At 60.7% G+C, this 112819-nt stretch carries 107 protein-coding genes, 2 pseudogenes and 1 riboswitch (2 of these 110 cut by a window edge); of the genes and pseudogenes, 65 read left to right on the forward strand and 44 right to left on the reverse strand.

From position 1 onward, the window contains the following. Together AC1DLT_RS00550 and AC1DLT_RS00555 are read right to left on the reverse strand one after the other, a co-directional pair. Positions 1-725 carry the 5' portion of a sugar ABC transporter ATP-binding protein gene (locus AC1DLT_RS00550; protein WP_477485510.1) on the reverse strand. It extends 739 nt beyond the left edge of the window, so 725 of the gene's 1464 nt are visible here — the first part of the coding sequence; it begins with the start codon at positions 723-725; its stop codon lies beyond the left edge, outside the window. Between the two features lie 87 nt (positions 726-812). Next, on the reverse strand, positions 813-1829 hold the full coding sequence (locus AC1DLT_RS00555; RefSeq protein ID WP_477485511.1) for a substrate-binding domain-containing protein: 1017 nt from the start codon (positions 1827-1829) through the stop codon (positions 813-815). 240 nt (positions 1830-2069) lie between these two features. Here AC1DLT_RS00555 and AC1DLT_RS00560 point away from each other — a divergent pair, with 240 nt between their 5' ends. Together AC1DLT_RS00560 and AC1DLT_RS00565 are read left to right on the forward strand one after the other, a co-directional pair. Then, positions 2070-3308: a GAF domain-containing sensor histidine kinase gene (locus tag AC1DLT_RS00560; RefSeq protein ID WP_247135665.1), complete on the forward strand. Its 1239-nt coding sequence runs from the start codon at positions 2070-2072 to the stop codon at positions 3306-3308. Further along, positions 3305-4021 (forward strand): response regulator transcription factor, encoded by a 717-nt coding sequence (locus AC1DLT_RS00565; RefSeq protein WP_247135666.1) that lies wholly within the window; start codon positions 3305-3307, stop codon positions 4019-4021. Before AC1DLT_RS00560 ends, AC1DLT_RS00565 begins: the two co-directional genes overlap by 4 nt. A 23-nt stretch (positions 4022-4044) precedes the next feature. Here the strand turns inward: AC1DLT_RS00565 and AC1DLT_RS00570 are convergent, their stop codons facing one another. The 5 genes from AC1DLT_RS00570 to AC1DLT_RS00590 form a co-directional block, all read right to left on the reverse strand. Further along, a complete protein-coding gene (locus tag AC1DLT_RS00570; protein WP_477485512.1) occupies positions 4045-6135 on the reverse strand; it encodes a carboxy terminal-processing peptidase in 2091 nt (696 codons plus the stop codon). Positions 6136-6313: 178 nt separating this feature from the next. Beyond that, a complete protein-coding gene (locus AC1DLT_RS00575) occupies positions 6314-7075 on the reverse strand; it encodes an SDR family NAD(P)-dependent oxidoreductase (protein ID WP_247135668.1) in 762 nt (253 codons plus the stop codon). Continuing rightward, positions 7075-7437: an NIPSNAP family protein gene (locus tag AC1DLT_RS00580; RefSeq protein WP_477485513.1), complete on the reverse strand. Its 363-nt coding sequence runs from the start codon at positions 7435-7437 to the stop codon at positions 7075-7077. The genes AC1DLT_RS00575 and AC1DLT_RS00580 overlap by 1 nt, the downstream gene beginning before the upstream one ends. A 90-nt stretch (positions 7438-7527) precedes the next feature. After that, complete coding sequence (locus tag AC1DLT_RS00585; RefSeq protein ID WP_477485514.1) at positions 7528-8397, reverse strand: SDR family oxidoreductase; 870 nt, start codon at positions 8395-8397, stop codon at positions 7528-7530. Between the two features lie 42 nt (positions 8398-8439). Continuing rightward, positions 8440-9099 (reverse strand): O-methyltransferase, encoded by a 660-nt coding sequence (locus AC1DLT_RS00590; RefSeq protein WP_477485515.1) that lies wholly within the window; start codon positions 9097-9099, stop codon positions 8440-8442. A gap of 92 nt (positions 9100-9191) precedes the next feature. Here AC1DLT_RS00590 and AC1DLT_RS00595 point away from each other — a divergent pair, with 92 nt between their 5' ends. From AC1DLT_RS00595 to AC1DLT_RS00605, 3 genes are all read left to right on the forward strand, one after another. Next, positions 9192-9836 (forward strand): TetR/AcrR family transcriptional regulator, encoded by a 645-nt coding sequence (locus tag AC1DLT_RS00595; RefSeq protein ID WP_477485516.1) that lies wholly within the window; start codon positions 9192-9194, stop codon positions 9834-9836. A 110-nt stretch (positions 9837-9946) separates the two neighbouring features. Continuing rightward, complete coding sequence (locus AC1DLT_RS00600; RefSeq protein WP_477485517.1) at positions 9947-10705, forward strand: SDR family NAD(P)-dependent oxidoreductase; 759 nt, start codon at positions 9947-9949, stop codon at positions 10703-10705. A gap of 50 nt (positions 10706-10755) precedes the next feature. Then, on the forward strand, positions 10756-11598 hold the full coding sequence (locus tag AC1DLT_RS00605; protein ID WP_477485518.1) for a sigma-70 family RNA polymerase sigma factor: 843 nt from the start codon (positions 10756-10758) through the stop codon (positions 11596-11598). A 213-nt stretch (positions 11599-11811) separates the two neighbouring features. Here AC1DLT_RS00605 and AC1DLT_RS00610 read toward each other — a convergent pair whose 3' ends face one another. From AC1DLT_RS00610 to AC1DLT_RS00625, 4 genes are all read right to left on the reverse strand, one after another. Then, a complete protein-coding gene (locus AC1DLT_RS00610) occupies positions 11812-12771 on the reverse strand; it encodes an aliphatic sulfonate ABC transporter substrate-binding protein (protein WP_477485979.1) in 960 nt (319 codons plus the stop codon). A 58-nt stretch (positions 12772-12829) separates the two neighbouring features. Further along, complete coding sequence (locus tag AC1DLT_RS00615; RefSeq protein ID WP_477485519.1) at positions 12830-13600, reverse strand: ABC transporter ATP-binding protein; 771 nt, start codon at positions 13598-13600, stop codon at positions 12830-12832. After that, complete coding sequence (locus AC1DLT_RS00620) at positions 13597-14349, reverse strand: ABC transporter permease (RefSeq protein ID WP_040125812.1); 753 nt, start codon at positions 14347-14349, stop codon at positions 13597-13599. The genes AC1DLT_RS00615 and AC1DLT_RS00620 overlap by 4 nt, the downstream gene beginning before the upstream one ends. Before the next feature lie 103 nt (positions 14350-14452). Beyond that, a complete protein-coding gene (locus tag AC1DLT_RS00625; RefSeq protein WP_477485520.1) occupies positions 14453-15889 on the reverse strand; it encodes a sulfatase family protein in 1437 nt (478 codons plus the stop codon). Positions 15890-16042: 153 nt separating this feature from the next. Between AC1DLT_RS00625 and AC1DLT_RS00630 the strand changes: the two genes are divergently transcribed. From AC1DLT_RS00630 to AC1DLT_RS00655, 6 genes are all read left to right on the forward strand, one after another. After that, positions 16043-17071, forward strand: a complete 1029-nt coding sequence (locus AC1DLT_RS00630) for a LacI family DNA-binding transcriptional regulator (RefSeq protein WP_040124955.1) — start codon at positions 16043-16045, stop codon at positions 17069-17071. Positions 17072-17280: 209 nt separating this feature from the next. Further along, the gene (aztD, locus tag AC1DLT_RS00635) at positions 17281-18675 is read left to right on the forward strand and encodes a zinc metallochaperone AztD (protein ID WP_477485521.1); all 1395 of its coding nucleotides are present in this window, start codon (positions 17281-17283) and stop codon (positions 18673-18675) included. 48 nt (positions 18676-18723) lie between these two features. Next, positions 18724-18918, forward strand: a riboswitch (cobalamin riboswitch). A gap of 99 nt (positions 18919-19017) precedes the next feature. Then, entirely contained in the window at positions 19018-19806 is a 789-nt protein-coding gene (locus tag AC1DLT_RS00640; protein ID WP_477485522.1) for a (2Fe-2S) ferredoxin domain-containing protein, read from the forward strand. A gap of 17 nt (positions 19807-19823) precedes the next feature. Continuing rightward, positions 19824-21320 (forward strand): ABC transporter substrate-binding protein, encoded by a 1497-nt coding sequence (locus AC1DLT_RS00645; RefSeq protein WP_477485523.1) that lies wholly within the window; start codon positions 19824-19826, stop codon positions 21318-21320. Between the two features lie 9 nt (positions 21321-21329). After that, positions 21330-22256: an ABC transporter permease gene (locus AC1DLT_RS00650; protein WP_477485524.1), complete on the forward strand. Its 927-nt coding sequence runs from the start codon at positions 21330-21332 to the stop codon at positions 22254-22256. Next, positions 22244-23008: an ABC transporter permease gene (locus AC1DLT_RS00655; RefSeq protein WP_477485525.1), complete on the forward strand. Its 765-nt coding sequence runs from the start codon at positions 22244-22246 to the stop codon at positions 23006-23008. Before AC1DLT_RS00650 ends, AC1DLT_RS00655 begins: the two co-directional genes overlap by 13 nt. Positions 23009-23073: 65 nt before the next feature. Here the strand turns inward: AC1DLT_RS00655 and AC1DLT_RS00660 are convergent, their stop codons facing one another. The 4 genes from AC1DLT_RS00660 to AC1DLT_RS00675 form a co-directional block, all read right to left on the reverse strand. Next, positions 23074-23628 carry a DUF3299 domain-containing protein gene (locus tag AC1DLT_RS00660; RefSeq protein WP_477485526.1) on the reverse strand — a complete coding sequence of 185 codons (555 nt, stop codon included), beginning with the start codon at positions 23626-23628 and terminating at the stop codon, positions 23074-23076. A gap of 138 nt (positions 23629-23766) precedes the next feature. After that, on the reverse strand, positions 23767-24768 hold the full coding sequence (locus AC1DLT_RS00665; protein ID WP_477485527.1) for a hypothetical protein: 1002 nt from the start codon (positions 24766-24768) through the stop codon (positions 23767-23769). Positions 24769-24823: 55 nt separating this feature from the next. Continuing rightward, positions 24824-25489, reverse strand: coding sequence for a DUF1007 family protein (locus tag AC1DLT_RS00670; RefSeq protein ID WP_477485528.1), 666 nt, complete (start codon positions 25487-25489; stop codon positions 24824-24826). 119 nt (positions 25490-25608) lie between these two features. After that, positions 25609-26088 (reverse strand): hypothetical protein, encoded by a 480-nt coding sequence (locus tag AC1DLT_RS00675; RefSeq protein WP_247135681.1) that lies wholly within the window; start codon positions 26086-26088, stop codon positions 25609-25611. A 251-nt stretch (positions 26089-26339) separates the two neighbouring features. Between AC1DLT_RS00675 and AC1DLT_RS00680 the strand changes: the two genes are divergently transcribed. From AC1DLT_RS00680 to AC1DLT_RS00700, 5 genes are all read left to right on the forward strand, one after another. Beyond that, positions 26340-27206, forward strand: coding sequence for a MipA/OmpV family protein (locus AC1DLT_RS00680; protein WP_477485529.1), 867 nt, complete (start codon positions 26340-26342; stop codon positions 27204-27206). Positions 27207-27241: 35 nt separating this feature from the next. Then, positions 27242-28342 carry an efflux RND transporter periplasmic adaptor subunit gene (locus AC1DLT_RS00685; protein ID WP_477485530.1) on the forward strand — a complete coding sequence of 367 codons (1101 nt, stop codon included), beginning with the start codon at positions 27242-27244 and terminating at the stop codon, positions 28340-28342. Continuing rightward, the gene (locus AC1DLT_RS00690) at positions 28339-31428 is read left to right on the forward strand and encodes an efflux RND transporter permease subunit (protein WP_477485531.1); all 3090 of its coding nucleotides are present in this window, start codon (positions 28339-28341) and stop codon (positions 31426-31428) included. Before AC1DLT_RS00685 ends, AC1DLT_RS00690 begins: the two co-directional genes overlap by 4 nt. 113 nt (positions 31429-31541) lie before the next feature. Beyond that, complete coding sequence (locus AC1DLT_RS00695; protein WP_477485532.1) at positions 31542-32297, forward strand: response regulator; 756 nt, start codon at positions 31542-31544, stop codon at positions 32295-32297. Then, the gene (locus tag AC1DLT_RS00700) at positions 32294-33703 is read left to right on the forward strand and encodes a sensor histidine kinase (protein WP_477485533.1); all 1410 of its coding nucleotides are present in this window, start codon (positions 32294-32296) and stop codon (positions 33701-33703) included. The genes AC1DLT_RS00695 and AC1DLT_RS00700 overlap by 4 nt, the downstream gene beginning before the upstream one ends. 110 nt (positions 33704-33813) lie before the next feature. On the opposite strand, the gene AC1DLT_RS00705 is transcribed toward AC1DLT_RS00700, so the two are convergent. Continuing rightward, positions 33814-34056: a hypothetical protein gene (locus AC1DLT_RS00705; RefSeq protein ID WP_247033413.1), complete on the reverse strand. Its 243-nt coding sequence runs from the start codon at positions 34054-34056 to the stop codon at positions 33814-33816. Between the two features lie 425 nt (positions 34057-34481). On the opposite strand from AC1DLT_RS00705, the gene AC1DLT_RS00710 reads away from it, so the two are divergent. Continuing rightward, positions 34482-35627: a patatin-like phospholipase family protein gene (locus AC1DLT_RS00710; protein WP_247033414.1), complete on the forward strand. Its 1146-nt coding sequence runs from the start codon at positions 34482-34484 to the stop codon at positions 35625-35627. 40 nt (positions 35628-35667) lie between these two features. Continuing rightward, on the forward strand, positions 35668-36528 hold the full coding sequence (locus AC1DLT_RS00715) for a DUF3313 domain-containing protein (RefSeq protein WP_477485534.1): 861 nt from the start codon (positions 35668-35670) through the stop codon (positions 36526-36528). 131 nt (positions 36529-36659) lie between these two features. Here the strand turns inward: AC1DLT_RS00715 and AC1DLT_RS00720 are convergent, their stop codons facing one another. After that, positions 36660-37559 carry a GNAT family N-acetyltransferase gene (locus tag AC1DLT_RS00720; protein ID WP_477485980.1) on the reverse strand — a complete coding sequence of 300 codons (900 nt, stop codon included), beginning with the start codon at positions 37557-37559 and terminating at the stop codon, positions 36660-36662. Between the two features lie 260 nt (positions 37560-37819). On the opposite strand from AC1DLT_RS00720, the gene argE reads away from it, so the two are divergent. The 6 genes from argE to AC1DLT_RS00750 all read left to right on the forward strand — a co-directional run bounded on the left by argE (position 37820) and on the right by AC1DLT_RS00750 (position 44434). Next, entirely contained in the window at positions 37820-38953 is a 1134-nt protein-coding gene (argE, locus tag AC1DLT_RS00725) for an acetylornithine deacetylase (RefSeq protein WP_477485535.1), read from the forward strand. A 19-nt stretch (positions 38954-38972) separates the two neighbouring features. Next, complete coding sequence (locus AC1DLT_RS00730) at positions 38973-39896, forward strand: 2-hydroxyacid dehydrogenase (RefSeq protein ID WP_477485536.1); 924 nt, start codon at positions 38973-38975, stop codon at positions 39894-39896. A gap of 24 nt (positions 39897-39920) precedes the next feature. Then, positions 39921-40277, forward strand: a complete 357-nt coding sequence (locus AC1DLT_RS00735) for a cupin domain-containing protein (RefSeq protein WP_477485537.1) — start codon at positions 39921-39923, stop codon at positions 40275-40277. A 160-nt stretch (positions 40278-40437) separates the two neighbouring features. After that, the gene (locus tag AC1DLT_RS00740) at positions 40438-41901 is read left to right on the forward strand and encodes an aldehyde dehydrogenase family protein (RefSeq protein WP_477485538.1); all 1464 of its coding nucleotides are present in this window, start codon (positions 40438-40440) and stop codon (positions 41899-41901) included. An 11-nt stretch (positions 41902-41912) separates the two neighbouring features. Then, positions 41913-42953 carry a tartrate dehydrogenase gene (locus tag AC1DLT_RS00745; protein ID WP_477485539.1) on the forward strand — a complete coding sequence of 347 codons (1041 nt, stop codon included), beginning with the start codon at positions 41913-41915 and terminating at the stop codon, positions 42951-42953. Between the two features lie 23 nt (positions 42954-42976). Continuing rightward, a complete protein-coding gene (locus tag AC1DLT_RS00750; RefSeq protein WP_477485540.1) occupies positions 42977-44434 on the forward strand; it encodes an NAD-dependent succinate-semialdehyde dehydrogenase in 1458 nt (485 codons plus the stop codon). Between the two features lie 91 nt (positions 44435-44525). Here AC1DLT_RS00750 and AC1DLT_RS00755 read toward each other — a convergent pair whose 3' ends face one another. Both AC1DLT_RS00755 and AC1DLT_RS00760 read right to left on the reverse strand, forming a co-directional pair. Beyond that, positions 44526-45800 carry an NAD(P)/FAD-dependent oxidoreductase gene (locus AC1DLT_RS00755; RefSeq protein WP_477485541.1) on the reverse strand — a complete coding sequence of 425 codons (1275 nt, stop codon included), beginning with the start codon at positions 45798-45800 and terminating at the stop codon, positions 44526-44528. Positions 45801-45815: 15 nt separating this feature from the next. After that, the gene (locus AC1DLT_RS00760) at positions 45816-46484 is read right to left on the reverse strand and encodes a haloacid dehalogenase type II (protein ID WP_105421692.1); all 669 of its coding nucleotides are present in this window, start codon (positions 46482-46484) and stop codon (positions 45816-45818) included. 326 nt (positions 46485-46810) lie between these two features. Here AC1DLT_RS00760 and AC1DLT_RS00765 point away from each other — a divergent pair, with 326 nt between their 5' ends. From AC1DLT_RS00765 to AC1DLT_RS00795, 7 genes are all read left to right on the forward strand, one after another. Further along, positions 46811-47647: a GNAT family N-acetyltransferase gene (locus tag AC1DLT_RS00765; protein ID WP_477485542.1), complete on the forward strand. Its 837-nt coding sequence runs from the start codon at positions 46811-46813 to the stop codon at positions 47645-47647. A gap of 13 nt (positions 47648-47660) precedes the next feature. Beyond that, positions 47661-49037 (forward strand): aminotransferase class III-fold pyridoxal phosphate-dependent enzyme, encoded by a 1377-nt coding sequence (locus AC1DLT_RS00770; RefSeq protein ID WP_477485543.1) that lies wholly within the window; start codon positions 47661-47663, stop codon positions 49035-49037. Positions 49038-49272: 235 nt separating this feature from the next. Continuing rightward, a complete protein-coding gene (locus tag AC1DLT_RS00775) occupies positions 49273-49989 on the forward strand; it encodes an HAD-IA family hydrolase (RefSeq protein ID WP_477485544.1) in 717 nt (238 codons plus the stop codon). A gap of 78 nt (positions 49990-50067) precedes the next feature. Then, positions 50068-51678, forward strand: a complete 1611-nt coding sequence (locus AC1DLT_RS00780; protein ID WP_477485545.1) for an ABC transporter substrate-binding protein — start codon at positions 50068-50070, stop codon at positions 51676-51678. A gap of 81 nt (positions 51679-51759) precedes the next feature. Then, entirely contained in the window at positions 51760-52752 is a 993-nt protein-coding gene (locus tag AC1DLT_RS00785) for an ABC transporter permease (RefSeq protein ID WP_477485546.1), read from the forward strand. Beyond that, entirely contained in the window at positions 52749-53597 is an 849-nt protein-coding gene (locus AC1DLT_RS00790; RefSeq protein WP_477485981.1) for an ABC transporter permease, read from the forward strand. Before AC1DLT_RS00785 ends, AC1DLT_RS00790 begins: the two co-directional genes overlap by 4 nt. Continuing rightward, entirely contained in the window at positions 53598-55256 is a 1659-nt protein-coding gene (locus AC1DLT_RS00795; RefSeq protein WP_477485547.1) for an ABC transporter ATP-binding protein, read from the forward strand. It begins immediately after the preceding gene. A gap of 58 nt (positions 55257-55314) precedes the next feature. Here AC1DLT_RS00795 and AC1DLT_RS00800 read toward each other — a convergent pair whose 3' ends face one another. Then, positions 55315-55791, reverse strand: a complete 477-nt coding sequence (locus AC1DLT_RS00800) for an Lrp/AsnC family transcriptional regulator (protein WP_477485548.1) — start codon at positions 55789-55791, stop codon at positions 55315-55317. A 236-nt stretch (positions 55792-56027) separates the two neighbouring features. Between AC1DLT_RS00800 and AC1DLT_RS00805 the strand changes: the two genes are divergently transcribed. After that, a complete protein-coding gene (locus tag AC1DLT_RS00805; protein WP_477485549.1) occupies positions 56028-57353 on the forward strand; it encodes an NAD(P)/FAD-dependent oxidoreductase in 1326 nt (441 codons plus the stop codon). A 56-nt stretch (positions 57354-57409) separates the two neighbouring features. Beyond that, the gene (locus AC1DLT_RS00810) at positions 57410-58315 is read left to right on the forward strand and encodes a LysR family transcriptional regulator (protein WP_477485550.1); all 906 of its coding nucleotides are present in this window, start codon (positions 57410-57412) and stop codon (positions 58313-58315) included. A gap of 18 nt (positions 58316-58333) precedes the next feature. On the opposite strand, the gene AC1DLT_RS00815 is transcribed toward AC1DLT_RS00810, so the two are convergent. The 4 genes from AC1DLT_RS00815 to AC1DLT_RS00830 are packed head-to-tail and all read right to left on the reverse strand — an operon-like array spanning position 58334 to position 64097. Then, entirely contained in the window at positions 58334-59701 is a 1368-nt protein-coding gene (locus tag AC1DLT_RS00815; RefSeq protein ID WP_477485551.1) for an FAD/NAD(P)-dependent oxidoreductase, read from the reverse strand. Continuing rightward, positions 59698-60021, reverse strand: a complete 324-nt coding sequence (locus AC1DLT_RS00820; protein WP_477485552.1) for a (2Fe-2S)-binding protein — start codon at positions 60019-60021, stop codon at positions 59698-59700. Before AC1DLT_RS00820 ends, AC1DLT_RS00815 begins: the two co-directional genes overlap by 4 nt. After that, a complete protein-coding gene (locus tag AC1DLT_RS00825) occupies positions 60018-62006 on the reverse strand; it encodes a hydantoinase B/oxoprolinase family protein (protein ID WP_477485553.1) in 1989 nt (662 codons plus the stop codon). The genes AC1DLT_RS00820 and AC1DLT_RS00825 overlap by 4 nt, the downstream gene beginning before the upstream one ends. A gap of 6 nt (positions 62007-62012) precedes the next feature. After that, a complete protein-coding gene (locus tag AC1DLT_RS00830; RefSeq protein ID WP_477485554.1) occupies positions 62013-64097 on the reverse strand; it encodes a hydantoinase/oxoprolinase family protein in 2085 nt (694 codons plus the stop codon). Positions 64098-64311: 214 nt separating this feature from the next. Here AC1DLT_RS00830 and AC1DLT_RS00835 point away from each other — a divergent pair, with 214 nt between their 5' ends. Next, positions 64312-65445: an NAD(P)/FAD-dependent oxidoreductase gene (locus AC1DLT_RS00835; RefSeq protein ID WP_477485555.1), complete on the forward strand. Its 1134-nt coding sequence runs from the start codon at positions 64312-64314 to the stop codon at positions 65443-65445. Between the two features lie 52 nt (positions 65446-65497). Here AC1DLT_RS00835 and panB read toward each other — a convergent pair whose 3' ends face one another. The 7 genes from panB to AC1DLT_RS00870 form a co-directional block, all read right to left on the reverse strand. Beyond that, positions 65498-66319: a 3-methyl-2-oxobutanoate hydroxymethyltransferase gene (panB, locus tag AC1DLT_RS00840; protein ID WP_247036234.1), complete on the reverse strand. Its 822-nt coding sequence runs from the start codon at positions 66317-66319 to the stop codon at positions 65498-65500. Further along, positions 66316-67191 (reverse strand): pantoate--beta-alanine ligase, encoded by an 876-nt coding sequence (panC, locus tag AC1DLT_RS00845; protein WP_477485556.1) that lies wholly within the window; start codon positions 67189-67191, stop codon positions 66316-66318. Before panC ends, panB begins: the two co-directional genes overlap by 4 nt. 87 nt (positions 67192-67278) lie before the next feature. Continuing rightward, positions 67279-68388 (reverse strand): ABC transporter ATP-binding protein, encoded by a 1110-nt coding sequence (locus tag AC1DLT_RS00850; RefSeq protein ID WP_477485557.1) that lies wholly within the window; start codon positions 68386-68388, stop codon positions 67279-67281. A 10-nt stretch (positions 68389-68398) separates the two neighbouring features. Next, a complete protein-coding gene (locus tag AC1DLT_RS00855; protein WP_405029357.1) occupies positions 68399-69250 on the reverse strand; it encodes a carbohydrate ABC transporter permease in 852 nt (283 codons plus the stop codon). Further along, positions 69247-70152, reverse strand: a complete 906-nt coding sequence (locus AC1DLT_RS00860; protein WP_477485558.1) for a carbohydrate ABC transporter permease — start codon at positions 70150-70152, stop codon at positions 69247-69249. The genes AC1DLT_RS00855 and AC1DLT_RS00860 overlap by 4 nt, the downstream gene beginning before the upstream one ends. A gap of 74 nt (positions 70153-70226) precedes the next feature. Beyond that, the gene (locus AC1DLT_RS00865; RefSeq protein WP_477485559.1) at positions 70227-71465 is read right to left on the reverse strand and encodes an ABC transporter substrate-binding protein; all 1239 of its coding nucleotides are present in this window, start codon (positions 71463-71465) and stop codon (positions 70227-70229) included. 106 nt (positions 71466-71571) lie between these two features. Then, entirely contained in the window at positions 71572-72267 is a 696-nt protein-coding gene (locus tag AC1DLT_RS00870) for a GntR family transcriptional regulator (RefSeq protein WP_247136277.1), read from the reverse strand. A 60-nt stretch (positions 72268-72327) separates the two neighbouring features. Here AC1DLT_RS00870 and AC1DLT_RS00875 point away from each other — a divergent pair, with 60 nt between their 5' ends. Then, positions 72328-73470 carry a mandelate racemase/muconate lactonizing enzyme family protein gene (locus AC1DLT_RS00875; protein WP_247136284.1) on the forward strand — a complete coding sequence of 381 codons (1143 nt, stop codon included), beginning with the start codon at positions 72328-72330 and terminating at the stop codon, positions 73468-73470. Between the two features lie 49 nt (positions 73471-73519). Here the strand turns inward: AC1DLT_RS00875 and AC1DLT_RS00880 are convergent, their stop codons facing one another. The 4 genes from AC1DLT_RS00880 to speB form a co-directional block, all read right to left on the reverse strand. Further along, positions 73520-75112: a gamma-glutamyltransferase family protein gene (locus tag AC1DLT_RS00880; RefSeq protein ID WP_477485560.1), complete on the reverse strand. Its 1593-nt coding sequence runs from the start codon at positions 75110-75112 to the stop codon at positions 73520-73522. Between the two features lie 11 nt (positions 75113-75123). After that, positions 75124-76506: an aspartate aminotransferase family protein gene (locus tag AC1DLT_RS00885; protein WP_247136275.1), complete on the reverse strand. Its 1383-nt coding sequence runs from the start codon at positions 76504-76506 to the stop codon at positions 75124-75126. Positions 76507-76608: 102 nt separating this feature from the next. Then, positions 76609-77442, reverse strand: a complete 834-nt coding sequence (locus AC1DLT_RS00890) for a lysine/arginine/ornithine ABC transporter substrate-binding protein (RefSeq protein WP_477485561.1) — start codon at positions 77440-77442, stop codon at positions 76609-76611. A gap of 61 nt (positions 77443-77503) precedes the next feature. Continuing rightward, on the reverse strand, positions 77504-78565 hold the full coding sequence (gene speB / locus AC1DLT_RS00895; RefSeq protein WP_477482173.1) for an agmatinase: 1062 nt from the start codon (positions 78563-78565) through the stop codon (positions 77504-77506). Positions 78566-78751: 186 nt separating this feature from the next. Between speB and AC1DLT_RS00900 the strand changes: the two genes are divergently transcribed. The 4 genes from AC1DLT_RS00900 to AC1DLT_RS00915 are packed head-to-tail and all read left to right on the forward strand — an operon-like array spanning position 78752 to position 81721. Next, positions 78752-79456 carry a GntR family transcriptional regulator gene (locus AC1DLT_RS00900; protein WP_247136272.1) on the forward strand — a complete coding sequence of 235 codons (705 nt, stop codon included), beginning with the start codon at positions 78752-78754 and terminating at the stop codon, positions 79454-79456. A gap of 20 nt (positions 79457-79476) precedes the next feature. After that, on the forward strand, positions 79477-80202 hold the full coding sequence (locus AC1DLT_RS00905; protein ID WP_477485562.1) for an ABC transporter permease: 726 nt from the start codon (positions 79477-79479) through the stop codon (positions 80200-80202). Further along, a complete protein-coding gene (locus tag AC1DLT_RS00910; RefSeq protein WP_247136270.1) occupies positions 80202-80924 on the forward strand; it encodes an ABC transporter permease in 723 nt (240 codons plus the stop codon). Before AC1DLT_RS00905 ends, AC1DLT_RS00910 begins: the two co-directional genes overlap by 1 nt. Further along, positions 80918-81721, forward strand: a complete 804-nt coding sequence (locus AC1DLT_RS00915) for an ABC transporter ATP-binding protein (protein WP_477485563.1) — start codon at positions 80918-80920, stop codon at positions 81719-81721. The genes AC1DLT_RS00910 and AC1DLT_RS00915 overlap by 7 nt, the downstream gene beginning before the upstream one ends. A 154-nt stretch (positions 81722-81875) precedes the next feature. On the opposite strand, the gene AC1DLT_RS00920 is transcribed toward AC1DLT_RS00915, so the two are convergent. Next, a complete protein-coding gene (locus AC1DLT_RS00920) occupies positions 81876-82505 on the reverse strand; it encodes a GntR family transcriptional regulator (RefSeq protein ID WP_477482170.1) in 630 nt (209 codons plus the stop codon). Positions 82506-82624: 119 nt separating this feature from the next. On the opposite strand from AC1DLT_RS00920, the gene AC1DLT_RS00925 reads away from it, so the two are divergent. The 7 genes from AC1DLT_RS00925 (at position 82625) to AC1DLT_RS00955 (ending at position 89825) form a co-directional block, all read left to right on the forward strand. Then, on the forward strand, positions 82625-84049 hold the full coding sequence (locus AC1DLT_RS00925) for a M20 family metallopeptidase (RefSeq protein WP_477485564.1): 1425 nt from the start codon (positions 82625-82627) through the stop codon (positions 84047-84049). After that, positions 84042-85724 carry a M28 family peptidase gene (locus tag AC1DLT_RS00930; protein ID WP_477485565.1) on the forward strand — a complete coding sequence of 561 codons (1683 nt, stop codon included), beginning with the start codon at positions 84042-84044 and terminating at the stop codon, positions 85722-85724. The genes AC1DLT_RS00925 and AC1DLT_RS00930 overlap by 8 nt, the downstream gene beginning before the upstream one ends. 48 nt (positions 85725-85772) lie before the next feature. After that, positions 85773-86618 (forward strand): transporter substrate-binding domain-containing protein, encoded by an 846-nt coding sequence (locus AC1DLT_RS00935; protein WP_477485566.1) that lies wholly within the window; start codon positions 85773-85775, stop codon positions 86616-86618. Positions 86619-86712: 94 nt separating this feature from the next. Further along, a complete protein-coding gene (locus tag AC1DLT_RS00940; RefSeq protein ID WP_477485567.1) occupies positions 86713-87432 on the forward strand; it encodes an ABC transporter permease in 720 nt (239 codons plus the stop codon). After that, complete coding sequence (locus AC1DLT_RS00945) at positions 87432-88154, forward strand: ABC transporter permease (RefSeq protein WP_477485568.1); 723 nt, start codon at positions 87432-87434, stop codon at positions 88152-88154. Before AC1DLT_RS00940 ends, AC1DLT_RS00945 begins: the two co-directional genes overlap by 1 nt. Then, a complete protein-coding gene (locus AC1DLT_RS00950; protein WP_477485569.1) occupies positions 88151-88933 on the forward strand; it encodes an ABC transporter ATP-binding protein in 783 nt (260 codons plus the stop codon). The genes AC1DLT_RS00945 and AC1DLT_RS00950 overlap by 4 nt, the downstream gene beginning before the upstream one ends. Positions 88934-88976: 43 nt before the next feature. Then, entirely contained in the window at positions 88977-89825 is an 849-nt protein-coding gene (locus AC1DLT_RS00955; RefSeq protein ID WP_477485570.1) for a transporter substrate-binding domain-containing protein, read from the forward strand. Between the two features lie 54 nt (positions 89826-89879). Here the strand turns inward: AC1DLT_RS00955 and AC1DLT_RS00960 are convergent, their stop codons facing one another. Then, a complete protein-coding gene (locus AC1DLT_RS00960) occupies positions 89880-90317 on the reverse strand; it encodes an Lrp/AsnC family transcriptional regulator (RefSeq protein ID WP_040125033.1) in 438 nt (145 codons plus the stop codon). Positions 90318-90433: 116 nt separating this feature from the next. Between AC1DLT_RS00960 and rocF the strand changes: the two genes are divergently transcribed. The 5 genes from rocF to AC1DLT_RS00985 all read left to right on the forward strand — a co-directional run bounded on the left by rocF (position 90434) and on the right by AC1DLT_RS00985 (position 94343). Beyond that, on the forward strand, positions 90434-91354 hold the full coding sequence (gene rocF / locus AC1DLT_RS00965) for an arginase (RefSeq protein ID WP_477485571.1): 921 nt from the start codon (positions 90434-90436) through the stop codon (positions 91352-91354). Continuing rightward, complete coding sequence (locus AC1DLT_RS00970; protein ID WP_477485572.1) at positions 91354-92418, forward strand: ornithine cyclodeaminase; 1065 nt, start codon at positions 91354-91356, stop codon at positions 92416-92418. Before rocF ends, AC1DLT_RS00970 begins: the two co-directional genes overlap by 1 nt. Before the next feature lie 116 nt (positions 92419-92534). After that, positions 92535-92738 (forward strand): cold-shock protein, encoded by a 204-nt coding sequence (locus AC1DLT_RS00975; RefSeq protein WP_040125038.1) that lies wholly within the window; start codon positions 92535-92537, stop codon positions 92736-92738. Positions 92739-93003: 265 nt separating this feature from the next. Continuing rightward, complete coding sequence (locus AC1DLT_RS00980) at positions 93004-93495, forward strand: DUF4142 domain-containing protein (RefSeq protein WP_477485573.1); 492 nt, start codon at positions 93004-93006, stop codon at positions 93493-93495. A gap of 629 nt (positions 93496-94124) precedes the next feature. Then, positions 94125-94343, forward strand: a complete 219-nt coding sequence (locus tag AC1DLT_RS00985) for a hypothetical protein (RefSeq protein WP_247036224.1) — start codon at positions 94125-94127, stop codon at positions 94341-94343. 187 nt (positions 94344-94530) lie between these two features. Here AC1DLT_RS00985 and AC1DLT_RS00990 read toward each other — a convergent pair whose 3' ends face one another. After that, complete coding sequence (locus AC1DLT_RS00990) at positions 94531-95928, reverse strand: Do family serine endopeptidase (protein ID WP_477485574.1); 1398 nt, start codon at positions 95926-95928, stop codon at positions 94531-94533. 441 nt (positions 95929-96369) lie between these two features. Here AC1DLT_RS00990 and AC1DLT_RS00995 point away from each other — a divergent pair, with 441 nt between their 5' ends. Next, positions 96370-96495: a hypothetical protein gene (locus tag AC1DLT_RS00995; RefSeq protein WP_477485575.1), complete on the forward strand. Its 126-nt coding sequence runs from the start codon at positions 96370-96372 to the stop codon at positions 96493-96495. A gap of 266 nt (positions 96496-96761) precedes the next feature. Then, a complete protein-coding gene (locus AC1DLT_RS01000; protein ID WP_080719359.1) occupies positions 96762-97070 on the forward strand; it encodes a DUF982 domain-containing protein in 309 nt (102 codons plus the stop codon). A gap of 369 nt (positions 97071-97439) precedes the next feature. Here AC1DLT_RS01000 and AC1DLT_RS01005 read toward each other — a convergent pair whose 3' ends face one another. Both AC1DLT_RS01005 and AC1DLT_RS01010 read right to left on the reverse strand, forming a co-directional pair. Then, the gene (locus tag AC1DLT_RS01005) at positions 97440-98552 is read right to left on the reverse strand and encodes a site-2 protease family protein (RefSeq protein ID WP_477485576.1); all 1113 of its coding nucleotides are present in this window, start codon (positions 98550-98552) and stop codon (positions 97440-97442) included. 148 nt (positions 98553-98700) lie between these two features. After that, positions 98701-98889: pseudogene (locus tag AC1DLT_RS01010) on the reverse strand (chromate transporter); the annotation flags it as partial. A gap of 140 nt (positions 98890-99029) precedes the next feature. Between AC1DLT_RS01010 and AC1DLT_RS01015 the strand changes: the two are divergent. From AC1DLT_RS01015 to AC1DLT_RS01025, 3 genes are all read left to right on the forward strand, one after another. Then, the gene (locus AC1DLT_RS01015) at positions 99030-99239 is read left to right on the forward strand and encodes a hypothetical protein (RefSeq protein ID WP_477485577.1); all 210 of its coding nucleotides are present in this window, start codon (positions 99030-99032) and stop codon (positions 99237-99239) included. Between the two features lie 112 nt (positions 99240-99351). Further along, positions 99352-100506, forward strand: coding sequence for an HlyD family secretion protein (locus AC1DLT_RS01020; protein ID WP_477485578.1), 1155 nt, complete (start codon positions 99352-99354; stop codon positions 100504-100506). A 1-nt stretch (position 100507) separates the two neighbouring features. Further along, positions 100508-102118, forward strand: a complete 1611-nt coding sequence (locus AC1DLT_RS01025) for a DHA2 family efflux MFS transporter permease subunit (protein ID WP_477485579.1) — start codon at positions 100508-100510, stop codon at positions 102116-102118. A 66-nt stretch (positions 102119-102184) separates the two neighbouring features. Here AC1DLT_RS01025 and AC1DLT_RS01030 read toward each other — a convergent pair whose 3' ends face one another. Together AC1DLT_RS01030 and AC1DLT_RS01035 are read right to left on the reverse strand one after the other, a co-directional pair. Further along, positions 102185-104179: a protein-L-isoaspartate(D-aspartate) O-methyltransferase gene (locus AC1DLT_RS01030; RefSeq protein ID WP_477485580.1), complete on the reverse strand. Its 1995-nt coding sequence runs from the start codon at positions 104177-104179 to the stop codon at positions 102185-102187. Between the two features lie 100 nt (positions 104180-104279). Next, the gene (locus AC1DLT_RS01035; RefSeq protein WP_046601825.1) at positions 104280-104531 is read right to left on the reverse strand and encodes a YMGG-like glycine zipper-containing protein; all 252 of its coding nucleotides are present in this window, start codon (positions 104529-104531) and stop codon (positions 104280-104282) included. Positions 104532-104839: 308 nt separating this feature from the next. Here AC1DLT_RS01035 and AC1DLT_RS01040 point away from each other — a divergent pair, with 308 nt between their 5' ends. The 6 genes from AC1DLT_RS01040 (at position 104840) to AC1DLT_RS01065 (ending at position 110223) form a co-directional block, all read left to right on the forward strand. Further along, positions 104840-105340: a sigma-70 family RNA polymerase sigma factor gene (locus AC1DLT_RS01040; protein ID WP_477485581.1), complete on the forward strand. Its 501-nt coding sequence runs from the start codon at positions 104840-104842 to the stop codon at positions 105338-105340. Between the two features lie 131 nt (positions 105341-105471). Continuing rightward, positions 105472-105996, forward strand: coding sequence for a (2Fe-2S)-binding protein (locus AC1DLT_RS01045; RefSeq protein ID WP_477485582.1), 525 nt, complete (start codon positions 105472-105474; stop codon positions 105994-105996). Continuing rightward, entirely contained in the window at positions 105993-107009 is a 1017-nt protein-coding gene (locus AC1DLT_RS01050; RefSeq protein ID WP_477485583.1) for an FAD binding domain-containing protein, read from the forward strand. The genes AC1DLT_RS01045 and AC1DLT_RS01050 overlap by 4 nt, the downstream gene beginning before the upstream one ends. Positions 107010-107022: 13 nt before the next feature. Beyond that, a complete protein-coding gene (locus AC1DLT_RS01055) occupies positions 107023-109284 on the forward strand; it encodes a xanthine dehydrogenase family protein molybdopterin-binding subunit (RefSeq protein ID WP_477485584.1) in 2262 nt (753 codons plus the stop codon). Positions 109285-109350: 66 nt separating this feature from the next. Further along, on the forward strand, positions 109351-109656 hold the full coding sequence (locus AC1DLT_RS01060) for a DUF982 domain-containing protein (RefSeq protein WP_247036193.1): 306 nt from the start codon (positions 109351-109353) through the stop codon (positions 109654-109656). Between the two features lie 246 nt (positions 109657-109902). Beyond that, positions 109903-110223 (forward strand): hypothetical protein, encoded by a 321-nt coding sequence (locus tag AC1DLT_RS01065; RefSeq protein WP_477485585.1) that lies wholly within the window; start codon positions 109903-109905, stop codon positions 110221-110223. A 552-nt stretch (positions 110224-110775) separates the two neighbouring features. Here the strand turns inward: AC1DLT_RS01065 and AC1DLT_RS01070 are convergent. Next, on the reverse strand, positions 110776-111375 hold the full coding sequence (locus AC1DLT_RS01070; RefSeq protein ID WP_477485586.1) for a TetR/AcrR family transcriptional regulator: 600 nt from the start codon (positions 111373-111375) through the stop codon (positions 110776-110778). Positions 111376-111492: 117 nt separating this feature from the next. Between AC1DLT_RS01070 and AC1DLT_RS01075 the strand changes: the two genes are divergently transcribed. Together AC1DLT_RS01075 and AC1DLT_RS01080 are read left to right on the forward strand one after the other, a co-directional pair. After that, the gene (locus AC1DLT_RS01075; protein WP_247036188.1) at positions 111493-111915 is read left to right on the forward strand and encodes a tautomerase family protein; all 423 of its coding nucleotides are present in this window, start codon (positions 111493-111495) and stop codon (positions 111913-111915) included. 59 nt (positions 111916-111974) lie between these two features. Then, positions 111975-112370 carry a VOC family protein gene (locus tag AC1DLT_RS01080; RefSeq protein ID WP_477485587.1) on the forward strand — a complete coding sequence of 132 codons (396 nt, stop codon included), beginning with the start codon at positions 111975-111977 and terminating at the stop codon, positions 112368-112370. On the opposite strand, the gene AC1DLT_RS01085 is transcribed toward AC1DLT_RS01080, so the two are convergent. After that, positions 112324-112776: a recombinase family protein gene (locus tag AC1DLT_RS01085; protein ID WP_247036184.1), complete on the reverse strand. Its 453-nt coding sequence runs from the start codon at positions 112774-112776 to the stop codon at positions 112324-112326. The two genes, AC1DLT_RS01080 and AC1DLT_RS01085, sit on opposite strands and share 47 nt — an antisense overlap. On the opposite strand from AC1DLT_RS01085, the pseudogene AC1DLT_RS01090 reads away from it, so the two are divergent. Next, a pseudogene (locus tag AC1DLT_RS01090) lies at positions 112772-112819 on the forward strand (Tn3 family transposase); its annotated part runs 396 nt beyond the window's last position; the annotation flags it as partial. The gene AC1DLT_RS01085 and the pseudogene AC1DLT_RS01090 overlap by 5 nt on opposite strands.

Here is a 112819-nt window from a genome sequence, read left to right on the forward strand (position 1 = left end):
ACGAGGCTGCGGGTACTGAACTCCGAAGCGGAGCGGTCGGCGACGACGCGGCCGTCTTTCATCACCACAATGCGATCCGAGGTGGAGAGGATTTCGCCCAAGATATGAGAGATCAGCAGCACAGATCCCCCCTCCCCGACGAACTTCCGGATATAGGCCATGAGCTGCGCCGCCAGCCCTGCGTCGAGCGAAGAGGTCGGCTCGTCGAGAATGACGAGTTTCGGCTTTTCGTTCAGGCCGGCGAAGCTGATGGCGATCTCGACCATCTGTCGCTCGGCGATCGAAAGGTCGTCGATCGTGCTGTCGCAGTCGATGCCGTGGCCGGGGAAAATTTCCCCCAATTGCTGTTTGACGAGGGCGACTGCCCTGGTGCGCCAGTTCCAGCCGGCGAGTTCCGCGTGCATCACGCGGGCGTTCTCGCTGACGGTAAGGTTGGGGCAGAGCGACAATTCCTGGAAGACGCAGCGAACGCCATTGGCTCGTGCAGTCGAAATGCCATGTTGAGCCCTGGCACCGCCATAGCTGACTTCGCCCGCATGCGGGGCCAGGCTGCCGTTGATAACATTGACGATGGTGGACTTGCCGGCGCCGTTGTGGCCCACAAGGCCGACGCATTCGCCGCCGTGGATGACCAGATCCGCTCCGTCCAGCGCCTTGACGGCGCCGAAGGTCACCTTGACGCCGCGGGCCGCGACCACCTCTCGTCTTGCTGTTATTTCATTCATGCGGAACACGTCATCGATGATCTGGGCAGGGCAATGCGGAGGCACGGCACCTGCCGGCGCCGTGCCCTGTTGTGTGGGAGGATCAGCTCACTTGCCGCTGCTGATGACTTTCTGGGCGTCTTCCAGCGAATATTCGACATTGGCGACGCCGCCCTTTTGGGTACTGGCGAGGTTCGTTTCGAGATTGGCCTGGTCGATGCGCAGGAAAGGAACAACCAGGTCCTTCTTTACCTGCTTGCCGTCAAGGATCTGCTGCGCCACCCAGAAGGCGAGCGTCGAGACGCCGGGCGCGATCGAGACGGACATGGTCTCGTAGCCGTTCTTGTCTTTCTGCTGCTTCCACCAGACGAGTTCGTCCTCGCGGTTGCCCATAACGATGGTGGGGGTCGGTCGGTTCGCTGCGGCGAAGGCCTGTGCCGCACCATAACCGTCGCCACCCTGGGTCACGACTGCCGTGATTTCCGGCAGGCTCGGAAGGATGCCCGCGACTGCGCGTTGCGCGACATCCTGAGCCCAGTCGCCGTTGACGGCACCGACGATCTTGAACTGCGGGTTTTTCTGAGCGCCCGCCTGGATGCCAGCGTGGATTTCATCGTCGACCGAAACGCCGGCGAGGCCTCGGATCTCCAGAAGGTTCCCACCCTTCGGCATCTTCTTGGCGAGGTATTCGACCTGGCTTTCGCCCATCCCCTTGAAGTCGACCGCGATGCGCCAGGCGCAAGGTTCGGTTACGATGCCGTCGAACGAGACGACCGTGATACCGGCGTTGCAGGCCTCCTTGATGGCGCCGTTGAGGGCGGTCGGCGAGGCGGCATTGATGACGATCGCATCATAGCCCTGCAGGATCATGTTCTGGATCTGCGCGGCCTGCTCGGTCGCCTGATTTTCTGCGGTCGTGAACGGATCGGCAGCGGCGACGATCTTCTTTGCGACGGCGTCCTTGGTGATCTTGTCCCAGCTGGTCAGCATCGCCTGCCGCCAGGAATTGCCAGCATAGTTGTTGGAAAGGGCAATCTTCTTGCCCGAAGTTTCGGCCAGGGCAGAGAACGGCCCGGCAACGCAAGCGATAGCGACAGATGCGAAAAGCATCTTTCTGATGATCATGATTTCCTCCCTAGAGTTCCCAACGGGGTTCTCCTCGGGCCGCTCCTCAACGGTGGCCGAAGATAGTGTTTGCGCTGAGCCCCGTTTGCTCAGTAGGAGGAGAATGGAGGAGAAATCAGATGTTGTATAGGCGCATACAAGCAACCTTTCTGCGGGTGCTCGCGCAAAATATGCGGGTTCCCGCAAGACAAGAACCACAACGAAGCGTCTAATGGTTTCAAGGACTGGAGGAGGTCCGTCATGCTCAATCGGGCGCGAAACGCGTTGTTCGACCGCTATCTCGGCATCTCCCGGCTTCTTGCCGGCCAGCTCGATTTCAATGCTATCATCCAGGCGGTGGCCGCCGAGATCAGCCACATCATTCCGCACGACCATCTCGACGTCTGCATCAAGATGGTGGATGGCAAATATCACATCGCTTACGAAAGCGGACTTGCGACTGCCTGGAGCCAGCAGCCGCCGGCGCTCTTGACCGGCAGCCCGATCCGCACGCTTTTGGCCGGAGAGGTGGATTTCCTTTTGTCGCCCGATGCCTGTGCCGACCCGCGCTTCCATTTCGAAGGCGCCTTTTCGAGCCCGATTATCGCGCTTTCCTTGAGGAGCAGGCTGCATGTGCCGCTCAAGGTCCAAGGAGATATCATAGGTGCCTTGAGCTGTTCCAGCCATGAACGTGACAGCTATTCGATGGAGGATGTCGAGAACGCCCGTTCGATCGCCGACCTCTTGGCACCCTATTTCTTTGCATTGAGGGCGGCCGAACAGGCCAAGCGCTCGGCGATCGTCGAGACGGAGGCACGCGCCCGCGAGGAGGGGCTGCGGCTGGGGGCGCTGAAACTGACGGAGGCGCTGGAGGCTGAACGCCAAAGGATCGGCATGGACCTGCACGACCAGACGCTTGCCGACCTGACGCGGCTCTCACGGCGCATGGAGCGGCTGTCGAGGCTGGCGGACATGCATGGCGATGCGCTCGAACCGCTCTGCCGCACCCTGCAGCAATGCATGCACGATCTTCGTGAGATCATCGAGGAGGCCAAACCGACCGTGCTGCAGCTGTTCGGCGTGGCGGAGGCGATCGAGAACCATCTCGAACGCTCGGTGCGCGAAAGCGGGCAGCCAATCGAATGGCGGATGATTGACGAAAGCGACGGAGCACTTGTTGACCTCGACCAAACCGTGGCGACGGCCCTGTTCCGCATCGTCCAGGAAGCCGTCAACAACGCCATCAGGCACGGCCAGCCGAAAACCATCCTGGTGCGTCTTGCGAGCCGCAAGCGGATGCTTTCGATCGAGGTGGACGACGACGGCAATGGCATTTGCAGCCCGCAGGACAAGGCGGGCCATGGGATCGACAACATGAAGACACGGTCGCGGCTCATCTCCGCGCGGTTCGAGATGGCCGGTCATGCCGACCGTCGCGGCACATCCGTGAAGGTCACCCTCCCCGTCGGGCCGAAGCGCCTGGTGGAGGCGTCGACATGAGGGTCCTGATCATTGAGGACGATCCGCTGCACCGGTCCTATCTGCACGAGGCGGTGCGGGCAGCACTGCCGGAATGCGACACGGTTCTGGAAGCGGAAAACGGCCACACCGGCGAGGTGCAGGCGCGCCAATCGCGGGCCGAGCATGTGGTCATGGACCTGCAGATGAGCGAGCGAAACGGCATCGAGGCGGCCCGCACCATCTGGCGCGAGCGGCCGGACACCAAGATCCTGTTCTGGTCGAACTATTCCGATGAAGCCTATGTCCGCGGGGTGGCACGCATCGTTCCGGAAGGTGCGACTTATGGGTATGTGCTGAAATCAACCTCCGACGAGCGGCTGAAGCTGGCGCTGCGCGGCGTCTTCATGGAGTCGCAATGCGTTATCGACCGCGAGGTGCGTGGCATCCAGCAGAAGAGCCTCGGCAATGCGCATGGTTTAAGCGATGCGGAATACGAAATCCTGGTGGATGTGGCGCTCGGCCTGACCGATAAAGCGATCTCCCAGCGCAAAAGGCTCTCGCTGCGGAGCGTCCAGAACCGTCTCCAGCAGCTTTATGAAAAGCTGGATGTGTACGAAGTGCCGGGCGACGGACCGGAGGGCTGGTACAATCTCCGGATGCGGGCCGTTGCCGTGGCGCTGCTTCGCAAGGTGCTGAACGCCAGCGCGCTCGAAAGGGCCGAACGCGAATTGCGCAATTCCGGCGGGAATTAAGTGGCGAGGCGGCGGCCCGCCTTTCACCGAGTGCCGGGCTTTGACGTGCCCTGCAGCAAATCCGCTTCATCGGCAACAATCGAGGCAGCTTCGTTCTGCAGGACGTCTTTGGCGTTCTTGCGGGCGTTTTCAATAGCAAGATCAGCACTCAGGCTACGCTCGTTTGCTTCCAGGCCATCGTCTCCACTGCGAGCCAAACCGTCGTTTGTTTGCTCGCGCGCCTTGAGACGGGCTGCCAAGGCAGTCAATTCGTTTTGACGTTCGGATTCATTGAGAGAAATGACGCGCTTTTCGCGCTGCGCCTTCAATTCGGCGGCGTCCTCGACAAAATGCTGGAAATTCCGGTCGTTTTGCACCCGAGCATCATGGCGGCTTTTTAGCTGCGGCAGCAGCGCCGCCATATTGCCCGCGGCCGTATACTTCGCAGGCTTGATCTGGGCCCATGGCAGCGCGTTGTCATAACTCGCCTCGCCAAGGGTCTTCGGGTCCGAAAGGCCGGGCAAGCTGATATCGGGTGTCACGCCCCGCAATTGTGTCGTCCCGCCGTCGACACGGAAAAACTGCGCAATCGTCAATTTCAGCTCGCCGAATTTCGGTTTGCTGTTGTGGGCGACATTGTCGAGATTGATGACGGTTTGTACGGTGCCCTTGCCGAAACTAGGCTCACCGACAATCACACCGCGACCGTAATCCTGTATCGCTGCGGCAAAAATCTCGGAGGCCGACGCTGAACCGCGATTGATCAGGACACCGACCGGGCCTGTCCAGGCGGGCGCGGATAAATAATCGCTTTCTACCTCGACCTTGCCTTCGGCATCGCGTTGCTGAACTACCGGGCCTTTGCCGACGAACAGGCCCGTCAAATCGATCGCTTCGGCCAATGACCCTCCCCCGTTATCGCGCAAATCGATCAAAACGCCGTCGACGTTTTCCCGCTTGAGTTCGCCGAGAAGCTTGGCGACGTCGCGGCTTGCGCTTCTATAGTCCTTGTCTCCTTTGCGCCGCGCGTCGAAGTCCTCATAGAACACCGGCAGGGTAATCACCCCAATTCTGCGCGCCGCACCGCGGTCCTCCACGGATAGGATGGCCTTTTTCGCGGCCTGTTTTTCGAGGCTTATTTTGTCCCGCACCAGGCTGATGACGCGGTGGCTCTCGCCGGCGTCTGCCGGCAGGACGTCCAGGCGGACAACGGAATCTTTGGTCCCGCGTATCATTTGCACGACTTCATCGAGGCGGGTGCCCACGACTTCTTTTACGGTGCCATCCTCGCCCTGACCGACCCCGATAATACGATCCCCGACCGCCAGCTTTCCGGACAGTTGCGCGGGCCCTCCCGGTACGAGTTCACGGACCGTCGTATAGCCATCGCGTTCCTGCAATACCGCGCCGATACCAACCAGCGAAAGCTTCATCGAAATGTCGAAGTTGGCCGAAGCGGCAGCACCGAAATAATCCGTGTGCGGATCAACCGACGTGGTGTAGGCGCCCATGAATGACTGGAAAACGTCGTCGCTCTTGTACGTATAGGCGCGCTCGAGGATGTTCTGATAGCGCTTGTCGAGCGTCTCGCGAATCGCCGCATCGGCTTTGCCGGCCAGCTTCAAACGCAGCCAATCGCCTTTGACGCGTTTACGCCACAGCTCGTTCCTTTCCTGCTCCGACTGCGGCCAGGGTTCTTCGTCGCGGAGAAAAGAGTAGCTTTCCCGCACGCTGAAATCGAAGTTCTGCTTGAGCAAGCTGCGCGCATAGGTCATGCGATCGACAACGCGCTGCGCATAGACATTAAAAATCGAAAACGGAATATCCAGGTCTTCCTGGACGATGGCATCATCGATCTTGGCGCTGCCAGCCGTGAACTTGTCGATGTCGGCTTGCAGGAAGAGCATACGGTCCGGATCCAGGGACTTGATGAACCGATTTGTAATCTTGACGGATAGCGCATCGTTGAGCGGAACCGGCTTATAGGCATATCGCGTCAGCAATTGTGCGCTCAAATGAGCGGCTTGCGCTTGGCCCTGCAGCGGCGACAAAGCCGGCGGCGGCCCAACTTCCAGCGCATATGCCGATGGCGCAATTGCAAGGAATATGCCGAGAAAACCGTAGTGAATGCGCATTCGACTTTGATCCCATTTGCAACGTCGAGACTATAGTGTTGGGATCTTGGTGCAACAATTATGGCGTTTTGGCAACGATATCCGCGAAAGGTGCATCCGCCACGAAAACACTGGCTCCCGGCGATCGCTTGATCGCCGACACGGGCTCCGGCGCCAGGTCCGCCTTTGAGGGAAAGAATTACGCGCCGCTTCTTGTCCGGCCGCCATCCACATGAATGATCTGCCCGGTAATAAAGCCCGCTTCATCGGAGACCAAAAAAGCCAGAGCGTCTGCCACGTCCCTGGGCACGCAGGCGCGCTTGATGGTCTGTTGGGATATGATCCGCTCCATCATTTCGTCGGCGGACGGCCCATCCAGGGGCAGGCGCCCGGCGAATCCCTCCGTGAGAACGACGGTCGGAGCGAGCGAATTCACCGTGATGCCCCTGTCTGCAAGTTCGTTGGCGAGTGCCTTCGTGACAGCGTGAACGGCGCCCTTGCTGGCAATGTAGGCGAGGTCGCGCGTCTGAGGGTGAAGCGTCACGGCAGATCCCGTCGTTACGATTCTTCCCCAACCGGCAGCAGCCATCGCCGGGACAAATTCTCGGGCGAAGTGAACAATGGATTCGACATTGATGGCGTGAACGCGTCGCCAGACCTCGGAAGTGACGGTCTCGAGCGTCGTGATAGGCATATAGGCGGCGTTATTCACAAAGATGTCGCAGCAACCGAACAGGTCGAGAACGGTCGATGCAGCGCCTTCAATGTTCCAAGGTTCGCTGACATCGCAGACGAGTGCATATTTCTGTCCGTTGCCGGAAAGCGACCGCAGGAGTGGAGTTGCGTCGTCCCTGTCGATGACCACGACGTTGGCTCCGTCTGCCGCAAGGCGTTCGCAATAAGCCCGGCCTATACCGCGGGCGCCGCCGGTCACGACAGCAGTCTTTCCTTCGAGTGACATCACAGATATCCTCCCGCTGAAGGCAGGCCGTCGAGCCCGCGCAGAAGAACGGTCTCGACCTTCTTCACGATGACGCGATCCTGTCGAATCCTTGCCAGCCCTTCCTGCCACCGTGGATCCGCATGAAAGCTATCCCAATTGCTCTGGACATCTTCGAGCCTCGAATGGCTCGATATCTGGAAAAGCTTGTCAGCGGTTTCTTCCGTCCAGAAGCCTACCGGCTCGATGCCGTATTCCGGCATCATGGGAAGGGCGAGTTCGGCAAGGACCTGCAACAGGGTCTCCATCTCGCCCTCGCGGACGTCATAGATCCGCAGGTCATACGCGCCGACCGTAGCCAATTGTGTGATCGTGTCGTTCATCGTCTTTCCTTCTTTGACTTGGACCGCGTTGGCTGACGTGAACGCTTACGGTGCAGAACCCGCCTTCGAGGCGCGGGTTCTGCATTTCAGTCAGCCTGCGTAATATTCCGGGCGACCGAGGTCGCTGAGAAGGCTCACCTCCCGCGGCTGCCAGCCGAGGAGTGCGCGCGTCCTCGCGCTGGAAGCCGCCATGTCGCTTCCCGCGAAATGGGCGAACCAGCCGAAATGCTCGCGCGGCCGGGACTCGACCGGAAGACCAAGCGCGGCTCCGATCGCTTCGGCGATCTGCCTGAAGGGCACACTCTCTTCTGCGACCGCGTGATAGACCGCTTCCGTGACGCCTGTTTCCAGTGCAAGGCGATAGACGCGGGCGGCGTCACGACGATGAGTGCCCGACCAGCAATTGGTGCCGTCGTCGACATAGGCGGAGACGCCTGTCTGACGGGCGAAACGGATCAGGGTCGGGACGAAACCATGATCGCCAATTCCATGCACCGAAGGCGCAAGGCGCACCGTGGTCGCCCGTACGCCGCGCTCGGCGACAGATCGCGCTGCGACCTCCGATTTGCGCGGAAACGCCGGGTTTGGAAGATCGGCTTCCGTCGCCCCGCGGGGCAGGCCCATCAGACCGGAGGTGACGATCAGCGGGCTGCTGCTTCCCACCAACGCCTCGCCGAGGGTTTCGATCACACGCCGGTCCTGCTCGACATTCTCGAGGAACTTGGACAAATCGTCGTGATTGAAGGCGGTATGGATGACGGCGTCGGCCTTTGAGGCCGTTGCGCGCAGGAGCCCAAGGTCGTCCAGCGAACCTTCGACGGGGGTCGCGCCGATGGCGGACAGCGTGGCTGCCTTTCCGCTTGAACGACAAAGACCGCTCACCGTATGGCCGGCACCGATCAGGTCCTCGACAACCGCAGAGCCGACCCAGCCGGTGGCGCCTGTAACGAATACATGCATTTTCATTCTCCTATGGGTGGTTTGTTGGCGTGGGTCTCGGCATCAGCCGAGGCGGATGGAAAGCTCGATGCCCTCGGCGACCTGGGTCGAGAGGTAAGAGGCGGTCTGCGAGCGGAGGTGTTTCAGGTATTCCGGGCTGAAGTCGACGTCGTCGGCAAGGACAAGCGCGCCGGGCCTCAACCGATCCTCGACCAGGGCGAGTACGTCTTCATAGAGGGCCTTGGCGCCGTCGAGCACGAGCAGGTCGATGCCTTCCGGCAGATCGCTTGCAAGCATCTGAAGCGCGTCGCCTTCGCGCACCTCGACAAGATCCGAAAGCCCTGCTTCAGCGATGTTCCGGCGGGCGCGCGCCACCTTGGACGGCTCGAACTCCGTGGTGATGATGCGACCTCCGCCGTTGTCGCGGAGCGCGGCTCCGAGGAACAGCGTCGAGACACCGAAAGAGGTGCCGAACTCGACGATGGTTTTTGCTTTCATGCTCCTCGCAAGCATATAGAGAAGCTCGCCCGTCTCCCTGGATACGGGGAGCCAGAGGTCTTTCAGCCGGCTATAGAGGTCGAGATATTCGGTCTTGCTTGTCAGCAGGCGGTCGCGTTCTTCCTCCGACATTGCTGCCATGGCGGGGCTGGTAGCGGCGTCGGCCTGCTTGAAGAGGCGGTCCAGCAAGGGAGCGAGCGGAGCGCTCAAAAGGGTGGAATTCATGATCAGAACCGTTCGTGTTTGCTTATGATTGCGTTGAGCCAGAAAATACGATTAATTAGTCGCGTTTGCTAATCGCTTTACGGGGCTGAGACATGAACGACCGGGCAAGCTATTCAATTTCCTCGAGAAAATTGCCGAAGCAGTCCCGCTCGGAAGAGTTGGTGAAGGCAATTCTCGAGGCTGCCGTTCGCGTTTTGGCTGAGGAGGGCGCGCATCGCTTCACCACCGCGCGGGTGGCTGAGAAGGCCGGCGTCAGCGTCGGCTCGCTTTACCAGTACTTCCCCAACAAGGCCGCTATTCTGTTTCGTCTGCAGAGCGACGAATGGCGGCAGACCACCAGCCTGCTGGGCGATATCCTGGGCGACCGCTCGATGCCGCCGCTCGCAAGGCTCCGCAGGCTTGTCCACATGTTCATTCAGTCCGAATGCGACGAGGCTGCGGTTCGCGTTGCGCTGGATGACGCTGCACCGCTCTACAGAGATGCGCCGGAGGCTTTGGAAGCACGCGAGGCGGGTAGCCGTAACATTGACGCTTTCATGCTAGAGGCGCTGCCACGGTCTCCAGAGGCAGTCCGTAACATGGCTGGTGACCTGATTTTCACGGCAATGAGCACCGTCGGGAAAGAGTTTTCCGAGGCACAGCATGACGCGGCGGAGATCGAAGGGTTCGCCAATGCAATGGCCGACATGTTCGAATCCTATATGCGCAAGCTCGGGGGTGATGAACTTTTGCCATAGGCGCTGCCGTGTGGACGTGGAAGTCTCCGTGATCCCGAATTCTATCAGCGGCTGACTCTTTTCCAGAGCCTCGATCGTCTTTGCAATATCGAAGCAAAGGAGCAGGACCGATGAGTCTCAAGGATAAGAATGTCATCGTCACCGGTGGAAGCCGCGGGCTCGGCCTGGGGCTGGTGGAGGCACTTGTTGATCAGGAGGCAAGGGTCACGGTTGTGGCGCGTCAATCCGATGCGCTCGAGGCTGTCCGAACCCGACTGGGCGTTTCGACGATTGCCGCCGATGCCAGGGATGAGGCCGCCGCACACCGTATCCTTGCGGATGTTCGGCCGGACATACTTGTGCTGAACGCCGGAGCGAAACCGCCGATGGAGCGATTGGACAAGATCAGTTGGGCCGATTTCACCGCGACCTGGGAGCACGACGTCAAAGCCGGGCTACACTGGCTGCAAGGCGCGCTGAACCTGCCGCTCGAACCCGGGACCCAGGTTGTCGTCGTGTCGAGTGGCGCGGCCGTCGATGGATCGCCGATGTCAGGCGGCTATGGCGGCGCCAAACGCATGCTCTGGTTCATGGCCAAATATGCCAATCGGGTTTCCGAGCAGAGGCAGCTTGGTATCCGTTTCCAGGCAATCCTGCCCCGGCAAGTGATTTTAGGCACCGGCATCGGTGACATCGCCGCCAGCGCCTATGCCCGGGCCATGGACATCGAACCCGAAGCATTCGTGGCGCGTTTCGGGGCGCCGATGCCACCGAGGCTCTTCGGCGAAAACGTGGTGGCCGTGCTTGACAATCCGGCTTATTCTGATGGGTTCGCATTCGGATTGTCTGGCGACAAGGGTGTGGACGTAATGGAAAGGTTTGCGGATTGAGTGCTGGATTGTCGGAACCGGACCGCGGCACACGAGCTGAGTTCGCAGTCTTGGCCGAGGCATTGCGGCCGGAGTTACATCGCTATTGCGCCCGCCTCATGGGATCGGTGATCGATGGCGAGGATGTCGTTCAAGACACCTTTGCCAAAGCTCTTGTTGCCCGTGAAGACCTGCACGAGGCGCCGCACCTGCGGGCTTGGTTGTTCAAGATCGCCCATAATCGCGCCTTGGATTTGTTGCGCGGCCGGGCGATCCGTGCCGCGGAGCCCGTCGAGGCCGCGGAAAACGTCGTCGACGAAATCAATCTCGATCCCTTGGAGAGTCTCATGCATGAAGAAGCGATGCACACTGCGATGTCGCGGTTCCATGAACTCCCTGTCCTGCAGCGCAGCGCCGTTATATTGAAAGATGTGCTCGACGAACCTTTGGCAGAGATTGCCTGTTTGCTCGGCATCACAATTGACGCGGTGAAGGGGCATCTGGCGCGGGGGCGTGCGCGGCTCCGGGAGATCAATGCGCAAAGCATCCCGCTTCCGAACCGGACGGCACCCTCCCCTGCCGTGGTGCGCTACGTTACGTTGTTCAACCAGCGGGACTGGAACGGTCTGCGCGCGCTCCTCGCCGAGGACGTGAAACTCCGGCAGTCCTCGCACCCGCTGCGCTCCGGCGCTGCAGACGTCGGTCTGTTCTTCACGATCTACGCCAAGTGCGACGGAATATGGCTTGTCCCGGCCTGGCTGGAGGGCCGGCAGGTCATCGCCGTTTTCAGCGCCCAAGGCGACCCAAAACCGACCCACCTCATGTGGTTGGAATGGAGTGGCGAACGGATCAGTTTTATCCGCGATTATCGCTACGCTCCTTACATTGTCGATGATGCGGAGCTGGTGTTCTGATCCAGCCCAACCCGATTTTCGCCCGTCCGCCGACGTCCATCCCGAAAGCGGTGTGAAACCATCACAACATGCATCTTTCGGGATGGTCCATCGATGACATCGACAGCTACGAGGGAACCACTGCGTAAAGGCGCTGATCCCTCCGATCAGGCGGCCACGCGCCGCCTTTTCACGACATTGCGGCCGGTCGACCAACAGAGGAGCAGATGAGGCTCAAGCGCTGGTGAACAGATCGCCCGTATAGAACTGTTCCGGGGGCAACGGATCCTTCACCGTGCCGAACTCCTGAAACATCTTGTTGAAATCCGCCAGCCACTTGTTGACTGTGCCGTCCCTTGTGAAGGCGTCCAGTTCTCTGCTTGTCAGCATCTTGCGGCTGCGGGCGACCTTCTCGGTCGCATCTGCCGGGGCATTGAGGAAGGCCGTCGTAATCTGAATGGACCGGTCGATATTCGCGGCGCGGTAATCCATCGCCTTTTTCATGACACGCAGGAATTTCTTCACGAGATCCGGGTTCTGCTGGACGATTTCGTTGCGGGCGACGAAGGTGTTGATGAACGACGTCTGCGGATAGAAATCCTGGTTGGACGCCAGCTCCTTCATATCCGGAACGCGCGGTTTGATCGTGTCGATCAGTGGATACCAGATACCGGCACCATCAATCTGCTTTGACGTGAACGCGGAAACGATCGTTGCAGGATCCATCGGCACGACCTGAATGTCGCCGACCGTCATGCCGGCCTTGGTGAGCGTCATGCGGAGGATCATATCGCCAGAAGTACCCTGCGGCACTCCGACCTTCTTGCCTTTCAGATCCTTGATCGTGCTGATATTGCCCTGCACGATGACGCGGTCGGAAAATCCGATATCGTTTACGCCGACCACTTTGGCCCGGCCGCTCGCTGGCAGCCAGAGCGCTCCGGGGCCGATCGTGCCGAAATTCAAGCTGCCGGCGCCCATCGCCTGGATCTGGATCGGGCCGTTGGTGAAAACTTTGACCGACGGCGTGATACCTTCCGCCTCCCAGAGCTTCTGGTCCTGAGCGATTGCCAGGACACTGGCATTGGGAAAGTCGGCGATGTAGCCGATGGTCATGTCAGCGGATTGGGCGCTTGCCTTTCCGCCGATGGAAAATGCGCTCGCCGCGGCGGCGACCGCCGTCGTCTTCATCAGATTACGTCTCGTCAGCATGTTCATTTCCTCCCTGTAACAGCCGATGTTTTTGAAAGCTTCAGGCCGCGGCCGGATGGTAGACCGACCGCCACACCTCGTTGCGTAATGTCGAGAAATCGGGCGAAAGGCGCATCTCCTCGGTGCGCGGATAGGGCAGATCAACCGGAATTATTTTGTGAAGCCGGCCTGGGCGGGCAGCCATGACGACGACGCGGCTCCCCAGGTAAACGGCCTCGTCGACGTCGTGGGTAATGAACATTACCGTGCGCCGCTCCTTGCTCCAGGTGGCTAGCAATTGATCCTGAAGCTGCACGCGGGTCAAAGCATCCAATGCGCCGAAAGGCTCGTCCATCAGCAAGATCTTCGGATTGACCGCATAGGCCCGCGCAATCGCGCAGCGCTGCTTCATGCCGCCGGAAAGCGTCTTCGGCAAGGAGTTCGAGAAGTCGCTCAAGCCCACGAGGCCGATGAAATGGTCCGCAATCTTGCCGCGCTCCGCCTTCGGGTGACCTGCAATCTGCAGGCCGAACTCGACGTTCTGACGAACTGTCAGCCACGGAAAGAGCGCGTATTGCTGGAAGATCACGCCACGTTCAGGCCCCGGTCCCTTGACCGGCACGTTATCCACCAGCACCTGTCCGGACGACGGGTTGGTAAGGCCCGCCGCGATATTCATGGCTGTCGACTTGCCGCAACCGGACGGGCCGACCACGGTGATGAACTCGCCATCCTCGATATCGAGGTTGAGCCCCTGCAACGCGTTGAAGGAGGTCTGCCCCGCAATGCTGAAAGTCTTGGTGACGCTTTGGAACGAGATTTTTGTGTTCATAGCTTTTCCTGCCAGGCGGTCAGCACGCTATCGGTCGTCTGAACGATGCGGTCCATGATGAGACCGAGCACGCCGATCGCGATGAGGCTGACGAAAATCGTCGGAAGATCGTAGTAGAGCTGCGCCTGCTGCATGCGGAAGCCAAGGCCCGATTGCGCGGCAATCAGTTCGGCGGCGACGACGGTCGCCCAGGACGACCCGAGACCGATACGGACGCCGACCATGATGTAGGGCAACGAGGCAGGCACTATAACCCGCCGGAAGATGGTGAAGTCATTGGCGCCAAGCACGCGTGCGGCGTTGATCAGCGTTCTATCGACGTTGACGACGCCCTGATACGTCGCCACGACGCTCGACAGGAAGGACGCCAGGAAAATGACGAAGATCTTCGGTGTTTCATCGATGCCCATGGTGACGATCGCCAGGGGGATGATGGCAAGCGGCGGGATGGTGCGGAAGAACTGCACGTAAGGCTCGATGATGCCGCGGGCAATGCGATACCAGCCCATCAGGAAGCCCACAGGGATTGCCACCGCGATGCCGAGCGCAAAGCCGGTAAAGACACGGCCAAGGCTCGAAATCGCATCCGACCACAAAAGCCCGTTCTGCGCCTGGATCACCGCCTGCTTCGCCACGGCAAGAGGCGTCGGCAAGCCGACCACCCCCTGTGACGTCACGACGGCCCAGAGAATGATGCCGACGGCCACGGCGGCGATGTTGACCGCCAACATTGCGATCGAACCGGACATGAGAGACGGCCGGCTGGCCGGCTCGGGCTTTTCTTCACTCGTTGTGATGGACAAGGTCATGTCTCCCTCCGGGAAGCTGATCCGTCCCGGCAATATCGATGGCTCATCGCGCACCCGCCATGACGTCACGCGTCTTGAAGTTGGATTCGATCAGCCAGTCGCGCATAACATCCAGAAGCTCGCGCTTCCGTTCCGTATGGGCCGGATCGCTCCAGAGGTTCCTCACTTCCTTCGGGTCGTTCTCGAGGTCGAACAGTTGTCCATCCTCAGAGCCCTTGAAGTGGACGAGCTTCCACCGGTTGCTCCTCACAGCGGTCATGAACTCGACGCCGCCGGCCATCGCCACGTCGCCGATCTGCTCGCAGAACACATGGTCGCGCGGCGTCCAGTCCTTGCCTTCGAGCGCCGGCTTAAGGCTTTTTGCTTCGAAGGTTTTCGGCGGCACAATGCCGGCATATTCGAGGATGGTCGGACCGAGGTCGAAGAGCTGGCAGAGACCGTCGACCGAGCGTCCACCCTCAAACCGGCCGGCCGTCGACCAGATGACGGTCGGCACGCGGGTGACGACGTCATACATCGACCATTTCTGAATCAAGCCATGCTCGCCCAGGCATTCGCCGTGATCGGAGGTGAAGATGACGATGGCATCTTCGAGATAGCCGCGCTCCTGAAGCGAACCGAGCAGTTCGCCAACCTTTTCGTCGATCAGCGTGACATTGCCAAGATAATGCGCCCAAAGCCGCTGCATCTGATCTTCAGACGGGTCGAGGCTCCAGACGACGGAGTCGTGATCGACCTCCACGTCGTGCTGGCGCTTGTCCTTCAGCTCCTGATGGAGGGACTCCAGTTCTTCTTTCGTCGGCCTTGGCAGCGGCAGATCGTTGCGCCTGAGATACGGCTCGGTATGGCGCGCCGGCGGATCGAACGGCGGATGCGGCCCGGGGAAACCGACCTGCAGGAACAGCGGCTCGGTCGTCGGATAGGTCTCGACCCACCACTTCGCCATATTGCCGACGAAGGCGTCGGAATGCAGTGCCTCGGGCAGTTTCCAGTCGAAGCAGCCCAGCCTGTCACGATAGTCGTCGAGTTTACGATAATGTTCGCGCTGCTGTTTGACGAGGCCGTTGGCGGCAAGCGCCTTGTCCCACTCGTCGAAATACCAGCGGCCTTCCATATAGCGATCCTTGTTTTCCACGACGTAGCGCTCGTGGAAACCGGAATCCGAATTGTAGGGGATTGTATGCATCTTGCCGACGTTGACGCAGCGATAGCCGGCGTCACGTAGCTGCTCGACCCAGGTCCGCTGCCATGCCTGGCCGTTGGCCAGAACGCCCGTCGTATGCGGGTAGTAGCCGGTAAACAGGCTTGCGCGCGAGGGAACGCAGCTTGGCGCATTGACGTGGCAATTGGTAAACGCCACGCCTTTTTCGACAAGTCCATCAATATTGGGGGTCACGGCATAGGGGAACCCGAGCGCCGATATCGAGTCGTAGCGCTGCTGGTCCGTCATGATCAGAATGATGTTTGGCCTTTCAGCCATATACTGCTCCTCCGCGTCGCCGATAGCTGGCTTTCGCCTGCCGTGTCAGGCGAAAGAACGACTTCGGTCCCTCTTTCGCTTGCCTCCATTTCAAAAAGATGGCATAAAGTTACCGTTAACGCAACGATCACTCACGGGATTTTTTGAGCTGAGATGACGATTGAACTTTCCGACAAGGTAGCCCGCAACGTCCCGACCCTTGCTTCGATCGCCGAACGGGTGGGCGTTTCAGTCAATACCGTCTCGCGCGCGTTGCGCGCCCCGCACACGGTCCGCATCGAACTTCGCCGTCAGATCAATGCTGCGATGGAGGAGCTAAATTACGTGCCGAACCGGCTCGCCGGCGGGCTTTCGGGCACGCGCTCGGACATTGTTGGCGTTGTCGTCACCTCACTCTACTATTCCGAATTCGCCAATATCATCGATACGCTGCAATCAGCTTTGCTGGAGCATGACCTGCAGGTCATGCTCGCCAATACAAGGTACAATGCCGACCAGGAGCTGCGTCTCGTCCGGTCCATCCTGAGCTGGCGGCCGGCGGCCGTTGCCATCATCGGCGTCGACCATCCCCCGAAAGTCGTTGAGCTTCTGAAGGCAGCCGACATCCCGATCATCGAGATGTGGGACACGGGCGGTGAAGTGATTGATACCGCCGTTGGGTTCGATCATGCACGTGTCGGCGCAGCGCAAGCCAACCATCTCATAGGTCAGGGTTATCGGCGCCTGGCCTTCGTTGGCAGCGTTCGCGAAAACGATAAACGCGCCCAGAAGCGTTTGAGCGGGCTGGAAGCTGCGGCAGCGACGGCCGGCCTCCCCGACATCGTCAAGCATACGGCGCAGCAAGGCGGCAGCCCGGAACTCGGGGAGCGGCTTGCAACCGAGCTTCTGGAGCGCCATCCCGAGATCGACGCAATCGCCTGCAACAGCGATGTCGTTGCGTTTGGCGTGCTTCGGGCACTGCGGAAACTCGGCCGGCGCGTTCCTCAAGATATCGGCGTTGTTGGATTTGGAGACAACGAGGCGGCGAGCTGCGTTAGTCCCTCCCTAACGACGGTTCGCCCTGATCGCGAGCGTATCGGCAAGCTGACGGCCGAGGCGATCGTCGCACGGATCAACGATGCCAAATCATACACCGCACCCGTCGAATGGGAGCTTATCGTTCGGGAAAGTACAGTTCGATAGCTCCCGGCCATCCAAGGCGGTTGAAGCGTTCGTCTCCAGCGTTCGTTCGACATCCCACTCTCGGTCCAACTCTGCCAATCTTGTTTCGATCTGCATCGCGATCCGGCAAATGTCGATCATCGCATTCTCGGGGATTGACAACGATCGCGTTTGTAATGTTATAACATAATAACTAATGATCGAAGCTACCGTCAATCTGGAGACAAGTCATGTCACGGCAGAAATCTCAACCAACTCCGGTGACCGTTTTGACCGGCTATCTCGGTGCTGGCAAAACCAAGCTTCTCAACCGCATCCTGACGGAGCCGCACGGAAAGAAGTTCGCCGTCGATGAGATCGGGATCGACAAGCGAGGGCCGTCACCCGCCTCGTCTTTTCTCACTCGAAACCGTCTGCTGACAGCTGTCGCGTCAGGCCTCATCTTTGCTGCTTCCGGAGCGTTTGCCGATGATGATCATGAGACGAAAGAGGCATGGCGCCTGTTTGTCGGCGATCATACGAATCCAGTCGTCCGCGCCATCGACTTCGAGAACGGCAAGGAACTCGGCCGCTACGACGTCAAGGGTCCTGCGGCGCTGACCGCCAGCGCGTCCGGCCGGAGCGTATTCGCCACGCAGTCGGATCATGACATCGTGCACGTCCTCAAGACTGGCATCGATTTCTCCGATCACGGGGAGCATCGGGACCTGGAGGTTTCCGAGGTGGGGCTGTTGCCCGTGACTTTCGAGGGCAAGCGTCCTTTCCACGTCGTTCCACATGACGACCATGCGATCCTCTTTTACGATCGAGGCGGCAAGGCGGATATCATCGACGAAACGGCTCTTCTCGAAGGCAGGGCTGACGTGAAGACAGTCGACACGACGAAGCCGCATCACGGCGTAGCGGTGACGATGGGTCGTTTCGTGCTGGTGTCGGTCCCAAACACTGAAGTCGAAACCAAGCCCGACGAACTGCCGCCGAGGGTCGGTCTTCGCGTCGTCGATGAAGCGGGCAAGCAGCTCGGTGACGTCGCGAAATGCACCGATCTTCACGGCGAGGCCACTTCGTCCCTGCTGGTTGCTTTCGGTTGCAAGGAAGGCGTTCTTGTCGCCCGTCCTGGCGGACTTGATGGACCGAAACTGGAAATGCTCGCTTACCCATCTGACATGCCGAAAGGTTCGACTGGTACCTTGCTTGGCGGTAAGGCAATGCAGTTCTTCCTCGGCAACTACGGCGAGGACAAAATCGTCCTGATCGATCCGGACAGCGAGAAGCACTTCCGGCTGATCGCCCTGCCCACCCGCCGCGTCGACTTCCTGCTGGACCCAGCAACGCCGCGCAGTGCCTACATCCTGACGGAGGACGGTGATCTTCATGTGCTGGACGTGATCAAGGGCGAGATCGTTCGCAAAGCCAAGGTCACCGAGCCCTACAGCAAGGACGGCCATTGGCGTGATCCGCGTCCGCGCCTTGCCGTTGCGGACGGTCATGTCGCCATCACCGATCCGCGGCATTCGCTGGTTCGCATCATCGATGCGGAGAGCCTGAAGGAAGTCCGCACGATCCCCGTCGAAGGAAAACCCTTTACGATCGTTGCCGTCGGCGGCTCCGGTGCCTCGCATTGATGCGACGATGCTGCATGAAGCGGCGCCGTTGACAGTCGGCAGGGGGAGTGTAAGTTCGCGGCGTCAAGGTTCTTCCGTCCCCGGACGGAAGCTAAGAGGGAATCCGGTCAAAACCGGAGCTGTCCCGCAACTGTGAGCGGTGAGCCGTTCGCCCAACATGTCACTGGCAGCCAATGCCGGGAAGACGGGCGATCAAGGCTTTGACCCGCGAGCCAGGAGACCTGCCTGACAATAGAAATTCCGTGGTCGGGGTGTGCCACAGGAATGACGGTTCCGTCGGGCTATCCCTGCCTGCCGCAACCCTCATTTTTGCTGCCTCCTCCTTTGAGTGAGACGAAGGCAGTGAAAACACAGGGATTATCTTCCCAGAACGTATCCGGGCGCGCCGTCCTGCTGATTGCGAAATCCGCCTTTGCGGCATCGCCGCATCTGGAAATGCAACGGCTCGCGAAACTTGCAGCCGGCGTGACCGGAGCCGGAACGGTTCGGGTCGCCTTTACCGAACAGGGTACCCCCTCCCTGCGCGACGCGCTGTCCGATCTGCTCGACGAGGATGTCGAAACCGTCGTTATCGTGCCGCTCGTCCTGCCCATGGAGCCGAGCGTCCTTATCTGGCTGACGAAATCGCTGAAGCGCTGGAAGGCGGCCGATAGCCGGCGCTGGCCGGCCCTTTCGATCACCCGGGATATCGCCTCGAGCACGCTGATGGCGCGGCTGATCGGCGAACTGCTCGAAACCGCCGAAGCACTGGACGTGCCGCAGACCGACACGCCGCCCGTTGCCGAGGGATCGCTCGTGCCGGCCCAGAAACGTCGCGTGCTCGTCTGCCAGGGCGGTCCCTGCAACGCGGCCGGAGCCGATGTGATCTGGGGACATCTGCGCAACCAGCAGGAGCGGCAGAAACTGCGCACTGCCGGCGACGGCACGATGACCGCAAAATCCACCTGTCTCGGTCCCTGCAATCTGGCGCCCGTGCTGCAAGTGTTTCCGGAAGGAACCTATTACGGCGGCGTCAACGAAGACGCGATCGACCGGATCGTCGGCGAGCACCTGCTCGGCGGCGGGATCGTCGAGGACTTCGCCTATCACCCAACGGGCCGCAAGCAGCGGCTTCGCACCCCATCCGAATAGAACAAGAGGAAAGAGAATTGACGTCGCACACTCTATCGCGCCTGGCCGCCGCCTGGCTCAGTGCCGCCATCTTTGTCACCGCAGGCACTGTCTTTGCAGCCGAGCCGGTTCGCGCCGGCGCCACCTACATCACCAGTGGCACGGATCCGGCCAAGGGTTCGAACGGCTGGGCGCTGGTCAGCCACGGGGTCGGCGAGAACCTCTTCACCGTCGATCGGGACGGCAAGCTCGTGCCGGAACTGGCCGAAAAGGCGCAGCGCATCGGCGACCTGACCTGGACCGTGACCCTGAAACACGGCCGCCTGTTTTCCGACGGCACGCCGGTGACAGCCAAGGCGCTGGCAGCAGGTTTCGACAACACATTCGCCAACAACAAGGCGGCGCTCGCCACCGGTGGCAAGCTGACCTTCGAGGCGGCCGACGACCTGACGCTGAAGGTGACAACCGAAAAGCCGGTGCCTTTCATCCAGGCGCTCTTCGCCGAATGGCCGCTGATCGCCTACAAACCCACCGCGGCCGGCAACGCCGTCTTCAGCGGTCCTTATCGAATCTCGGGCTTCAAGGCGGATGCCTCAATCGCGCTCGAGCCTAACGCGCATTTTGCCGGCGCCGACAAGCGTTCGCCGGTTAATTTCCGCAAGTTCGGTGATGCGCAGACCCTGACGCTGGCGCTGGAAGCCGGCGAGCTCGATTTGGCTTTCGGCTTGCCGTCGGAAGTCGTGAGCCGGCTCCAGACAAACCCTGATCTGGCGATCAAGTCGTTCCCGGTCGGATACCAGTATCTCGCTTTCTTCAACACTGCCCGGCCGCCGATGGATGATGTGAAAGTGCGCCAGGCGATCGATCTGGCCTTCGACCGCAAGGAGCTTGCCACCGCGATCAACGGTGGCGACCCCGCCACCGGCGCCTACGCCTCCTATTTCCCCTTTGCGGGCAGAGAGGCACGCCCGACCGACCCTGCCAAGGCCGCAGCGCTTCTCGACGAAGCCGGCTGGGCAAAAGGCAGCGGCGGCATGCGCGAAAAAGGCGGCAAGCCCCTGCGCCTGCTGGTCATCACCTATCCGCAGCGTCCCGATCTCGTCACCATGCTGCCGGTGGTCAAGGCGGAACTCGCAAAGATCGGCATCGCCATCGATACGCAGGTGGTGGAGAACATCCAGCAGATGGCTGCGGCTGGTGACTTCGACATCGCGCTCTGGGCGCAGCACACGGCCCCGAGCGGCGATGCCGCCTTCTTCCTGAACTCGATGCTGAGAAGCGGCGCTTCGCTGAACTATGCGAAATATGCCTCGCGTGGCTTCGACGCGATCCTCAACCGATTTGCGACCGAGGGCGATCCGGCAAAGCGGGTGGCGATCGCGCTAGATGCTCAGCAGAAACTCTTTGCCGATGCGCCCGCCTCGTTCCTGGTATCGCCCGTCTGGTATGTCGGCCTGTCGAAGCGGCTGAAGAACTACGAGCCGTGGGGATCCGACTACCACGTCCTGCGCGCCGATATCGGCGAGACGGAGTAGGGCCACGTGATGGGACTAGTCAGGTTCGGCATGCAATCGATAGCGGGGCTGCTGGTGATTTCGCTCGCCTCTTTCTCGGTCATAACATTGATGCCGGCCGATCCGGTTGCGATCGCCATTCGCGTCTGGAGCCTGCCGGCGACGGATGAGACCGTCGCGGCGTTGAGGGCGGAGTGGGGCCTCGATCAGCCCGTGCCGCTTCGCTATCTCCATTGGCTGGCAGATTTCCTCGGCGGAGATTGGGGCCGTTCGTTTCGGACTGGAGAGCCCGTACTTGCCGAATTCGTTGAACGGCTGCCGGTTTCGCTGTCGCTCGGTCTCGCCGGCCTGGCGCTAGCAATCGCGCTGGCTATTCCGCTCGGGCTTTTCTCAGCGGCCTATCCCGGGGGTATCGTCGATCGGATGAGCCGGGCTCTGTCGGTCTTCGTCCAGGCAGTGCCGGCCTTCTGGCTAGGCCTTGTTCTTCTTTGGGTCCTCGGTGTGCAGTTGCGCTGGATCAGACCCTTCGCCAATGATTGGACGGCAATCGTCCTGCCCGTCCTGCTGATCGCGCTGCATTCCGTCGCTGTTCTCTCCCGCGTCTATCGGCGCGACCTAAAGGAGACCGCCGGGCAGCCGCATTTCCGCACTGCGCTTGCCAAGGGCCTGTCGGAAAGGCAGGCGCTCTGGCGGCACGGCCACCGCAGCGCGCTCTATGCTCTCTTGTCGGCAATCCGTTCCGAAGCAGGCTGGGTGATCGGCAGCACCGCGACCATGGAAATCCTCTTCGGCCTGCCCGGTATCAGCCAGTTCCTGGTTCAAAGCATCGCGGCGCGCGACCAGATGGTGCTGCAGGCCTATGTCATGGTCATTGCCGTCTGGATGCTGGTATTGAATGCCAGCGCCCATCTCGCCATGCGCCTTCTCGATCCGCGTCTCGCCCGATGCCCCGGTTGACCGTGCTTGCGGCGCTCGCCGTCTTTTTGTGTGTCGGTGGTTTTTGGCAGCCATATGATCCCGATACGGTGGACATGCTTGCCCGTCATTCCGGCATGACCGCCAGCCATCTGCTCGGTACCGATCATCTCGGTCGCGATCTTCTGTCGCGGATCATGGCCGGCGGGTGGCGGACGGCCTGCGTCATCCTTTCGGTCGGTGCCACCGGCTTTTTGTTTGGCACCCTGTTGGGCACCGCCGCCGCCGTCCTTGGTGGCTGGCGCGAGAAGGTGATCCTGCGCTTCTGCGAGTTCTTCATCATGGTGCCGACGCTCATCGTCGCACTGACGACGGCGGCGATTTTCGGCCTGTCGCCGCTCAGCGCCGGACTGGCGCTCGGCTTGGCTGGCGTCGGGCCGCATGCGCTGCTTGCGCATTCGCTCAGTCAGCGGGTGCTCGGCCAGCCGTTCATGCTGGCGGCGAGGAGCCTCGGCGTCGCGCCGGCACGGATGATTACCCGGCATCTTCTGCCGAATACTCTGCCGCTGATATTCGCCTATGTCGGCAACCAAGCGGGACTTGCCGCAGTCGCCTACGCCTCGCTCGCCTTCATCGGTCTCGGGGCCGACCCGTCGAAGCCGGATTGGGGATCGATGCTGTTCGAATATCGCGTGTTCATCTTCGACCACCCGATGCTGATGATCTGGCCGGGGACGGCGGTTGCATTGACTGTCTCGGTGATAAACCGGGTTTTTGACGACGGCCAGGAGTGACTGCGTTTCGTCTGGTTTCCTGACGATCGATCACCGGCGCCGTGACACGGCTGTTGATCGAACGCTCATCGCGCAAGCACGCCGAACGGTGAAACCGACTTCAGGTCGGGATCCGCGATATCGGTCGCTCTCGCGACCTCAGCATGGCTCATGCTGTAGCCGTAGTCGAGGACGCGCACACCGTCCATGATGAAGAGCTGGGCCTTGTCCAGGCCGGGTCGCAGGTTCCCCGTCACGGTGACAACCTCGTAAACCCTCGAAAGATGGAATGGCTCGTCTGCTACGACATGGACCAATTGGTTCGGCGGTGGAGCCGCACTATGACTGCAGGCGCCGGCCCAGGGCACCAGCATGAACTCGTAGACGAGGTCGCCGTCCTGATCGACGGGCAGGATGAACCCGGTCAGCTCTACTGCACGGCTTTCGTCACGCCACGCGAGTGTTTCGCCCTGGGAGCGACTGGACGCCATGCCTGGTAACGCGACATCTAATCTCGATTGATCCGCAGGCCGCAAGGCGCTCCAAAGAACCGACTGGGGACCTGCATAGGCGCCGGACGCCGAATAGGTCATCCCGACCAGGATCGTCGTCAGTTTCAGGAGGAAAAGCGCGCGCCTCATCTGCATCTCCATGAGCGCAGCGCTCTCGCAAGAGAGAGGCCACTGCTGATGTGGATGTTAGGCCTATTTACCCACTTGGGTCAAAGCCAAGGTAGAAAGTGCGAAGTCAGAGTTTCGTGTGGTCCGTCCAGTCGAACGTCAAAGAAAGCCTTCACATATCGGAACCGGACGTGGCGGCGGTGCGGGATGATCCTGGGTATATTTGGTGATGATCGGCTCCAGCGTCTCCTTCGCCCAGAACTTCGGCGCGCCGATCTCCTGCAGGCATGTGGCGTTCCAGTAGAGCCCCGATTTCTCTGGTGCCTTGCCCGCCGCCAATGCCTTGGAGACAGCCGCGATGTCTTTCGACTCCGGATAGATGTAGAGGGTCGTTGGATTGTCCTTGACCATCGACAGCACCTGGGGCGTCTCCGATGGCGACCAGCTGGTGCAGCCATCACTGCGCCCGCCCGCATAGGTTACCAGCTTGCCGCGGGGAACATATCCATCGCGGTTGGCGTATGGACTATCCGGCTTCTTCATCATGCAGATGCCCGAGACGAGTGCGGAGGCATGTCCGCCTATCGCGCGCTGCCTGGCGTTCGCAGTTTCTCCGACACCATCGAACTGCACGAACGACCTGGTCAGGAACGTCTCCTGCTTTGGAGAAACGCTGTAGTAGCCCTTGAAGGAGGTCTTGATCTCGCTGGTCAGATAGGCCCCGCCCGCGGTCAGATTGGAGTCGAGGGCATTGCCGAAGTTCTTCGCGCACTGCCGTCCATTGGTGAAGTTGGCGACGCCCGGCAGGTTGCGGCCCCCGCCGTGCCCCGACGAAATGACGCGAAAGGACTGCTCAGCCTCACAGATGATGTAGAACCGCCCCCCGGCAGGCCCTTCGGTCAGGTCGTTCGGCCGCGTGGCGTCCATGGCGAAGTAGCAGGCGTTCCTGATCTTACCTTGCGACAGCTTTTCCAGATAAAGCGCACGTGCCCTTCCCAGCACCATCGGCGCGATCTGGCCGTTTCCGGCGCCGACATGGGCGTTCAGCCAAGTCGGGAGCCGTGACGCGCCTTCGGAGGCGAAGGATGCGGAAGGCGCAGATAGACAGGCGACAGCGGATAAAAATCCAAGATGTTTGAGAAGTTTGAGCTTCGGGTTCACGAACACTCTCCGGGAATGATATTTGTGAAGGTCGGCCATCATGGTTGAGGAAGATTTAACAGCGGACCTCCAGCCTCGTCGCAACGATCTGCGAATAGTCGCTTCCCATCGGGTCGCTGAAGAACATGGTCGTCAGCATCGCCTGGTTTTCTGCCAGGATCTCCTTCGAATCCGGCCTGACGACTTTGCGCGCGCAGTGGCCGAAACCGTTGCCTGACGTCTTCAGGGCCGCGTCGTCTGAAAAGTCCAGCGCGGTATAGAGGGTCGGATCGAAGACACCGAACACGATCAGTCCCTTCAACGGCGTCTTCTGCACTGGCTTTTGACTGAACGACAGGGTGAGCGAGCCGTTCTCGTAGGTGCCATGCAGGACATCTGGCTTGGCCAGCGCCAGCGGTTTGCCGTTGATCGTCACGTTTGTGTAGTAGTTGTACTGATCGAGGGATGCGCGAACCGTCTTGGCCACCGCAGCCACCTCCGCGGGATCGAGAGTGTTGTTGCGGTTCTTGTCGTAGTCGAGGAGCACCGAAGAGGAGAAGACTTCATCGAAGCGCCAGGTGTCTCGCACCTCCGCGAGGCTGCCATCCGCGCCCGCCACCGCCTCGAACTTCGCGTCGACGAAAATATGAGGATGGGCCTCGGCCCCTGTCGGAGCACCGGCGGCGGCTAACCCCGCGAGAACCGAAAGACTGACGGAGACCAACTGGCGGAACGATGTCATGTTCTGCGAATGCCGAGGGGATTGCGTCCGATTTAAGTCGAAGGCGCTACCGATGCGAAAAAACCTCGCGAAGACAAATCCGTCGATGTGTTGATTTGCACTGACGGGTTGGATGCCTCTTAGGATCGAACATCCTTCAATCCTTCTCGCCGGCGCGGCAAACCCAACATGGACTTTACCGCCACCCACCATCGGGGCGTCTTAGGTTCTCGCACCGCTTCGTTCTTTGCCCACTCGGCGCCTGCGGGTTCAACTCTTGTCGCCATAGGCTGAACAAGAAACTCGATCCGTTTCATGAATGCGCTGCTGTCGAACCGTTTTGACGTTACCAGCGGACCATCGCCGGAAGGCTCCGTGTGGAAGAAAACCTCGAGATTGACCACTGGTATGGAGCGGATATTGCGCAGGAGATCGATCTCCGGTCGTGTCGTTATGGCGAAGGAATAATGATCCGAACGGAGTGCAATAAAAGCCTCCGGAAACGTCGATACCGCCACGGAGTCATGCCCATGGCTCGCCAGTTTCGCGACGATCGCATTGGCCGCCGCCACGGGCAGAAACACAAGAATTCTCTTGGGGTGAGTTGTTTCGATAGACATAGCGAGTTCCTCATACGGAGATGAGAAAATCTAGCTTTTACCGGTGCAAGCGTGTGTTTGGTTTTGTTTGATTTTGTTGCGAGTGCTGCCACCTGCAGGCCAGCGGCATCGACCGGGACAACATTTCTTAACATCACAAAACCCAAGTTAACGGCGTCGTCTGGGACAGTGCGCTCCGCAAGAGGCCGGCGCGTCGGGCTTTCACGCCTGCACGCCGAAAACTCTCTACCGGATCCCAGGAGCCAATTTGAATGTCATTGACCAAGTCCTTTTTAAGCCGACCGCGGCGTGTCGCCATCGCTGCGGGGCTCGCAGTTGTCGCTTGCCCCCTTGCCGAGGCACGCGCTGCCGACCCTTACGAGGGTGAAGAGGCTGCTATCCCCGCGACCGCGAGCTTCGACAAGGGACGGTTTGGCGGGATACGCCAGAAGCTTTCCGACTGGAACGTTATGGTCGGCGCCGGAGCCATGTATGCACCGAAATTCGAAGGATCGGACGAGTTCGAACTGGTTCCCATTCCCATGATTTCCGCCACCTTCGGTGACCGCGTTACGATCGATCCGGGCGGGCTGGAAGTCGATGTGCTGAAGTCCAACGGTTTTAAGCTCACGGTGAAGGGCGGTTACGACATCGGGGGTGGGCGGGATGAAGACGATTCCTCTCACCTGAGAGGGCTTGGCGACATCGACGCTGGGGCTGTCGTCGGAACGAAGCTCTCGTATGAATGGGGACCGATGGAATTTTATGCGTCTGTCGACAAGACGATCGGCGGGAGCGACGGACTTCTCGGTCAGGTCGGTGCGAATGTCTCGCATCACTACGATCGTTTCATTCTTTCCGCTGGCGCTTCCGCGACGTTTGCCGACGACAACCACATGAAAAGCTATTTTGGGATAACCGCTGCCCAGTCTGCGAGATCGGGATTGCGGCAATATGAGGCAAGCGCTGGCCTGAAACGCTTCGATATCGAGGCGTCTGTCACATATATGGCGACCGAACACTGGGTTATCCGTGGCCAGGCAGCGGTCGGTTTCCTGACCGGCGATGCGAAGGATAGTCCGATCGTTCAGAACGACGTACAGCCGTCAGCGATGCTGATGGTCGGGTACAAGTTCTAAGCGTCCGGCAGGGCGCAGCAAAGCAGATTCAACCGATGCGACCGACAACTCTTCTTCTCGCCCTCTTCGTGAGCGCGGACCTTGCTTCCGCGGCGGAGCCTGTGCTTGCGCAACAGAACAAGGCGGCAGCGCTTACCGTCGCCGTCGCCAATCCCGCAGAACGTCGATGGCCTGAAACGGTGCCGGCCAGCGGCTGGCTGAAGCCCTGGCACGAAGCGGTCATCGCTGCGGAAATCGATGGCCTGCGTGTGACCGCCGTCCTTGTCGATGTCGGAACGGTCGTTTCGAAGGGTCAGCCCCTCGTCCGGCTTGCCGACGAAGCAGTGCGTGCAGAACTGCGTAGCCAGGAGGCCGCCTTGGCGAGTGCCAGGGCGGACCTCGCCAAGGCGACGGCGAATGCCGACCGGGCACGCAAGGTGCGGGGGAGCGGCGTGCTGTCGGATGAAAAGATCAACGAATACCTGATCGCCGAACAGACGGCGACGGCAGGGGTGGAGTCCGCCGAAGCCTTGCTGGAAAGCCAGAAGATCAAACTGGCCAAGGCGACTATTCTGGCCGTGGACGATGGACTGATCACGTCCCGCTCGGCCCAGCTCGGCGCCGTCGTCTCCTCGGGCACGGAACTGTTCCGCATGATCCGCCAACAGCGTGTCGAATGGCAGGCGGAAGTGTCCGCACGCTATTTGCCTCGCATCCGGCAAGGCCTGACAGCCACGATCGTCGGTCCAGGTGACCGACGCGTCAAAGGAACCGTTAGGCTTGTCGCACCGACGGTCAGCACCGATACCGGGCGGGCGCTCGCCTATGTGGCGCTGCCGGCGGCGGCGCGTCCGCCCATCGGCCTTTACGTCACCGGCCAGATCGAGCTTGAGACAACTGCGGCGCTCACCGTGCCCGAGACGGCGCTCGTCCTGCGCGACGGCATCGCTTACGTCTTCACCGTGGATGCAGACAGGCGCGCGTCCCGCATTCGCGTTGAAACCGGCCGCCGCAATGGCAGCGAGGTGGAAATCCTCTCTGGCCTTAACCGCTCGACCGGCGTCGTGATGACGGGTGGTGCTTTTCTTTCGGACAAGTCCTTCGTCCGGGTGACGGGTGATGCTCTCGTCCAGCTCGAAAAGGGAGAATCGCGATGAACTTCTCCGCCTGGTCGATCCGCAATCCGGTTCCCGCCATCCTGCTGTTTATCCTGCTGACCGTCGGCGGCCTGATTGCATTCGACCGGCTCGCGGTACAGAACTTTCCCGACATGGATCTGCCGACGATCAAGATCAGCGCCTCGCTTGAAAGTGCCGCGCCGGCGCAGCTCGAAACGGAAGTCGCGCGCAAGATCGAAGACAGGCTCGCATCGCTGAGCCTCCTCGACCACATCACGACGACGGTCACGGACGGATCGGTCGTCATTAATGTCTCGTTCCGGTTGGAAAAGGACAGCGAGGAAGCGCTGAACGAGGTGCGCAATGCCGTCGATAGTGCGAGCGGCGACCTGCCTTCCGAGATGCAGGCGCCGGGCGTGACCAAGGTGACGGTGCAGGGCTCCACCCTCCTCACCTACGCGGTGCGCTCCGTCCGCCTCAACGAGACGGAACTCTCCTGGTTCGTCGACAACGACATGACGAAGGCCCTGCTTTCCGTACCCGGCGTCGGCGAGGTCAGCCGGATCGGTGGCATCGAGCGCGAAGTGCACATCGACCTCAACCCCCAGATCATGAGCGCCCTCGGCCTCAGCGCGGCTACCGTTTCCTCGCAGCTCAAGTCCGTCCAGGCCGACACATCGGGCGGCCGGGCTGAGATCGGCGGCGGCAAGCAGGGGATCCGCACGCTTGGGGCGGTTTCCTCGATCGAGGAACTGAAGGCGCTCGCAATCCCGCTTCCGAGCGGAGAGCTGGTGCAGCTGGCCGAGATTGGCGCGGTGACGGACAGCTTTGCCGACCGCTCGTCGATCGCCTATCTCGATGGCGAACTCGTGATCGCTGTCGAGGTGAAACGATCCAACGGCTTTTCGGATACCGGCGTCGCGGCCGCCATCGAAGCGGCGATGCAGGACTTTGCCGCAGCCAACCCCGATGTCGAGATCGTCCAGGCCTACAACACGGTCGGGCCGATCATCGAAAACTACGACGGCTCCCTGCACATGCTCTATGAAGGTGCAATCCTGGCGGTTGTCGTAGTTTGGCTCTTCCTGCGCGACTGGCGGGCGACCCTGCTTTCGGCGGTGGCGCTGCCGCTCTCGGTCGTCCCGACTTTTCTCGTAATGTATCTGGCGGATTTCAGCCTCAATACGGTGACGCTGCTCGCCCTCTCGCTCGTGGTCGGCATCCTCATCGACGATGCGATCGTCGAGATCGAGAATATCGCGCGCCACCTGCAAATGGGAAAAACTCCGAAGGGGGCTGCGCTCGAGGCCGCCGATGAAATCGGCCTTGCCGTTGTCGCAACGACCTTGACGCTCGTCGCGGTCTTCCTGCCGACCGCTTTCATGAGCGGTATTCCCGGCCTGATCTTCCGCCAGTTCGGCATAACAGCGGCGGTGGCGGTTCTCGCCTCACTGGTCGTCGCACGCCTGCTGACGCCGATGATGGCCGCTTATCTGATGAAGGCGCATCCCGTCGCGCAGAGGGATGGCCGGATCATGTGCGCCTACATGGCCGTCGTCAAAACCTGCCTGCGCCATCGCAAGCTGACGGTCCTCGGCGTCTGCATATTTCTCGGGCTCTCGCTTTCGACGATTAGCATGCTCAGCGTCGGCTTCCTGCCCGCATCGGACGATTCGCAGACGAGGATCACTCTGACGCTTCAGCCCGGCAGCCCGATTGAACAAACGGACGCCATGACGCGGCGGGCGGCAGATATCGTTTCCGGTTTGCCGGACGTCACGCGGGTGTTTTCCGCCGTCGGGAGCGCCTCGTCGGATGACATGATCGATTCCTCGGCGACCGCCTCGCTTGTCGTCGATTTGAAGAAGATCGGCGAACGCAGCCGCAAGCAGGCCGAGATCGAAAACGACATCCGACAGGCAATCGCGGTTCTCCCGGGCGTCAGGATCGAAGTGGGTACGGGCGGCAGCGGTACGACGCTGGAAATAACACTCGCCAGCGACGATTCCGGAGCGCTCGACCGCGTGGCGGGAGCACTCGAAGAACAGCTGCGAGGCCTTCAAGGCATCGGCGCAGTGACCTCCAGCGCCTCCCTACAGGCCCCGGAAGTCCAGATCGTCCCGGACCTCAATCGCGCCGCCGCCCTCGGCGTCACGGCAGAAGCGATTTCCGAAGCGGTTCGCGTGGCCACGAGCGGGGATTATTCCTCCTCGCTTGCCAAGCTCAACCTGCCCCAGCGCCAGCTCCCCATCCGCGTCCGGTTCGATCCCGGCAACCGAACGACGCTTGACGATATTGCAGATCTCCGCGTTGCCGGTGCCAGGGGCAGCGTCGATCTCGGTTCGGTCGCCGACATCCGCATCGGGGGCAGTCCGTCCGAGATCAGCCGCATCGACCGCTCGCGAAACGTTACGCTATCGGTCGAACTCAACGGCCGTATCCTCGGCGACGTCTATCGCGAAGCGCAGGCGCTGCCCGCCCTGCAAAACCTTCCGGACGACGTCAGGCTCGTCGAACAGGGCGAACTGGAGCGCAGCTCGGAACTCTTCAACAACTTCGCCATCGCCATGGGGATCGGCGTGTTCTGCATCTATGCCGTTCTGGTATTGCTCTTCCAGGACTTCTTCCAGCCGTTGACGATCCTGATGGCGCTTCCCCTTTCGCTCGGCGGCGCGCTGCTGCCGCTGGTGCTGACCGGAACCAGCTTCTCCATGCCCGTGTTGATCGGCCTACTCATGCTGATGGGCGTGGTGACGAAGAATTCGATTCTGCTGGTCGAGTACGCGATCATGTCGCGACGCGCCGGCCTCTCGCGCTTCGACGCCCTGGTCGACGCCTGCCATAAGCGCGCCCGCCCGATCGTCATGACGACGATCGCCATGGGCGGCGGCATGCTTCCCGTGGCCCTGAGCCTCAGCGGCGGCGATGCAAGCTTCCGTCAGCCGATGGCGATCGTCGTGATCGGCGGCCTGATGACTTCAACCGTCCTCAGCCTCGTCGTCATCCCCGTGATCTTCACCTTTGTCGACGATTTCCTGCTGCTTCTAAAGCGAAGCTTCGGGAGAGACGACAGCCGCGAGGCCGTGGTCCATGAACTGAGGATTGAGGCTGATCGCCAGTGCTGACGAACCCATTGATTCAGAGTCCGTGGCGGAACCGCAGAAACAAAATTAAACATAATTGTTGCTGACAACCATGCTGCGAAACGGGCTAACTGATAATCGGGATTCCGGCACAAATGGCCAAGCCTATGAATAACGTCGCATCCAATGTTCTTGTACAAGGGTCAGCCCGAATCCTGGTCGTCGAGGATGATCGGGATATCGCCAGTATGCTGATCGATCTGATCAAGGAGGCGGGTTATACCGCAGAGGCGGTCGGGTCTGCGGTCGAAATGGACGGTGTCCTGAAGAAGAAGGAATTCGACCTTATAGTGCTGGATGGAATGCTGCCGGGTGAGGACGGTTTCAGCATATGCAGAAGAATCAGGTCGTCTGATACAATACCCATCCTCATGCTGACGGCGCGAACGAAAGAGATAGACAGGGTTGTCGGACTGGAGCTGGGGGCCGATGACTACGTCACGAAACCGTTTAAATCCAGGGAACTTCTGGCGAGAATAAAGGCGCTTCTGCGGCGGTCGTCGTATTCAGCGCAGGTCAAGCCACAGCAGGCACCCATGACGTTTGCGGGTTGGCGGATTGATCCGGTCACGCGAGAATTAACCGACCGCGACGGTTTCCATGTGTCGCTCACGACGGCGGAATTTGATGTGCTGCTGGTGTTTTGCCAGCACCCCCGGCAGGTCATGAACCGCCAGGAAATACTGGCCCGTACCCATGCAGGCTCTGCAGGACCTGTCGAACGCAGCATTGATGTCCATGTCAGTCGTGTCCGGCAGAAAATCGAACCGAATTACAAGGAGCCGACATTCATCAAAACCGTGCGCCTCGGCGGGTACGTTTTCACTCCGGAGGTTGCGATAGCACCATGATTGGCCGCTTGCGCAGGGCATCCATACGAACCCAATTCATGGTGTTCGCATCTATTGTTCCGCTGCTCGTCATTTGTCTTATCGCTGTTCTTCCTGAGCCATTCATTTTCCAGAATGAAAAAATGCTTATGGGCAAAGGCGCTCAAATCGAGCTGCTTGTGCATCAGGTCAGAAGTGCCAGAAATGAAGACGAAATCGAGCATCTGGTGAGGGCAAGCGCCTCAAGCAGTCTCGAATTGAAGGTTCTGCCATGGAGCGACGTCCGTGGCGAATTGGCCCGCCAAACGGATGATCACCTCAGCTCGGACGCGCTTCAGGACGTATTGCCTGCCGATTTTGAGGCGGTGGTTCTTGAGAACACGTCGGACGGCGAGGGACACAGCACGATTGCGGTGCGCCTTGACGCGCAACGTGCTCTCGTTATCGGGTTTACCGATGCCGATGTTTCCCCCTCGTCTCTCAGCGCAGTCGCCGAGTTCATCGTCAAGGCCAGCATCCTGATGCTGCCGATGCTCCTCCTGGTGCTCTATATAAGCCGCATGATCACGTCGCCTCTCGTCCGCTTTGCCGACGCGGCAAAGAGACTGCGCCTCGACGGTAACGAAGGAGAGCAATTCACCGCCGAAGGCGCCAGGGAACTTCGCACGCTTGCGACCGCTCTCAACAACATGCGTCACCGTATCCGTAAAATGGTCGATGATCGCACGCGGATGCTGACGGCGGTGAGCCACGATCTCAGGACGCCTCTGACACGACTGCGAATGCGCGTGGAGCGTTCGAAGGACCCCGCGTCCAGGGAAGCGATGCTGGCGGATATTGACAACCTTACCACCATGATTGAGGAAAGCCTTCAGTATTTAAGCAGCACCGTTACAGCCGAACCGCTTAGAAAGGTTGATATTTCCAGCCTTCTGCGGACGATCGCATCGGAATTTTGTGATCTCGGGCATGACGTAATTTACTGCGGACCTGAGCGGTTTGGATACGTCTGTCAACAAAAGGCTCTCATACGCGCGATCACCAATATCGCTGAGAACGCGGTAAGGTTCGGCACGAAGGTAGCTGTCGAATTGCGAAATAGCCCGCAAGGCGGAGCGGTCATAATTGTGAGCGATAACGGCCCGGGCCTTGAAGAAGGGCTCCGTGAGAAAGTCCTGGAGCCCTTCTTCAAGGTTGACGAGGCCCGGTCRCTAAATTCCAACAGCGGCTTTGGACTGGGCCTTTCGATTGCGGACGAAATCGTGAAAGGCCACGGTGGCTCACTGCTACTTGAAAACATAGTGCCGCATGGTCTGCGAGTGACGATACAATTGCCGCCGATGCAGGCTGTTTCGCATCAGAGGAGCCAGGGGCCAGTTGCAAGAGAGCAGACGCTGGCTCACGAGGTCCCCGTCAAGCAAAGGTAATCGACCACCTGTTGGCAAAACCCTTCATGGTGGTCATGGCGAGGGTGCCCTCGCCTTCGCGATTGATCATCACAAAGACCGCTCGAAGATCCAATTCGGTGCGTTTCCGATCAGCCTGTGGCCGCTGACGATATTGACGGCAACATCGGCAAGGATTGCCGGCCAGATGGAGTCGCGCACGCCGATCCGGCGGCCTCTGGCGAGGGACGGATTTTCTTCAGAAGCCTCTGCCCGCCTTCCGCTTCCCGAAGCAGTTTTTTCATCTCTCTCAAAGACACCCGGTCTGCCCGCATCATTTGTCGGATCAGAGGATCCTTCAGAACCTCGGCAATCGTCATCTCATCATGGGTCATAGCGACCTCCCGTTTTGCTGTCGCGATCGATAACCGCGGCAAGCAACCTGGCGATGTCAAAACAGGGACGAAACCAAGGCGATCGATGAAGTTTTGTTGCGGGATTCCGGTCTCCGCCACGCCATGAACTTGCTGGCGACCCGATGGCGGATACCCGATCGCCGCGGCCAACAATTCTTAACATTACAAAACCAAAGGCAACGACAAATTCTGAATTAATACAGCCAGATACGATTGCGAAGGAAGATTACAGTGAAATTCAAAGGTTATCTGGTGAGGCCGCTGCATTGGACGATCGGAACATTACGGCGTCCGCAAGCCGCATCCGCGGATGATGTCTGCGGTATGGTCGATAGAGATTTCAACGTCTCCAAACAGTCGCCCGGTACAAGGCTATAACCGTGCATCGAGTGATAGCCATCTTCATGCTGGCTTTTCTTGCCGGCTGCATGGCGCCGGACCGCATTCCCTATGGGCCGAAGGCTGCCGCGACCGCCGGGATCCACGGGTTTGGCGATATCCGCATTTATGCGGATACAAGCCGGAACCTGCCTGAAACACGCGCCTGGTTCCCGGTTCCGAGACACAAGGAGGTCAACTACCTTGTGTTGTCGGGCGGAGGCGCCGGAGGCGCGTTCAGCGTCGGGGCGCTGAAGGCCTGGTCGGATAGGGGGCAGCGACCCGAATTCGACATTGTCAGCGGCGTCAGCACGGGCGCACTGATCGCGCCCTACGCCTTCCTCGGTTCCGCCTACGACAACATCCTCGTCGACTTATATACGAGCGGCGTCGCCAAGAAATTGGTCGATGCCGATTTCCTGCCACAGGGACTTCTCGGCGCAAGCCTCCTGAAGCAGAAGCCGCTTAGGACGATGGTCGAACGATACTTGACGCAGGATGTATTGGCGAAAATCGCCGCGGAGCATCGCAAGGGACGCCGCCTGCTTGTTTTGACCTCGAACCTCGATTCCCAAAGAGCGGTGGTCTGGAACATGGGCGCCATCGCCGACAGCGCTCGGCCCGACGCGCTACAACTTTTCCGCGATATCGTCATCGCATCGGCAAGCATCCCCGGCCTTTATCCAGCGGTGCTCATCAAAGCAAATTCAGGCGACCAATCGTTCGAGGAAATGCACTCCGACGGAGGCTCCGCCTCCCAAATCCTGACGATTCCGGAGGGATGGATGGCCAATTCGGACAAGGTCGCGTGGCCCAAGGGCGTGAAGCTAAACATGTACATTATCATCAACAACGCGCTGATGCCTGAATTTTCAACCACCACGAACAACACGTTTACAGTCATGGCTCGGGCGAATTCCTCCCTCATCAAGGCACAGACACGTAGCGCGCTGGTGGCCACTTACGTCTACGCCCAAAAGAACGGCATTCGGTTCCGTGTGGCCTCGATCGATACGCAGGTTGCCTACAACATGACCGATCCATTCAACACCAACTATATGCGCGCGGTCTACAACCTTGGATATGCAGAAATGGAGAACGGCAGCCTGTGGAAAGATAGGCCTTCGTTCGCCGACACGCTCACAGCCACACAGACAACACGGTGGCGGTAGCCGTATGTGCAGGCCGTTTCCTCACCCATCAGGAGAACAAATGTTACATCCCCGCCTTGGCTTGGCAGGCATCAAGCCGTGTCATCGACTGATTGCGCCCGCTTTCCTTGCTTTGTCGCTTGGGGGGTGCGCCGCCGTGCCGCTCGAGCGGGCAAATTCGCTCGCCTCCTACGACAGTTTGACATCGAACAACGGGCGAATGACCAAAGCGAATTATCGGGTCGCTTCAACTGATCTCGCGTCCAACAGAACGGTTTATATCGAGCCAACGAAGGTTTCAGGCAGCGCTGAACTATCCGTCAGGAAAGCTTCCGATCAGGCCCTGGTCGCGAATGTGATCAGCCGCGCCCTCTGTGTCGGCGTCAGCGATCGTTTCGTCGTCGTGGAGCGAAAAGAGGATGCTGACCTCGTCGTTCACGCAACCATCACCCGCATCGTGCCGACCAATGCCACGGTGGCCGCCCTGTCGACTGCAACGTCGCTTGGAGCCAACTTCGTTGTTCCGGTGCCCGTCCCGAGGCTGCCCTTGGGGCTTGGAGGCCTTTCCGTAGAGGCCGAGGCAACCACACGGGACGGCAGGCAGGTGGGTGCGATGGTATGGGCAAAGGGAGCAAACTTCGTGACTACCAGTGCGCGCGTGTCGCAGATCGGGGACGCCTATTCGCTCGCGGCGAGCTTCGGCAGTGATTTTTCCAGGATGCTCGTCAGCGGCAAGACACCCTTCAGGGGCCTCCCAAAGATCCCGTCTGGGCAGAGAATCAAGTCCGGACTTGGTGGAAAGCCGAAATATCCTGCGTGTGAAAAATTTGGCCGATCGCCCGGTCTGGTGGACTTTGCGGCTTCTCAGGTCGGGATGCCGCCATCCTGGACCGACAAACAACCTCCGACACAGACCCGATAGCAGAGAACCGACGAAGAGTCGTCAGGGTCGTGCGGCAGCGCTGGCCCAGCGGAACGGCTGCGGCGAGGTAGGCCGCCTATCCGACATGGTGTTGGCAGCGCACAGCGTGATGTCTGATATCAGAAGAAGTCTCACCCGAGCGAATGCGAGGCCAGGGCATAGACTTTCGGGCTGTCATTTTGTCCGGTACCATAGCCGGCTGTCCCTTCAGTCACCATCGTCGTGAGGGTAGCGTAGATACCGAGCCCGCACTGCTGGACGAGTGCTGCAAACGGGCCAGTGTCGATATGCGTATCGAGGCGCAGGAACCCGTCGGCATGGGCGGCGATATGCGGGTAGGTGACGGTGATGGCGTCCTCGTCGTTGCCGGCGACCACCGGCCCGACAACATGTCCTCGTCCGAAGCGCCGACGCATCGAAAAGGCACGCAGCCGCGCGCCTTGGTATAGACCGTAGCAGATCGAACTCTCGAACAATCGCTGGAGATGCAGGCGACGCTCAGTCCCGAAGGCCGGAGTATCGAAGGCGATGACCGCCTCCAGATCGCCGCGGTCCAGCCGTCTCAAAACAAGTCCTTCCTCCAGGGGTGCAAGTGACATCGACGCGATCGCCGTGCCCTGGCATTGATAAACCGTCTGCTTTGGCTTGAACCCCAGCGAAGCATAAAGGCGCCGAGCTTCCCGTGTCGAGTTAAGACGGATACGGTTGCGGCCACAGTCTGCCATGATCCGTTTCATCAGCCACCTGGCCGCCCCGTTGGCCTGCAGCCTCGGCGAGGTAATCAGCATCCCGAACGTGGCAAAACCCTCGCCATGAGGAAACCACATGCCCGAGGCTCCTACGCGGCCGATCTCGTCAAGCGCGACATACCCTTTCCCGATGTCGAGCAGATGCTGCCAGTCAGCTGCACGGTGGGGCCAGCCCACCGAAATTGACAATGACTGCAGCTTGGAGATTTCGACATTCGAGACGTCGGCAAGGCACATCTCGAAATTATCGACAGTCAAGGTTCCTGGTAATTCGCTATCCATCATTCTTCCAGCCGAGTTGAAATATCCTCCTGCGGGTCGCACCGATCGGATATCCCAGAGGTCACGTTAGTCGAGATCCCGCGAAACATTTCACTGCTGAAGCGAAGCCGAACACAAGATTTGACCGTATCGCGTCCACTTTCGGCAGCCATTGGTTTCTTCTGCCTCTAACCTTGCCTGCCAGGATTGGTTCGCATGCTCTGCGAAAGCAAGGTGTGGCGGCCATGAGGTGACGGCTTTTAGAGGCAGGAACGATGACGATGCGCGCCTTGGACATCCTGGAGAAGCTGGTCGGCTTTCCCTCGGTTGTCGGCACGCCCAACGGCAATATCGTCGAATGGATCGCGGACTATCTCAGATCCTTGGGGATCGCCGCGCATATCCTGCCGGGTCCTGAAGGCGACCGGGCCAATCTTTTTGCCACGATCGGTCCTGCCGACCAACCGGGCTACATCCTGTCCGGCCATATGGACGTGGTCCCGGCCACCGAGGCAGGTTGGGACAGCGATCCCTTTTCGTTGAGGAACGAGAAAGGCCGGCTCTACGGGCGCGGTACAAGCGATATGAAGGGGTTTTTGTCGGCCGCTCTGGCAGCCGTGCCTGCGCTTCTCGCCAATCCGCTTTCCCGCCCGATCCACCTTGCCTTTTCCTACGACGAGGAAGCCGGTTGCCGGGGCGCCCCGCATCTTCTCGCAAGGTTGCGGGACCTGTGTGCCCCGCCGCTGGGTGCGATCATCGGGGAGCCGAGCGGATTGCGCGCCATTCTGGCTCACAAGGGAAAGGCGGCAGCCCGGATAACGCTCAAGGGCCGTTCGGGCCACTCGTCCCGGCCGGATCTCGGCCTCAACGCGATCCATGCCATGACGGACGTGCAGCAGGCTGCGGTCGCCGCGGCCGCCGGTCTTTCCCATGGACCGTTCGAGGTCGAATTCGAGCCACCCTATTCCTCTCTGTCGATCGGCACGATCAGCGGCGGTCAGGCGGTCAATATCATTCCCGAAATCTGCAGCCTTGAACTGGAAGCACGCGCCATCTCTTCGGTAGATCCCGAAGCGCTGCTCGCCCCGGTGCGGGCGGTTGCCGAAGCCCTGGCGACCAAAGGCTTTGACGTCGATTGGCAGGTTCTCAGCGCCTATCCGGCGCTGCTGCTGGCGCCAACCTCTCCCCTCGCCGGTCTTCTGCAAGATCTGACGGGGATCGAGCCGCTGGCGGCGGTCAGCTACGGAACGGAGGCAGGTCTCTACCAGCGCGCCGGCGTAGATGCGATCATTTGCGGGCCCGGCGACATCGCCCGCGCCCATAAACCCAATGAATTCATTCTGGCGAGCGAACTCGACGACTGCCAGGCCATGATTGAAGCGCTTGGCCGGCATTGCCGCGCAGAACTCCGATGAGCAGGAACGTATCCGGACCATGACATTCCTCTTCAATTCCGATGCGGCCCGCGGCCGGATTTTCCAGGATGCCTTCGCTCGGGAAATCCCGGACCTGCCATTCTCCATGGATCCGGCGACGGTGGACCCCGAACGGGTGCGCTATCTCATGACCTGGACAGTGCCGGAAAACCTGGCGCGTTACCGCAATCTCGAAGTGCTCTTCTCGACCGGCGCCGGTATCGACCAGTTCCGCACCGCCAGCGTGCCCGACAACGTGAAGATCGTGCGCATGGTCGAACAAGGCATCGAGCGGATGATGCAGGAATATGTAGTCCTCGGCGTCCTCTCGCTCCACCGCAACCTGGCGGCCTATCTGGCACAGCAGCAGGCGGAGATCTGGAAGGTCCTGCCGCAGGCTCAGGCCGGAGAGCGCCGTATCGGCGTCCTGGGGCTTGGCAATCTCGGCCAGGCCGTGCTTGAGCGGCTGAAACCCTTCGGCTTTCCCTTGTCCGGCTGGAGTCGGTCCGCGCGAGAGATTGAAGGTGTCAGGTGTTTCTCCGGCGAGGATGGACTGACGACCATGGTTGCCGAGACCGATGTGCTGATCTGCCTCCTGCCGCTGACCGACGAGACCCGCGGTTTTCTCGACGCGGAACTTTTCGCTAGGTTGCCGGCGGGCGCTGGACTGGTTCATGTCGGACGCGGCCCGCAGCTCGATCAGGACGCGCTTCTCGCGGCACTCGACAGCGGGCACCTATCCGGCGCCGTAATCGACGTCACCGACCCGGAACCCCTGCCGCCTGGCCATCCCGTCTGGCATCACCCACGCATCCTGCTCACCCCGCATATTGCCAGCATTACCCAGCCGCATACCGCCGCGCGCGCCGTCATCGACAATATCAAGCGGCTTCGCGCCGGACTCGACCCGGTCGGCTTGATCGATCGGCAGCGCGGTTACTGAATCTTCAACCTCGAAAGGAACACAATGTCGCTTCTCAAGACCATCGAGCCTCACCCCTCCTTTGCACCGCGCGAAAACGTTCCTGCACCGGACCGGTTGATCTCCGGCGATCCGCAGTTCAAGACCTGGGCGCAGGACGTAGCCCATGGCGAACTGGTGCATACCGGCGTCTGGGAAGCGACCCCCGGCGTCACACATTCGATCAAGGGCCAGACCTTCGAATTCTGCCACATCCTGTCCGGCGTCGTCGAACTCACTCCCGAAGGCGGCCAGCCCGTTGTCTACAAGGCGGGCGACAGTTTCGTCATGAAGCCGGGTTTCGTCGGCACCTGGAAGACCATCGAGACCGTCCGCAAGATCTACGTCACCGTCACCCCTTGATAGGTGCGGCCGCGGCACGGCAACCGCTTTCGGGCCGCTCCGCAGAATACGCCGTGATTGACCGCCAAAACGGATTTTTCCGCTGCGGCCCTTCGCTCTACCGGATCAAGCGGTTCCACCGATCCGGTAATATTGCCGTCCAGTGACCGGAGATAAGCCGATGAGCCTGAGTTTCGATCCCGACAGCCTGGCCCTGCCGATGGGACATTTCATCGGCGATCGCCTCGTGGCGGCCGAAGGCGTCATTGCAATGCACCGACCGTCCGACGGCAAGGCTTATGCCGACTGCCCCGTCGCCGATGCGGATCTCGTCGACCAGGCGGTTGAGACGGCGAAGGCGGCGCTGAAGCAAAGCAATTGGGGCGGCATTCGCCCGCGCGAGCGTGTGAAGGTGCTGCATCGCTGGGCTGATCTCATCGAACAGGACGCCGTGGCGCTTGCAAGGCTGGAAGCCGTCTCCTCCACCCGCCCGGTCGGCCACTTGGTCGAGGGTGACATCGCCGTCTCGGCCGAACAGATCCGCTTCTTCGCCGAATTCGCCGACAAGGAAGGCGGCGACCTGGTGCCGACCGACGATGGCAATCTCGGCATGATCATGACCGAACCCTATGGCGTCGTCGGCGCCATCACGCCCTGGAACTTCCCGATCAACATGGCCGCATGGAAACTCGGTCCGGCGCTTGCCGCCGGCAATGCCGTCGTGCTGAAGCCGTCCGAGATGACGCCGTTCTCGACAATCCGCCTGGCGGAGCTCGCCGTGCGTGCCGGCATACCGGCCGGGTTGATCAACATCGTGCTCGGCGACGGCATGACCACCGGCAACGCCATCACCGGCCATCCCGATATCGCCAAGGTAAGCTTTACAGGGTCCACCCGCGCCGGCTCGGCGATCATGGAAAACATCGCCCGCATCGGCATCAAGCCGATGACGCTGGAACTCGGCGGCAAGAGCCCGCAGCTGGTTTTCGCGGATGCCGATATCGACCGTGCCGCGGCGGCGGTTACCACCAGCATCACCAGCAATGCCGGCCAGGCATGTGTCGCCGGATCGCGCCTGATCGTCGAAAAAAGCGTCGCCGCGCCGCTGATCGAGGCAATCTTGAAGAAAATGCAGGGGATCGTGCCCGGCCCCACCTGGGATGCGGCGAGCCAGTATTCGCCGATCATCTCCGACAGGCAGCGCCAGCGCATTGGCGACATTGTCGCAGCCTCCGTCGCAGCCGGGGCGGAATGCCTGACGGGCGGCCGCCCCATGGACGCTCCCGGATATTTCTATTCCCCGACCCTGCTCACCGGCGTCGACCAGACGTCGCCGGCAGTAATCGAGGAGATCTTCGGGCCTGTTCTGACGCTGCAGACGTTCGAGGATGAGGAAGAAGCCATGATGCTTGCCGATCATCCGAGCTACGGGCTTGCCGCCGGCCTGTTTACCAGCGACCTTTCGCGGGCGATCCGCCTTACCCGCCGGCTGCAGGCCGGCACCATCTGGGTCAACCGCTACGGCCGCTCGCGCGACCACATCCTGCCGACCGGCGGCTACAAGCAGTCCGGCATCGGCAAGGATCTCGGCCGGGAAGCTTTCCACGCCAACCGCAAGAGCAAGAGCGTCTTGATCGGTCTTTAAGGACGAAGAACATGAAATCATACCGGATTGCCCTGATCCCCGGCGACGGCATCGGCCGCGACATGACAGCGGCCGCATGGTCGGTGCTGCAGAAGGCTGCCAACGGGCGCGGCTTTGCGCTTGAGGGCACGGAATTTCCCTGGTCCTGCGCCTTCTACAAGCAAACCGGCGCAATGATGCCGGCAGACGGGATCGAAACGTTGCGCAGCTTTAACGCGATCCTGCTTGGTGCCGTCGGCTGGCCGGCAGAAGTGCCGGATTCGGTGTCGCTGCATGGCCTGCTGCTGCCAATCCGCAAGAGTTTCGTGCAATATGCCAACATCCGCCCTCACCGCCTGCTGGCCGGTGTCGAAGGACCGCTGAAAACGACCGCCTTCGACATTCTCTGCATCCGCGAGAACACCGAGGGCGAATATTCCGGCGCAGGCGGCCGTATCCATCAGGGCACGGCGGATGAAGTTGCCGTCGAGACGTCGATCTTTACCCGCAAGGGCGTTGAGCGCATCCTGCGTTTTGCCTTCGAACAGGCCCGATCGCGGCGCGGCAAGCTGGCCTCGGTGACCAAGTCGAACGCCCAGAAATATTCGATGGTGTTCTGGGACGACGTCACCCGGCAGCTTTCAGCGGAATATCCTGACGTCGAGGTCACCAGCTATCACATCGACGCCATGGCGGCGCGCATGGTGATGGCCCCGGAAACGCTCGACGTCGTGGTCGCTTCCAACCTGTTCGGCGATATCCTGACCGATCTCGGTGCTGCCATTCAGGGCGGCCTCGGTTTTGCCGCCTCGGCCAATATCAACCCCGAGCGCAATGCGCCTTCGATGTTCGAACCGGTGCATGGCTCGGCGCCCGACATCGCCCATCTCGGGATCGCCAACCCGATCGCCACGGTCTGGTCCGGCGCAATGATGCTCGATCATCTGGGCGAAAAGGATGCGGCGATCGCCGTCATGACGGCGATCGAAGCGGTCACGGAAAGCGGGATCGGCACGGTTCCCGGCAAGGACCGGACGGACACCATCACTGCGGCACTGCTCGCCGCACTCTGAACATCGTATCGAGGATTGGACATATGCGGAATTTGAAACTCCCCTCCCTGTTTCGGCAAGAAGGTCTGATCGGCGGCACCTGGGTTGGTGCCCGCTCCGGCAAGACCGTCGACGTCTTCGATCCGGCGAGCCAAGAGGTAATCGGCACCGTTCCCGACATGGGAGGCGACGAGACGCGCGCGGCGATCGAGGCTGCCGAGAAGGCCTACCCGGCCTGGAAGAAGCGTACCCATGCAGAGCGCGCCGCCTTGCTTGAAACCTGGTACGGCCTGATGATCGAACATCTCGAAGATCTGGCGCTGATGCTGACCACCGAACAGGGCAAACCGCTCGACGAGGCGCGTGGCGAAATCCGTTACGGCGCCTCCTTCGTCAAGTGGTTTGCGGAAGAGGCGCGCCGCATCGGCGGCCAGACCATTCCCTCGCCGACGCCCGATCGCCGCATCATCGTCCTGAAGGAGCCGGTCGGCGTCTGCGGCATCATCACGCCCTGGAATTTTCCGAACGCGATGATCACCCGCAAGATTGCGCCGGCGCTCGCAGCCGGTTGTACCGTCGTGGTGAAACCTTCGGAATTCACCCCTTATTCGGCACTTGCGCTCGGGGTTCTCGCGGAAATGGCCGGCATTCCGGCAGGCGTCGTCAACATCGTCACCGGCATGCCGAAGGAAATCGGCAACGAGATCATGGCCAACACGGCCGTGCGGAAGATCTCGTTTACCGGCTCCACGCCGGTCGGTTCGCTGCTGATGCGCGGCGCGGCCGACAGTATCAAGCGGCTGTCGCTGGAACTCGGCGGCAACGCCCCCTTCATCGTCTTCGACGATGCGGATATCGACCTTGCCATCGAAGGGGCAATCATTTCGAAATTCCGCAATGGCGGCCAGACCTGCGTCTGCGCCAACCGCATTCTCGTGCAGGCGGGCATCTACGATCGCTTCGCCGAGAAGCTCACCGCCCGGGTGAATGCCATGAAGGTCGGCCCTGGAACCGAGCCGGGCGTTTCGATCGGTCCGATGATCAACGATGCCGCAATCGCCAAGATCAACCGCCATGTCGAGGATGCGCTCGCCAAAGGCGCGACGATCGTCACGGCCAAGGCCGATCTGCCGGCCGGTGGCCAATACACGGCCCCGATCGTGCTGACCGGAGCCACCACCGACATGCAGCTTGCCAGCGAAGAGACGTTTGGCCCGGTCGCGCCGCTCTTCCGTTTCGAGACCGAGGAGGAAGCGCTCGCCATTGCCAACGGCACGCCCTTCGGGCTGGCCGCCTATTTCTATACGGAAAGCCTCAAGCGGGCTTGGCGGGTCGGCGAGGCGCTGGAATTCGGGATGGTCGGGCTGAATACCGGCCTGATTTCGACCGAGGTCGCCCCGTTCGGCGGCGTCAAGCAGTCGGGCCTGGGGCGCGAGGGTTCGCAGCTCGGGATCGAGGAATATCTGGAAGTGAAGGCCTTCCATATCGGCGGACTCAACTGAGCCCGTTTCCGCACCGGAACTCTTATCCAAAAAAGGTGGAGTTGCGATCGCAACCCCACCTTTTTTGCTCTCGACGATGGCAAGAGTTCCGTTACTGGACCTTGTCGAGCATCTTGTAATAAAGCCCGACCAGCGGCAGGAACCACGGTTTGCCGAAATGACCCGGAACTGCCGGCCACTCGAGCCCCTTGACGGGGTTTCTATCAGGCCGGCCGAGGATCGCGTCGGCGATTGTCATGCCGAGATGGGTTGAAAGCTGCGCACCATGGCCGGAATAACCCATCACGTACCATAACCCATCATGGAAGCCCGCCCGCGGGTAACGATCCTTGGTGATATCCACCAGACCGCCCCAGCAATAGTCGATCTCGACATGGGACAGCTGCGGGAAGATGCGCGTGAGGCTCTCGCGCAGAATGGCGCCGCTCCTGGCATCCGAACGCTGGTCCGAGGTCGCCGAAAATCGAGCCCGGCCGCCGAAGATCAGCCGGTTGTCCGGCGACAGGCGCCAGTAGTTGCCGATATTCATGCTGTTGACGCAGGTGCGGTTGCCCGGCATCGTCGAGGCGACTTCCTGCTCCGAAAGCGGCCGCGTGGCGATGATGAAACTGCCGACGGCCATGATCCGCCGGCGGAAATAACCGAAATTCGGTGTCGTGTAGGCGCCGCTTGCCATCAGGACATTGTCGGCGGTGACCGAGCCTTTGGCCGTCTTCAGCACATGTCGGCCGCCCGATTTCGAAACATCGGTAACCGTCGCCTTCTCGACGATGATGGCACCGTGCCTTTTTGCCGCCTCAGCGAGGCCGACGACGTAGCGTCCCATATGCATCATGGCGCTCTTCTTCGACAGCATCGCGCCGTGGAAAGCTGAACCGATCTCTTGGGCGAGGTCTTGGGGCGACAGCAGCGCCGTATCCGGATCGACCTCCGCGTGAACCGCCTCGAAATTCCTGGCGAGCCCTTCGAAATGCTTCGGCTTGGAAGCAAGCTTCAGTTTGCCGGCGCGGCGGAAGTTACAGTCGATGCCTTCCTCGGCGATGATTGCTTCCAGCGTGTCGATCGAGGCGTCGAGCGCCTTGTAAAGCGCGATCGCCCGCTCCTTGCCGAGCTCCTGCTTGGCCGAGAGATAGCTGTGGGCAAGGCCGTTGTTCAGGTGGCCGCCGTTACGGCCGGACGCTCCGAAACCGACCGTCTCCGCCTCCAGCACGATAACCTTCGCGCCGGCCATGGCGAGCTGCCGCGCCGCGCCGAGCCCGGTAAAGCCGCCGCCGACCACGGCAACGTCGTAGTGACCTTCGATCGGCCCTTCCACGGCGCCCGTAAAACGGGGTGCCGTATCATGCCAGTAGGAGACATATTTCATTGGCTTCGGCCTTCCTTAGAGACCGACCACGCCCGGCAGGCCGGAAATGTCGGAGATTTCCACATAGCCATAGAAGGGGTTGGCCGGCTCGTGACCACGGTTGACCCAGACCTTGTTCTTGATGCCGAGGTCATGTGCCGACATCAGGTCGTAACGGAAGGACGAGGAGCAGTGAAGAATGTCTTCCGGGCCGCAGCCGAGCATATCGAACATGTACTCGAAGGCTTGAAAGCGCGGCTTGTAGGCGTTTGCCTGTTCCGCCGTATAAACGGCGTGGAACGGCGCGCCGAGCTTTGCGACGTTTGAGTGGATCTGGTCGTTCATCGCGTTCGAGAGGATGACGAGCGGGATTTCTTTGGCGACCTTGGCAAGGCCGGCGGGAACATCCGCATGAGGACCCCATGTCGGCACGCGCTCATAGACCATCCTGGCGTCTTCATCCTTGAAGGCGACACCGTTTGCCTTGCAGCTGCGTTCCAGCGAGTTGTGGACGACGTCCGCATAAGGTTTCCAGTCGCCCAGGATCTCGTCCAACCGGTAGGCTGCGAAATTCTTGATGAACTTCACCATGCGCGGCTCGTCGAGACGATCACCATAGAGGTCACGCGCAGCTTCGGCCATCTGGAAGTTGGTCAGCGTGCCGTAGCAGTCGAAGGTGATGTATTTCGGGCGGAACGTCGTCATGCGCTTGGTCCTTGCGTGATGGCCCATCGAGCCTTTCGGTTGACGACATGATCATAAGGCCGCTTCGGGCAGCCGAGCCGACTGATTTCCCCCAATCCGAAGCAGAAAGTTTCGTATCGTGGCGCCGGTTTGGCATTTGGTTGCAGATCGTGGCCGGCGTGGCGGCCGGCGACCAGGCTTTTTTCGACCATGATTACGGACGCGCGGCATAAGATGCGGTCCCATGCCGCCGGTTTGGCGAAAGATACCGCCGCCGGCCCCGCCTTCGGATAATCGTCCGGCCCCTTCCCCTCGAAACTCGAAGCTCAAAACGGAGAGCATCGTCCATGCCAGTCGGGGACATCGAAACCATACCTTTCGGCATCGAGCACCTGGATCGCGCCACCCAGCTTTCGCGCGAAGCCGGCTGGCCGCACCGCCGGCAGGACTGGCAGGTCGCCCTGCATCTGAGCCAGGGCGTGGTCGCGTTGGACGAGACCGGCCAGGTAGTCGGCACGGCATTGATGACCCCTTACGGCGATGACTGCGCCACCATCAACATGGTAATCGTCGGCGCCAAGCTGCGTGGCCGTGGCGTCGGACGCCGCCTGATGGACGCCGTCCTCGGACTTGGTGGCGAGCGACCGCTTCGGCTGATCGCCACCTCCGACGGCCTGCCGCTTTATGAAAAGCTGGGTTTTCGGAAGACCGGCGCTGTTTTCCAGCATCAGGGCACCCTCGGCGAAGTGCCGGCGCCTCCCGATACCGAGGCCGCCATGGCTGCCGATCTCTCCGAGATTACCGCCATCGATCGCAACGCCTTCGGCGTCGGCCGTTCGGCGCTGATCGCAAAACTTGCCGAAATCGGCGAGTTCGCCGTGATCCGCCGCAATGGCAAGATCGCGGGGTTTGCCTGCATCAGGACGTTCGGTCGCGGCGAGGTCATCGGGCCCGTCGTCGCGACGGATCTCGAGGATGCCAAGGCACTCGTCAGGCATTTCATGAGCCGCAGGTCCGGGGCCTTCCTCAGGGTCGATACTGGCGATGCCGGCCTCGCCGCCTGGCTGGCGGAACATTCGCTCGCCCATGCCGGCGGCGGCATCGCTATGGCACGCCCGGTCGTGGCCCGTCCCGCCACCTCGACATTCACCACCTTTGCCCTGGCCAACCAAGCCCTCGGCTGATCCGGAGACGACCATGCTCAGCAATTCCCTCATCGAACTCGATCGCGCCCATCTCGTCCATCCTGTCGCGTCTTATCGCGGCCATGAAAAACAGGGCGTGCGGGTGCTCGCCTCGGGCAAGGGCGCGACCGTCACCGACGCGCAAGGGCATCAGCTGATAGACGGCTTTGCCGGCCTCTGGTGCGTCAATGCCGGTTACGGGCATGAATCGATCGTCGAGGCCGCGGCCCGTCAGATGCGGGAGCTTCCCTATGCGACGGCCTATTTCGGCCTCGGTTCCGAGCCGGCCATCCGGCTTGCCGCCGAGCTTGCCGACCGTGCGCCGGGCGATCTCGATCATGTCTACTTCACGCTTGGCGGCTCGGATGCCGTCGACAGCACGATCCGCTTCATCCGTTATTACTGGATTGCCAGGGGTCAGCCACAGCGCGATCAGTTCATCTCGATCGAGCAGGGTTATCATGGCTCCTCCACGGTCGGCGCCGGCCTGACGGCGCTGCCGAACTTCCATGCGGGCTTCGGCATTCCCTTCGACTGGCAGCACAAGATTCCGTCGCCTTATCCCTATCGTAACCCGGTTGGCGAGGACCCGAAATCGATCATCGACGCGTCGCTTGCTGCGCTGAAAGCGAAGATCGAGGCGGTCGGCGCCGATCGCGTGGCGGCCTTCTATGCAGAGCCGATCCAGGGCTCCGGCGGCGTCATCGTCCCGCCCAGGGGCTGGATGAAGGCGATCCGCAACCTCTGCAAGGAATACGGCATCCTGTTCGTCGCCGACGAGGTGATTACCGGCTTCGGGCGCACCGGGCCGCTGTTTGCCTGCAGCGAGGATGACATCGTCCCCGATTTCATGACGACGGCCAAGGGCCTGACCTCGGGTTATGTTCCGATGGGCGCCGTTTTCATGGCGGATCATGTCTACCAGGTGATCGCCGATGGCGCCGGTGCCTCGGCGGTTGGGCATGGTTACACTTATTCGGCCCACCCTGTCAGCGCGGCCGTGGGTCTGGAAGTGCTGAGGCTCTACGAAGGCGGGCTGCTCGAAAACGGCATCAAAGCCGGTGCGCGGCTTATGGCAGGTCTCGAAAGCCTCAAGTCCCACCCGCTGGTCGGCGATGTCCGGGGTCGCGGCATGCTGGCGGCCATCGAGCTGGTTACCGATAAGGCAGCCAAAACGCCGCTTCCGGCCGAAGCCGCGCCGGCCCGCCGGGTATTCGACCGCGCCTGGGACAATGGCCTGGTGATCCGGGCCTTTGCGAACGGCGTCATTGGATATGCCCCGCCGCTCTGCTGCACGGAGGCGGATATCGACGCGATTATCGAACGCACCGCAAAGACACTGGATCAGACCCTGGAAGATCCCGATGTCCGCCGCGCGGTGAAGGGCTGACCCGCTATCGGTGCTGCCGGCCGAAATATCGTCGGCAGCCCGATTTCGAAATTTTGTGCCGAGCTGCCCTGCCGATTCGGCGAAAACCGTTCCACCGAACTGTCACTATTGTAGTCAATGAGGGCCTCAAGGCCCCGAAAATCCAGCATTTTCGATAGAAGAACGTCTAGGCCGGGAACAGCATATTCTTTCGCAGGTGGCGTTTATGCCAGCAGCATCAACTGGGGATATGGAATTGACGAAAGCTCTTCCGGAATTCAAGTACATGACCTTCGACGTAGTCGGCACGCTCATCGATTTCGAGAGCGGTCTGACGTCCTGCCTGCAGGACATCGCCGCCGAAGCCAATGTCGCCATCGACAGCGAAGAGGCGCTTTCTCTCTATCGCGCCGCCCGGTATTCCGGAGATGCCGATCTTTTCCCCGATGATTTGGTGCGCGTCTATCTTGCGATTGCGCCGAGGCTCGGACTGCCGGCTGAGGAGGCCTATGGCATTCGCCTGCGGGATTCCGCCAAGATCTGGAAGGCTTTCCCCGACAGTGCCGCGGCGATGGCAGAACTTGGCAGGCACTATCGCCTGATCGCCATGACCAATGCGCGCCGTTGGGCTTTCGACTATTTCGCAGCAGCGCTCGGCAATCCATTTTATGCCGCTTTCACTGCCGACGACACCGGTACGGAAAAGCCCGATCCGGCCTTCTTCCACAAGGTCTTCGACTTCGTTGCCAGGGATGGCGCCGACAAGAACGACATCCTGCATGTCGCCCAGAGCCAGTATCACGACATTGGTGTTTCCCGCGACCTCGGCATGACGAACTGTTGGATCCAGCGCCGACATGCGCAGCCCGGCTACGGCGGCACGATCGAGCCGTCGCAGTTCACCGAACCCGACTATCATTTCACGTCCATGGCCGGATTGGCCGAAGCCGTGAGGACCGCGCACGGCAACTGACGGAATTCACGATTTTTCAAGCATCGGGCCAAACCACGGAAGATGGGTTGCCCGCCAACCAGCGAAAAGGGGAATGACATGAACGACAAGATCACGAACTGGACCACGTCGGACGACGCAATGATCGAAAACGCCATTCGCCGGGGCGCAAGCCGCCGCGAACTGCTGACGATGCTGTTGGCAGGTGGCGTCGCACTTTCCGCAGGTGGCTTGACCCTCGGCCGGGCTTCCAGCGCGATGGCGGCCACCCCGAAGTCAGGCGGGCATTTGAAGGCGGCAGGCTGGTCGTCGTCGACTGCCGATACACTTGACCCAGCCAAGGCATCGTTGTCGACCGACTATGTCCGCTGCTGCGCAATCTACAACCGCCTGACCTTCCTTGATCAGAGTGGCGCCGTTCAGATGGAACTCGCCGAGAGCATCAAGAGCGGTGACGCCAAGGTCTGGACCGTCAAACTTCGCTCCGGCGTCACTTTCCACGACGGCAAGTCGCTGTCGGCGAAAGACGTCGTCTTCTCGCTGAAGCGGCATCTCGATCCTGCCGTCGGCTCCAAGGTCAACGCGATCGCCAAGCAGATCACCGACGTCAAGGACGTCGATCCGCTGACCGTCGAGATTACCCTCGCCAACCCGAATGCCGACCTGCCGACCATCCTGTCGCAGCACCATTTCATGATCGTTCAGGACGGCACGTCGGATTTTTCGAAGGGCATCGGTACCGGCGCGTTCAAGATGGAAACCTTCCAGCCGGGGGTGAAATCGATCTTCACCAAGAACCCCAACTACTTCAAGGCAGGCGGCGCCCACGTCGATTCGTTCGAGTTCTTTGCCATCAGCGACGACAACGCACGCGTCAACGCTCTGCTTTCGGGAGACATCCATCTCGCTGCGTCGATCAAGCCGCGCTCGATGAAGCTGGTGGAAAGCCAGCCCGGCTTCGTGCTGTCGCAGACGACCTCAGGCAATTATACCGACCTCAACATCCGTCTCGATCTCGCCCCCGGCGACAAGGCCGATTTCGCGGCCGGCATGAAATATCTGATCAACCGGCAGCAGATTCAGAAATCCGTCTTGCGCGGCCTTGCCGAAATCGCAAACGACCAGCCGGTCTCCCCGGCCAGCGTCTATCACAATGCGGAACTGAAACCGAAGGCCTACGATCCGGACAAGGCGAAGTTCCATTTCCAGAAGGCGGGCCTGCTCGGCCAGTCCATCCCGATGATCACGTCGGAAGCGCCGACTTCGGCGGTGGAAATGGCGACGATCGTCCAGCAGTCGGGCTCCGAGATCGGCATGAAGTTCGACGTTCAGCGCGTTCCGTCCGACGGCTACTGGTCGAATTACTGGCTGAAGGCACCGGTTCACTTCGGCAACATCAATCCGCGGCCGACCCCGGACATCCTGTTTTCGCTTCTCTACGCCTCCAACGCACCGTGGAATGAAAGTCAGTACAAGTCGGAGAAATTCGATAATATGCTCGTCGAAGCGCGCGGTCTTCTCGACGAGGCCAAGCGCAAGGAAATCTACGGCCAGATGCAGGTGATGATTTCCGAGGAAGCCGGTACGGTCATCCCGGTCTACATTTCGAACGTGGATGCGATCTCGGGGAAATTGAAGGGGCTTGAAGCCAACCCGCTCGGCGGCATGATGGGTTACGCCTTTGCCGAATACGTCTGGCTCGACGCCTGAGGCTTGACCCTTGGCGGCAGGGGGAAGCTTCTTCTGCCGCCGCGGTTGCGCCTGATAGTACTGTCCCTGGTTCGTCCACGGATGGTGCCGGCTATCTCGAACTTTTCAGGCAAGGAAACCCTATTGCGCACCTATGTCCTTGGACTCATCACGAACCGTCTCGGCAGTTCCGCCCTGACGCTGCTGATCGTGTCCTTCGCGGTCTTTTTCGCAACGGCAATGCTTCCGGGCGATACCGCCACGATCCTGCTCGGTCAGGCGGCAACGCCGGAAGCCGTTGCCGGCCTCAGGGCCGCAATGCATCTCGACGAACCGGCCTTCCTCCGTTTCGGGCGATGGCTCATCGGCCTGCTGCAGGGAGATCTGGGGACCTCCTATGTCAACAATTTACCGGTCGCACAACTGATTGGGGCGCGGTTCGTCAACACGATGCGCCTTGCCGGCATCGTCACTCTTTTTGCGGTTCCCCTGTCACTGACGCTTGGCATCACCGCCGCCATGTTTCGCGGCTCGGTCTACGACCGCATCGTCACAGTCCTGACCATCGGCATCATCTCGGTGCCCGAGTTCATGATTGCGACATCGGCCGTGCTCTTGTTCTCCGTCTATCTCAAATGGCTGCCGGCATTGTCTTTCACCAGCGATGTTACATCCTTCTGGCAGGTGCTGAAGATCTACGCCATGCCGGTCATCACGCTCACCTTCGTCGTCTCGGCCCAGATGATCCGCATGACCCGCGCTGCCGTCATCGATACGATCAACACGCCCTATGTGGAGGCCGCGATCCTCAAAGGGGCGTCACGCTGGCGCGCAGTCCTGCTGCACGCACTGCCGAACGCGGTCGGCCCGATCGCCAATGCGATTGCTCTCTCGCTCTCCTATCTCGTCGGCGGCGTCATCATCGTCGAGACGATCTTCAACTACCCCGGCGTCGCAAAGCTGATGGTCGATGGTGTTTCCACCCGGGATCTGCCGCTCATTCAATCCTGCGCCATCATTTTCTGCGTCGGCTACCTCGCACTCATCACATTCGCCGACATTGTTGCAATCCTTGCCAATCCGAGGGTGCGCTGACCATGACGACGTCCACGACACTGGGCCGCAGAGTGAGTTATCGTTTCAGCTGGGTTGGGATGATCGGCTTTACGATCATTCTCTTCTGGGCGGTTATCGCCCTCCTCGCGCCCCATATCATTCCGTATCCCGTCGGCGAGATCATCGACGACGACTATTTCGGCCCGATCGGCAGCAAACTGCTTCTCGGCTCAGACTATCTGGGCCGGGACATGTTGTCGCGCATCATCATGGGCGCCCGCTACACGGTCGGCATCTCGCTTGCCGCCGTCTGTCTCGCGTGTTTCAGTGGTGCCGCGCTCGGCATGGCGGCTGCCGTCATTGGTGGCTGGTTCGATACGCTGCTGAGCCGGTTGCTCGACGCGCTCAACTCAATTCCAAGCAAGCTTTCCGGTCTGGTCGTCGCTGCCGCCGTCGGGTCGTCGCTTCCCGTGCTGATCATCATGCTCGCCGTGATCTACACGCCCGGCGCCTATCGGTTTGCCCGGTCGCTTGCCGTAAACGTCAATACGATGGATTATATCACGGTTGCCCGAACCCGTGGCGAGGGCATTCCTTACGTCGTCTTTTCGGAGATCCTGCCGAACATCACGGGGCCGCTGCTTGCCGATTTCGGCATCCGCTTCGTGTTCATCGTCCTCCTTCTCTCCGGGCTTTCCTTCCTCGGCCTCGGCGTCCAGCCGCCTTATGCGGATTGGGGAGCGCTGGTTCACGAGAATATCGGTGGCCTGCCATTCGGGGCGCCGGCCGTCATCGTTCCCTCGCTGGCGATTGCGAGCCTCACCATCAGCGTCAACCTGCTGATCGACAATCTGCCCAAGAAGATTCGCGATCGGAGTGCGTGAATGGAAAATCTCGTTGAAATCCGCGACCTGAGGGTAGAGGCAACGACCGATGCGGGCCGCCGCATCGAGATTATCAAAGGCGTCGACCTCGATGTCGCGCCCGGCGAAATCGTCGCCCTGATCGGTGAAAGCGGATCGGGCAAGACGACGATCGCGCTGACGATCATGGGCTATGCCCGTCCCGGCTGTCGGATCTCGAGTGGCAGCGTCACGGTGGCCGGCAAGGACATGATGACGCTAAGCGAGCGGCAGCGCGCACATGTGCGTGGCCTTGAGGTCTCCTACGTGCCACAATCCGCCGCGGCCGCATTCAACCCGTCGAAGCGCATCATCGACCAGGTCGTCGAAGTGACGCGCATTCATCGGCTGATGCCGCTAGTGCAGGCCAAAAAGAAGGCAATTTCCCTGTTTCGGGCGCTTTCGCTGCCCAATCCCGAGGAAATCGGCAACCGTTACCCGCATCAGGTTTCCGGCGGCCAGTTGCAGCGTCTTGCCGCCGCGATGGCCCTTATCGCCGATCCGAAGCTCGTCATCTTCGACGAGCCGACCACCGCGCTCGATGTAACGACCCAGATCGAGGTGTTACGGGCCTTCAAGGCGGTGATGAAGAAAAGCGGCATTGCCGGCGTCTATGTGTCCCACGATCTCGCGGTCGTCGCACAGATCGCCGATCGCATCGTCGTGCTGCGGGGCGGTGATGTGCAGGAAGTCGGCAGCACCGCCGATATCCTGTCCGATGCCAAGCATCCCTATACGCGCGAGCTGCTTTCGGCCTTTGAACCGAAATCTCGCGGCGAAAGCGTCGTTGTTGCAGCGCGGGAACACGCGCCACTCCTGAAGGTCAATGGCCTGATCGCCGGCTACGGCCCGATCCAGGCCGACGGTCTGCCGCTCGTCAAGGCCGTGCAGGAGGCAAGCCTCTCCCTGGAACGAGGCCGCAATCTCGGCATCATCGGTGAATCCGGCTGCGGCAAGTCCACGCTTGCTCGCTCGATTGCCGGTATCCTGCCCGCATCAGCCGGTCAACTGACCCTCGACGGGCGCGAACTTGCCCGCTCCGCCCGGCAGAGAAGCCGGGAGCAGTTGCGCGAGTTGCAGATCGTCTTCCAGCATGCGGACACCTCGCTCAATCCGGCGAAAACGATCGAGGAAATTCTCGGACGGCCGCTGAAATTCTACCACGGCATGAAAGGCAAGGTTCGGGATGCCCGGATCGACGCGCTTCTCGACATGGTCCGCCTGCCGAAGACGCTTCGCAGCCGAACCCCCGCCGAACTCTCAGGCGGTCAGAAACAGCGCGTCAATTTTGCCCGAGCGCTCGCCGCCGAGCCGAAACTGATCGTCTGCGACGAGATCACCTCCGCCCTCGACACCGTCGTTGCTGCGGCTGTCATCGATCTCCTGAAGGAAATGCAGCGGGAGCTTTCCCTCTCTTACATCTTCATCAGCCACGATCTGTCGGTTGTCGAAGCGATCTGCGACGAGATCGTCGTGATGTATAACGGCCGCAAGGTCGAGGCAATCACGCCTGCGATCTCGAAGGTCCCGCAGCACCCCTATTCGAAACTGCTGTTCTCGTCCGTGCCGAAGCTCGATCCTGGCTGGCTCGATGGCCTGGAGCGTGATCCCGAGCTCGTTAAAACCTATGTGCACGGCTGAGGCGGCAATTGCCGTCTCATTTCCGCGGACAATAATTATTGGCTGGGAGCATGTACGGCTATACCAGAAACAGGCTGGTAAGCGGCATATGCGCTTTGACGATCGGCGACTTCAGGACAACGAAGCTGAAATATTTGTCGATGCCGATATCCATATCGGTCAGCCGTTCCATGATCGTCTGATATTCGCCGATACCGGCGGTGACGAACTTGAGCATATAGTCGTACCCGCCCGACACCAGGTGGCATTCGATCACCTGGTCGACTTTTTCCACGGCCCCGAGAAAACGCGCGAAGTCGATCTGGCGATGGTTTTTGAGCGTGACCTCGGTGAAGACCGTCAGGGTCTGGCCAAGCTTGCCGATATTGATCTGGGCCGAATAGCCCTGGATATAACCTTCCTGCTGAAGCTTCTTGACGCGCATCAGGCAAGGGCTGGGTGAAAGATTGACCAGTTCGGCAAGCTCGACATTGGTGATGCGGCCGTTCTTCTGCAGCTCGTAGAGGATCTTGATGTCGATACGATCAAGCTTCACGTGTGGACACCTCCTAAGGCCAACAGCATTTTATGCCGCGAAAGTCCGAGATCGACTTTAACACTATGGCTTCTCTTGTCTATTTCATTCTGCGCAGAGAAGGCCAGCACAATAAATTGCATCATTGGTTACGGGCGGAATCTTGTGCTGTTCGAAGGCCGTGTGCGGCAACCTCGATTCGGATCGCACCATTATGCTGACGCATCGACCCGGTTGCGCCCAGGAGATTGAATATCATGCCAGCACCGCTCACGCTCATCGAAACCGATGCCGGATTGCCGCATTCCGCCGACGCGGTCGTGATCGGCGCCGGTATCGTCGGCGTCTTCACGGCTTATTATCTCGCCCGACGCGGCCTTAAGGTGGCGCTCATCGAAAAGGGGCGGATCGGCGGCGAACAGTCGAGCCGCAATTGGGGCTGGTGCCGGCAGCAGAACCGCGATGCGCGCGAACTTCCGATGGCGACCAAAAGCCTCGACCTGTGGGAACGCTTCGCCGCCGAGACCGGCGAGGATACCGGCTTCCGGCGCTGCGGTCTCCTCTATCTCAGCGACAACGAGGAAGAACTGGCAGGCTGGGCCCGCTGGCGGGATTTCGCCCGCACGGTGGGCGTCACTACCCACATGCTCGACGGTGCCGAGGCAACCGAGCGCGGCAACGCGACGCGACGCGCCTGGAAAGGCGGCGTGTTCTCGCCAACGGACGGGACTGCGGATCCCGCCAATGCCGCCCCGGCGGTCGCCCGCGCGATCGTAAAGCTGGGCGGGACAGTGCTCCAGAATTGCGCGGCGCGCGGCATCGAGACGGAAGGCAGCAGGCTCTCGGCCGTCATAACCGAACAAGGCACGATCCGGACCAAGGTCGCAATCCTGGCCGGCGGTGCCTGGGCGTCGTCCTTCTGCCGCCAGCTCGGCATTCGTTTCCCGCAGGCCTCGATCCGCTCCTCCATTCTCTCCGTCGGTCCCGGTGAGGGAAACCTGCCGGACGCGCTCCATACCGCCCGCGTCTCGGTAACCCGCCGGGGTGACGGTGGTCACACGCTCGCCATCAGCGGGCGTGGACGGATCGACCTGACGGCCCAGACCATGCGTTTCGCGGCACAGTTCCTGCCGATGTTCATGCGCCGCTGGCGCAGCCTGTCGCCCGGCGGCCTCGAAGGTCTGCGCAGCGGCCACGAAGGCATGGCCCGCTGGCAGCTCGACCGACCGACGCCGATGGAGCATATGCGCATCCTCGATCCGGCCGTCGACGCGAGCACGATCAAGCTGACATATGAGCGCGCCGTCGAATTGCTGCCGGCGATCGGCGGGCGCCGCATCACTGCGAGCTGGGCCGGTTATATCGATTCGACGCCGGACGGGGTTCCGGCGATCGGCGAAGTCGCGAGCGTTCCGGGTTTCATCCTGGCTGCGGGGTTCAGCGGCCACGGTTTTGGTATCGGACCCGGCGCCGGCCACCTGATCGCTGATATCGTCACCGCCGCCACCCCGATCGTCGATCCGCTACCCTATCATCCCAAACGTTTTCAAACCTCCGCCTGGGGCAAGGTGGCGGATTTCTGATCCTGGGGCCTATAGACTAGAGTGAACCCCGCGAACCAAAGGACACGGTGAACCCGATGCAGGCACGCCAGCTCGAGGTCTTCTGCATGCTCATGCGGACCGGGACGGTGACCGGCGCCGCAGCGATGCTCAACATATCGCAGCCGGCGCTCAGCCAGATCCTGCTGCATGCCGAGGACCAGCTGGGCTTCAAGCTTTTCAACCGGCTGCGCGGAAAGCTGGTTCCGACCCGGGAAGCCGAGGAGCTTTATCCGGAATGCGAGCGGATTTTTTCCGAGCTCGGCGCCCTTCGCCGCCGCACCACGGACATGCGTTTCGGCCGTACCGGACTGATCCGGGTCGCCGCATCGGCGCCCCCGGCGATGGCGATCGTACCCAAGGCGCTTCTGTCGTTCCGTGCGGCCCATCCCGATATCGTCGTGCGCTCGCTGATCGCCCCGCTGGTCAACGTCGTCGACATGATCCGCGACGGTGACGCGCCGCTCGGAATCGTGATGAACAACACGGCCCGTCCGGGCATCGAGGTGGAGACACTCGGGCACACGCAACTTGTCTGCATCGTCCCTGAGCACCATCGGCTGGCCGAACTGGATCGGATCGGTTTTGCCGACCTACAGAACGAGACTTTGATCTCCTACCGGGCCGGCACGCTGCCGGGCCGGCTTCTGATCAGCGCCGCGGCCGCGGAAAAGCAAATATTCAACCCGGCGATCGAGATCGATATCTCGATTACCGCCCTGCCCTTCGTTCGCGACGGCTTTGGTGTCGCAATCGTCGATCGGCTCCTGCCATGGCAGCAGTTTCCGGGGCTTGTCCTTCGGCCGCTGCAGCAGAAGATTTCCGTGCCGATCGCCTTGCTCACCAGCCGGGACCGCCCGTTGACGGGAAGCCATCTCGCCATGCGCGACGATCTTCGGGAGGCCTGTGCCAGCGTCCTGAAGGCCGGTGGTTTGGAATCTTAGGCATCTCGGCCGAGCCGGTCAGGCATCGCGAACCCATTCACCGATCGGCAGGGGTCTGGCGGGGGCCTGTTCGCGGAGCCGGCCCGCATCACAGACCTTGATACAGGCCTTTTCGGCGATCAGCTCGGCGCCGGCGAGCTGACAATAACGCCCTTGGCAGCGGCCCATTCCAACCCGTGCCAGCGACTTGACCCGGTTGGCTTCGCCCCCGCCGTAAACGACGCTCTCGCGCAATTGGCCTGCCGTCACCCCTTCGCAGCGACAGACGACCGTCTCGTCCGGAACGGCGCGGACCATTTCGCCCGGCCAGGGAAAGGCGCGCGCGATGGCGCGGGCAAAACGTTCGTAGCGGCCCAACCGGCGCAGATCCGATCTCGCGTCCGGCGAAGGAAGACCCATATCGGCAAGGCAGGCGGTCGCGGCAAGCCGACCGGCCACCTCCGCCCCGTCGGCGCCGAGAATTCTCAGACCATCACCGGCCAGATAAAGTCCCTCGGCCGCCCTGCCCATCCGGTCGGTCCGGGGCAGCCATTGCGACCAGCTTTCGTCGTAGTCGAACATGCAGCCTGCCAGGCCCGCGAGCTGCGTTTCGGCGCGCAGGTGCCAGCCGAGGCCGACCATGTCGCATGCCGTCACATGCGCCCGGCCGCGGGCATCGCGCCAGCACAGGCCGACGGGGCCGCGTTCGTCGGTTTCGATCCGGTCCAAGATCACGCCGGCATGATAAAGCCGGCCGAGCTTTGCCCGCATCAGCAGTCCACGCAGGACCATGCCCGGCCTTGCCAGCATGCCCGGAAGACCCGCCGCCTGATTGCGGATCGCGGACGTATCGAGGATCGCGGCGATCTTGGCGCCGGTTTTCAGCAACTGGGTGGCGACGAGCGTCAGCAGCGGCCCGGAACCGGCAAGAACAATCCGGCTGCCGAGGGCGACGCCCTGCGCCTTGAGGGCGATCTGTGCCGCCCCCAAGCTGTAGACACCTGGTGCCTGCCAGCCGGGGATCGGCGCCAGGCGATCCATGGCGCCAGTGGCAAGGATCAGGCGGTCGTAGGTGAAATCCTTGCGACCGGCGGGCGTCAGCGCCTGCAGGAAATGGCCGGCGATCGCCAGGACCGAACTTTGCGGATGATAGTCGATCTGCCCGGCAGCGACCATGCGGTCGAACACCGTATGGAGTGCCACGGCCTTGCGAGCTTCCGGTCCGTAGAGCTGTTCCGGCGGTCGCACGAAGCCCCGTGGCGGGCGCCGATAGATCTGGCCACCCGCTTTGGTGCCCTCGTCAATGACTATCGGTTTGACCCCGGCCTGCACCAGACGCTCTGCGGCGCGGATACCGGCCGGGCCGGCGCCGACGATCACCACCTTTTCAGCGCCCGGTGCCGTCATGGCCATGTTTCCGGCGGCACGGTCCGCAATTGCATGCCCTCGGCGACCATTGTCGAACAGGCCCGCAGCCGGCAGCCGTCCTCCTGCCATATCCAGCAATCCTGGCAGGCTCCCATCAGACAGAAGCCCGCCCGTTTCTCTCGGCCGAATTCCGACTGCCGCACGGCAGGTCCGCAGACCAGGACGGCGGTGAGCACCGTGTCGCCGGCCAGTGCCTGGCAATCGGCGCCATCCAGCCGGAACCGAACCTGCGGCCTGCCCTTTTCGGCAAGGCGCACAATTCGCCCCCCGAGAGCGGCAGGCTGCAATCCGGATGTCATTCGGCAGCCTCTTTCCGCGCCTCGACGGGGTTTGGCATGTTCGTGAAGCGTGTTCGCACATCCGCGAACGCGGCGGCCACGCCTTCGGCGCCGACCCGCCCCTTCATCCGACGGAAGATCTCCGTCTTGGTGAAGAAGCGCCAATGGATGGGAAGGCCCTGCAGCAGGTCGGTCAGCAGGTCGTAGGCCTCCGGCGTCCATTGCGCCTCGTAACCTTCGCGCTCGGGGCCATAGTGAAAGTGTCCGGTCGGCGCGGTCCGAGCGGCTCTCACCTTTTCGGTTTCAGCCTCGTCCACCATGCCGTCGCGGATGACGACGCCGTAATCACGTTCGGCAGCCTCGGAGGAAACGTAGCCGCGTGCGACGTCCTGCGCCACGCGCCAGGTCTCGCGCTCGACGGGGTTGCCACGCCCGCCTCCGCCGGCTGAGCGGATCTCCAGGACGTCGCCGGGCTGCAGAACCGCTGTATCGATATTGCCGAGCCGCTGGAAGTCGTCACGGCCGGGGTTCAGCATCATGTCAGACAGGCCTGCGGCCCTGCCGCCCAGCGTGCCCCAGGGGCGGAAGAAGCTGCGGTCGCGGTTGCGGGCGGTGATACGGCTGCCGGGCGAAAAGACCCGGAAGGCCATTTCGGTCGCCAGCCCACCGCGCCAGCGTCCGGCGCCACCGCTGTCCTTTGCCAGGCCATATTTGACGAACTCGATCGGCACTTCCGTCTCGGTGATCTCGATCGGCGTATTCTTGAGATAGGCGGCATCGGCGCCGGAACCGTTGGTACCGTCGCGGTGGGGCATGCCCCCGCCGCCGCCGACCACCGGATTGACGGCGGCGATCACGGTGCGGCCGTTCCGTTCGTCGGTCGTCATGACGTTGACGATGCAGTTGTTGCCTGCCGGTGCTGCCGGCAGCTTTTCAGGCACGGCCTGGCAGAAGGCGCCGAATATGACGGAGCGCAGCCGCGCGCAGGTCAGCGAGCGCATGCCGACGGCAGCCGGCGCGATCGGATTGAGCACGCTGCCCTTTGGCGTGATGCAGGTGAACGGTCTCGTCAGCCCGGTATTGAGGAGGATCTTCGGGTTCAACGTGTAAAGTACGTAATAGACGCCGACCAGAAGCATCGTATGGCGCGGATCACCGCCCGAGGGGACGTTGAGCGAAGAGCCGAGCTGCGGATCGGAACCGGTGAAATCGAGGATTGCCTCGTCGCCCGTGATCGTCAGCGTCAGCTTCAGGCGGCACGGGTTGGCTTCGACCGAATCCTCGTCGGCATAATCGACGAATTCCCAGGTCCCGTCCGGCATCGCGCGCAGAAGATCGCGCGCCTGCGCTTCGGCGTGGTCGAGCAGGACCTCGGTGCCCTCCAGAAAGGCTTGCCTGCCGAATTTCTCGACCATGGCGAGGATCTTGCGTTCGCCCGTGTTGAGCGCCCCGACCAGGGCCTTCATGTCGCCGATATTGAGATCGGGCTTGCGGACATTGGTGGTCATGATCTTGAGAATGTCTTCGTCGAAGACGCCTTCGTTGACCAGTTTCATCGGCGGGAAGCGGATGCCCTCCTGATGGATTTCCGTCAGCGCTCGCGACAGGGAGGCCGGCACCGCGCCGCCCATGTCGGTGTTGTGGATATGACCGCCGGTCCAGGCGATGATCTCGCCGTCGTAGAAGACCGGTTTCCACAGATGGGTGTCCGGCGCGTGCGTCGCCACGAAGCAGGAATAGGGATCGTTGGTGAATGCCACGTCGCCGGGCTTGTAGTCGTCGATCATCGCGATCGCGCGGCTATAGGTGAGACCCGGATACCAGGTCGCGCCCAGTCCCATCGGCACGCCGAACGTCTCGCCTTTGCGGTTGACCAGCATGACCGTGAAGTCTTCCGTCTCCTTGACGAAAGCGGAATGCGCGGTCCGCTGCAGCGTATAGGCCATGTTTTCGGCTGCAGCGCGGGTATGATTGGCAAACACCTGAAGGTTCAAGGGATCGAACATGGGCCGTTACTCCGAAAAGGTGAGATGCAGGTTCAGTTGACGATCGACCTCGACATGTGTGCCGCTCGGGATTGCAAAGGTCGTATCTTCCTGGGCAACGACCGCCGGGCCGGCGAAGCGGCTGCCGGGACGCAGCCGATCACGCCGATAGAGGCCGATCCACTCGAAGCTCTTGCCGGTAAAGACCGGGATCTCGCGCTCGGGGTTGACCGCCTCACCGTCCTCGCGGGCATCGACAGGGATTTCCAATGCCGGGCCGGCGCCGATTGCCGAGAGACGCAGGTTGACGATCTCGATCGCTCCGTCCGGATCATGGAAGTCGTAGAGCCGGGCATGCATCGCATGGAAGGCCTCCTCGATCGAACCGAGCTTGCCCTCGGCGATCCAGGCTGGCTGGATCGGCACTTCAATCTCGAAGCTTTGGCCGACATAACGCATGTCGGCGGAGACATTGAGCGTCGCGGCGCCGGCATGCCCCTGCTTGGCGAGCCAGTTGCGCCCCTCGACGGCAAGTGCGTCCAGCGCCTCGCGCAATTGTAGTGCCGCCTCGTCGGAGAGATGGGTAAACACGGTGCGGATGAAGTCGCCGCGCAGATCTGCCACCAGGCCCCCGAGCGCCGAGACGACACCCGGGCGCGGTGCGCCGATCACCTTCGCCATGCGAAATTCGCGGGCGAGGAACGCGCCGAGCATCGGGCCGCCGCCGCCGAACGGCATCAGCGTGAATTCCCTGAGATCGACGCCGGCGCGTGATGCGAGTTTCTCAACCTCCACGAACATTTCCGAGATGGCGACGTCGAGGATGGCCTGGGCAGCCTCCTCCGCGGTGCGGCCGATTTTTTCCGCCAGCCGGGTGACGGCCGCGCGGGCAAGGCCGACGTCGATCTGTAGCTGCCCGTAGGCCATCTGGCTGTGACCGAGCCAGCCGCAGACGGCCATGGCGTCGGTCACGGTCGCCTGCTCCCCGCCGCGTCCGTAACAGGCAGGTCCGGGTGTCGAGCCTGCCGATTCCGGTCCGACCCGCAACACGCCTTGCGCATCGACGCTTGCGATAGAACCGCCACCGATGCCGATCGAGCTGACCGACACAGACGGGATATGCAGCGGGAACTCGCCGATCAGTTCGCCGGTGCCGAATTGCGGTTCGCCATCGATGATCAGGGCAAAGTCGGCCGAGGTGCCGCCGATGTCGAGGGTGAGGATATGCTTCTCGCCGGCACGACGGGCGAGCCAGGCGGCGCCTATGACACCGGAGGCCGTGCCGGACAACAGCATCTGCACGCAGGACCGTTTGCCTTCGTCGGCATTCATCACGCCGCCGTTGGACTTGGTCAGCAGCGCCGGCGCCGTGACGCCACGCGACAACAGCTTTTCCTCGAGTGCGGTCAGATAACCGGAGACACGCGGATGGACGTAACCATTGAGGATAGCAGTGGTGGTCCGCTCGTATTCGCGGATCACCGGCCAGACCTCGGATGACGTGAAGACGAAGAGTTCGGGGGCGAGCCTTGCGATTTCCTGCTTGACCGCCACCTCATGGATGTCGGTGCGCCACGAATGCAGGAAGGAGACGATGATGCCGGCGGCGCCATTGGCCTTCGCCTTGCTCACCGCTGCCGCGACCGCCTCCAGATCCGGCGCCTCGATCTCGCTGCCATCCGCCCGCAGGCGAGCGGGGATGCCGAAGATCATGTCGCGGGCGATGAGCTGGTCCGGCCGGGAGCAGAACAGGGAATAGACGTCGGGCATCCGCAACCGCGCCAGCTCGATGACGTCTTCGAAACCGGCATTGGTCATCAGCGCCAGCGACACGCCGCGACGCTGGATCACGGTGTTGATGCCGACGGTCGTTCCATGGACAAAACGGCTGATGGCTGCGGGGTCGAGCCCTTCCCGTTCGGCCAGAAGCGACAGTCCCGTCATCAGTTCCGCACCCGGATCGTCCGGTGTCGTCAGAACCTTGAGCGAGGCAACCCGGCCCGATCGCGTTTCCAGTGCACAGAAGTCGATGAAGGTCCCGCCGATGTCGACGCCGATCTTCCAGTCCTGCTGATCGCTGGTTCCTTTGCCTGGCGCGGCCGCACTGTCCATGTCGCTCAATCCTTTCCTGCTGCTTGTCATGAAGCTGGCACGAATGAGCAAAGCCGGTCCAAGTGCAAAAAAACCGCTGCCCATAAGTGCCGCTTATGCCTCGCCACGGACGTCCCATAGGTCCGGCTTATGGGGAGATGAAAACCTCGACTTTGACACCGGCCGGCCGCACCGGAATGGTGGCGGGGATGAGAGACATTGCGGAAACGGCCTTATGGAAGTGATCGTGCTGGGTGGCGGCCTGATGGGGGCCGCATCGACCTATTTTCTTGCCCGGCGCGGTCTGCGCGTGACGCTCATCGAGCGGAACCGGGTGGGCAGCGGCGCAACGGTCGCCTCGTTCGGCAATATCCGCCGCAGCGGCCGCTACCTGCCGCAACTTCCCCTCGCCCGACGATCCCTGACGCTTTGGGGCAAGGCGGCGGAGATGCTGGATCGGGACGTCGAATTTCGGGCGACCGGCCATGTCCGTCTGGTGTTCAGCCAGGCGGGTCTCGAGGAGATGCGCAGCTTCGCGACAGCCGCCAGACCTTGGGGTCTCAACCTTGAGGAACTTACCGCGGCGGAGCTCCATGCACGTTTTCCGGGGCTCGGGCCCGAGGCAATCGCCGCATCCTTTTCCCCGGAGGACGGAAGCGGCAATCCGCGCCTGATCGCCCCGGCTTTCGCGGATGCCGCGAGACGTATCGGTGCTAAGATCGTCGAGAGCGTGGAGGTGAAAGCGATCCGGCGAGGTGCCTATGGCTTCGAGGTGGAGACCTCGAACGGCGTCCATGCCGCTGCCTTCCTGCTCAACACCGCCGGCGCCTGGGGCGCCCGGATCTCCGCGCAGTTCGGCGAAGCCGTCCCGATCGTCGCGAAGGGGCCGCAGATGGGGGTAACCGAGCCACTGCCGCACCGCATCCTCCCGGTTGTCGGCGTCTGGGCGCATGACCACGGCGGTGGTTACCTGCGCCAGGTGGAACGCGGAAACATCGTCTTCGGTGGCGGAGCGGAACGTACCGATGTTTCGCTCGATACCGGTCATGCCAAGGCCGACCCCGCCCGGCTTCCCGGCCAGCTGCGCGCCCTCCTGCCGATCCTGCCGGCGCTTGCCAATGTCTCGGTGATCCGCACCTGGTCCGGCTGCGAGGGTTATGTCGGCGACGGCCTTCCCGTCATGGGACGATCGGCAACAACGCCGGGGCTGTTCCATGCCTTCGGATTTTGCGGCCACGGCTTCCAGCTCGGCCCCGGTGTCGGCGACGTGATGGCGGAATTAATCTCGACCGGCGCGACCGAGACGCCCATCCATGACTTCCGGATAGAACGGTTTTCCAGGCAGGACGAGGGGCAGGAACTAAGTTAGCCACCGTCACACGTCTCCGCTCCCTTGCTCTCCAGTTCAACAAAGCGTGCCATCACGACCGGCGCTTGAACGTATGCTCCTTCGTGGGAAACGCTCGGGAGCGAACATCGCCCGCATAAGCTGCGGCGGCCGCTCCCACCCTCTTGCCCAGCTCGTCATAGCGCTTGACGAAGCGCGGCGTGAAGTCGTTGAACAGCCCAAGCATGTCGTCCGAAACGAGGATTTGGCCGTCACAAGCAACCGATGCGCCGATTCCGATGGTTGGAACGGCGATAGCTGCCGTCATCTCACGAGCCAATGTCTCGACCGTGCCCTCGATAACGACCGCAAAGGCTCCGGAGTTGCCGACCGCTTCGGCATCGCGCCGGATCTTCGCCACTTCTTCGTCCGAATGGCCGACGGATCGGTAGCCACCTGCGGTATGAACCTGCTGCGGCATCAGGCCGATGTGGCCAAGGACCGGGATGCCGCGAGCGGTCAGGAAAGCGATGGTCTCGGCCATCTCTTCACCACCTTCGAGTTTGACCGCGTCGCAGCCGGTTTCCTGCAGAATGCGCACGGCATTGCGATAGGCCAATTCCCTGGTTTCCTGATAACTGCCAAAGGGCATGTCGACGACCACGCAGGATCTCGTGACACCGCGCATCACCGCCTTGCCGTGCGCGATCATCATGTCGAGCGTCACCGAAACGGTGCTCTCCATGCCGTAGAGGACCATGCCGAGCGAATCCCCGACAAGCAGAAGATCGCAGTGTTCATCCAGCAGCCGCGCCATCGGCGTTGTGTAGGCGGTCAGGCAGACGATCGGCGCTCCACCCTTCATCGCCCGGATCCGACTGGGCGTCAGGCGCTTTAAGGAGCCCGCGGCACTCATCGCGCTTCTCCTGTCCCAGACATCGTTTTTTTCGCAATCACCCGGTTGTCGAGAAGCTTGGTCGTGCCGACCCGCACGAACAGCGCAACAACCACCGGATCCTCGATCTTCGCGATAGCCTGCAACGTCGAGGCATCCCTGACCGCGACGACTTCCGGTTTTGCGAGCGGCTCGCGGCTGATGAAGCCGACAAGCTTTTCTTCAAGGACCTGCGGGTCCGTGAGACCCTGAGCGACGAGACGCTCCGCCTCGTCCAAGGCGCGAGGGACGACGACCGCAGCGTGTCTTTCTTCCTCGCTGAGATAGACGTTGCGGGATGACAGGGCGAGACCATCCGCATCCCGAACCGTCGGCACGGCAACGACGCGCACCGGCAATGCAAGATCGTCGACCATCCGTTTGATGATGACGACCTGCTGGTAATCCTTTTCGCCGAAATAGGCGTTCCTCGGCTGGACGATATTGAAGAGCTTGTTGACGACGGTCGCCACGCCCGCAAAATGTCCGGGTCGAACCGCGCCTTCGAGCTCGCATCCAAGCTCCGGCACATCAACCACCGTCTTCATGGGCTGCGGGTACATATCCTCGACGCCCGGCGCAAACAGGATATCGACGCCTGCCGCCTCCAGCATCGCCCTGTCGCGTTCCAGATCGCGCGGATATCGACTGAGGTCTTCGGCCGGACCGAACTGAAGCGGGTTCACGAAAATCGATGCGACAACGATTTCGTTTTCAGCGCGGGCTCGCGAGACAAGTTCCATATGTCCGGCATGGAGATAACCCATGGTCGGAACGAAGCCGACCGTCCCGCCTTTCGCCTTGGCTGCGGCAAGTGCCGCGCGCAGCGCCTCAATGCTCGATAGGACCCGCATGTTGCCCTCCCTGGCCACGATCACATCGGCGCGGATAGAGAGAGCAAGCGCGGCTAGACGTCAATGCAGGCCTTTCGATAAAACCGATTAGACCGACGCGATACGGACTGGAGGCTCATCGCCAGTATCTATTCTAGCCTCAGTTTCGGCGTCGAAAAGATTGATGCTTGAAGGATCGACCTTGAAACGAATCTGGTCGCCTCTTCGACCCTTGAACCGCGGTTCAGCTCTGGCTATGACAGCCTGATTGCCGATAATGGCCGTGACCATGGTGTCCGGACCCGTCGGCTCCACGACGTCGATCACTCCCTCAAGAAAAGCGTCCTCCGTCTCGACGACCTTGAGCTCCTCCGGTCTGACGCCGAACACGCACTCTCGCGTTCCGTTCGCGATCCCGGGACCGCTGAGCGCGACGAGCACTCCCTCGCTCGTGAACCGGGTTCCGTCAGCATCCGAAAGAAGTTTCCCCCGAATGAAATTCATTGCCGGAGAACCGATGAACCCTGCGACGAACATGTTGGCAGGGCGTTCGTAGATAGTTCGAGGATCGGCAAGCTGCTGAACATAACCGCCCTTCATTACGGCCACCTTCGTCGCCAGCGTCATCGCTTCGATCTGGTCGTGGGTGACGTAGACAATGCTGGTGCCAAGACGTTCATGAAGACGTTTTATCTCGGTTCTCATCTCGACGCGCAGTTTCGCGTCCAGGTTCGAGAGCGGTTCGTCGAAGAGAAAAAGATCGGGATTGCGCACGATTGCGCGCCCCATGGCAACACGTTGCCTCTGGCCGCCGGACAAATTTGCGGGAAGGCGATCGAGAAGATGCCCGATCTGAAGCATCTCCGCCGCTTTGCGAATTTCCGCCTTGCGCTCTTGCTCGGGCACGCCCCGCATTTCGAGCCCGAAGCCGATGTTTCGTTCGACCGACATCGTCGGGTACAGCGCGTAGGACTGAAACACCATTGCGATGTTCCGATCTTTCGGCGGCAGGGCCGTGACCGACCGGCCCGCGATGGCGATATCCCCGGCCGACGGTTCGTCGAGCCCGGCAATGATGTTCAACAAGGTGGACTTGCCGCATCCGGAGGGTCCAAGCAGCACCAGAAAGCCGCCGTCTTCCAGATCGACGTCTATTCCGTGGAGAACATCGAGCGCCCCGTAGGATTTGCGGATACCGCTTATGGAAAGGGTGGCCATCGTTTTCTCCTCAACCCTTGATCGCGCCTGCGGTAAGACCCTGGACCATCGCGCGCTGAACGATCGCGAAGAGGACGACCACCGGCAGGATGCTGAGTATGCCGCCGGCGGCCAGCACTCCCCACGGCAGTTGGAATTCGCCGACCATCAGTTGCAATCCGACAGGCCACGTTCGTGAACCCTGCCCGGTCGTCAACATGAGCGCAAAAATGAACTCGTTCCACGCGGCGATCGCGATGAATACCGAACTGGCGACGAGACCATTTCGCGCCAATGGCAAGACGATGCGCACCATGGCTCCAAGTCGTGTGGAGCCATCGATCCGAGCAGCGCTTTCCAGCTCTTTCGGCGCGGCATCGAAAAAGCCCTTGAGCATCCAGGCAAACAGCGGCAACAGAAAGCTGGTATAGGCAAGCGCCAGTCCGAAGCGGCTGTCGACCAGGCCCACGGTCCGCATCATGACGTAGAGCGGGATGATCACCATAACGGCCGGGAACATCCGCACCAGCAGATAGCCGAGCATGATTTTGTCTCGGCCTTTGAATGGCAGCCGCGCGAATGCATAAGCCGCGAGCGTCCCGGTCAGAACGCAGATCACCACGGTAATTGTGGTTACCACCAAGCTGTTTGCAATCAGCACCGGAAAGTTCGATTGCGTCCAGATGGCGACATAGTTTTGAAAGGTGACCGTTCGGGGGATGTACTGCATATGCGAGGTGACGATGTCCGCCTCCGTCTTGAGGGACGTGAGAAACATCCAGAGGATCGGCCCGAGGCAGAACGTCGTCAGAGTTGTCAGCACGGCATAGGTCAGGATGTCTCCCGCAAGGCGCCGGCTGCGGCTGGTCTTGAGCATTCTCATTCCTTCGTGACGCGCGTTAGCCTGATGTAGATGGTCGCAAACAGCATGAGGAGGATGAACATGACGACCGAAAGCGCGCCCGCATACCCGAAATTGAACTCGCGATAGGCAGTCTGGAACGCATAGAGCGACAGGACCTGCGTGGCGTTGCCGGGGCCTCCGCCGGTCAAGACGAGCAGCAGGTCCGGCGAGTTGACGAGGCTGATCACGCGCAGGATGACGGCCGCGGCGATCACCGTCTTCAGCATGGGCACCGTGATCAGACGAAACTGACGGACGGGGCCTGCGCCATCGACCGCCGCAGCTTTGTACAGGTCCTCCGGGATGCCCTTCAATCCGGCAAGAAACAGAAGTGCGAAGAACGGGAAACCGTGCCACGCCTCGACCAGAATAGTCGCGGCCAACGCGGTGGCCGGATCGGCAAACCACGCTTTGTAGGTGCTCAATATCCCGATCCCTACCAGCAGGTCGTTGATGACGCCCAGCCGTGGATCCAGCAAGAGAGCCCACATATGTCCGGCCACCACATTCGGCAGGAAATAGGGAAGCAGGATCAGCACGCCGAATAACTTCGTACCTGGAAGGTTGCGGTTGAGCGCCACGGCTGCGACGAAGCCGAGCGTCACTTCGATGGCGATAGCTGCCGTCACCCAGATCGCTGTATTTTTCAACGAGATCCAGAAGACCCGATCCGACATCATCGCGACGTAGTGCTTTATCCCAACCCAGCCGTTAAGGCCCGGCCGGGTGAGGCGCATTTCCCGCACGCTGATGACGAAGCCGTAGAGCGTCGGATAGGCGACCACCAGCAGAAGCAGGACAAGGCTCGGAAACAGCAGGAGGTAGACCCAATACCGCGTTTCGGAAAGGTTTCCGAGCAGCGTGATTGGTCCACGTGGCAAGATTGACTTCATATGATCGCGGCGCATGCCGTCCTCTGGGACGCGACGACGTTACGGTCATCGCGTCTGGTTGACTAACGAAGCGCGGCTTCGAGCCCTTGGATCATGCGCTCAACGGCCTGCACGGGTGTCAACTGCCCAGTCAGAACCGACTGGAAGGCGGGATTGACGACATTTTCCGACCACCCTGCAGCGCCGACGAAACTGTTGGGCAGCCGCCCGAACTCGAGTGTTTTTGAAGCGGCCTGATAGACCGGATTGGACTTGATCCGCTTGTCCTCAAGCGCCGCCGTCGACGCGGGGAAATAGCCCGTTGCTTCCAGCAGGGCGACTGCCGCGTCCGTCTCACCCCAGAAACTGATCCAGTCCCAGGCAGCGTCGATATTGTCGTCCTTCATGATGCCGTTGCCGGCATACGCAACACGCGCAATATGGGCCTTCGGGCCCGCCGGCATGGGAGCCGTGGCGAACTGTTCGCCCGCTTTGAGAGCAGCGGAGATTTCGATCAGCGACCCCGTATGATGCCAGACCATGGCGGTCTGACCGGTGCGGAATCCTTCCATGATCTGGCGATAGCTGTCGTTGGGCGCGCTTGGTGGAACGACCTTCTCCTTGAGAAAGAGGCTCGAATAGAAGCTGATGGCCTCGACTGCTGCCGCCTTGTCGATCGCCGCCTGCCCGTCCTTCACGATCGGAGAGCCGAAGGATTCGATCATGTCGATGACGTATTTGAATGCTCCCGCGCCACCTCGCATGCCGAACGCGTAGCGACCTTTCGCGGGGTTGGTCAGTTTCCTGCAGGCGGTAATGAACTCGTCCAAGGTCTTCGGCGGGCCCGCCAGGCCCGCTTCCTCAAAATAGTCCTTTCGGTAATACATCCAGTCGACGAAGGCATAAGCTGGAACGGCATATACGGCGCCCCCTTGGGACATGCCAGTCCACCGGTTTTCCGGCAGATTGGCCTTGCCCTTCCATGCACTCACCCGCTTGGTAATGTCCGTCAATGCGCCCATCGCCGTCAGGTCGGCGAAGCGTTCCGCGATGACCATACCGGTATCCGGCCGGCCGCCGGCCACGACCGCGGACGAAACCTTCGCCATATATTCAGAGTTCGGGATGCTTTCCTGCGTGACCGTGACGCCCGGGTGAGCCTTGCCGAACAGCTCGATGATTTTCAACAGGCCGGCCATCTCCGATTGGCTCGTGAAATGGTGCCAGTAATTTATCGCGGTCGCCGCATTGGCGGAGCGAATGTTGCCGGCCAGCGCCAGGGCGGCCGTCGCGGCGAGAAACTCACGTTTGGTGATCTGCATCTAATCCATCCTCCCACATATCAGATTGCAAATCTGATCGATCAGATAGAGATAGCAATCTTTCGAAGGCTCGGCAAGGCCAAGACGACTGGACGCGCGGTTCCGGTCAAACCAGTCCCATATTTCGATGAATCGCTGCCTGGAAATGCGCCTGAAGCGCCTTCTCTGCGGCATCGGCATCCCTGGTGGAACATGCCTCCAGAATATCCAGATGCTCCTTCAATGTCCTAATGAGGATCGGAGGCGTGACCTTCCGTTCCAATCGCAGCAAACGCAGGTAGTTGTGCATTCTACGATAGGCCGTATCGATCAGCGGATTACGCAGTGCCGCGACGATCTGGCCGTGAAGCTCGAGCTCGAGGAGATCCATCTCCGCGAGATGATCGACGGTAAGTCCATCTCTCTCCAGTTTACGCATAAGCCTGGAATGGCGGACTTCCAGACTGTTCATCAACTCCTCTTCGGCCTGTTCGGCAAAGACTCGCACGGCCGACCTCTCGATGATCGAGCGGAACTGATATGTCGCACGCGTCAGGTCGAGACCCGGTCGAACGAACTGGATTCCGGAGCGCGGATGGATCGTCAGAATGCCTTCGGCCTCAAGCATTCGCAGGGCGTCGCGGAGCGGCGCGACCGGCACGCCGACGATTTCCGAGAGCTCGCTCTGGGAGATGAATGCGCCCACAGGAACCTTTCGTTCGAACAGACTCTCGAGGATCCGCTCATAGGCGACGTCGCTGAGGCGCGGCGCGGCGGATTCGACGTCGGTTGATCTTCCCTTACGCGCTTGCGATTTTTTCATACGTCCGATAATACCATTGATAGATCAGTTGCCAAATTAAAACGATCAGAGAGCGCTGTTATGCCCCTATCAGAATTCCGTATAACCCGATTTCAGTTCGCCCGCGACAGGGTAATCGGAGACAGTCAGGTCCGAGCCGACGATGTCAACGTCGCTGCTCTCGAACTTGTGGGCGAAAGCGGAAAGATCGGGCTGGGCTTTATCCAGACTCTCTTTCATCCCCTCCCGGATCAAGCCGAGATCGAGGCGGTTTTTGCAAACGAGGTTTGGCCCGGCATCGCGGGCCAGGAAGCTATCGCGCTGGTCCATCGCGTACATCGCCCGCGGGGCGGCAACCAGCGCGCCTTTTCGCTGCCATTTCACGAGGCGCTGCAGGTCGCATCGTGGGACCTCGCCGCCAAGGAAGTCGGATTACCGCTCCACACGCTGCTCGGCAGCCGTCGTGACCGTGTTCGCGCCTATGCCAGCGGTCTCGACTTTCACCTCGGCGACGAAGCGTTCTGCGCGCTGTTCTCACATGCCGCGAGCCTGGGATACACGGCATTCAAGATCAAGGTGGGCCATCCGGACTTCAAACGGGATATGCGTCGTCTCGATTTGTTGAAGGAAGTCGTGCCTGCCGGTTCACATATCATGATCGATCCCAACGAGGCCTGGAATTCGAAGGAAGCCCTGGTGAAGCTTACGGCGATCCGCGACGCCGGCCATGATCTGTTATGGGTTGAAGACCCAATTCTGCGCCATGACTTCGAGGGGCTCCGGACACTCCGTCACGCGGTCAACTGGACGCAGATCAACAGTGGAGAATATCTCGACGCAACGGGAAAACGGATCCTTATGGAAAATTTCGGGACCGATCTGCTGAACGTCCATGGCCAGGTGACAGACGTCATGCGGATCGGTTGGCTTGCGGCCGAGCTTGGCGTCCCGATCAGCCTGGGCAATACGTTCCTGGAAGTCGGAGTGCACATGGCCGTCGCACTTCCGGAAGTCGAATGGCTCGAATATTCGTTCCAGAATTTCGATCACCTGGTGGAGCAGCCGGTCGAGATCAAGGACGGTTTTGCATTCGCACCAAACCGTCCGGGCCATGGACTTGTTCTCAGCGAAGCGGCCCGCAAGGATTGGTCTCGGCCCAAGCGCCTCGACCGATCGGAACTTGGTGCGGCCCCGACAAACCCTCGTTTGCCATACCTCGCTTGACGCTCATCAACGGCGCGTCAGCCAATCCATGGCTGAGGTCCCACCGCGATCAATATCCCAAGGCGCAACCGTCCTTGCGATGATCCGACGCGCCGTGAAGCGTTCCGTGTTCCCAATCGATCCATATGGCCTGGGCGCCGCCGATTGCCCAGTTCGGCGGCTGCACTTTGAAGCCCCTGGCCGTGAAATAGTCGCCGGCAGACTGGCGAAGGCTTTCTTCCATCTCGACCGTTGCCGTTCCTGGCAGCGGGAAGAGGCGTGGGAGATCGATGGCGCCCTGGATGTCGAGACCGTAGTCGATCAACTTGGAGAGGAATTGGGCATGCCCCATCGCCTGGTAATGGCCGCCCATGACGCCAAAGGACATCATCGTTCGCCCGCCCTTCGTCACCATGCCGGGGATGATCGTGTGCATCGGCCGCTTGCGGGATGCAATGGCATTGGGATGGCCCTCTTCGAGCGTGAAACTTTGACCCCTGTTATGGAAAAGCACGCCCGACTTCGGCGCCATCAGGCCGCTTCCGTAGGGGTGGAATATCGAATTGATGAAACTCGCGGCATTGCGATCTTTGTCGACGACTGAGATGTAGACCGTGTCGGAGTGTTCGACGCCGCCGAGGATGGCCTTGGCATCTACTGGGGCCTTACGGTCAATCTTTGCAGCAAGTTCATCGGCAAGCGCATCGGACATGAGAAAGTCGACAGGAGTTTCAGATGTGGAAGCATCTGCGACCCATCTGTCGCGTGCCGCATAAGCCAGTCTCGTCGCTTCGACCTCCACGATGAGGTTTTCAGGATCGAGCGGATCTCCGGCCGGTGCGAAGCGCTCCAGTATCTTCAGGATCAGGAGTGCGATGATGCCTTGACCGTTGGGTGGACATTCATGGACATCCCAACCGCGATAGCTGGCGCTGATCGGCTTGACATACTCGCCGCCCGCGGTGGCGAAATCGTCGGTCGTGTGAAGGCCGCCATGCGCGGCAAGATGAGAAACCATCTCTTCGGCGATGCCGCCACGATAAAAGGCATCGCGGCCCTCGCGCCCTATGGCCTCAAGCGTGCCGGCCAGCTCTGGCTGATATTGGACCGCGCCGACATCGGGGGCCTTGCCGTCAACGAGGAATATGCGCCGACAAGACGGATCGCGCTTCAGCAATTCCTCCTGGTGCGAGATGTCGGCGGCGACGCGGGACGTTATTCCATAACCCTCGCGTGCAAACGATATTGCCTGCGACAACACGTCTTCCATCGGCATCCGACCATGATCCGCAACGAGGCGAGTCCAGGCGTCGACGGCGCCGGGCACGGTCACGGCGTGCGGCGAAAATCGTTCGATCGTCCGGATCCCCTGACTCTGGTACCAGGACAGATCAGCGGCCGCGGGCGTTCGCCCCGATCCGTTGAAGGCGACCACGTCAGCCCCGCCGTTGGTGCTCAGGAGAGCGAAGCAATCGCCGCCGACGCCGGTTGAACCCGCTTCGACGACGCATTGGACAGCGCAAGCCCCAACGGCCGCATCGATCGCGGCGCCTCCCGCCTTCAGGATCTCAAGCGCTGCAAGCGTCGCCATCGGATGTGAGGTCGCAGCCATTCCATTACGGCCGATGGCGACCGACCGTCCCGGTTTTTCAAAATTCCGCATGATGGATCCCTTCAAATCAGGCCGCACGTTTTCGCCCAGCCGTAAGTCTCATCGATGGCAACTTGAGACCGATCGAACATCTCGTTGATTTCGGTCTCCGTCATGATCAGCGGCGGGCAAAAAGAAAAGTTGTCGCCAAGCGCACGCGTGATTACGCCATGCGCCTGGGCGCGTTTTCCGGCCTGGATCGCGACGCCATCGGTCGGCTTGAACGCTTCCCGAGTCGCCTTGTTGCGGACAAGTTCGAGCGTCCCGATCATGCCGCGGCCGCGTGCGTTGCCGACAAGCGGATGCTCGCCGAGGTCACGCAGACGCTCCTGAAATAACGGCGCAACGGACTGAACATGTCCAAGGATGTCACGCTCCTCGTAGATTTTCAGTGTTTCCAGCGCGACGGCGGTGGCCACTGGATGGCCACTATAGGTGAAGCCGTGACCGAACGTGCCGATCTTTTCGCTTTCCGCGACGATCGACTGATGGACCTTGTCGTTGATCATGATTGCCGAGATCGGCTGATAGGCGGCAGAAAGCTGCTTTGCCATGGTGATCATGTCAGGCCGCATGCCGAAGCTTTCCGATCCGAACATCGTCCCCAGGCGGCCAAAGCCGCAGATGACTTCGTCGGCGATCAGCAAAATGTCGTAGCGGTGCAGGATTGCCTGGACTTTTTCATAGTAGGTCGCCGGCGGGACGATGCATCCACCCGACGCCATCAGCGGCTCGGCAAAAAATGCCCCGATCGTCTCCGGTCCTTCCTGGAGAATGAGACGCTCAAGCGATTCTGCGCATCGTGTTGCAAACTCTTCCTCGCTCTCGCCTTCAAGCCCATAACGATAGAATTCCGGGCAATCGGTATGGAGGACCCTGTCGATCGGCAGGTCGAAGTCTCGATGATTGTTCGCAAGTCCCGTCAGGCTTGCCGAGGCGATCGTCACACCGTGATAGGCTCTCATCCGCGAGATGATCTTCTTCTTCTCGGGCTTGCCGATGGCGTTGTGATAGTACCAAACCAGCTTCATCGCCGTGTCGTTTGCTTCCGATCCCGAATTGGCAAAGAACACCTTCGACATCGGAACAGGCGCGAGTTTGATCAGCCGCTCGGCCAATTCGATTGCGGTCTCGTGCGACTTGCCGCCAAAGCTGTGGTAAAAAGGCAATTCCTGCATCTGCCGGTATGCCGCTTCCACGAGGCGCGTCTCGCTGAATCCGAGCGACGCACAAAAGAGCCCGCCCAAGGCCTCGATGTAGCGGTTGCCATCACTATCGATGACGTGGACACCGTCGCCTTTCGCGATCAACAGCGGCCCGTCTTTCAGATGCTGCGATGCGTTCGTATAGGGGTGCAATACAAAGGCCGCATCGCGCGCTTCCAGGGAGTTTGGCAAAACCGTCACTTGGTGTCTCCTAATTTATCGAGCGCAGATGCGCCTGTTTTGTTGGGAACCGGCAAGCGCGCTCCGCGCCTGCCGGGTCCATTCGCTTTCCAGATCCAAGCATCAATCGACGCTGGTCTTGATCCATTTCTTGGCGAGCTTGTCGATCGTTCCGTCGGCCTTGGCTGCCTCGATCGCAGCATCGACCATCGCCTTCAGGGCAGTATCGTCCTTGCGCAATCCTGCGCCGATGCCCTGGCCGAAGACGCCGCCGGTGAATGTCGGGCCGGCAATCTTGTAGTCCTTGAAATCGGCTTTCGAGAGCGTCGCCATCAGAGCCGTCTTCTGGGCGACGACGGCATCGATGCGACCGGCCTGCAGATCGAGATCGTGCTGCTCGGTCGTCTTGTATTCGCGTGTTTTCAGGGTGCCTTTGAAATACTTATCGAGAAAGGCGACATTTGCGGTCGATACCTGCGCGCCGACATTGCTGCCTTTGAGGGCGCCCTCAAGCGGCTTCAATGCCGCATCAAGCGTTGCGCTGTCACCATTCAGGTCCACGACCGTGCCGGTGCCCGGCAGGTTTGCCAACGGTCCGTCCTTCTGCACCATGAAAGCCGCAGCCGTTGAAGCATAAGGCTTGCTGAAGGCAATCACCTCCAGGCGTTTCGGGGTGACGATCATCGACGCCATGATTGCATCGAATTTCTTGGCGTTCAGCGAGGGGATCAGGCCATCCCAATCCTGCGCTACGATCGTGCATTTGACTTTCATGCGGCCGCAGAGATCGGTTGCGAGATCGATTTCAAACCCCTGGAGCTTGCCGTCTGGTCCCGTGAAATTCCACGGCTCGTAGGCACCTTCCGTGGCGATCTTGATTTCCGTTGGCTTCGATTGTGCGTAGGCAGCGCCAGCCGCCAGCGTGGTGGCGATGATTGCTATAATGGTCTTTTTCATTGTTCATTCCCCTTTTTCTTGTGCCCGTTTTGAACGGAGCGGTTGCAACCAAATCTGCTCGTCAGATATTTTCCTTTCCTGACGTGCGAGCCGTAAACGCCTCTGCCGACAGGCACAGGAGTTCGAAGAGAACCTGCGCTGCGACCTGTGCGGTATTCGTTGTCGGATCGTATTCCGGGGCAATTTCGACAACGTCGCCGCCGACGATATCAAGACCTCTCAGACCGCGCAGGAGGCCCAGCGCCTGCGCGGAGGAGAGACCCCCGACCTCCGGTGTGCCGGTCCCTGGCGCGAAAGCCGGATCCAGCGAATCGACGTCGAAGCTGACATAGACTGGTCCATCCCCCACGACGTCGCGCGCTTTGCGGATGACTGCTTGCAGGCCAAGCTCGTCTACCTCTTCCGCATGGATCACCGTCATTCCTGACGCAAACGAGAATTCCCAGAGATACTCGGAGTTACCCCGGATGCCGATCTGAATCGTGCGTTTCGGATCGAGAACGCCGTCCAGCACCGCCTGCCGGAAAGGCCCGCCGTGGTGGAACTTGCAGCCTTCGAATGATCCGCCGGTATCGCAATGCGCGTCGATATGGATCATGCCGACGGGGCGCTCCTTTCCGATCGCGCGCAGGATGGGCAGCCCGATTGAATGATCACCACCAACTGACAGTGGCACGACACCGGCCGCAACGATGGCTGCTACGAAACTCTCGATATCGTCATGCGACGAAGCCAGATCGAACCGGCTTCGGAATGGCACGTCGCCGACATCGGCGACCCGCACTTGCGCTGTCGGAACTGCGCGAAGGACATGTTCATAGGGGCCTACCCGATCGACATTGCGCACAGCACGCGGCCCAAACCGGGCTCCGCTCCGGTTGGTCACGCCGAGATCCATGGGAATACCAAGGAGTGCGACGTCGATCCCAGCAAAAGCGGGCGCGGCGTCAGGTCGATAAGGCGCTTTCAACAGCGACGGCACTCCACAATAGGGCGCCTGACGGCTGTCGCCATCCCCGAAAACGAGCTTTGCCACTCTACTGAAATCCGGATCGAAGATGTCGCCACCGGATGCCGCCGAGTATCGGGCCCGCAATTCGTCAAGCTCGAGAATTTCTATCATCCGACCTCCTGACCACGCCCAGATCACGCAATGAAAAACAATCTCGCAAAAGCGATTGATTGATGTGCGCAATGTTGTATACATAATCGTATTCCATAAAAAGATGCAAGTGGCCAAACGACGAGCATGACAAATCAAGTTTGACGCTATTTGTGTGAGAGCGATGGAAGCATTGAGAGGGATTCGGTGTCTGCGACAAACAAAGAGCCAAAGGTTTCGTTGCGCGAAGCGACCTACAGCCAGCTGAAGGATCTGATCCTGAACGGCCAACTTCGGCCATCGGAACGCCTATCGGAAAACAATCTCGCAAAACGTTTCGGCGTGAGCCGCACGCCTCTGCGGGAGGCGTTGATGAAGCTCGAGGAAGAGGGGCTGGTCGTCGGGCAGCGAAACCTCGGTTATACGGTCACCGATCTTGATATTACGGGTTTCTGCAATCTCCTCGTCGTACGCGAGGCGCTCGACGTCTGCGCCGCGAAGCTCGCATGCGAGAAGGCGACGGACGAGGATCTCGCGCGCCTTCGTGACGTCATCGAACAGATGGCGGTCCTGAAGGTTTCCGACAACCGAACGCCATCGGACGCCGCGCAAAACCTGCAGCTCGGCCTTCATATCCACCGCGTCATCGCCGAAGCAACAAAGAACGATGCGTTGGTACGTGCAACGGATCAGATCTACCAGCAGCTGCGCCTTGCCCTTTGGCTGGAGGTCCTTTGGGTCGATCTGGAGCACACAGACTTTGACGAGCACAAAGCGATCGCCGACGCAATATTGGCTCGCGATCCCGAGGAAGCCGCCAAGGCGGCGAGCGCTCATGTGCAGAGCTCGCTGAAGAACATGTCGAAACTCGAACGTATTTGGCATCACCGACGCGCTGTCGGTTCGGGCTGAGACGCCGCACGGGAAAGTCTATGGAAGCCATCGAGAAGTACTTGGTACTTGTGAGTTTTGGTCAGGGCGGCTGGGGCAGCCTGTTGCTGACCGCATTGCTTATGACGGTCGCCGTTTCGCTGTGCGGTTTTCTGGCAGGCACCATGATCGGCTCGCTTGTTGCTGCCATGAAGCTGTCCCGATATCTGGCGGTGCGCTGGGCGGGCGACTGTTACACGACCGTTTTGCGCGGCGTGCCGGATCTTCTCGTCATTTATCTCTTTTATTTCGGCGGCAGCGCCATCCTCGGTCATTTGGGGGGAATGGTCGGATATGACGGTTATATCGGCATGCCCGCGTTTTTGACCGGAACGATCGCGCTCGGCGTCGTTTCCGCTGCCTATCAGGCGGAGGTCTTGCGTGGCGCCTATCAGTCCGTGTCGCGTGGAGAACTCGAAGCCGCCACCGCGATAGGCATGCGACCATGGCTGAAGTTCCGCAGGATCATTGCCCCTCTCGTCCTTCGCTACGCCGTGCCAGGTCTTGGCAACACGTGGCAGCTGGTGCTGAAAGAATCTGCGCTGATATCCGTCACCGGCCTCGTTGAAATCCTGCGTCAGTCGCAGATCGCTGCCGGCTCCACCCGCAAGCCCTTCGAGTTCTACCTCACCGCCATCGTTCTCTATCTCGTCATCACCTGGATCTCCTCCATTCTTTTTCGTCGGCTGGAGACGCGAAGCTTGCGCGGAATTCGGAGGGCATTGTGATGGATTTCGACTTCCTCGCGCAGACGTTCCAAACCCTGATGGGCGGTCTCCCCCTGACCTTGAGCATGGCCGCCATATCCATCACCGCCGGGACACTTCTTGCCGTTTCGATTGCGTTGACGTCCGTTTTGGGTGGAACGGCCGGGCGCACAATCGCCAGCGCCTACGTGTTCGTGTTTCGCGGCTCTCCGCTGCTCGTTCAGATGTTTCTCATCTACTACGGCTTGGGGCAATTCCGGCCGTCCCTGCAGGCGCTCGGTATATGGACGATATTTCGGGAACCCTACTGGTGCGCCGTCATAGCTTTGACCCTGAATACGGCCGCCTATTCGGGCGAAATTTTCCGCGGCGCGCTTCAATCGGTGTCAGCGCAGCAGGTGGAAGCCGCCCGCGCGTGCGGCATGTCCGGCGCTCTCCTGTTTCGACGGATCATTTTCCCGATCGCATTGCGCCAGGCGCTGCCGGCCTACGGCAACGAGATCGTCCTGATGGTAAAGGCGACGGCTCTCGCATCGGTTATCACGATCATGGAAATCACCGGCCTGGCGGGAAAGCTGATCGCCGATAGTTTCCGAGCGTTCGAAGTGTTCATTGTCGCGAGCGCCATCTATCTGCTGATCAATTTCGTGCTAACGCGCATCCTCGTCGGCCTGGAATGCTGGCTTTCGCCGCATTTGCGCCTTCCGCCATTGCCTCCGACACCTAGGGAAACTGCATGCTGAGCAGAGGGATAAATTTGGCTGCCGAGAACACGAAGACGCCGACGGTTTCGGTAAAAAACCTGCACAAATGTTTCGGCCCGCTGGAAGTGCTGAAGGGCGTTTCCCTGGAGGCGCGCGAGGGCGATGTCATTTCCATTCTGGGGTCGTCAGGATCGGGCAAGTCGACGATGCTCCGCTGCATCAATATGCTGGAGGTGCCCGATAGCGGCGAAATCTCGATCGCCGGGGAAGCATATCTTATGAAAAAAGGGCGCCGCAAAGCAGAACCTGCCGATCGCCGCCAGGTCGATCGCATCCGCCAGCATGTCGGCATGGTATTCCAGAACTTCAATCTCTGGTCTCACATGACGATCCTGGAAAACGTGATCGAAGCGCCGGTCCATGTGCAGAGGCGCAGTCGTGCCGAATGTATCGAAGAGGCTGAGGCCCTGCTTGCCCGGGTTGGTATCGCCGACAAACGGCATTTTTATCCATCGCATCTCTCCGGCGGGCAACAGCAGCGTGCTGCAATTGCCCGCGCACTTGCCCAGCGCCCGAAGGTTATGCTGTTTGACGAGCCGACGTCGGCGCTTGATCCGGAGCTGGTCGGAGAGGTCCTCAAGGTCATGCGATCGCTGGCCGAGGAGGGACGAACGATGCTGGTCGTCACCCATGAAATGGCGTTCGCCCGCGACGTCTCGAATAAAGTTGTTTTTCTTCACAAGGGAGCCGTGGAAGAGGAAGGCTCTCCCGCGGAGCTTTTTCGGTCTCCGAAGTCACCGAGATTTCAGCAGTTTCTTGCAAGCGTCCGGCAATAGCGAGCAAAAACACGCGGCGGCTGAAGGCCGAGCTCTCTGATGTCGCGCGGTTTGAGGCCGGATCGCATCCGCTTGCTCAGAAGTTGCGCCGCATCCTTTCAACGCGGATGAAGGTCACCCGACGCCGGCGCAGTGTAGGATCTACCGAACACCTTTATCTCTGTCGGATGTGCCTTTCAATCAGCGCCTTCAGCTTACTGGTGTTGCCCGCCTCCAGAAGATCGACCATCTCGTGATGTTCCCGAGCCGATTGCTCTATTCGCGCCCGCGTCTTCCACTGGGAAACCGGAGCGGAAGACGTGCGCTGGCGAAGTTCCGCAATGATCCCATCCAGTTCGTCGTTACCGGACAGCTGGACGAAGGCACGATGGAAATTCAAGTTGGCTTCATATTGCTCCAGCACGGTGCCGTGCAGGATAAGGTTTTCGAACCGCTCGGCCAGGACGCGCAAGTTGCTGATATCGTCGGCCGTCGCCGCGGCCACAGCTTTGGGGACCACCCCGGTTTCCAGTAGGATGCGAATCTCGGCAATGTCGTCGGCTTGTTTTCCGTCAGCCTTGTAAACGTGATAGCCGCGGTTCGGCACGTGTTCGACGACGCGCTTCTGCGCCAGGCGGTCGAGCGCGCGGCGGATCTCGTTGCGTCCGCGCCCGTAGCGCGTTTCGAGATCGACCTGCTTCAGCCATGTGCCCGGCTGAAGTATTCCGGACTGGATATCCGTAAGGATAAGCTGGGTGGCATCTGGTTCGCCGTCTGCGATGGGTTCGTCGAGCAGGGTGTTCATCCGTTTAACCTCAGGCGACCGGGAGGCGATTTGCCTAATCACTAGCCACAAATTTCATTTGCCGAAAGAAGAATCTTCCCATAAATTGGTACCAATTTTGGATGAAATGTGTAGGCAAAATGAAAAATTTCGGCAACGTCTGGGAGATCGTTGACGGCAAGGCACCCCGGTTTGCCGAGCTTAGCGACTATATCTGGGAAGTTCCGGAGACCAATTACGAAGAGTTCCGCTCCTCCGCGGCGCATGCCGAACTGCTGGAAGCCGAGGGCTTCAGGGTCATGCGCGATGTCGCGAACATCCCGACGGCCGTGATGGGCGAGGCCGGCGAAGGCGGTCCGGTCATCGCCATTCTCGGCGAATATGACGCCCTGCCCGGCCTCAGCCAGGTCGCGGGCCTTGCCGAGGAAAAGGCGGTGGTCGAGGGCGGCCATGGCCATGGCTGCGGGCATAACCTTCTCGGTTCCGGCTCCATGCTGGCGGCCGCCGCCGTCAAGGATTACCTCAAGGCGAACAATCTTCCGGGCCGCGTTCGCTATTATGGCTGCCCGGCCGAAGAGGGCGGCTCCTCAAAGGGCTTCATGGTCCGTGCCGGCGTTTTTGACGATGTCGACATTGCCATTTCCTGGCACCCGGCCGCATTCGTCGGCGTCAACAATCCGGTCTCGCTTGCCTGCAACGAGCTCAATTTCCACTTCTCCGGCCGTGCGTCGCACGCCGCGGCGTCGCCGCATCTGGGACGCAGCGCACTCGACGCAGTCGAGCTGATGAATGTCGGCGTCAATTATCTGCGCGAGCATATGCCGTCCACGGCACGTGTCCACTATGCCATTACCGACACCGGCGGCCACGCGCCGAACGTCGTGCAGGCGAAAGCCTCGGTGCGTTATCTCATTCGGTCGCGCACGCTTCCGGAACTTCTCGAACTCGTGGCGCGAGTGAAGGATGTGGCGGCCGGCGCTGCCCTGATGACCGGGACCTCCGTGCGCAGCCAGATCGTCAGTGGCGATGCGAACCTGGTCGGCAACACGCCGCTCGAAACGTTGATGCACAACCACATCGAGCGCGTCGGCCTGCCGCCTTTCGACGAGGCGGACAAGGCGACCGCCGCAAAATTCCAGGAAACCTTCAGTCAGGCCGATATCGCTGCGTCCTTCGGACGGTTCGGGTTGAAGGTCCGCAAGGGCGTGTCCCTCTGCGATGTTATCTTCCCGCCGGAAAGCGGCGACGGAACGCTCGTCGGCTCCACCGATGTCGGGACAGTGAGCTGGGTCGTGCCGACCGTCCAGATGCGCGGCGCCACCTATGCGATCGGGACGCCCGGGCATTCCTGGCAGCTCGTCGCGCAAGGCAAGCTGCCCGCCGCGCACAAGGGCATGACGCATGCGGCCAAGGTAATGGCATCGACCGCGGTCGACCTCATCCTGAAGCCGGAACTGATCGCGGAAGCGAAAGCCGATTTTGCGGCACGGCTCGAAGGCACTCCCTTCGTCAATCCGATCCCCGATGACGTCCAGCCAGACATTCGGGAGAAGCGGGATGTCTGAGGCGCCCCTCCAGCCCGACCGCCAGATCCTGATGGGCCACATCCACGAGTTTGGCAAACGGGTGAAACTTTCGGGCACGGCGGAAGAGCTGGAGAGCTTTCGATATCTGGAAAGGCAGATAGCCTCCTACGGCTATCGGACGCAGCTTCTCTCGCACGATGCCTATATCAGCCTGCCGGGCAAGGCGGCTGTCGAAATCGATGGCGACGCCATCCGCTGCATTACCCATTCCATGTCGGTCTCCACACCTGGAGAAGGCATCTCGGCGCAAGTCATCTATGTCGCAGAAGGCACCGAAGCCGATTTCGAGGGCATCGACGTCAAGGGGCGCATCATCCTTGTCGATGGCATTGCCACCGAAGACGTCGCGGCCCTTGCAAGTGCCCGCGGCGCAATCGGGCAGCTCCACGTCAGCCCCAACGAACACCTCTACGAAATGTGCGTGTCGCCCGTCTGGGGCAGCCCCTCACAACATACGCGCACGCAGCTGCCAAAGACGGCGATCTGCACGATCTCCCGCGACGACGGCGAGCGGCTCCGTCAGGCCTGCCGCGCCGGCAAGGCGCCAGCGGTTCGCCTGACGACGGAGGTCGATACGAGCTGGCGCAAGACGCCCATCTTGGTTGCGGAGCTTTCCCCGGACGGTCGACCGGATGCACCTTTCGTCCTGTTTTCCGGCCATCACGATACCTGGCACTACGGCGTGATGGACAATGGCGGAGCCAATGCCACCATGCTGGAAGCCGCGCGCCTCCTGGCCGAGCGACGTGAGAGCTGGCGGCGGGGCCTGCGCATCTGCTTCTGGTCCGGCCATTCCCACGGCCGTTATTCCGGGTCGGCCTGGTATGCTGACGAATATTGGGACGAACTGGAACAGCGGTGCGTGGCGCATGTGAATGTCGATTCCACCGGCGGTGCAGGCGCGGACATCCTGACGAACTCGGCCGTCATCGACGAATTGAGGGCAGTCGCGGCAAGGGCCGTCGAAACGGTGACCGGACAGGCGCATGGAGGTCGTCGTCACGGGCGCGCTGCCGACCAGTCCTTCTGGGGCGTAGGCATTCCCTCGATGTTCGGCAGCCTCAGCCATCAGCCCCCAGGGCCGGTGAAGATGCTGACGGCGCTCGGGTGGTGGTGGCACACGCCGCACGATACGGAAGAGCATATCGATTCGGCCAATCTTCAGCGCGACACCGAGATCGTGTTGCGTGTGCTCGGTGAACTGCTCGATGCCCGCGTTCTGCCGCTCGACTACACCGCCTACGCAGCGTCTCTCAAACATGAACTCGGCGGCCTGGCCGCGGATCTGGCGGGACGGATAGATCTGAATGCCCTGATCTCGGTGGTGGATGAACTGCGCCAGTGTGCCGAAGCGATCAACGGTGTCGCGCAGCAGGAAGTCGATCCGGTTCGCGCCGAGATCATCAACGACCGCCTTCGGCAGGCCTCCCGCCTACTCGTTCCATTGAACTACACGTTCGGTGACCGTTTCCATCACGACAATGCGCTTCCGCATCCGGCCTGGCCGTCTCTATCAGGGCTTCGCGAACTGGCCGCCTTGCCGGAAGGGCATGCCGATATCCCGTTCTTCGCGGTTCATGCGCGCCAGACGCGCAACCGCATTCTCTCCGTCTTGAAACAGGCCTGCACGGCGCTTGCCCTCGACGGAATATGACATCCCAACCGTCCTCTCCAACGCAACGAATAAATAAGGGAACACGACATGAAGACCGGGAAACTCTGGGCGGCCGCGCTGGCCGCCACTCTCACCGTCATGCTGCCTAGCGCAGAAGCCAAGGATTGGACGCATGTGAAGGTCGGCATCGAAGGTGCCTTCCCCCCATGGAACGCGCTGGATTCCAAGGGGAACCTGACCGGCCTCGATATCGACCTCATCAACGACCTGTGCCAGCGCGCCAAGGCGGAGTGCGAGCTGATCGCCGGTGAGTGGAGTGCCATGATCCCCAGCGTCAACGCCGGCAAGTTCGACCTTATCATGACGCTCGGCATCAATGAAAAGCGAAAGGAAGTTGTCGATTTCACGGTGCCTTATGCGAGCGGCGTGGCGACCTTCATCACGCTGAAGGACAGCCCGGTCAGCAAGCTGCCGATGACCGGCGAACGGCTGAACCTCAACGACAAGGACAAGGCCGACCCCATCATGAAGACGATCGGAGACGTCCTGTCGGGCAAGACGATCGGCGTCGTGCAATCGACAAGCCAGGAGCAGCTGATCAACGCCTATTTCGGTAAAAGCGTCACCGTCCGCACCTACAAGAACTCCGGCGAGCGAGATCTCGACCTCAAGGCCGGGCGCATCGACGCCGGTTTCGACAGCGGCGTCTACGGCACTACCGCACTTGCCAAACCTGGGAACGAGGATCTGACAATGGTCGGACCGCTGATGAAGGGTGCCATGCTGGCGACGGAAGTCGCCATGGGCATGCGCAAGGGCGAGACCGATCTGAAGGAGAAGTTCGACACTGCCATCAAGTCGGCGGCTGCGGACGGCGTCATCAAAAAGCTCTCCGAAAAGTGGAGCAAGCTGGACCTGACGCCATCGTTCTGACCCGGCGGACCCGGCGCGAGGTGCGCAAATAGCGTCCTCGTGCCGTGACGCCGGGATCTGGACACGAACAAACCTCCATGTGGATGAGGTCTCCATGAACCAGCCGACAATACTGGATCTGATCGGAACCGGCCCGAACGGCTGGGGCATGGCGCTTGCCTCAGCCACCGTCATGACGGTCCTGATCGCCATCACCGGTTTCGCGATCGGTGGCCTGATCGGCGTCTTCGGTGCCTGGGCGAAGGTCTCAGGCGGACCGGTGACGCGCGGGATCGCGGGTTTCTACACCACGGTTCTGCGCGGCATTCCCGATCTTCTGGTCATCTATCTCTTCTATTTCGGCGGCAGCGCTGCCGTGACCGCGATCGGCAGGTTGTTCGGCACTGAAGGCTTCATTGGTTTTCCGGGCTTCCTGGCCGGTGCGCTCGCCGTCGGCATCACTTCCGGCGCACAGCAGACGGAGGTCTTTCGCGGCGCCTATCGGGCGGTGCATTCCGGCGAGCTGGAGGCGGCGATCGCCTGCGGCATGTCGCGCTCCCTGCGGTTTCGCAGGATCCTGGCGCCGCTGACGCTCCGCCACGCAATTCCCGGCATGGGCAATGTCTGGCAGGTCGTGCTGAAGGAGTCCGCGCTGGTTTCGGTCACGGGTGTTGTCGAACTCCTTCGGCAGTCGCAGATCGGCGCCGGCTCCACCGGCCTGCCCTTCGATTTCTACGTCATCGCCGCTGCCATCTACCTGGCTATCTCGACGATTTCCGGAGGTTTCCTGCAACTCAGCGAAAAGCGCTTCACGCGCGGCGTCAGGAGGAGTTGATGGATCTGCCGTTTCTCTACGAGACCTTCCTGAGCCTCGTTGCCGCGGTGCCGCTGACGCTGCAGCTTGCCGCAAGCGCGATCGTACTCGGCGCGTTCCTGGCCCTCGGCCTGGCGCTCTGCCGGCTGTCCGGCATCCTGCCGCTCGACTGGTTCGCGAGGGCCTATATCTTCGTCTTCCGCGGAACACCGCTGCTCGTCCAGATCTTCCTGATCTATTACGGCCTTGGTCAGTTTCGCGAGGTCCGCCAGAGTATATTCTGGGTGGTGCTGCGCGACCCCTATTGGTGCGCCGTCATTGCCCTGATGCTGAACACCGCCGCCTATTCCGCCGAGATCATTCGCGGGGGACTGCTCTCGGTCCCGTTCGGCCAGATCGAAGCGGCGCGCGCCTGCGGCATGTCCCGTTTCATGGCCTTCCGGCGCATTGCCCTGCCGCTCGCAATCCGCCAGGCCCTGCCCGGTTATTCCAACGAGATGATCTCGATGGTGAAGGCGACGTCGCTTGCCTCGATCATCACCATCATGGAAGTGACCGGCGTCGCGGCCAAGCTGATTTCCGAGACCTATCGGGCGATCGAAGTCTTCGTCGTCGCCGGTGCCATCTATCTCGCCATCAACTTCATCCTCACCCGGCTTGTCGCCCTCGCCGAGTATCAACTGAGCCCGCACCTGCGCCAGCCTGCGGCCTTGCCCAGCACATCCACGGGAGCCGCGAGATGACGCCTTCGACCAATCCACCCGCACCGGCGGCCATCACCCTGCGCGGGCTTCGCAAGAGTTTCGGTCCGGTCGAAGTGCTGAAGGGCATCGACATGGAGGCGCGCGAGGGCGAGGTCGTCTCGATCCTCGGCTCCTCCGGTTCCGGCAAGTCGACCATGCTCCGCTGCATCAATATGCTGGAGAGGCCCGATGCCGGCGAAATCACCGTTGCCGGCGAAACCATCCGCATGAAGCCGACCGGCTCCGGCAAGAGCCGCATTGCCGACCGCCGGCAGGTGGAGCGTATCCGTTCCGAACTCGGCATGGTGTTCCAGAGCTTCAATCTCTGGTCCCACAAGACCGTGCTCGAAAACGTCATGGAGGCGCCGCTACACGTGCAGAAGCGTTCGCGCGCCGAATGCTTGGAAGAGGCGGAAGCTCTGCTGGCCAAGGTGGGTATTGCCGACAAGCGCAATCATTACCCGGCGCATCTTTCCGGCGGCCAGCAGCAACGTGCCGCCATCGCCCGCGCGCTTGCCATGCGGCCGAAGGTGATGCTGTTCGACGAGCCGACCTCGGCGCTCGACCCGGAACTCGTCGGCGAAGTGCTGCGCGTCATGCGCGCGCTTGCCGAAGAAGGCCGCACCATGCTGGTCGTCACGCACGAGATGGGCTTTGCCCGCGATGTCTCGAGCCGCGTCATCTTCCTGCACCAGGGCGCCATCGAAGAGGAAGGCCGGCCGCAGGACATGTTCACCAACGCGAAGTCCGAGCGCTTCCGAAAATTCATCAGCGGCTGAGCCGCTCCACCATTCTACCCAAACAAAGAGAGGGAACTGACCAATGAAATTGATCAAGACGGCAATCGCCGCTGCTTTCACCGCCATGACGCTGATGGCGACCGCCGCTGCGGCGCAGGACAAAACGGAAATCGTCATCGCCACGGAGGGCGCCTTCCCGCCCTACAACCTGACCCGTCCGGATGGCACGCTGGATGGCTACGACATCGAACTCGGCAAGAACCTCTGCGAGCGCATGAAAATCAAGTGCACGTTCGTCGCGCAGGCCTTCGACGGCATCATCCCGGCCCTCAATGCCGGCAAGTTCGATGCCATCATGGCCGGCATGTCGGCCACCGAAAAACGCAAGGAAGTCATTGACTTCTCCACGTCCTACGGCAGCACCGGGCAGTCGTTCGCCACACTAAAGGACGGCCCTCTGGCAAAAATGCCGATGAAGGACCAGCTCTTCTCGCTCGCCTCCAACGAAGCCGGCGCCCGCAAGGCCGTCGAAGAGCTGAAGCCTCTGCTGCAGGGCAAGACGGTCGGCGTCCAGACGGCTTCCATCGCCGCGCGCTTCATCGATGAATACCTGAAGGGCGTGGTGCAGGTTCGCGAGTACAAGACCACTGAACAGCATGATCTCGATCTCATTTCGGGCCGTGTCGATTTCGTCATGGCATCGATGGGTTACCTCATGACCGCCGTGCAGAAGCCGACCAATAGCGACATGACGATCGTCGGCCCTCGCTTCCAGGGTGGGTTCCTCGGCGCCGGCAGTTCGGTCGGCCTTCGCAAGGCGGATACTGCGCTCAAGCAGAAATTCGACGAGGCGATCGCGGCCGCCAAGGCGGACGGGACGACGAAGAAGCTGTCCACGAAGTGGTTCGGYTTCGACATGACCCCGCAATAATCTTTAAATCATCCGGATATCGGAAGGCCGCGGCATCCGGTGCCGCGGCCTTTTCTATAACCGAGCCTTCGTGCTACGGGGGGTCGCGAGCACGAGGCTGGTTTCCGTCGCCGTAATCCCCGGCACCAGACGGACCCGCCGCAGCACGGTGTCGAACTCGGCCAATGTCGTGGTGCCGAGTTCAACGATCAGATCCCAGCGACCGTTGGTCGTGTGGATTTCCGAAATCTCCGGAAATCCTCCGAGGGCTTTGATGACCTGGTCCGCCGCCCTGCCCTCGATCTCCACCATCATGATCCCGCGCACCGGCAGTTCGACAGCGTCAGCCCGCAAAATGACCGTATAGCCGAGAATGCTGCCGGCCTTTTCGAGCTTCTCCATGCGCGAACGAACGGTGGCGCGCGAGGCCCCGAGATCCGTCGCAAGGTCGGAAATGCTCCGCCTTGCGTTGTGACGCAATAGCGTCACAAGTTTGCTGTCAAAATCGTCCATGCTCAAAGCGCCTATCGAAGATACCATTTTGATAAGCCAATTCGAATAATTTGGCAAATTGAGTTGTTCAATCTGCCGCGCCTTCGTGGTCCAATCATCATAACGGAGATCAAGACATGCATTGCAAACTCATTGGCATCCCCCTGCAGGACGGCGCGGTCCAACTCGGCTGCGAAATGGGCCCAAGCGCGCTCAGGACCGCCGGTCTCGAAACGGCGCTGAGGGAGCTTGGCCATGAGGTGACCGACCTCGGCAATGTCGGCATTTCGAAACTGTCCGATGTCACGCATCCGAACACCGCGATCCGACGCCTGCCGCAGATTGTCGCCTGGATCGAACTGCTGACGGAACTCGCCTATCGCGAAAGCGACGAAGGCATGCCAATTTTCCTGGGCGGCGATCACGCCATCTCCGCCGGGACAGTGGCGGGCCTTGCCCGCCGGGCCGCCGAAGCCGATCGGCCGCTCTTCGTTCTGTGGCTCGATGCGCACACTGATTTCCACACACTCGACACCACGACAAGCGGCAACCTGCACGGCGTGCCCGTCGCTTACTTCACTGGTCAGCCGGGTTTCGAAGGTTATTTGCCGAAACTCTCGCATCCCGTCGATCTGGCCCGCGTCTGCATGATCGGCATCCGCAGCGTCGATCCGGCCGAGCGGGCGGCGCTGCGCCAGAGCGCGGTGACGGTTCACGACATGCGCGTGATCGACGAGCATGGGGTCGCGGCGCTGCTGCGTGCTTTCCTTGAAAAGGTCGCGGCGGCCAACGGCTTGCTGCATGTCAGCCTCGATGTCGACTTTCTCGAACCCACGTTTGCTCCGGCCGTCGGCACGACGGTTCCAGGCGGCGCAACCTTCCGCGAGGCGCATCTGGTTATGGAGATGCTGCACGACAGCGACCTGGTCACCAGCCTGGACCTAGTCGAACTCAACCCGTTCCTCGACGAGCGCGGTCGCACCGCAACGCTCCTCGTCGATCTCACTGCCAGCCTGATGGGCCGCAAGGTCATGGACCGCCCGACAAGGAGTTTTTGATGCCCGTACCCGCCAACCTGAACATCGTGCCGTTCATCAGCGTCGAGAACATGATGGACCTCGTCGTCGCAACCGGCGTCGAAAGATTTCTGGTCGAGTTGGCGGGTTACATCGAAGACGATTTTCGCCGCTGGGAAAGTTTTGACAAGATCCCGCGCGTCGCCTCCCATTCGAGGGACGGCGTGATCGAGCTGATGCCGACCAGCGACGGAACGCTCTACGGCTTCAAATATGTCAATGGCCACCCGAAAAACACGAGCTCCGGCCGCCAGACGGTCACGGCCTTCGGGGTTCTTTCCGATGTCGACAGCGGTTATCCCCTGCTTTTATCGGAAATGACTATCCTGACGGCGCTGCGCACCGCCGCCACCTCGGCGATCGCAGCAAAGTACCTGGCGCGCAAGGGGGCGCGCACCATGGCCTTGATCGGCAACGGCGCCCAGAGCGAGTTCCAGGCGCTCGCCTTCAAATCCTTGCTCGGTATCGACAGGCTGCGGCTTTACGACATCGATCCCGGTGCGACCGCCCGATGCCGCCGCAATCTCGAGAGATTTGGCTTTGACATCGAAGCCTGTACCTCCGCCGAGCAGGCCGTCGAGACAGCCGACATCATCACCACCGCGACCGCCGACAAGCACAATGCCACGATCCTGACCGACAACATGATCGGCCCCGGCGTGCATATCAACGGTGTCGGCGGCGACTGCCCCGGGAAAACGGAGATGCATCGCGACGTCCTGCTTCGCTCGGACATATTTGTGGAGTTTCCGCCGCAGACGCGGGTTGAGGGCGAAATCCAGCAGCTTTCATTCGACCATCCGGTGACGGAACTCTGGCAGGTCATCACCGGCGAAAAGCCGGGGCGCTCATCGGAAAAGCAGATCACGCTGTTCGATAGCGTCGGTTTCGCGATCGAGGATTTTTCCGCGCTCCGCTATGTCCGCGACCGGGTGAGCGGCTCGACCTCCATAAACCAGCTCGATCTGCTGGCCGATCCGGACGAGCCGCGCGATCTGTTCGGGATGCTGCTCAGACGCCAGGCGCTTCTCGCCTCCGCCTGCTGACCTCCCGGGCGTTGGCGAGTTCTGCGGCTTAGAGCTCTTGCGCCCATTGATCACTCGGCGATTGCGCTATAGATTTGCGCCGCGGCAAGCGGCCGCGCAAGCGATCAGGAGTTCTCATGCCGACTGGCACTGTCAAATTTTTCAACGACGACAAGGGGTTTGGCTTCATCACTCCGGAGAACGGAGGGGCGGATGTATTTGTGCACGTTTCTGCTCTGGAACGGGGCGGTTCTCTGAAAGAGGGACAAAAGGTAAGCTACGAGATAGGCCAGGACCGCAAGACCGGAAAATCAAAAGCCGAAAACGTTAGCGCGCTTTGATCAAGCTCGCGCGCTCATCCTAAAATCCGTCTAGCGCTGTTTCCAAGACCGTGCTCACCACTTGCCGGATCGGGCGACTGTGACCTCGATGTCGCTTTGCATAGTCTTCAGGGCACTCAAATCGGAACGCGACCGTTTTTCCGGTCGCCTCCAGATGAGCGCCTCGGCTGCCAGGCCTCCACAATGATGTAATCGGATCGGAACAACTCTTCTCTCAATTGAGTTAAGGGGCGTGGTGCCTTGTCAAGAAACATGAGGTGCAGCGATGCCATATAAATTCATGTTTGCCGGCCTGATATTAGCGATCGGCTGTACGACGGCGGCCGCCGCCATGGCCAAGAGCGATAAGGAATTTCTGAGCGACGCGATCAAAACCGACAATTCCGAAATCAGACTCGGTGAACTCGCTACGAAAAAGGGCGGCAGCGACGGTGTACGCTCATTCGCCCAGACATTAATCGACGACCATCGCAGAGCCAAGGACGATGCTACGGCTCTCGCCACGGATCTTGATGTAAAGATAACCGGCATTGTAACGACCGAGGCGCAAAACGAGATTGAGAAGCTTCAGAGCCTAAGTGGCCCCGAATTCGATAAGGAGTTCGTGAATTATATCGTCTCGACCCGCGAGAAGGATATTTCCGAGTTCAGGGAAAAGGCCGGTGAGGGTGGCAGGCCGGTGCCGGAACTTGCAAAGAAAATGTTGCCGACGTTGCAACAGCACCTCCAACTTGCCCGTTCGCTGAGCGGGCATTGATCGCATGGCTGCTCGGGATCACTTCGGCTTGCTGGAGGAACGTCCGACGCGGCTTTCTTATCGCCGGAACTCATCGCCAACTCCAGTCAGCCATGCTCACCGCTGCCTTTGCGGGACCTCGTCCGGCCGGATTACAGGTGTATTGCCGACCGGCGGGGCCGGCTCGACGAAATCGCTATCGCCCGTCGAAGGTGGCTTTAAAACGCCATTGCAGTCGGACAATTTTTCTGTGCCGGATTTATTTGCCGGTCGTGAATTGTCTTCTGTCGTCGTCATATTCTGGTTCTGCTGCCGATCCGGCGCCTGGCAGCGATCCGGCTGTTTGGCGGGTGCCTGGGCAAAAGCCGATGCCGGCAGAAGCCCGATGGCACACATTACGCATATCCGCTTGGCCCGATCGAAAACCATTGTCTCAACGGAGAGCATCTGTCCCTCCTTTGTGTCACTTCCGATAAAACATATCGGAGTCGGGGATGTTCCAGACTAAGCGTTCGGGCATCATTCTTCACGTCGCTATCGAACGCTGATCCTGATGCCATTCACGTTGGAGATCACAATTCCGTAGGAAGCCGGTTGATCTGCAGTTTTGGCCGCTATCTTCCCGGAAGAAGCCGAAAGGAGGCAGTTCCATGGATCTATCTTCTGAAAACGTAATCGCCGTTCTCGGACCCGTCGACGAAACCCTGGTTGCCGATATCCTGGCGACAGGAGCTTCGGTTCGCGATCTGGCCGAAGCCTGGGCTTGGGTGAATGCTGACGAAGCGCTGATGAACGAAGGACGAAAACTGCCAACGGGAAAGGTAGCGGAGTTGGTCGATCTGCTGGAGATCGATGACGAAGAGCCTTGATCGTCAGACGCCCGTCAATTTTGGCTGATCGTCCAGGAGATCTGTCATGCCGGCTCTCACACAAATGCAGACACTGGTAACGAGAGGAAGCTGCGGGATTGGCGCTGGCATCGTCAAGACGTTGGCAGAACGAGGCGCCGGCCTATCACAGCTTTGCCGAGAGGGGACAAATGACTTGCCTTTAAGATCACGATCGGGCCACGGCAACAAAAAGGAATTGTCCCTGCCTGCTGATGCGAAACAGTATGGGTTTGTTCTGCTGACGGGACTTCGCCCACTGCTCTTCGATATCGGATGGTTGGGTTACGCTCAGGTTGTTGGCCGACACGATCACGTCGCCGGCCTCAAGACCGTTGTCAGCGGCGAGACTATCAGGTGCCACGTCTTGCACAAACACTCCGGTGGTGCCCGGCGGGACACCAAGCTGCTGAAGCGCTTCCTCCGGGATAGGACCGAGCGATAGTCCAAGCTGGTCGCCCGCTTCCGGCGTTGGCGCAATTGCACTCGTCGGTGTCTCGTCATCGGTGCGCTCGCCAATGGTTATCGTGACCTCCTGCGCAGAGCCGCCACGGTTGCTTGCGAGTGTTGCTGTCGTCCCGGGCTTTTGGTTCGTCACCGCAAGCGTCAGGTCACGGGGGCTCTGGATATCCCTGTCGTTAAAACGCGTGATCACATCACCCGACTGTACGTCTGCCTTTCCAGCGGGGCTACCGGGATCGACGGAAGCCACCAACGCCCCCTTGCTGTCCGGTATTCCGAGCGCCCGGGCAATCGATGGGGTGACCTCCTGGAGATGCACCCCGATAAAGCCGCGCTCGATCCGGCCGGTCCGGATCAACTGTTCGACGACGGGCCGGGCGGTGCGGGATGGTACTGCAAAACCAATGCCGATGCTGCCGCCCGATGGCGAGACAATGGCGGTATTGACGCCGATCACTTCGCCCCGCGCATTGAACAGGGGGCCGCCGGAATTGCCCTGGTTGACTGAGGCGTCAGTCTGAAGAAAGTCGTCATAAGGGCCGGCTTGAATGTCGCGCGAACGAGCAGAAAGCACTCCGACAGTGACGGTTCCCCCGAGCCCGAAGGGGCTGCCGATCGCGATGGTCCACGCACCCGGCTGCAAGGCGTCCGAGTCACCCCAGACGGTCGCCGCCATATCGGGCCGCGGATCTATTTTCAGCACCGCAATATCGGTTGCCGAATCATGACCGACGAGCCGAGCGGGCGCAGTGCGCTTATCGGTGAAGACGACATGAATTTCATTGGCATCCGCAACAACATGGTTGTTCGTGACGATATAGCCATCCTTGCTGATCACAAAACCGGAGCCAAGGGCCTCTCGCACCTGTGGCTGGACCGGTGCGGAGCCGCGGCCATCGAGAGGACTAAGGAAATCGTTCGTTGGCTGATCTTCGATAATCTGCCTGGTCGTGATTGCGACTACGGCCGGTATCTTCTGGCGTACGATAGCGGTGAAGTCGTTGGGGATTTCCTGCGCTGCGACCGGAGCAATACCGGCGGCCGAGAGCATCAGAATGCCAGCAATCATGCTGACATATATTCGCTTTTTCGAACCTGCAAACATGGTTTATCACTCCAGTTTCAGTAATTTCGATGGCGCAACCGGTTAAAGTTTCCCCGACTGCTTCCGCTATTATTCAACCATCGAATTCGCAGCTGCCGCGCTCCAAACGCTGGCCCATGCTTCAAACCTGTCCGGTATTGATCCGAAAGGCCTTATCAAACCGGCGGTACGGACACGGAGTGTTCGGAACCGATCGCGGATTTGAGCCGTCGACTTCACGGAGTCTGCCGGCAAATATTATCGGTTAACGGGCGACGAGGCAGCGCCCTTTCGGTCGTATCCGTAACCAGATCCCTCCGGAAAAGTTCCCTGACGAGACTACGCCTTGYAACGAAACGATCTGCTAACCCAAATGGCCAAACGCGAAATAAATCCGGACGCGGTAGTCGCCTAACCGGCCGCTCCGCACGTCGTTCAAACGCTCTCTAAATGGAGGCTGAAATGAACCAGGGGACAAACGCCAAGCTCTGCGACGTAGCCAACCTGATCCTTGGAGCGATATTGTTCTTCTCTCCCTGGCTTTTCGCTTTCGCGGCAGGCCCGCAGTCGCAGAACTCGGCAGCCTGAACGCATCGCCGCCAGCTGCATAAACTCGTCTGCTATTGCCACTTCGGGGCAACAGTCAGCGCGAGGACGGTTGCCCTTTATATCCGTGCGCAGGCCGTCGCAGGCGATCGATCCGGCACTGGCGGATGAACCCATGAGAATGCCGGCGGCTTTCATCCTGATGCGCCGATCGCCCCATAAACTGCCGCCGAGGGCATTCCCTCGCCACATTTGCCAATAACAATCGCGGCTGTCTTTTCATCCGGTGAACATGAAAGGAAGTCGTCATGGAAATTCCAGATAGCCCATTCTCGTGTCCTGTGACTACGCGTCTGCAATCAGGCCTTGAGCACACGTTTCAGAATGCATACGACGCTTTGGATTTTCTTGAGAACGAATGGCCATCGCGTCGCGGGGAACTTTGGCACAGAGCAGTTCGCAAATGCCGTGCCGCGGTGGAAAGTTCCGCACCCTCCGATATCGCCCAGGAAGCTTTCGTATCCGCTTGCCTTGAGGCGGGCATGCCTTTTGTCTGGACAGATGACATAGAATTTTCCCAGGCCCCCGCGGGGAGGAGGGCGGCCCCATCACATTGACCGGACTGTTCCTTTGAGGTGGCCCACCTCCCCTGCCCTCGTCCCCTCACTTTCGACCACTGCGTTTTCTGCAAAAGGATGATCGCCATCCCGATTGTGCAGCAAGCGTGGTCGAAGGTGGGGCATGCCCGATCTTCATGTCTTCAGGATTGCGGTTTTGGGCGGCTCGTCATTCTCATCCGGATTGGGATTCGGCTCTTCGTCGGGCAGACGGTCTGGTTCAGGCTCCTTGATGGGAGGTATCGGCGTGACTGGTGGTGGCACCGGAGGTACAGGATGAGGAATGGGTTCGACAGGATCTTGAGCCATTGCAAATCTCCTTTCTGGCCCAAACCGAAATTCTGTAATTGGGTTCCAGTGCGGAGGAGCTCATTGCTGTCTGCGCAGGTGGCCAAAGCGAAAACCGCCTGATACGGCGGCACGAACCATCATCATTTCTCCGATCGTCTCATGCGTCATGAGGCCTATGAGATGATCCGCACCGTCTACAACGGCGATGGCCGGCACATTTCCCTGCTGCATCAATCGCAAGCTCTCTTCCAGGCTTTTGCGATAATGGATTTTTGGAATATCGACGCGCATCGCGCTTGCGACAGGCGTGTCCGGACCCTTGTCCTTCAAGCTGCGGATCATGTCGTCACGCGTCAGAAGACCTTCAAAACGGCCGTCTGAATCGACCACCGGAAATTCGCGTTGTGTTGTCGCAAGCAGCATTTCAATTGCCTCGTCGATACTCGCCGAACGATCAAGCCTTGCGAATTTGGTGACCATGACATCGCTGATCAGAATGCTGCCGGAGACCTCGCGGATCTGCGCGTTCTGCCCTTCTGCCGCCGCTGCGAGATAAACGAAGATGCCGATGAAAATCAGCAGCGGGTTATAGAAGAGGCCCGCGAAAACAAAAACGAAGGCGAGCCCTTGGCCGGTCGCCGCGGCAATCTGTGTGGCACGCGACCAGGTGAGACGCGAGGCGAGAGCGGCGCGCAGCACCCGGCCTCCATCCATCGGAAAGGCGGGGATCATGTTGAAGAAGACAAGAAAGATGTTGACGCCGGCGAGCCTCGTCAAGAAGCCGATACCCGGATCATCGACTTTGACGATCTGCTCCACTCCCACCGATGTGCCGAGCACAAGAACGATCAGCCCTGCGATCGCCACATTGACCAGCGGACCGGCGATGGCAATCAGCAGTTCCTGATATGGCTCTTCGGGCATGCGCTCAAGACGAGCGACACCACCAATCGGCAACAAGGTAATATCCGGCGTTTTGATCCCGAAGTAGCGCGCAACGGCGATATGACCGAACTCGTGCAACACGACGCAGGCAAAGACGGATAGGATGAAGGCAATGCCCTCCCACGCAGCCGGCGCGCCGCCCATCCGATAATGCGCGAGCCATACCCAGACAAGCAGGAGCGCAAAGGTGATGTGCATGCGCACTGCCGTGCCGCCGACCGTCCCGATCTTGAAGGACCAACCCATCAGGCACTCCCTTCCGTTCTCTTTTTGCCGGCGATGACGTTCCCCGTACACCAACAACGAAGTTGCATGGCTTCCGGTTGCCTGGCGAGGATTTCGGCCGCATCGGGCAACGACCATTCTGGACGACGGGCCGTCCTTCCTGTTGCCGAAGCGCGGATGGAAGCGTGAATGCCGCCCAGGCGGCAAGCGCCCCCAGCGGCCCTCCGTGCAGCAAGCCCAGAGCAAAACCAACTTGGCTGGAAGCCGGACTTGGCAGAAACTGACAGAGCGCGACGAGGTCTGCATACCCCGACGCGTCAATCCATTTCCGGCGGATGACCAGCTCGTTGCGGAAATAGGCTGCTACTCCGCAGGAATTCACAGTCCACGCACTCTCGAAATCCGATATCGGGAACCGAGAATAGAGGCAAAGAGTTAGACCTGGAACCGGGCAGGAACTGGCGAGTTGATCGAAACGTCCACCATAGGAGAGACCCCATGGCTAACCGAGCCGATCATGATCCGCGTCACCATACGCAGAAGATGCAACAGCATCTTCTGGAGACAATGGACCATCTCCGGGAAGATATCGAAAAAGTCGATGAACCTCAGTTGAAGGCGATGTTCGAGACATCCGCGGAAGTGCTGGGCGGTCTGAAGAAGGCATTCTCCGACTATGAGCAAAAAAACGAGGCCGCGTGGCAATGACTGCGGATGACCATCTTCGAACCTGAAGTTGCGGCAACTGCGCTTCCCGTCAGGAACCTAAGCCGGCTTCCCAAGTTTCGGGTGCTTGCGCAGCAATCTTCGGAGGCATCCCTTGGCTCAAGCTCAGCGCGCCGTTCCTGATGACGAAGCGAACCGCCCCACCGATCCCGAAGACGAGAACCGGGAAAGGGAAGCGCAGGCATCCGATCAGAAGGAAGACGAAAAGAAGCCCTCACTCATCCGCCGGCATCCCTGGAGGATCATTTTAGCGGCCATTGTGCTGATCGCGCTGGTGTTGGCGGCCTATTTCGTCTGGCTGATCTATTTCCATCCCTACGAGACGACCGACGACGCCTTTGTGGACGCCCGCAGCTTCTCGCTGGCAGCCAAGGTTTCCGGTTATATCGATGAGGTTGCCGTCCGTGACAACCAGCACGTCGCTGCTGGCGCGGTGATCGCCAGGATCAACCCGCGCGACTATCAGATTGCCGTCGATCAGGCCGAGGCCCAGATCGAATACGCAAACGCTGCGATCGCCAATGCCGCCGCCCAGATCGAGGTCGCAACCGCCGCCGTCGACGAAGCGCGTGCGCAAGAAGCCTCCACCGTGGCTGCACTGCAATTTGCCCAGGACGAGGCGACCCGCGAGCGCCGGCTCGTCCAGGGCGGAGCCGGCAGCCAACAGGCCTCGCAGCAGGCTGAGGCGAACCTGCGGCAGGCTCAGGCCGCCTATAGTCAGGCGCAAGCACGCGTCACGTCGGCAATGAAGAACAAAGTGGCTGCCGAGGCCCAGCGCAATAGCGCCGCCGCCAGCCTCAAGCAGGCAGAAACCCAGCGGGAAAGCGCCGAGCAGAATCTTAATTATACCACGCTGACCGCAGCTCAGCCCGGGCGCGTCGTGAAACTGAGCGGCTCGAAGGGCCAGTTCGTCGAAGCCGGCCAGGCGATCGCCATGTTCGTTCCAGACGAAATCTGGGTGACCGCGAATTTCAAGGAAACGCAACTCGCCGACATGCGGCCCGGCCAGCCGGTCGATCTGACGATCGACGCTTATCCGGACCACGTCCTGCACGGCAAGGTGGACTCGGTCCAGCCGGGTTCGGGCACGGCCTTCTCTCTGTTGCCCGCAGAAAACGCGACCGGCAACTACGTGAAGGTAATTCAGCGCGTGCCGGTGAAAATCGTCGTCGACCAATGGCCGACGGATGTGGGGATCGGTCCCGGCATGTCGGTCGTACCGACCGTGACCGTGAGACCAAGGAACTGACATGGCCAATGCAGCGACGACAGGCGGTGCCGGCGAAGAACGTGCGGACCGCAGCACCAATCCATGGCTGGTGGCGGTGGTCGTTGCTCTCGCCGTCTTCATGGAAGTACTGGACACGACGATCGCCAATGTCGCGCTACGCTATATTTCCGGCGGCCTGGCGATCAGTTCCGACGAAGCTTCCTGGGTCGTCACGACTTATCTCATTTCCAATGCAATCGCTCTGATCGCTTCGAGTTTCGTCGCCCAGCGTTACGGCCGCAAGCGCTTCTATCTCATCTGCCTTGCGCTTTTTACGGTCGCGTCGATTCTCTGCGGGCTCGCCTGGAACCTGCCCTCGCTCCTGATCTTCCGGATGATCCAGGGTTTTGCCGGCGGCGGCATGGTACCGGTGTCGCAATCGATCCTGAGCGATTCCTTTCCGCCGGAAAAACGCGGTCAGGGTTTTGCGGTGTTCGGCATCGCAGTGGTCGTTGCTCCGGTGATCGGCCCGACGCTCGGCGGCTACATCTCCGACAACTTCTCCTGGCACTGGTGTTTCCTGATCAATGGCCCCGTCGGCGCCTTCGCCCTTGTGCTCGTCTATCTCCTGGTGCAGGAGCCGGAAGCGCTTCGCAGGAAACGCGAGGAAATGCGGCGCCAGGGTATTCGTTTCGACGTGATCGGATTTCTACTGGTCGCGACTTTCCTCGGGGCGCTGGAGCTGGTGCTTGATCGCGGTCAGGTGGAGGACTGGTTCGACTCGACCTTCATCATCGTCACCTCCGTGATCTGCGTCTCTGCCTTGCTGGCCTCGATCCCATGGCTTCTGACGGCGAAAAATCCTGCCGCCGATATCAGGTTGCTCGCCACCCGGCAGTTCAGCTCCTGCTTTATCGTCATGCTGGCGACCGGCGCAATTCTGATTGCCACGACACAATTCGTGCCGCAGGTGCTGCAGCAAAACTACGGATACACCGCCACTTGGGCCGGCCTGGCGCTGTCTCCCGGCGGTTTCGTGACCATGGTCATGATGTTCGTCGCCGGCCAGTTGAGTTCGAAAGTCCAGCCAAAATACCTGATCGCCATCGGCGCCGGCATTATTGCCTTCGCGATGTATGATGTGACGCGTTTGAACCCCGACCTGAACTTCGGTTTCTTCGTCTGGTCCCGGCTCTATCTCGGACTCGGCCTGCCGCTCATCTTCATTCCGATCACCTCGGCGTCCTATGCCGGGCTCAGGCCGGACCAGACGGACCAGGCTTCCGCGCTCATCAATGCGGCGCGCAACACCGGTGGTTCGATCGGCGTATCGATCGCCTCCAACGTGCTTGCCCATCGCGAACAGTGGCACCAGAGCCGGCTGGTGGAGCACATCGTGCCCTCCGACCCGGCCTTTATCGAGACGATGCGAAACCTGCAGCATTTCCTCATGGAGCGCGGCTCGTCCATGGCGGATGCGCAGAATCAGGCAATCGGCCTTATCGGCGAACAGGTACGGACGCAGGCGAGTTATCTCGCCTATATCGATGTCTTCCATGTGCTTGCGGTCATCTCTGCCTGCGCGATCCCGCTGGCGCTCATCCTGCGCAATATAGATTTGAAGACCGGTGGCGGCGGTGGGGCGCACTGACGCGTTCCGCGAACAATGCGGGGTTCATTGCTGTCGCCCAGGCTCATCGCGAAGTAGAGCATCGCTCTATTCACCGAATGGATAGGTTTCCGGCATGCCACGATGATGCTCGGGGCCGAGCGGCGTCACCGCTTGGGTCTCGTCGAACCAGACATAGGCATCGAATTGCTCGGAAAGGACCGCCTGACTGTAGTGGCTCCACAGCTCCGTGTCGGGCCGGTAGATGACGCCGATGAAGCGCTCGAGCCGCGGCTCCGAGAGGCGGCGTCTCAAAGGCTCGTGTTTGCCAGGCGAAAGGTCGAGGAGGAAGCTGTGCTTATCCGCCTCATGGCACAGGCGCTCGTAGCTATCGTGGCGAGAGGGATTGACACGCATGACGTGCATGTCGCCATCCCAGTCGTTCGCGGCGGCCACCGTGCCGGTATGGGTGCCAAAACCGATCAAGGCCGCCTCGCCTGCGAAAGCCTCTCTGCAGAGTTGGCCGATGTTGAACTCATCACGCGTTGCGCCCATATCGGTAAAGCGCGCGTCGCCGATGTGGCTGTTATGCGCCCAGACGACCGCCTTGGCATCCGGTCCTTTTGCGTCGAGCAGGTGCTGCAACGTTTCGAACATGTGGGTGTCGCGCAGATTCCAGCTTTCGGCTCCGCCATAATACATGATGCGGTAATAGCGCTCCGCGGATGCGATCAGCCGCGCGTTCTGGGTGGCATCGAGAAAGGCGTCGCCATCGTTCTTCGCATAGTCGAGCCGCTTGCGCAGCAGCGCCTGGCACTGCTCGATCACCGCCTGCTCGCATTCCACATAGCCGCGGCTGAGCGCCGCCCGGCCGTAGGTGGCCGGGTTCTTCTGCCAGGGCGTCAGGCAGCCGTAGCGCTCGCGCGCCACTGCCGCCGCCTGCGGATCGACTCGATCCAGATAGTCCAGCACGGCCCCGATCGAGCCGGACATGTTGTAGATGTCGAGCCCGTAGAAGCCGGCACGATCCTCCATGGCATCGAGACCCGCATTGTGCTCCCGCATCCATTCGGTCAGTGCCAGAACTTCCGTGTTGCGCCACATCCAGGTCGGGAAGCGTTGGAACGGAGGCTCCTCACGTTCGGACGCGGTCCGGTGTCGGACGTATCGGTCAACTCTCGCCGCATCCGGCCAATCCGCCTCGACTGCGACAATCGTGTATCCCCGATGGACGATCAGGTGGCGCGTGATTGCGGCACGGGCCCGATAAAATTCCGCTGTCCCGTGGCTCGCTTCGCCCAGCAAAACCACACGTCGGTCGCCGAAGCGGTCGAACAGGCGGCCGAAGGCGGGGTCGTCGAAATCCGGCAGGTCCTCGGCCGCTTGGGCAATCATCTCCGGCAGGCTCTGCTTGCGCGAGGCGCCGGGCTTGTGATTGCTTGCGGCGCGCCGACCATCCTCGGACCATCCCTGCTCCCCGATCAGCGGCACGAATATGACCGCCCCGAGGTTCGATTCTTCATATTCGGCCTCGGTGCGTCGGATGACCTTGCAGAGGGTCTGGCCAGACTCCTTTCCCACGGGGATCACCAGCCGCCCGCCCACCGCGAGCTGCTCCTTCAGTGCCGGCGGCACCGCCGGACCGCCTGCGGCCACCAGGATAGCGTCAAAGGGTGCATGCTCCGGCAGTCCGCGTGTACCGTCGCCGGCGATCACGTCGATATTGTCGTAGCCGAGATCCGTCAGCCGCTGTCTTGCGGATGCGACCAGAGCTTCATGCCGTTCGATTGCATAGACGCGCTCGGCGATTTGACCGATCACCGCCGCCGCATATCCGGAACCGGCGCCGACCTCGAGCACACGGTCACCCGGACGCACCGCCGCCGCCTCGATCATCGCAGCAACGATATAGGGCTGGGAGATGGTTTGCCCCGCCTCAATCGACAGCGGGGTGTCCTCATAGGCGAATTCTGCCATGCCGTCGGCAACGAAATGTTCCCTCGGCACGGTGCGCATCGCGTTCAGGACATGCTTATCCCGTATCCCGCGCCGCTTTATCTGGACCTCGACCATCTGATCGCGCACGCGCTGGTAGTCGGCCATCCTGGCCTCCTTCCCTTCCGCTCACCTTTCGGACGCCGAGCGTGTTCACCTCCTGCCGAAGAACCGGTTCAGGCGCTAGCCAACAAAGATCGGGAAGCGCTCAGCATCGATCGACATAGCGGTTTCCGTTGCTGTCGCGGTAGTAGCAGCGGCCGGGTTGCCCGGCGACATTCCCGATCAGGGCGCCGGACACGCCACCCACGGCCGCACCAACCGCGGCGCCGCGAACATTGCCCGTTGCTACGCCGCCGACGACGGCACCCGTGGCAGCGCCAATCCCGGCACCCTTCTCTGTTGACGTGCAAGCTGTCAGGCACAACCCGACACAGCCGATGACGATGAACTTCTTCATTTGGATCTCCGTTCCAGTTTGCCCCCGAGATTGGTTTGTCTCCTTGGCCGTCATGGCACGCGACAGGCCGCGCGTCGGCTTTGACTGGACCGTCACGCCGAATTTTCTAAACCGAGACGGCTGCCCGAAGTTCCAAAACAATTGAGCGTGGCTCGAACGGCCTGATATCGCCAATGCATATCTGCGCGGCCCCTTATGCTCATCCGGGTTGGAAACTGGTCGGCGCACGGGGGAGTTTGAATGTCTCAGCAATGCCGGAACAATTGGTTCTCACGGCAGTTCCGTCGGTTGTCTTGTCAGGAGGCCCCATGGCGGTCGATCGTTCCAACTCGCATATTCGTTCGGAGGTCGTGGATCTGATACCAGCGCTCAGATCCTTCGCGCGGCGATTTCACCGGACATCGACCGACGTCGATGATCTCGTGCAAGAGACCCTTCTCAGAGCGCTGGCGAATATCGACAAATTTCAACCGGGGACCAGCCTGAAATCCTGGCTGTTCACCATCATGCGGAACACGTTCTGCACGAAGTTTGGGCTCGCTAAGCGAGAGGTGATCGGCCTGGGAGAAGGTATTTCGCCACAGCCGTCGGTCCAGGCGCCTCAAGAATGGTCGGTTCGCGCTCGGGAACTCGAGAAAGCATTTTTGGAGTTGCCCGCTCACTATCGCCAGGCTCTGGATATCGTCCTGATCCAGGGGGAGAGCTACGAGGTTGCGGCACAACGTTGCGACTGCCCGCTCGGGACCATCAAGAGCCGGGTCAACCGTGCCCGCATCCATCTTGCCGCCCAGCTCGGAGAAAATATCTAGTCCAATATCGGCGCCCCCCGTCGCGGAAGGAGACGCCGAGAGATTGGCCGTAAGGACGATAGGAACAATCCCTACCGGCTGCCGTTAGGCGCCTATTCAACCGCCGGATCTCCCAACGAAAGGCAGCCCCGATGGACAAAGGGACCTCAAGCTCCGCCCTTCCGACTTGCGCAATCTCGCTCAACATCAACGGCACGAACCGCGTGCTTGATATTCACCCATGGGTCACGTTGCTCGATCTGCTGCGTGGTCCGATGGAGTTGACGGGCACCAAGAAAGGCTGCGACCACGGCCAGTGTGGCGCCTGTACGGTCCTCATTAACGGCGAGCGGATGAACGCATGCCTGAAGCTCGCCGTGTCAATCGACGGCGCCGAGATCACCACGATCGAAGGGTTGGGAACGCCGCTAGACATGCATCCGATGCAAAAGGCCTTCGTGGAGCACGACGCTTTTCAATGCGGTTACTGCACGGCCGGCCAGATCTGTTCCGCTGTCGGCCTTGTCGCCGAAGGCCGCGCTGATAGCCGCGCCGAGATCCGGGAGCTGATGAGCGGCAATCTCTGTCGCTGCGGCGCCTATACCAATATCGCCGATGCGATCGAGCATGTCTTCGAGCAGGAAGATGTAACACCTCTGCGGGAGGCTGCGGAATGAGACCGTTTTCCTACACCCGCGCCGAAACCGTTCAGGATGCCGTGATCGCGCTTGCGGCGGATCCGGGCGCGCAGCTTCTCGCCGGCGGCACCAATCTGGTCGACTTGATGAAATACGACGTCGCGCACCCGACTGCGGTCGTCGATATCAACTGGCTGCCCCTGAAGGAGATCGAGGATCTGCCCGGCGGCGGCTTGCGCATCGGAGCGCTCGCCAGCAATTCGGCTGTCGCTTATGACAGGCGTGTTCAGGAGCGGTATCCACTGCTCTCCAGCGCCATTTTGGCCGGCGCCTCGCCACAGCTACGCAATGCCGCCACCACTGGCGGAAACCTGCTGCAGCGCACCCGTTGCTACTATTTCTATGACCCCTCCACGCCCTGCAACAAGCGCGAACCCGGCTCCGGCTGTTCCGCGATTGGCGGAACCAACCGCATTCACGCCATCCTCGGCGCAAGCGACAAGTGCATCGCGACCCACCCCTCGGATATGTGTGTGGCGCTTGCGGCGCTGGGCGCGACGGTGGAAATCGAGGGACCGGAAGGACGGCGTGATCTTGCCATGACAGACTTCCACCGGCTTCCCGGCGATCAACCTGAGCGCGACAATACCTTGGCCCCGGGTGAGATGGTGACGGCCATCCGCCTCGAAGGCAATCATTTCGCCCGCCACCAAACCTATCTGAAACTGCGCGACCGTCTTTCCTACGCGTTTGCGCTCGTTTCGGTAGCGGCCGCCATCGATATCGCCGAGGGTAAAATCGTCGACCTGCGCGTGGCACTGGGCGGGGTCGCCCATAAACCTTGGCGCGACACGTTGGCGGAGGCGGAGTTCGCCGGACAGCCGGCGAACGAGGATACTTTCCGCGGCGTCGCCGGGCGGCTCCTTGCTGCAGCCAAGGGCCAGGGCGGCAATGATTTCAAAATTCCGCTCGCGGAAAAGGCGATCGTCCGAGCCCTGAGACAGGCCGCCTCCGGCACGCCGCAGGATCAGGTCGTCAAAGCCGTACAGTGAGGAGGCAGGACCAATGCTGAACGAAACCAAAGTCGTCGGGCTTCCGTTTTCGCGTATCGACGGACCGCTGAAAGTCAGCGGCGGCGCCAAATACGCCGCCGATCATGGTGGTCACGGCATGCTCCATGGCTACGCAGTCCCCGCGACCGTCGCGACCGGCCGGATTGTCGAAATTGAAACCGGCCTGGCGGAACGCTTCCCCGGCGTCATCAAGATCTATACCCACGAAAATCGACCAAGGACCGCGGAAGACGACGACAAATGGAAGGATGCGGTTGCCCTTCCGGGTCGTCCCTTCCGGCCGCTTGAAAACGACCGTATCCTCTATGACGGACAGCCGATCGGCCTGGTTGTCGCCGAAAGCTTCGAGGCCGCACGCGACGCGGCTTCACTGGTGCGCGTCCGCTACGTTGCCGAAGAACCGCATACGGATATCGGCCGGGAACAGACGCGCAGCTACGTTCCCCCTCAGCCACGCAGGGAGGAGTTCGTTCCGCCCGAACCGCGCGGCGACCCGCAGGGCGCCTTTGCCGACGCTCCTTTCAAGATCTCCAGCGAGTATAGGCTGGAAGGCGAATATCATAACCCGATGGAACTTTTCGCCTCGACCGTGCTGTGGGAGAAGGACGGTTTTCTCACCATCCACGATAAGACGCAGGGCTCGCAGAACTCGCGCGATTACGTCTGCAACGTCTTTGGGCTCGATCCGGAAAAGGTGACGGTGAAGAACAGTTTCGTCGGCGGCGCTTTTGGCTCCGGCCTGCGCCCGAAACATCAGCTTTTCCTCGCCGTCATGGCAACTCTGGATCTGAAGCAGTCCGTCAAGGTGGAAATGAGCCGGCGCGAGATGTTCTATCTCACCTGGCGCCCCGCGACGATCCAGGCCGTCTCGCTGGCCGCGGACCGGGAGGGTCGGCTTTTGTCGGTCATGCATCATGCACTGCAGGCAACGTCCCGCTACGAGGACTATCAGGAAAACGTCGTCAATTGGTCCGGCCTCGCATACAGATGCGACAATGTCAGGCTCTCCTACGGGCTGGCCGAACTCGATGTCTCGACGCCGGGCGACATGCGCGCGCCGGGAGCCGCGACCGGGGTTACCGCCCTTGAAATCGCGATGGATGAACTCGCCTACGAAGTCGGCATCGATCCCGTCGAACTGCGACTGCGCAATTTCGCCAAGCGAGATCAGAACCAGGACAAACAGCTCACCTCCAAGGCGCTGGACGCGTGTTATCGCGAGGGCGCCGTGCGCTTCGGCTGGAACGGCCGGTCCTTTGCGCCGCGCTCGATGCGCGACGGCAACGACCTCGTCGGTTGGGGCATGGCGACCGGCATCTGGGAGGCGACAATCATGCCGGCGGAGGCCAAGGTTCGGCTGTCGGCAGACGGCAAGGCCGCTGTTTCTGCAGCGGCATCGGACATCGGCACCGGCACTTACACAATTCTCGGCCAGGTTGCCGCCGAGGCACTCGGGATGCCGCTCGATGATGTCACCGTCCTGATAGGTGATTCCAGCCTGCCGAAAACCGGCGTCGAGGGAGGCTCCTGGACCGCGGCCTCCAGCGGCTCGGCTGTGCAGGCTGCCTCGGACGCCGTGCGCACCACGTTGTTGAAGCACGCCAAATCGATGCCGAATTCACCCTTCGGACAAGCTTCGCAGGATGAGGTCACCCTTGCGGAGGGCCGCCTCGTGCTCGATCGAAACCACCAGGTGGGCGTTTCGATCGGCGACATCATGGACGCTGCCGGCGTTTCCTTTATCGAGGAACACGGCAAGGTTGCTCCCGATCAGGAACAGGCCAAGAAATTTATCAGCTACACTCACTCCGCCGTGTTCGTCGAGGTGAAGGTGGATGAGGAACTTGGTGTGCCACGGGTGACCAGGATCGTCTCGGCCGTCGCCGGCGGCCGCGTCCTCAATCCCAAGACGGCCCGCAGCCAGATCCTTGGCGGCGTGGTAATGGGTATCGGCATGGCGCTGCACGAGGAAGGAATGGTCGACCATCGCACCGGTCGGATCATGAACCACAACATCGCCGAATATCACATGCCGGCCCATGCGGATGTCGAGGACATCGAAGTGATCTTCGTCCATGAGGAGGATGACAAGGTGAGCCCCCTCGGCGCCAAGGGCCTCGGCGAGATCGGCATCATCGGCGTTGCCGCAGCGGTCTCCAACGCGATCTTCCACGCGACCGGCAAACGCATCCGTCACTTCCCGATCACGATCGACAAGATCCTGGAAACCAGCGAGGAGGTCAGGCGCTCTTGAATCTCGGCGGCCAATAACCAAATCGATTCTGCTTCTTTTTCATCCGGCATGTGAAAGGAGGAGATCATGAACATCCCGGAAATGCCGTTCCGCGCCCCGGTGAACATCCGGCTGCCAAACGGCTTGGATCATACTTTTCACAACGTCTACGACGCGTTGGACTTTCTCGAGAACGAATGGCCGCTCAAGCATGGGGAACGGTACGACCGCGCCGTCCACAGATGCCGGGCGGCACTGAAGAGAATAGCGCCCGTCGAGATCGCGCGCGAAGCCTTCATTGCCGCATGCCTTGAAGCCGGCATGCCGATGGTGGTGGTTGCAGCTGGAACGTCGTCTTCGGCCAAAGCGCCCCCGATGCCTGTTTCCGCCTAACCAGCCATCCGTGGTGGGGCGGCTGGTTTCCGCCGCCTCCCCATCCCAACCATTGCGGTTGGCCGACATTTTCATTGGAAATGCCGTTCGGGCGGTGCTTCGGCACCTGTGTCACGGATGGCGCCATCCGAAGCGAAATCAACCTACTCCGTACGCTATCTGACCAAAGTCTTCGATGCGTCATTTTTTATTTCAAGCGTGCCTGAACGGGCATAGAATTCGTCTGTCGGCTGCAGGAGGATTGCAATGCAAGCCCGAGAATTCGACAGGAATGTGATGACCATGCATGACGTCGACGTCATGCGCGACGCGGTCAGCTTGGCCGTTTCTTCTCCCGAAACGGCGGATATCGATCCCGAAGCCATTGCCAGGATCGTGTTCTGGTTTTATCGCCGCGGACTGGCGGATCCTGAAAAGCTGAGCGACATCGCCGTTTTTCTGGCAAGCTCCAGTGCTTTCATTCCTTCCGATAGTGGTTCCCACCATCATCAGTTGACCGGCGGAGCCGACGTGCCGGATTTGCTTCAGTCAATCCTGCGGAGCAGACGGCGTAATCCTACCGCTTGAATAGGTCAAAGGCCGGGTCGTCCACAGGCGAATTGCGCGCGCATATGAGCAGCTGTTCAAATGATCACCCGGTGCTTGAGTAATGCATTTCGGCGGCCGGGAACGTGCACTCCTTCACCGCCTTGACGAACTCGTCTGGATCACAGGGCCGACCCATTTGCATTTAGTTCCCATCAAAGGATGGTTTGTGCCCTCGTCCGCTCTACGGAGTGCACGATATAGGGGACGCCCGACTTTGCGAGTATTTCGGTGATGCGTCGCATGGCTCGTCCCGCAGCCGGGTTTCGATTATGGCAAGCTCAGGTGTTCTCCTGAAGCAACTCGATCGCCGCAGCGCATGACGAATGGGCGCTGATGCTGTCAAATCCGGCCTCGCGAAGCAATTCCTCCATATACACGGCAATCAGAGCCTGCGGATCGTGATGATGTCTCCTTCGGACTTGATGAACCCGTTGCCTCCCGAGGGTCGGCTCCGGCTGGGGGCGAAATGACACGTCAAGCTTTTGACGCGGTTGGCCGCTTGGCAAATCGCCAATTGATAGGCTTGCTGCCTTACGCTTCCGGTATCCCCCGGTGTAGCGCTTCCGTCGTCACAAGCCCGGCAATCTTCTCGGATAGCGCAGGATCCGATACAGCCCGAGCGAGAGTGACACCACCGGTGAGAAGGGCGAGTAATACAATGGCCCGATCTTCTCGCGAAGTACCTTCACGATCACCTGGAGCACCTTCTGGGAGACCAGCAGCGATTTCCGCGATGAGGCGCTGCAATTCTTCGGTATAGGAATCTCGGGTTTCGTTGTCGGTACGCATGACGTCGGCCGACAAGCTCGGCAACGCGCAGCTTTCACCGAGATCGCATGTCCGCTTGTATCCCAGATAATAGGTGACGAAGTTTTTCAGCCAGCCCTGTTGGTGTTCGGCCTTAAGGGCCGATATTCCCAGCCGCAAATCTTCCAGGCCAGTAAGGACGGCAATGCGGAAGGCTTCGCTCTTGGATCGAAAGTGCCCGTAGAAGGCACCGTTTGTCACTCCTGCTGCCTTTGTCAGCGCGTCGATGCCCGCGCCACCATATCCTTCTTTACGAAACATCTGCCCAGCGGCGGCGATGACTTTCGCCTGGGTACGCTTCTTATGTTCAGCGGTGTAGCGCATATAAACCTCATAAAGAGCAAACGCTCTTTTTATCTTGATTAGAGAGTTGCCACTCTCTAATGATAGAGAGCGTTCGGTACATATCGCACCCGGACATGTCTAAAACAAGGAGAGACCATGCCCATCACACTGACCATACCGGAAGGCCTGCTGTCGCCTGCCGCGCAGGCGGAGGCCTTTGCAGGGCTGACGGAGGCCGTCCTTGAGGTCTCCGGCCTCAACGGAAATGCGTTCATGACTTCGAATGTTGTCGGCTCGATAAACGTCCTTCCTAAAGAGCACGTTCTTGTGGCCGGGAAACCAGCAGAAGCAGCGTTCATCGAACTGAAACTGCCAGAGATCGCACTGGCGACGGCGGAAGCTAAGCGGGCCTTTATCGAGAAAGCAACCGATGTGGTCGAACGAGCCGCAGGCGGGCGACTGCGACGCGAACATATTTGGTCGAACATCGTCTATGCACCTGACGGAGCCTGGGGGATTGCTGGCCGTAGCTATGACAACGATGACCTTATAAGCGCCATCACCGGGTCGGCTGCGTAACCACATTGGACATCAGAAAAGCCGGGCCGGAAGGCCCGGCAGCAGTAGGAGTTTGAACCATGCAACTGGCCAACTATCTCTTCTTCACCACGCAGTGTGATGATGCGCTCACCTTCTATACGGAATGCGGTCTTGGTGGGGTAACCATGTTGATGCGCCACGGAGATCACGGTGTTCCACTCGCCAGCGAGGGGATGAAGGGTAAGGTGATGCATGCCCGTTTCGAGGGACCAGGAATTCTATTCTTCGCCTCGGACAATCACGACGCCGAGCCGATGAGAGGTTCGGCTCATATTCTCATCATGGACGATCGGGGCCGGACTAACGACCTGTTTGCGAAGCTGACGGCTGGCGGTAAGGTGACGACACCACTCGCGATGCAGCCTTGGGGGAGCTACTATGGCAAGCTCACGGATAGGTACGGGGTCCAGTGGATGCTGGATTGCAAAGTTTAGGGTCTTCAAGGCGATAGCGCTGGACGATGCTGGTCATTGTATTCTTGCTGATACCGAGATCGTGGGCGATCCAGCGGTAGCTGCGGCCTCCTGCTACGAGCGCCAGAACTTTCGGCGCAAGCCGATCCGATTTGGGGCGCTGTCCGGTCTGGCGGCCGAGGCTCTTGCCGCGCGCCTTCGCGGCGGCGAGGCCGGATTTCAGCCGCTCGCTGATGAGGTTGCGTTCAAATTCCGCAATGCCGGAGAGAAAGGTCGTCAGCATCCGGCGATGCGGAGACGACAGGTCGAATGCCATGCCGTTCATGGCGATAACGCAAACCTTCCAGCTTTCCAGTTCTCGTAGGGCATTGAGAAGGTCGATGGTCGAGCATACCCAACGCGAAAGTTCGGTGTCAGGACTGCGCATCCGCGACTTGCCTTCGAAGCGCCTTTACGTATTCAATCCCGCA

This window comes from Neorhizobium sp. 05N33, assembly GCF_056397445.1.

Excerpts from the sequence above, each read along its gene's own strand:
- AC1DLT_RS00825 (WP_477485553.1), bottom strand. The coding sequence starts at position 62,006 with ATGTTCGATCCCTTGAACCTTCAGGTGTTTGCCAATCATACCCGCGCT.
- AC1DLT_RS00850 (WP_477485557.1), bottom strand. The coding sequence starts at position 68,388 with ATGGCCACCCTTTCCATAAGCGGTATCCGCAAATCCTACGGGGCGCTC.
- AC1DLT_RS00925 (WP_477485564.1), top strand. The coding sequence starts at position 82,625 with ATGAAAAATTTCGGCAACGTCTGGGAGATCGTTGACGGCAAGGCACCC.
- AC1DLT_RS00655 (WP_477485525.1), top strand. The coding sequence starts at position 22,244 with ATGCCCCGGTTGACCGTGCTTGCGGCGCTCGCCGTCTTTTTGTGTGTC.
- AC1DLT_RS00660 (WP_477485526.1), bottom strand. The coding sequence starts at position 23,628 with ATGAGGCGCGCGCTTTTCCTCCTGAAACTGACGACGATCCTGGTCGGG.
- AC1DLT_RS00890 (WP_477485561.1), bottom strand. The coding sequence starts at position 77,442 with ATGAAAAAGACCATTATAGCAATCATCGCCACCACGCTGGCGGCTGGC.
- AC1DLT_RS00685 (WP_477485530.1), top strand. The coding sequence starts at position 27,242 with ATGCGACCGACAACTCTTCTTCTCGCCCTCTTCGTGAGCGCGGACCTT.
- AC1DLT_RS00880 (WP_477485560.1), bottom strand. The coding sequence starts at position 75,112 with ATGCGGAATTTTGAAAAACCGGGACGGTCGGTCGCCATCGGCCGTAAT.
- AC1DLT_RS00730 (WP_477485536.1), top strand. The coding sequence starts at position 38,973 with ATGACATTCCTCTTCAATTCCGATGCGGCCCGCGGCCGGATTTTCCAG.
- AC1DLT_RS00580 (WP_477485513.1), bottom strand. The coding sequence starts at position 7,437 with ATGAACGACACGATCACACAATTGGCTACGGTCGGCGCGTATGACCTG.
- AC1DLT_RS01005 (WP_477485576.1), bottom strand. The coding sequence starts at position 98,552 with ATGGGTTGGTCCTTCAAGATCGGGACGGTCGGCGGCACGGCAGTGCGC.
- AC1DLT_RS00740 (WP_477485538.1), top strand. The coding sequence starts at position 40,438 with ATGAGCCTGAGTTTCGATCCCGACAGCCTGGCCCTGCCGATGGGACAT.
- AC1DLT_RS00650 (WP_477485524.1), top strand. The coding sequence starts at position 21,330 with ATGGGACTAGTCAGGTTCGGCATGCAATCGATAGCGGGGCTGCTGGTG.
- AC1DLT_RS00770 (WP_477485543.1), top strand. The coding sequence starts at position 47,661 with ATGCTCAGCAATTCCCTCATCGAACTCGATCGCGCCCATCTCGTCCAT.
- speB (WP_477482173.1), bottom strand. The coding sequence starts at position 78,565 with ATGATAGAAATTCTCGAGCTTGACGAATTGCGGGCCCGATACTCGGCG.
- AC1DLT_RS00815 (WP_477485551.1), bottom strand. The coding sequence starts at position 59,701 with ATGACGGCACCGGGCGCTGAAAAGGTGGTGATCGTCGGCGCCGGCCCG.
- AC1DLT_RS01080 (WP_477485587.1), top strand. The coding sequence starts at position 111,975 with ATGCAACTGGCCAACTATCTCTTCTTCACCACGCAGTGTGATGATGCG.
- aztD (WP_477485521.1), top strand. The coding sequence starts at position 17,281 with ATGTCACGGCAGAAATCTCAACCAACTCCGGTGACCGTTTTGACCGGC.
- AC1DLT_RS00870 (WP_247136277.1), bottom strand. The coding sequence starts at position 72,267 with ATGAAAAAATCGCAAGCGCGTAAGGGAAGATCAACCGACGTCGAATCC.
- AC1DLT_RS00950 (WP_477485569.1), top strand. The coding sequence starts at position 88,151 with ATGACGCCTTCGACCAATCCACCCGCACCGGCGGCCATCACCCTGCGC.
- AC1DLT_RS00675 (WP_247135681.1), bottom strand. The coding sequence starts at position 26,088 with ATGTCTATCGAAACAACTCACCCCAAGAGAATTCTTGTGTTTCTGCCC.
- panC (WP_477485556.1), bottom strand. The coding sequence starts at position 67,191 with ATGCGGGTCCTATCGAGCATTGAGGCGCTGCGCGCGGCACTTGCCGCA.
- AC1DLT_RS00750 (WP_477485540.1), top strand. The coding sequence starts at position 42,977 with ATGCGGAATTTGAAACTCCCCTCCCTGTTTCGGCAAGAAGGTCTGATC.
- AC1DLT_RS00710 (WP_247033414.1), top strand. The coding sequence starts at position 34,482 with ATGCTGGCTTTTCTTGCCGGCTGCATGGCGCCGGACCGCATTCCCTAT.
- AC1DLT_RS00805 (WP_477485549.1), top strand. The coding sequence starts at position 56,028 with ATGCCAGCACCGCTCACGCTCATCGAAACCGATGCCGGATTGCCGCAT.
- AC1DLT_RS00785 (WP_477485546.1), top strand. The coding sequence starts at position 51,760 with ATGGTGCCGGCTATCTCGAACTTTTCAGGCAAGGAAACCCTATTGCGC.
- AC1DLT_RS01015 (WP_477485577.1), top strand. The coding sequence starts at position 99,030 with ATGGCTAACCGAGCCGATCATGATCCGCGTCACCATACGCAGAAGATG.
- AC1DLT_RS00930 (WP_477485565.1), top strand. The coding sequence starts at position 84,042 with ATGTCTGAGGCGCCCCTCCAGCCCGACCGCCAGATCCTGATGGGCCAC.
- AC1DLT_RS01040 (WP_477485581.1), top strand. The coding sequence starts at position 104,840 with ATGGCGGTCGATCGTTCCAACTCGCATATTCGTTCGGAGGTCGTGGAT.
- AC1DLT_RS00575 (WP_247135668.1), bottom strand. The coding sequence starts at position 7,075 with ATGTCACTCGAAGGAAAGACTGCTGTCGTGACCGGCGGCGCCCGCGGT.
- AC1DLT_RS00920 (WP_477482170.1), bottom strand. The coding sequence starts at position 82,505 with ATGAACACCCTGCTCGACGAACCCATCGCAGACGGCGAACCAGATGCC.
- AC1DLT_RS00625 (WP_477485520.1), bottom strand. The coding sequence starts at position 15,889 with ATGGCTGAAAGGCCAAACATCATTCTGATCATGACGGACCAGCAGCGC.
- panB (WP_247036234.1), bottom strand. The coding sequence starts at position 66,319 with ATGAGTGCCGCGGGCTCCTTAAAGCGCCTGACGCCCAGTCGGATCCGG.
- AC1DLT_RS00980 (WP_477485573.1), top strand. The coding sequence starts at position 93,004 with ATGCCATATAAATTCATGTTTGCCGGCCTGATATTAGCGATCGGCTGT.
- AC1DLT_RS01060 (WP_247036193.1), top strand. The coding sequence starts at position 109,351 with ATGAACATCCCGGAAATGCCGTTCCGCGCCCCGGTGAACATCCGGCTG.
- AC1DLT_RS00810 (WP_477485550.1), top strand. The coding sequence starts at position 57,410 with ATGCAGGCACGCCAGCTCGAGGTCTTCTGCATGCTCATGCGGACCGGG.
- AC1DLT_RS00985 (WP_247036224.1), top strand. The coding sequence starts at position 94,125 with ATGGATCTATCTTCTGAAAACGTAATCGCCGTTCTCGGACCCGTCGAC.
- AC1DLT_RS00560 (WP_247135665.1), top strand. The coding sequence starts at position 2,070 with ATGCTCAATCGGGCGCGAAACGCGTTGTTCGACCGCTATCTCGGCATC.
- AC1DLT_RS00590 (WP_477485515.1), bottom strand. The coding sequence starts at position 9,099 with ATGAATTCCACCCTTTTGAGCGCTCCGCTCGCTCCCTTGCTGGACCGC.
- AC1DLT_RS00615 (WP_477485519.1), bottom strand. The coding sequence starts at position 13,600 with ATGAACACAAAAATCTCGTTCCAAAGCGTCACCAAGACTTTCAGCATT.
- rocF (WP_477485571.1), top strand. The coding sequence starts at position 90,434 with ATGCATTGCAAACTCATTGGCATCCCCCTGCAGGACGGCGCGGTCCAA.
- AC1DLT_RS00855 (WP_405029357.1), bottom strand. The coding sequence starts at position 69,250 with ATGAGAATGCTCAAGACCAGCCGCAGCCGGCGCCTTGCGGGAGACATC.
- AC1DLT_RS00865 (WP_477485559.1), bottom strand. The coding sequence starts at position 71,465 with ATGCAGATCACCAAACGTGAGTTTCTCGCCGCGACGGCCGCCCTGGCG.
- AC1DLT_RS00830 (WP_477485554.1), bottom strand. The coding sequence starts at position 64,097 with ATGGACAGTGCGGCCGCGCCAGGCAAAGGAACCAGCGATCAGCAGGAC.
- AC1DLT_RS00620 (WP_040125812.1), bottom strand. The coding sequence starts at position 14,349 with ATGTCCGGTTCGATCGCAATGTTGGCGGTCAACATCGCCGCCGTGGCC.
- AC1DLT_RS00960 (WP_040125033.1), bottom strand. The coding sequence starts at position 90,317 with ATGGACGATTTTGACAGCAAACTTGTGACGCTATTGCGTCACAACGCA.
- AC1DLT_RS00735 (WP_477485537.1), top strand. The coding sequence starts at position 39,921 with ATGTCGCTTCTCAAGACCATCGAGCCTCACCCCTCCTTTGCACCGCGC.
- AC1DLT_RS00565 (WP_247135666.1), top strand. The coding sequence starts at position 3,305 with ATGAGGGTCCTGATCATTGAGGACGATCCGCTGCACCGGTCCTATCTG.
- AC1DLT_RS00670 (WP_477485528.1), bottom strand. The coding sequence starts at position 25,489 with ATGACATCGTTCCGCCAGTTGGTCTCCGTCAGTCTTTCGGTTCTCGCG.
- AC1DLT_RS01035 (WP_046601825.1), bottom strand. The coding sequence starts at position 104,531 with ATGAAGAAGTTCATCGTCATCGGCTGTGTCGGGTTGTGCCTGACAGCT.
- AC1DLT_RS00745 (WP_477485539.1), top strand. The coding sequence starts at position 41,913 with ATGAAATCATACCGGATTGCCCTGATCCCCGGCGACGGCATCGGCCGC.
- AC1DLT_RS00970 (WP_477485572.1), top strand. The coding sequence starts at position 91,354 with ATGCCCGTACCCGCCAACCTGAACATCGTGCCGTTCATCAGCGTCGAG.
- AC1DLT_RS00695 (WP_477485532.1), top strand. The coding sequence starts at position 31,542 with ATGGCCAAGCCTATGAATAACGTCGCATCCAATGTTCTTGTACAAGGG.
- AC1DLT_RS00690 (WP_477485531.1), top strand. The coding sequence starts at position 28,339 with ATGAACTTCTCCGCCTGGTCGATCCGCAATCCGGTTCCCGCCATCCTG.
- AC1DLT_RS01050 (WP_477485583.1), top strand. The coding sequence starts at position 105,993 with ATGAGACCGTTTTCCTACACCCGCGCCGAAACCGTTCAGGATGCCGTG.
- AC1DLT_RS00595 (WP_477485516.1), top strand. The coding sequence starts at position 9,192 with ATGAACGACCGGGCAAGCTATTCAATTTCCTCGAGAAAATTGCCGAAG.
- AC1DLT_RS00915 (WP_477485563.1), top strand. The coding sequence starts at position 80,918 with ATGCTGAGCAGAGGGATAAATTTGGCTGCCGAGAACACGAAGACGCCG.
- AC1DLT_RS00835 (WP_477485555.1), top strand. The coding sequence starts at position 64,312 with ATGGAAGTGATCGTGCTGGGTGGCGGCCTGATGGGGGCCGCATCGACC.
- AC1DLT_RS00630 (WP_040124955.1), top strand. The coding sequence starts at position 16,043 with ATGACGATTGAACTTTCCGACAAGGTAGCCCGCAACGTCCCGACCCTT.
- AC1DLT_RS00555 (WP_477485511.1), bottom strand. The coding sequence starts at position 1,829 with ATGATCATCAGAAAGATGCTTTTCGCATCTGTCGCTATCGCTTGCGTT.
- AC1DLT_RS00585 (WP_477485514.1), bottom strand. The coding sequence starts at position 8,397 with ATGCATGTATTCGTTACAGGCGCCACCGGCTGGGTCGGCTCTGCGGTT.
- AC1DLT_RS00765 (WP_477485542.1), top strand. The coding sequence starts at position 46,811 with ATGCCAGTCGGGGACATCGAAACCATACCTTTCGGCATCGAGCACCTG.
- AC1DLT_RS00990 (WP_477485574.1), bottom strand. The coding sequence starts at position 95,928 with ATGTTTGCAGGTTCGAAAAAGCGAATATATGTCAGCATGATTGCTGGC.
- AC1DLT_RS00570 (WP_477485512.1), bottom strand. The coding sequence starts at position 6,135 with ATGCGCATTCACTACGGTTTTCTCGGCATATTCCTTGCAATTGCGCCA.
- AC1DLT_RS00935 (WP_477485566.1), top strand. The coding sequence starts at position 85,773 with ATGAAGACCGGGAAACTCTGGGCGGCCGCGCTGGCCGCCACTCTCACC.
- AC1DLT_RS00945 (WP_477485568.1), top strand. The coding sequence starts at position 87,432 with ATGGATCTGCCGTTTCTCTACGAGACCTTCCTGAGCCTCGTTGCCGCG.
- AC1DLT_RS01045 (WP_477485582.1), top strand. The coding sequence starts at position 105,472 with ATGGACAAAGGGACCTCAAGCTCCGCCCTTCCGACTTGCGCAATCTCG.
- AC1DLT_RS00600 (WP_477485517.1), top strand. The coding sequence starts at position 9,947 with ATGAGTCTCAAGGATAAGAATGTCATCGTCACCGGTGGAAGCCGCGGG.
- AC1DLT_RS00910 (WP_247136270.1), top strand. The coding sequence starts at position 80,202 with ATGGATTTCGACTTCCTCGCGCAGACGTTCCAAACCCTGATGGGCGGT.
- AC1DLT_RS00820 (WP_477485552.1), bottom strand. The coding sequence starts at position 60,021 with ATGACATCCGGATTGCAGCCTGCCGCTCTCGGGGGGCGAATTGTGCGC.
- AC1DLT_RS00680 (WP_477485529.1), top strand. The coding sequence starts at position 26,340 with ATGTCATTGACCAAGTCCTTTTTAAGCCGACCGCGGCGTGTCGCCATC.
- AC1DLT_RS00780 (WP_477485545.1), top strand. The coding sequence starts at position 50,068 with ATGAACGACAAGATCACGAACTGGACCACGTCGGACGACGCAATGATC.
- AC1DLT_RS00720 (WP_477485980.1), bottom strand. The coding sequence starts at position 37,559 with ATGGATAGCGAATTACCAGGAACCTTGACTGTCGATAATTTCGAGATG.
- AC1DLT_RS00975 (WP_040125038.1), top strand. The coding sequence starts at position 92,535 with ATGCCGACTGGCACTGTCAAATTTTTCAACGACGACAAGGGGTTTGGC.
- argE (WP_477485535.1), top strand. The coding sequence starts at position 37,820 with ATGCGCGCCTTGGACATCCTGGAGAAGCTGGTCGGCTTTCCCTCGGTT.
- AC1DLT_RS00795 (WP_477485547.1), top strand. The coding sequence starts at position 53,598 with ATGGAAAATCTCGTTGAAATCCGCGACCTGAGGGTAGAGGCAACGACC.
- AC1DLT_RS01030 (WP_477485580.1), bottom strand. The coding sequence starts at position 104,179 with ATGGCCGACTACCAGCGCGTGCGCGATCAGATGGTCGAGGTCCAGATA.
- AC1DLT_RS01065 (WP_477485585.1), top strand. The coding sequence starts at position 109,903 with ATGCAAGCCCGAGAATTCGACAGGAATGTGATGACCATGCATGACGTC.
- AC1DLT_RS00715 (WP_477485534.1), top strand. The coding sequence starts at position 35,668 with ATGTTACATCCCCGCCTTGGCTTGGCAGGCATCAAGCCGTGTCATCGA.
- AC1DLT_RS01025 (WP_477485579.1), top strand. The coding sequence starts at position 100,508 with ATGGCCAATGCAGCGACGACAGGCGGTGCCGGCGAAGAACGTGCGGAC.
- AC1DLT_RS00905 (WP_477485562.1), top strand. The coding sequence starts at position 79,477 with ATGGAAGCCATCGAGAAGTACTTGGTACTTGTGAGTTTTGGTCAGGGC.
- AC1DLT_RS00760 (WP_105421692.1), bottom strand. The coding sequence starts at position 46,484 with ATGACGACGTTCCGCCCGAAATACATCACCTTCGACTGCTACGGCACG.
- AC1DLT_RS01055 (WP_477485584.1), top strand. The coding sequence starts at position 107,023 with ATGCTGAACGAAACCAAAGTCGTCGGGCTTCCGTTTTCGCGTATCGAC.
- AC1DLT_RS00755 (WP_477485541.1), bottom strand. The coding sequence starts at position 45,800 with ATGAAATATGTCTCCTACTGGCATGATACGGCACCCCGTTTTACGGGC.
- AC1DLT_RS00875 (WP_247136284.1), top strand. The coding sequence starts at position 72,328 with ATGCCCCTATCAGAATTCCGTATAACCCGATTTCAGTTCGCCCGCGAC.
- AC1DLT_RS00705 (WP_247033413.1), bottom strand. The coding sequence starts at position 34,056 with ATGACCCATGATGAGATGACGATTGCCGAGGTTCTGAAGGATCCTCTG.
- AC1DLT_RS00995 (WP_477485575.1), top strand. The coding sequence starts at position 96,370 with ATGAACCAGGGGACAAACGCCAAGCTCTGCGACGTAGCCAACCTGATC.
- AC1DLT_RS01075 (WP_247036188.1), top strand. The coding sequence starts at position 111,493 with ATGCCCATCACACTGACCATACCGGAAGGCCTGCTGTCGCCTGCCGCG.
- AC1DLT_RS00940 (WP_477485567.1), top strand. The coding sequence starts at position 86,713 with ATGAACCAGCCGACAATACTGGATCTGATCGGAACCGGCCCGAACGGC.
- AC1DLT_RS01070 (WP_477485586.1), bottom strand. The coding sequence starts at position 111,375 with ATGCGCTACACCGCTGAACATAAGAAGCGTACCCAGGCGAAAGTCATC.
- AC1DLT_RS01000 (WP_080719359.1), top strand. The coding sequence starts at position 96,762 with ATGGAAATTCCAGATAGCCCATTCTCGTGTCCTGTGACTACGCGTCTG.
- AC1DLT_RS01085 (WP_247036184.1), bottom strand. The coding sequence starts at position 112,776 with ATGCGCAGTCCTGACACCGAACTTTCGCGTTGGGTATGCTCGACCATC.